This is a genomic window from uncultured Pontibacter sp., assembly GCF_947502515.1.
In the GTDB taxonomy this organism is placed as follows: domain Bacteria; phylum Bacteroidota; class Bacteroidia; order Cytophagales; family Hymenobacteraceae; genus Pontibacter.
Genome location: NZ_CANNAI010000002.1, coordinates 57,672 through 173,014, shown reverse-complemented (window position 1 = coordinate 173,014; position 115,343 = coordinate 57,672). Strand labels below are relative to the sequence as shown.

Genomic DNA, 115,343 nt, shown 5'->3' with positions numbered 1-115,343 from the left:
AAACAAGAAAGCCTCTCTGGATTTGGAGAGGCTTTCTTGTTTTTAACTAATGCTACACCTAATCAAGGGGCCATAGCAAAAAGCTTCTTATTCGGCCTGCTTCCCAGGTAAAACGTAATCTTCCCGCCATTCATAATCTCATCATGCGTCAGGTAAGTGCGCTGAAGCGGCTTCCCGTTCAGCTCCATTTTCTGCACATAGACATTCTTGTCACTCTGGCCTTTCACGTCAACCGTAAAGGTCTTGCCATTCTCCAGATTGATCGTGGCTGATTTCACAGCCGGGCTGGTAATGGCATACTGGTCAGAACCAGGCGCTACCGGGTAAAAGCCCAGGGCGCTGAAAATGTACCAGGCGCTCATCTGCCCAAAGTCATCGTTACCGCCCAAACCATCTACTGTCGGTTTGTACATCGCCTTGAGTACCATGCGGGTGCGCTCCTGTGTTTTCCAGGGCTGGTCGGTCCAGTTGTAAAGGAAAGGCACATGGTGAGAAGGCTCATTGCCGTGCACGTAGTTCCCGATGATGCCCTCCCGGGAAATGTCTTCGGTGTTCTCAAAGTACTTGTCCGGCAGCTCCATGGTGAAGAGCGAGTCCAGGTGCTGGGCGAAGCGGGTCTTCCCTCCCATCATCGCGATCATTTGCGCCGGATCGTGGGGAACATAAAGGCTGTAATTCCAGGAGTTGCCTTCGATGAAGCCTTGTCCGTGCGTGTCCAGCGGGTCAAACTCTTTCTTCCAGGTGCCGTCGCTCAGTTTGGGGCGCATAAAGCCAGACTTGGCATCGAACACGTTCTTATAATTCTGGGCTCGCTTGCTGAACTCCTCGTAGATGTCCTGCCGGTTCAGTTTTTTTGCCATCTGCACGATGCACCAATCGTCGTAGGCGTACTCCAGCGTTTTCGATACAGACGAACCGTTCTTATCCTCCGGCACATAGCCCATGTCCATATAGTATTCCAGCCCATCGTAGTAACGGGTGCGGGCGGTCTGCACACAGGCATCCAGGGCGCGGTTAGCATCGAAATTACCGTTGCCTTTCAGCACCGCATCCGCGATCACGGGCACAGAATGATAGCCAATCATGCACCAGTTTTCGTTCGCATAGTGCGACCACACGGGCAGCATCTTGTGCACGCTCTGGTCGTAGTGCGCCAGCATGGATTTGATCATGTCGTTGTTGCGGGCAGGTTGCAGGATGTTAAACAGCGGGTGCAGCGCCCGGTAGGTATCCCAGAGCGAAAAGCTGGTGTAGTTTGTAAAACCATCGGCCTGATGCACGTTCATGTCCAGCCCTCTATACCTGCCGTCCACATCCATGTAAGTGGTCGGTCCAAGGAAGGAATGGTACATGGCGGTGTAGAAATTCACGAGATCGTCTTTGCCAGCGTCGACTACCACTTTGTTCAGTTCTTTGTTCCAGGCGGCTTGTCCTTCGCGCTTTACCTGCTCAAAGTCCCAGTGCGGAATTTCGGCCTTCATGTTAGCCAAGGCGCCCTCGGTACTCACTGGCGACAAGGCAAATTTGATCTTGATCTTCTCTCCTTCTTCTGTTTTGAAATCGAAGTAAGCACGGATCTTTTTACCGGCAAACTCCGGGAAGTTTTTGGTCTGGTCGAACTTGCGCCAGAAGCCTTTGTATGCCTGAGCCTCCGAGTAATCCTGGTTGCCATACTGGTGGAAAGGCTTGCTGAAGGACATGGCAAAGTAGACTGTGCGGGTGCGGGCCCAGCCGTTGGTCTGGCGGTAACCAGTGATCAACGTGTCGTTCTCGACGCGTACAAAAGTCCAGGTAGTTTTGCCGTCGTAGTTGTAGATGCCTGACATCAGATCCAGGATGATATGCGCCTCGTCTGACTTGGGGAAGGTATACTGGTGCATGCCCACGCGGTTGCTGGCCGTGAGTTCCGCCATGATGTTGTGGTCATCGAGCTTTACCTTGTAATAAGCGGGCTCTGCCACTTCGTTTTGATGTGAAAAAGCAGAGCGGTAACCACTTTCGGGTTTGTCAGCTGTGCCCGGATTCAGCTGTAGTTTGCCGGTGGTCGGCGCAATCAGGAAGTCGCCCAGGTCGGAGTGGCCGGTGCCACTGAAGTGGGTATGGCTGAAGCCGACAATCGTTTTATCGTCGTACTGGTAGCCAGCGCAGTACTTGTACACGTCCTTGTTGTACTTGTCATTCACTTCGTAAGGGATGGTATCGGTATCGGGACTCAGCTGCACCATACCAAATGGCACGGTGGCACCCGGGTAGGTATGGCCCATTTTGGCAGTGCCGATCATCGGGTTGACGTACTTAACCAGGTCAGGTGCTGCCTTCTTTTGAGCAAAGGTCAGGCAAGGTATAAGCAATAAAACTGATAGGGCGATACTTCTCATAAGGCAATCTGTTTGTGGAGAATCGGATTTTAAGGATAGCTTAAAGTTAAAGCTTATTTTTAAAAACAAAGCTCTCAATCAGCTACCTGGTGCAGGTAATGAAATTCACCTTCTTAGATTTAAAAATGCTGCTTTCAAACTGTCAGCAGAAGCAGTCAGAAGTTTTCGCGGCAAATTGACTAAATTGCACCTTAATTGATCTGTGTTCCCTGCATATAAACACCCCATCTTATGAATTTTATTGCCCTTGATTTCGAAACGGCCACGCCACAGCGTGACAGCCCTTGTGAGATAGGTATAACCGTGGTGCGGGAAAGGGAAATCGTTGAAACACGGTCCTGGCTGATCAAGCCTTTGTATTACCCCCATTTCAACTCTTTTAATATAGCCGTGCATGGCATCCGGCCGGCTGACGTGAAAGATCAGCCTGATTTTGCTGAGTTGTGGCCGGAATTAAAGCCTTACCTGGAAGGGCAGCTGCTGATCGCCCACAATGCCAGTTTTGATATGAGTGTGCTCCGCAAAACGCTGGCAACTTATAATATCCCGCTTCCGGAGGCACGCTATACCTGCAGCCTCAAATTCTCGAAGAATATCTGGAAGGGCATGCACAAATACGACCTCAAAACGCTCTGCAACATGCACCGCATTGATTTTCTGCACCACCGGGCTGCCTCCGATGCCGATGCCTGTGCCAGGTTATCGCTGAAAGCGCTTGCTCTGACAGGCACAAGCTCCGAAGAGGAGTTTGATGCACGGATGGGTTGCAAGATCGCCCGGGTTTAAGTCGTAATAAGAGCTACAGTTCTTCAACAAGTTCCTGTCTAAGCGACCCACCTTCTGGCTGCATCTTTTTCGTCAAATGAAAAAGACCGCTGCTCAATAGAAGGCACCATTGTAAACACGCCGGACATCAGGTGTTGTAGCCAGTCTTTATCTGTGACAAGTGCAATCTTTTTTACCTTCTCCAGAACGTCTCCAAAGTTAGATAAGATAAAGCTTACCCGCTCCTGTACAGCGGCAGGCTCCACTCCTTCCGTAGCGGCCATCTCCAGGTATAAATTAAATGGTGCCGCAGACTCCAGTTCCGGTTTGATGACTTTTTGCGAGGCTTTCATGTCCCGCACATCCAGTTCACCCTCTACCCGGAAGGCCAGTACCTGGTCGTGGCCAATGTCTATTTTCTTTATCATCTTGCCTTGTGTTATAGGTTAAATAAATCGATCACCATGCCCGGGCGGCAAACAACACGGCTGCCAGTAGCAGCACAAGTCCTACCAGTTCGCCCAGTCGGCTGATGATCTTGTAAAGTAGTTTTTTGTATTTGTCTTGCATCGGCTTTCAGCTTGATTACACGATTTCGAAGCGCTCCGAATAGATGCGCCGCCAGTCTACGCCCAGGTTATGCAGCCCGATCTCAACCACATCCATCAAGGGACCCGGACCGCAGATGAAGTACATGAAAGTTTCCGGCTTGTCGGGCAGGTATTTAGCCAGCATCTCCTCATCGATCCGACCACCTTCCCCGTCAATGTCCTCGGGCAGATCCTCTTCTTCCGGCACATCTTCTATCACATGAATGATGCGCAGGTCTATCTCTTTGCTGATCTCAGTGAGCTCCTCCCGAAAGGTCACGTCTTTCCATTTCTTGCTGGCATAAAGCAGGATGGCTTTGCGGGGGTCCTTGTCGTCGCGCATGGTACGCAGCATGCTCATGCCGGGGGTGATGCCGATGCCGCCCATCACCAAAAACAAATGACTGTCCGGCTCCGGTGTAAACGAACCGAATGGCCCTTCCAGGTATACCTGTGCGCCCTTGGGTATGTCTTTGAAAGTGGAAGTGAAATCGCCTGACTCCTTGGCTGTGAAGCTGATCGTGCTGTCGCGGGCGCTGGAGGCAAAGGAGAAGGGATGCTGCTGCAAGGTGAAGGGGCTATCGTTTACGGTGATCCAGGCAAACTGCCCGGGTCTGAACAGCATCTTTTTTCCAGACTCAGGTTGGAGAGTGAGCGTCCAGCATTCGTCTCGTTCGTCTTTTACCTCTGTCACCCGGTAAGGCTTTTTGCGGTTGAGCCAGGGCCTGACAATGCGGGTGTGCAGCACCAGGTACATGCAGGCGCCCAGCAGCAGCGCGAGTGTGATCTTTTTCCAGAGCGGGTCCAGGTAATGCGACACCTGTATGGAGTGCACCACGCCAACAAACACGATCGAGAGTGCCAGAAAACCGTGGAGCAGACGCCACTTCTCGTAGCTCAGTTTGAAAGCCAGCCGCCAGACGCTCGTAATGGTAATGGCAATCAGCGCCACCGACACATAGGATAGCGCAATGGCCCGCAGCAGGTTGACGCCCGGGTCGAAGTAAGAAAGAAATTCTGTGTTGTTCAGGATCAGGATGACGGGATGCGCCAGGATGAAGAAGAATGCGACCAAGCCCATCTTGCGGTGAAAGTGCACGATGTTGTCCATGCCGAAGGTAGGCGCGACCCAACGAAAGCGACCGGAGAACAGGAACTGCAATCCGAAAATGGCGAGTGCTATAAAACCTAGGGCTACGCCCAGTTCTGTCCAGAAATCGCGGACGGCAGGTATGGGCCCTACCAGGGCGAGGCCCAGCGGCACCAGGGCAAGTATGGTGAATAGTAATAACCAGGAAAAACCTCTCCGGTAAGAATATCTCATCTCTCGTCAATTATCCTGCCCGGCTATACCTATCAAGCCTTGTTCACATTGTCAGGGCTTAGGAACCGGACGGTTCATCATTTAAAGCCTAATGTACAGTATACTGATTTTCAGGTATATTGGTCGATAGAAAAACAGAATCCGGAGGAGTAGCCTGCTCTATGCTATTGTTTTGCTCCAGGTAGGGCGCCAGGATTGGGGCCATTCCCCGGAGCACCTGCACAGGCAGCGAAGAGGTGAAATGAAAACCTGCCGCCTCACGACCAGGCACAAAAGCGGTCAGTGTACCAAAATGGTTATCGCCGATGAAAAACACGAAAGTAGCCGTGCGGTTGACGCTGCGGGAAGACAGCCGCTGCCCTCTTTTGTTCATGGTCACCACCCGGTTGTCGCCTGTGCCAGTTTTGCCACCGAGCCGGAGGCTGTTACCGTCCGTACCCGGTATACCGCCCTGCAAACGGCGGGCAGTACCGGTATCCACCACGTCCAGCAAAGTTTCCCGCACGAGCGCAGCTACTTCCGGTGCCAGCACCTGCTCCCCTTCTCCCTCCTGCCATTTCAGGCCGGTTTCGTAAGGTGTCTGTCGGGCAAAGTGCAGTTCCTCAATGCGGCGGGTGCGGTGGCGTACGCCATCGTTCAGAATGATGCCCATTAGCTCCGCCAGCGCTTCGGGGCGGTCACCGGAAGAGCCGAGGGCCGTCGCCAGGGAAGGCACGAGATGCTGAAACGGATAGCCCAGTTTCTGCCAGCGCTGCTGTAGGTCGGCGAAAGCATCGAGCTCGAGCATGGTGCGGATGCGGGAGTCGCGGGCGCTCTTGTGGCGCGAGCGGAATAGCCACTTGTATACCTCTAGCCGGGTGTCCATACTCGCCTCCGCCACTTCCGGCCAAGTAGCTTCGGGGTACTGCTGCAGGTATTGCAGGAGCCACAGTTCCAGCGGATGCACCCGCGAAATGTAGCCCTGGTCGTTCAGATCGAAAGCCTCCGGTCCGAACTGGTGGTAGAGCTCCATGATGCGCTTGTTTTTAAGCTTCTTTTCCCATGGCAGCCGCTCCCGCATCATACGGGTGAAGCTGATGGAGTCTGTATCCGGGTAAAAGAAGCGGTGCACAGTCGCCAGTCGGACGGAGTTTTGGCGCATACCTTTGAGCAGTGTTTCAAAACGCTCTTCCTCCGTTTTGCCCTTGTACTTGTGCCAGTAGCGAAGCAGGTAGGTCTCCCCTTCCCGGTTGGCAAAGCGGGTGAGATATTCCTTGCGACGCGGATCTGCATCGTTGCCGAGCAGACTGCCACTGCCTCCTGTCTGCTGCTGTATGCTGTGCCGCACCACGTCCCGCGTCAGCCTGACAAAAGGCAGGTTAATGGATTTGAGGAAGGCTTCCCGCACGGTCGGGTTTCGGCCATTGTCGGTATTGCTGAAGTTGTGGAAGGTATGCATGCCACCACCGGTGAAGAAGCGCTCATGCGGACTCGCCGAATAGCGGCGCTCCATGGCGGCATCGAGGGTGGCAGCCAGGCTTTTGTCTTTGGCCTGCAGCAGGTAGCGCAGCACCCAACGACTCAGGTTGTCCTGCGAAGCTGCCAGCGCCCGGCGCAATTCCCCTGCCGGCTCCCCGGCATAGCGGGTATGGAGCGCTTCGATCATATCGAGGTATGTGACGAGCATGCGAAGCTTAGCCGTGGAGCCCAGTTCTAATTTGCTGCCTTCGTTCAGGTCCAGCGGCTGGTCGGTGTTATCGGTTTGCACACGCACCAGGTTGCCCTGAGGACTGCGTTCATACAGCGTAAAGCTATACCTGATTTCAGCTGCCTGTTTTGGACTGAGCAGTCGCTCTCCATACAGGCCCACGCTCCGGGCTCCATACAGGCCCACGCTCCGGGCAAAAGCAGGATCGCTCAGGCGCTGCAGGTAGGTGCTCACCTCGCCCTGCAAGGCGTGCTCCAGTGTGGTGGTGGCACCTACATCCATGCGGTCGAGGTCGTAGAGGGTTTTGCCCAGCATACCTGCCAGGTGGGTACGCACCATCAGCGACCCTTTGTTTGTTTCGGCTGGCACCGTTATCGGCTCTGCGCTGAAATCCCGGAAGGCGACATCCTGCGACAGGCCTGCATCCCGCAGCTCAGTGCTGATGTGCCCGTTATCAGCGAGCAGCCGAAGGTAACTGCTGGTGAGCTCGTTCAGCGCCTGGCGTCCGCCTTCGTTCAGGTAGTAGGCAGGGCGGCGCTGGGCAATGAACAGCGACAGTACCTGCCGCAGTGCCTGTCCCTGTGCCTGCAGACTATCCCCCGCTGCTGCCGGCAAACTCAGCAGGCGGTTCACTTTTTCCGGATCACTTCCAAACCAGACCCACAAGCCATCGCCCAGACCGTGCACTTCTCCATAGCCCGGTGCTCCGTAAAGCGGCAGGTTGTTCAGGTACGACAGCACCAGGGCCTGACGGGCCGGCATGGTTTCGGGGCCTGCCTGGTAAGCGCGTACGCTGGCCGAAACCATCTGCTGCAGCTTGGCACGCGGACTCACCGTGATGCCCGCCGGGGAGTGTCGGAATTTTTCGAGCTGGGTGGCAAGGGTACTGGCTCCCATGGTCTGGTACTCCAGGCCCACGCGGCTGGCCGCCAGGTGCAGACCAGCTTTTGTGAAGCGCAGCCAGTCCACAGCCGGGTTCATGTAAGGCTTCTCGGGGTTCAACAGCTCCCGGTTCTCGATAAATAAAAGCGATGAGGTGATCAGCGAAGGGATGGCCTCGTAACTGGCGTACAGGCGGCGCGGGTATTTGAAATCATACACCGGTCTGCCCTGGAAATCGACGATGCGCAGGCCGGCCTGTGTTTTTTCGGGATAAGGCGCAAAGTAGCCCCGGGAGGTATACTGCATCAAAGCATCTGAAAAACGGGCCTGCTGCACTACTTCCATCCCCCGTTCTTCTACCCGGTCGAGCAGCTGGGGCAAATGGGCGTAGCCGAGGCGTCTGTCAAATGGACCGGGCTTAGGGTATACAATTGCATCGCTCCGGCCAGGCTCCACCTGATAGGTCAATGTGGCGGCATAACGCGCTAATTCGCGCGACTGCAAACGGGATGTACGGGTTTCATAAAGCACGGCCGCGACGACAACTCCAATTATGATGAGTGTGGTGCCAAAGAGCATCCATTTGAGGATGGTCCCACGCTTTTTATTCTCTCTACTGGCCGTGTGGGTGGGACGGTAATTGCTGACTACCATCACCTAAGTGTTTTTGTTCGAAAAAAATCTGGTAGTCTTTGTACGTTTATTTTGTGTTAAAAGTGACTTTAAATTTAGGCGGAGTTCCGCTCGGCATTAATGATACCGAATGAGCATCGCACCACCAGCTTCTCGTATACCTGTTTTGCCTGCTGCTGCGGGTCCTGCTCTTCCAGGGTGCGGATGCGGGCCAGGGCGTACTGCTGTATCGTGATCAGGGGCAGCTCGATGCGCTGCCGCAGCTGAATCGAGAGTTCGTCCATCGGTTTGTCGGCCATCAGCGTGTCGGCTCCCGCCAGCATGAGCACATACTTTTTGGTTCGCTCAAACTCTTCATATATCTGCTTCCATAGTTCTCCATAGGTGGGATGTTCCGCCAGGTAGGCTGTGACCGGGAAAAAGCATTTTTTCATGGCCATCTCGCAGTTGTCGAGTAGGGTCTTGAAGAAGAGTGAGTGCTTGTAAAGCTGCTGCAGCTTCGGCCAGTCACCTTTGGCATGCAACGCCTCCAGAGCCTTGCCCACGCCATAGTAGCCCGGCAGGTTCTGCTTCAGCTGACTCCAGGCACCCACATAAGGCACGGCCCGCAGGTCATCCAAGTTCAGCTTGCCGGCTTTGCGCTTCGAAGGGCGGCTGCCTATGTTTGCCTCCCCGTAGTAGCGCAACGGACTCACGTACGTCAGGTACTCCAGGAAAACCGGGTTGTTCTTCAATTCGGCATAGGCTGCAAAGCTTACCTCTGCCAACTCCTGCAGCAGCTGGTCATCTTCCTGGCTCAGGGTGGACTTTTTGCGGTCGAAGAGACTGTTGCTGATTCCGGCATGCAGCAATTGCTCCAGGTTGAAGCGGGCCGCATCTACTGAGCCAAAGTTGGAGCTTACCGTCTGCCCCTGAATGGTCAGCTGGATCTCTTTGTTGGCGATGTTGTTGCCCATGGAGGCGTAGAATTGCTGCGTCTTGCCACCACCACGTGCCGGCGGACCTCCCCGCCCGTCGAAGAAAATCACTTCTATGCCATATTCCCGGCTCACCTGCGTCAGCGTTTCCTTGGCTTTGTAAATACTCCAGTTGGCCATCAGGTAGCCGCCGTCTTTGGTGCCGTCCGAAAAGCCGAGCATAATGGTCTGGGTGTTGCTTCGCCACTGCAGGTGCTCCCGGTATACCGGATGCTCGTAGAGCTGCCGCATCACAGCAGCCGCTTGCCGCAGGTCCGTGATCGTTTCGAAAAGCGGTACAATGTCCACGGTTAGTGCTTCGGGCTGCCAGCCATTCAGGCGGAATAAGGTATAGACCTCCAGCACATTGAGGGCGCTGGTGCAGTGGCTGATGATGTAGCGGTGGCATCCCTCCTCCCCGTTACGCTCCTGTATGGTCCGGATCGCGGCTACCGTCTGCAGGGTGTCCTGCAGCAGTTCATCGTCCGCAAACAGATCGGTGTCTTTCAAGCTGCCTGCTATACCTGTCAGGGCATCTATTTTCTTCTCCTCCGGAAGCTGCGCATAGTCTTTTGGCAGCAGGTCGGTTTTTTGAGCCAGTTCTTCATAAAGGTGCGTGTGCACCGAGGAATCCTGCCGGATGTCGAGCGTGGCGAAGAAAAGTCCGAAAAGCTCCACTTTGGTGATCAGCGCTTCCACCTGTTTTAAAAACAAACTGTTGTGCTCCTGCAGCAACAGCCTGCCAATCTCCCGCAGCGATTCCAGTATCATTTCCTGCTTCAGGTCCAGGGTATAGCCGGGCACAAACAGGTGATTGTAAAGTTTGGCTTCCAGTTCCTTGAGCAGGTCTTCCACGCCCCTGAAAGTCAGGCGGCGCCTGAGTCGGCGCACGTCGGCGTAGTAGGCTCGGATGGCGGCTACCCGCAGTGCATCGGCCACTTGCAGGGTGGTGTCTGCTTTTACAAACGGATTGCCGTCGCGGTCACCTCCCGGCCAGAAACCCATCCGGATCAGTTTAAAACCCGGCCGGATCACGCCCGGAAACTGCGCGTCCAGGTACGAGATGATGTCACCGGCAGCGCGGTAAAACACATTCTCCAGAAACCAGATCAGGCTGATGGCCTCTTCGTAGGGGGTAGGTTTTTCTTTCTTGAAAAAAGGCGTCTTGCCCAGCTGCCGCAGGTATGAGTGCGCCTGCGACGTGTTGTCGGTTGCCAGGGCCTGCGACAGGTCATTAATAATGCCCAGCACATTGCTCGGATAGAACTGCGTGGGGTGCGCCGTGAGGACCATGCGCACCGCAAAGTCATGCAGCTTGCGGGCCAGCTGCTCCTGCGCCTGCTCGTGCAGCACCGCAATGCTGAGCTGGTTCAGGGTGCCGGCCCCGTGCATGTCGTGGGTGTCGCGGAAAGCGGCCTCCTCCAGGGCATCGAACAGCACCACCTGCCGCTCGGCATATTGCACAAAACGAAACAGCAGATCGTGCTGCTCCTGCTCGGTGCGGTAGTGGGTATACTGCGCAAAAAAGCTCTGGATGATCTCCTCAGGACTCTGCTGACGCTGATAACCGTCCTCACAGTGCAGCACGAGCAGTGAGAGCAGCACGCCCGTTTTTTCTACCCGATGGAATGGCAGCGAAGAGAACAGGCTGTTATACATTTCATAGCGCGTACCCACCAGGGTGGAGAAGGCTTCCAGGTTGGTATCAGCTCGCAGGGTGTTATGCGTGGTCATAGGCTCTGAAATTTTTTAGCTCTGCTGAAGATAGCGTATTTTTAAGTAATCAGACCTGATCAGTCCCCATTTACTCTTTCACCTGATCGTACGGTATGTAGTTTTCCCACTCCCAGGGGGTATAGGTATCGCCAATCGTGATCTCGAGCAATTCCTTGAAAATACTCTCGGCATTGTCGCTGTTGCTGAGGATAAGAATACCGGTGCCCTGCTCCGGGAAAATGATCGAATAGTGCTGAAATCCGTCGCCATGCCCCTCCTTGAAGACACCCCGGCCATAAGGCGAAGTCAGCAGCCCCCAACCCAGCCCGTAGCTCAGTTCAATGTCATCGTTGGCGGTTGTCTCACGCTGGCTTTGCGGACCAAACTGCGCTGCGGATCGGATACGAATCTGGGGACTGAACATTTCTCGGGTAGTAGCGGGCTGCAGCAACTTGTTTTGTAGCACCGCTTGCAGAAACAAGGTATAGTCGTCGAGGGTGGTTTCGAGTGTGCTGGCCGATCGGGCTTCGTTGTTCTTATCTTTCTCGTAGAGGTTGCCGTCTGATTTGTGGCCCAGCACATAATCCTGCTCAAAAGCCGGTTGCCAGGTATAGGAAGAGTTTTTCATACCTAAAGGCCGAAAGACCTTTTCATGCATCATCGTTTCAAGGGATTTGCCGGTCATCTTTTCGAGCACCACCTGCAGGTATACCAGCCCTTCGCCGGAGTAGCTGTACCTGGTGCCGGGCTCAAACTTTACCCGCAGCTTTTTATCTTCTTCAAACCAGCGCCAGTTCGGGAACCCGGACGTATGTGCCAGGCACATGCGAGCCGTTATGCGCTGGTAGAGCGTATCCTCTTTCAGGTCGCTGAAGTTGTCGTGCCACTTGGTCTGTGGGGTATAGGTATAGATGGGCTTCGGCAGATACTCCTGCAGCGGTTTGTCCAGATCGAGTGTTCCCTCCTCTACCAGCTTCATCACCAGAACTGCAAACACCGCTTTACTTAGGGAAGCCCCATAAAAGTTGGTGCTGGCACGGATGGGCGCTTTGGTGTCAAGCCGTTTGTAGCCAAAGGTCTTTTGATAAACAGGCTGCTGCTTGTTAAAGATCGTCACCGCCAACCCATGCACGTCGGCTGCCTGCATCAACTGCTGTATCTGTTGGTCCAGAGCTTTTGCGGAGGTCTTGCTGCCGTCGAGCCGGGTGATGGTCTGGGCCGAAAAGGTGAATATGGCCATGCAGATAATAATGGAGTAGACTTTTATCATAGTAGGTATAGCGTAGATGCAGGATACTTAAGTTACGTCAAAAAGCTTTGAATAACAACAGTTTAGCTTTGGCTTTATAAACAAAGAATGTTGGTATGCATTATCTAAAAACCGCCCCACGACAAGTTCTAGGCTCATTCTTTTGTCGCAAATCACCCTCCTTTTGACCTATTTACACCCCTATTGACCTATGGGCGCAAGTTTCGACTCACGTCTCACTTGTCCTCAAGGGGATCTTAAGGGCCCTACCATCACGATCGGTGCCAGCATAGCGGCAAGTTCAAAAAGCCGCTCTTTCTTTTCAGGAAGGCGGCTCTTTTGATTTTGAGATTGAAGCTATTGTTAGTAGGTATACTCCTCTACGGCTGGAGGCAACTTCGGATAATCCTGTATCTGGGTGGAGCGTTTTACTGGCATACCTGAGGCATGATAGGTATAGGTATACAGTGTCTTATTAATGCCTGGGTCTCTGAAACCCGGGTTGTTTCTGTGCAGTTTTACGTCTGGCAAGTAAAAGAACATGTTCGCATAAGGCTCAGGATTAATCTTATTGTCATAGTTGCCAAACTTCACAACTCTCGGACCACGCATATCATCCGGGCTGTTACTCGGCGACCAGGTGATCACGATATCCGTTAGATTGCTGTTCGCATCATAAACATAGTCTTTTATGCTCAGGTGTTCTTTATCATTTGACAGATAAGTCAGGGTCGTTTCTTTTACAAGCTTGTCGCCGCTGTACTCAAACAGGAAGCGAAAAAGAACCTTGTTGTCCGGGGTGTACTGCACTGCCTCCACTACCTTTTCACCTGCATAGGTATACAACAGATGATTACCATTCCTGTAGTTCAGTCTAACGGGTTTATCATCCTCATAAGCTACGGTATAGCCTATGTCCCCTTGGTTTGTAAAACTTAACTCGATCATCCTGTTTTGTGTATCATACTTGTATCGCTGCGTCTCAAACTGCTGCAGCAGGCTATTCGCTGTGACAGGTGGTGTAGTCGTAGGCGGCGTGGTGGTTGGGGTACCTTTCGAAGATTTGGTTGGTGCGGCAGGCAGGACTTCCTCTTTATCGCAGGAAGAGAGCGTTAGCAGGGAAATTCCAAATCCGGCCAACAGCAAGAGTAATCGGGGTTTTAAGCTAGAACTTTTCATAGTTTTATTTGTGGTATATTTTAAATACCGATAACAAGCCATATGCCAAAAATTAGCAAAGGCTAATATTTCGGGCTAAAGGCAGCAAAGTGCAGGTAAAAGATGGGGTTAACGTATGGGAATAGCAGTTATATGTTCGTTAACGGACAGGAGCTGTCCATTTATAATCAGAGCTAACACCTGAACTTACAGATCCACGAAAATTGAAACGATCCGCTCCACCCAGCCGACCATCAGGCTGGTAGTAACACCATCGAGCAGGGACTGGCCCATGTGATGGGTAACTGCCCGCTGCATATCGCGTTCTTCTTCCACTTCCCCTTTTCTGAATTTGCCCAGCGTGGAAGGGTTATTGGACTTCACGATCAGCGTATTGATGAGCCGGTTGCCGACCCGTAGCAGCAGGCCGGGATTCTCCGGATCGTCTTTGTTCAGGAGCTGTATCTTCAGGTTTTTGTACGGAAAATGGACTTGCCCCGTGGAAGCGGTTGCCGTCGACTCGATTGAAAAAGTGGCCTTGCCGATCTGTCCGCTGCTGATCCGGAGAAACATCATGTTCTCAAACAAAGGATTGAGCGCCGTAAAATCCATCGGGTCCAGGGTGCCCTCGTAGGTATAGCGGTCTTCCGGATGATTCATCTCAAATTTATAGCGCCCCTGAAGGGTGCTTGCCCCCATCAACTGGGCCGACACGTCTGCTGTAATGATGTTGTTCTGGCGAATGAATGTTGAGTCGTTCGTGATGTTGAACAGCTCTAAATGGACATCTTCCAATCGGAACACGCCCGGTTTGTCTGCATTGATGGCGATCACCGGATGTACGAGGTCCTTCTTGTCGACGATGACCGTGTCGAGCCGGATGTAGAGCTCCGCATCGCGCAGCATCTGTTGCAGGGTCGGTGGCTTTTGGTCCGGATCGAGGCCGATGCTGTTGTCGCGGAAGAGCTCCACAGTTGGGTTGCGGACAAGCATTTTGTGTGCGATCAGATTCTGGCTGTTGAACAGGGCCCGTAAACTGACGTTCACCAACTCAATTTCGGGTACGGCCAGGTCCACGCGGTCGCGGGCATATTCAAACAGGTCGGCATATTCTTCTTTGCTGAAAAGAGGCCGCACCCGGAGGCTGTCAACCAGCAGGGAATGATGCTGCATTGAAGCCGTGATCTCATTTATCTCCAGCGCATATAGACTGTCGGGCATGTAGTAGGAATAGCCTTTTATGAACACCTCGATATCGTCGACATCAAAGATATCCAGTGGGTCGTTTTCCTCCAGCGATACAAGCCGAAGCTGATCGATGCCCAGCACCACATGGGCCATAGTATGGCTGCTTCGGATGGTATCGTCCCGCAGTATCTCAAAGTCAAATGAGCCGTCAGTCACATCAATCCGCCCGATCCGTAAAGTTGAGACCAGTTCTTCTACCTGCTCGGCAGCGCCGTTGCTGGAAGCTGTATCCTGCTCGGCAAGGGCAAAGCTTCCTCCGGTGGGCACATCCTGGTCCTGCAGAATGTTCACCTCAGGGCCGGCAAGCAGCAGTCTGTCCATGTGGTACTGCCCCGTGGCATAGGCATGAATCAGGTTAAAGCCCGAAATGCGCGATCTTCGGGCGGAAATGTTGATCAGGTTGTGACTGGCCAGATCCGGCTCGGATACTTTAAGGCGTTCGTTCACCTCCCTGTCGGCCTTCACCTGCAGGGTACGGGCGACCAGCTCCTGCTGCCTGCTGGAGTAGTGCAGACTGTCCAGGTAGAAGGTATACAGGCTGTCGGTGGAGCGGTAGGTATAGTCTTTTGCCAGCAGGGTCAGCTCCTCCATCGGGAGCGTGTCGTTCAGGTTGGCAAAACTTTCCGGGGTGAGCTGAAAACCGGATATGGTGGTAGTGGCGTGCTCCAGCTGATGGGTGCGCATTACCCGCCGGAGCTTTTCGCTGAAGGTAAAGGAGCCGTCCTCCAGCCGGATGGTATTAACCGAAATCAGATCGAGCCTTTCAAAAAGGGCCTTTCCCGCATCCTGCTGTCCTGAGCCGGAAAACTCCGCCACCTGGCGGTCGAGCAGCATGGCCACTTCCGGCTGCCGGAGCACGAGTTGGTCTGCTTCCAGCCGCCTGGTGTTCACCGCCCTGATCAGGTCCAGCCCGGTGATCTGCAAGGCATGTGCCGACAGGTCCATCAGCTTACGGCTGGCATTGTTGTATCGCTTCTGCCGGTCGTTGGCTTGCAGGTTCGAGTTTACGTCAATGGACCGGGCCGTGAACTCCTGCTGCCGGGTAGAATAGCGAAGCCCGCCCAGGGTAAAGGTATAGGTATTGTCTGGCATCCGGTAGCGGTAGTTCCGTGCCGTTACCACCAGGTCCTGCAGGGGGATGGTAGGATCAGAGCTGAAGACAAAGGCAGAATCGAGTTCCAGGCCAGTGGCCAAAAGCGAGGCATGCTCCAGGTGCTGCAGGCGCTGTATGTTTCTATTCTTGCTGTGCTGTGTCAGAGCGGCATCGCGTATGCGGATCTCCCCTACCTGCAGGCTGCTCACCAGATCCGACACCTGCCCGTACAGCTCCTGCAGATCAGGCCCTTCGTCTGACTTCGGCACACGCTGGTCAGTGCGCACATCGATCAGTGGCTGTTCAACCCTTATACTGCCGATCGTTAAGCGGGACGTTTGGATCGCCTCCAGCAAGTCCATTTCCTCAAAACGCAGCTGCGGCAACCGGACGTCGTATAGCGTGTGCTTTGCCAGGTCCTGACTTTTCAACCTGTCGTTTTTGTTCCAGTCGCCGGCCAGGTGCAGGGCCTTTGCCTCGAGCAGCTTGTCGCGGGTGGACAGCTGCATGCCGCCTGCCTGCAAGGTATAGGGACTCTGCACAGGGTTGTAGGTATAGCGGCCCGTCGTGATACTGACTGCATCTGCAAAGGCTTTTTCTTTGGGAGCAAAAAGCGAAACCGAGTCGAGCTGCAGGTCCTCCAGGTGCAGGTTAGCCTTGGCCAGGCGGTGAATAGCCTGCGCCGTATCTGCTCCCAGGTGATAAGAAAAACTGCCATCTCTCAGGCGCAGCTCCTTTATACCCAGCGCCCGCAGGTAAGGCGACAACTGCGCATACTGCTCTTCCAGACTGGGGCTTTTCGCGGGTTCGGGTACGTTAGGGATTTCATGTATTCGCAGGCTCCCGCTCTCTAAAAGCAGCTGGTCGAGCTGTAGGTCCTTTGTTTCCCAGGCTGCCGCCACATCCAGACCGCTTATTTCGAGCAGTGGCGAACTGAACTGGTACAGGCTGCGATTGGCCTGCTTTTGGGGTAGCGCTGCATTAGCCTGCAGGTCTGGCTGCACGTCAATGTGTTGCGCTTTCAGTTTCTGCTGCCTCGATGCGTAGGTAAACTGCCCAACACGGATGGTATACACGCTGTCGGGTGCCTGGTAGGTATAGCGCCGGATTTCGAGGTCAAGGGCGTCTGCCTGCACCATCCGGCTGATATCGCCTTGCGCCTGCAGATCCAGTTGCAGTTCCTGCACTTGCAGCGACAGTTCCGGGATGTCATGCAGCGGCCTCCCCTTCTCCTCCAGCAGCTGATAGCGGTAACTGCCCTCTTGCAGGTCGATTTCCCGGATGCGCAGCTCCTCCAGACCGCCTTTTCCTTTGGAGTCCTGCCGACTTTCCTTCGTGACAGACGCATCGTGCAGGTGCGTGATCTTGGGTCGTTCTGCCATGACCTTGCCCAGCATCAGACGGCCGTTGAAGATGAGTGCGCGGAGGTTGATGCCCGTGATTTCCAGCTTCGGGCTTTGCACCTTGAACAGGCTGGGACTGGCCTGCCCCTGCTCCTTTTGCTGCCGGTGCACGGCGGTATCAAGGTTCAGTTGCAGCCCACGCACGGTAAGGCCCCAGTTGCGCAGACTCAAATCCAGTTCGTCTAGCTCGAGTTGGTAAAGCCCCTGTGTTTGCTCGGCTACCTGCTTTTTGAGAAAACGCTCCACCAGAGGCTCTGCAAAAAGGAAGATTGCAAAGAGTGCCAGCAGCAGCAAACCCGCGAAACTCACAAGCACGATGGCTGTAATTCTCAAGGCTTTCCGGCCCTTGCCGGGCGTAGCTGGTTCTGACATAAATCGTTTCTGTTCGGGGAAAAGGTGAAAGGCATAACCTGATGCCAGTGCCTTGTTTTACGGGAGGAAGGGCTTTGGGATGTTGTTGAAGAAGGAACCGTAATAATTAGAGAATAGCTCTGTCATTTATTGAGCTTGCTTCAAAAATGGGTTACCGCTATACCTGCGCTAAACACAGATCCATTACTCGTTACCATTACAAATCAGACAGGGACTTCTCACCCTGTATAAAACTTAGGACATTAACGAAAAGCTAATTCATTAGTATTCTCAGAATAATACAGCAACAGAGAGCCCCGTATATATAGCAAAAAGAGCCGCTCCTTCCACTTGGAAAGACGGCTCTTCTACTTTCATAGCTTGACGGTATGTTACTCGTATTGATAGCTTTCGCTGGTAGCTGGCACATGCGGGTAGGCTTTCAGTTTGGAGAAGCGCTGCTTTGGCATACCGGACTCGTGGTAGCTGTAGGCATAGAGCTCTTCATCCCGGAAGCCCGGGTTGTTTTGAAACAATTTCACGCCAGGCAAAAAATGGTGCTCTGAATATAAGGCAGCGGGTTTGGCTTGTCGTCGAAAGCTCCCCAGGCGATCACAAATGGTCTGCCCAGGTTTTCAGCTTTGCTGTCCGTCGACCAGGCCTGTACCAGCTCGGTCAGGTTGCCATTCCCATCATACTTATAGTCGATCACATGAAGTCTGCCTTCCGGTAAAGTCGCATAGCTGATGTTGACCTCCTTTACCAGCCTGTCGCCCTCGTAGGCATAGGTATAGTGGTAGATCGGCTGCTGTATTTGGTTATTGATGTATGAGGGTCAAAACGAAATAGTTTGAATTAACGATGCTTCAAATGCAAGTTTTAGAATTGTCTGATTACTATAAGTAGGCGAAAATTGACAACCTAAAGAATTCAGTTAGATAAGGAAATTACTATATTGTCGGTATGAAAAAGAGAAGTTCTGCCAGTATACCTTCTGCCCTTCCCTCATACCTGAAGAGATTTATAAAATTACGTCAGGGCGTAACCAAGTATGGCAAAGCACCACATAAGCCAGTTTTACTACTCACGCTCATCGAACTATTTGAAAAAGCTGAACTGACTGCTAACAAGGTCTATATATCACCTGAACTGGTAGCGCAGTTTAAAGAGGCCTTTGCCCTGCTTGTGAGAACGGCTCATACTTCTGACTTTTCATTACCTTTTTACCATTTAGCTGCAGAAGGTTTCTGGCATGTAAAAACAAAGCTAGGTCCTCCTCTACAAGTTCATATTAGAAGCATTCATACGTTGAGTGAAGTGGTTGACTTCGGTTATTTTTCTGACGAGCTCTATCAACTTCTACTAGACTCAGAGTCCCGTAGTATTTTAAAAACCGCACTGCTCGACCATTATTTCCCTGATACAAAGGCTGAATACGTTAAAACTAAACAAGGAGGCTACATCCAGAACCTGCAGAGCTACCTACTCAACGAAAGTCCGGCAAGCTATACCTTGGCTTTGAACGAAACAGACGAGGAAGAGCAATTTATCCGGGGTGGGATGTTCAAAAAACTTGTGCCACAGGTATACAACCACACCTGTTGCATTTCTGGTATGCGGCTTGTGTCAAACCACGGATTTTCGATGATCGATGCTTGCCATATCGTGCCATTCAGTTTAAGTAAGGATGACAAAATCAACAATGGATTGGCTCTCTGTCCCAACCTTCACCGGGATTTTGATCGTGGTCTGATCTCCGTAGATGAAAAGCTCAAAGTGCTAGTATCAGACGCAATAGCAGAAGACCTGACAAATGCCTATGCGCTTCTACACCTCAAAGGTAAGCCGCTATCTCTGCCTTTTGGAGCAAAGCATTATCCGAACACATCTAATCTAGCCTGGCATCGGGAACATGTTTTTAAAGGCTAAACGAGTTAAAAAATTCTTCTTAATTTAGTCAGTCATATTACTACTCCATGCTCAAAGAAGGAATTTACGAACAGTTAATCACAGCATCGCTGAAAGACAAGATCAATAGTATTCCTTCTGACAAGTTCTTCATAGCGCAAGCCCAGATTGATAAAGAGGAAGCTGCCAGTATTCTTTCTGACTATCTGATAAATCTGCTTCAATTAGCTTTAAGAGAGTTGAAGAAAGAGAACATTCAACAACAGGTTAAATTCTGTAATGAGATCATTCAGTTTGTAGATGAAAGGTTAAACCTTGAGGCGAGCGATAGTCTGATTTACCATGAAGGCCAAATTCTGACAGCTGTTTTGTCTAAGATTGGTAAAACAGACAAACAAGTACAGGACGATCTGAACCGGAAAATTCCTCAAACTGGCTTATCCGTTAGCAGTCTATTTACAGGAAGTAACTCGGATATCTCAATCGATACGGAGATCGAACGCGACATAGTATCGGCGGACAAAATCTATTGGATCATCTCCTTTATCAGATGGTCTGGCCTGCGAATTTTTGAACGTGCCCTGAGAGAATTTACAGCCCGTGAAGGTGCCGAGCTTCGGATTATCACAACTTCCTATATGGGTGCCACAGAGGCAAGAGCGCTGGACTTTTTATCAAAGCTTCCCAATACGCACATTAAGATCTCATACCAGACCAAAATCGAGCGACTGCACGCCAAGGCTTACATCTTTGAAAGAAATACCAATTTCAATACTGCGTTTATTGGCTCATCCAACTTATCTAAATCGGCTTTAACAAAAGGTCTGGAGTGGAATTTGCGCGTAACCAGTCAGGAGAATCCTCACATCATAGAAAAGGCGAAAGCCACTTTCGATCATTACTGGAACAGCATCGATTTTGAGGATCTAACTATCGGTGGTATAGCTAAATTTAAAGAAGCCATACAGCAAGAGAAACAACGTGAAAATGTAGTTTCACTAACGGACTATTTTAAAATTAACCCCTTCCCATTTCAGAAGGAAGTGCTGGAAAAACTACAAGTAGAACGGGAGCTGTACAACAACTACCGAAATCTTTTGGTAGCAGCCACGGGCACGGGTAAAACCATTATTTCAGCCTTCGATTACCAACGGTTTTTCCTGGCGCAGAAAGGCAAAGCCAACCTGCTTTTTATAGCGCACCGAAAGGAGATTTTGGAGCAGGCCATTGCCTCTTTCAGAGCAGTGCTCGGATCCGGGTTCAATGATTTTGGACAGCTCTGGGTAGGAAACTATACCCCTCAGGATGGGGATTTAAAGCACCTCTTTGTTTCCATTCAAACTTTTAATTCACAGAAAGAGCTCTTTCAGGAAAGGTTCTCGAAAGATTATTATGATTATATAGTCATAGACGAAGCACACCACAGCCAAGCCGATACATACCGTAGCATCTTTGCGCTGTTCGAGCCAAAAATTCTGCTCGGACTTACTGCCACGCCGGAGCGTATGGACGGCAAGAGTCTGCTGCCAGATTTCAATAATAAAATAGCGGCTGAGATAAGATTAGCAGATGCGCTTACCTTAAAACTGCTCAGCCCATTTCAGTACTTCTGTATCTCTGATGAAAAAAGTGTTAACCTGAAGAACGTCAAGTGGGAAGCCGGAAGGTATAATACTACTGATCTGACAGCGGTACTCTCTACCAGGCAAAGAGCGGCCTTGATTATAGAGTCAGTAGAGCACTACTTGACAGATCCTTTCGAATCGAAAACGCTGGGGTTCTGCAGCTCAAAGGCGCATGCCCAGTTCATGAGCGATGCCTTTAATGCGGCTGGCTACAAAGCTGTTTCTTTAGTTAGCGGCAATGGCAATGACACCGAACGAACGACCATCAGGCAGCGGCTGATAAAAGGCGAAGTCAACTTTGTTTTCGTGGTCGACATATTCAACGAAGGAGTAGACATACCTGAGATTGATACCGTCCTGTTCCTGCGCCCTACCGAGAGTTTAACAATATTTCTGCAGCAACTTGGCCGCGGACTTAGAATTTCGGAAGGCAAGGAATGCCTAACCGTACTCGATTTTGTAAGCCAGGCACATGTTAACTATAACTTCTCAGATAAGTTTAGAGCACTCGCTGGCAAGTCCAGATTTAGTATTCAGAAAGAAATTGAAAACAACTTTCCCCATCTCCCCGCTGGTTGTAACATCCGCATGGAGAAACAAGCCAAAGAGTATATACTCGAAAATATCAAGAATGCCGTTTTCAACCTCCGTAGACTCCGAAGTGAGGTAACAAATTTTCAACATATTGCTCATCAGCAACTGACGCTTACAAACTTCCTGCAGTTTCATCAATTAGATATCCGCACCATATACACTACCAGTACCTGGTCTGAACTAAAGCAGGATGCAGGGCTTATAAAATATGAAGCTAAAGGCTTACATACCCAGATAGCAAAGGGCCTGAAGCGAATAGTTCAAATTGACTCTCCCTCTTATCTTGCCTTCATAGCAAAACTTATAGCGCATGATTTTAATTATACCTGCACGAATGCAATAGATGAACAGTTTGCGCTGATGTTCTATTATGACATCTGGCAAAAAGGCATAAGAGAATATGGCTTTACAAGTATACAGCAGGGACTGAAGGAACTAACAAAGTATCCGGTGCTCAAGGAAGAACTGCACGAGATCATCTCACATTTGCAAAGCCGACTTGAGCATACTACGAAGGCGGTTGATTTAGAATTCCCCTTGGCGCTGGAAGTTCATGCGCGCTATTCGAGAGATGAAATTTTGTGTGCCTTTGGTAAAACAACTCCCGAAAGACCATTTCCTTCCCAAGAAGGAGTTATCAATATTCCCATACTAAATACAGAGTTACTACTCGTTACCTTAAACAAATCAGACAAAGACTTCTCTCCTAGCACACAGTATGAAGATTATGCAATTAGCGAAAAGATATTCCACTGGCAGTCTCAAAACAAGACAGCCCCTGAAAGCCCTATAGGTATATCCTACATCAAACACAGAGAAATCAATAAAAACCTTCTGCTTTTTGTGCGTGAAGAGAAAAAAGATAATCATGGATTCACAAGTCCATATTACTTCTTAGGACCTGTAGATTATATCTCTCATAAAGGCTCAAAACCTATGAGTATAAATTGGGAGTTACAAGAACCAATGCCTGCTTTCTTGTGGAAGGGCGTTGCTAAGATGGCTGTGGGATAATTTTTCTAAACTAAACTTAAAAAATATCTCAGTCTTGAAGCTAATCGACAAACTAGCCTGGATCGAAATCCAGGACGGTAAAATACTGAGCACCCGCAGCAAGGGCAGAACCAAATACTATTTTCCCGGCGGAAAGCGGGAACTGGGCGAAAGCGACTTTGAAGCTTTGTCGAGGGAAATAAACGAAGAACTCAGCATTTCCCTGATCGAGGACAGTACCCAATTCCTGGGTGTATTTCAGGCGCAGGCCGACAGTCATCCGGATGGCGTGCAGGTGCAAATGACCTGTTATACCGGCTCCTTCACCGGCACTATCACCGCGGCCAGTGAAATAGAAGAAGTGGTGTGGCTGACCTATCAGGACAGAGAGGCCGTGTCACCTGTAGACCAAATCATCTTCGACTGGCTGAAAGAACGGAAGCTTATTCAGTAAGCTATACCTGTTTTTAAAACTTCCCTCCACACACAGCTTCCCTCCCACACTTCCCGTACATTTGCGGTATGCTGCAGGAGCTGAGACAATTTTTCAGGAGTACCGACTTTGTAAAGGCGCTGGTGATTACCTTTGGTGCCGCCGTGCCTGTTTCGCTGGGGCTATGGCTCGGGCAGGGGCCTTATTTTCTGAGCGTTGCCATGGGAGTTGTGCTGGCCTCGGGGAGTGATGTGCCGGGTAGCAGACAGCATAAAACCATCGGCATCCTCGTTTCGGCTGCCATCGCCATGCTGGCCAGTATTGTCATTGGTCTGGCGTCAGTTAGTCTATACCTGTTGCTGCCGGTACTGGCTGTGCTGGTGTTCGGCATCTCCTTTATTTCTGTGTATGGCTTCCGGGCTTCACTGGTGTCTTTTGCCGGACTGATGGCCATTGTGCTGAGCTTTGTACACGCGCACACAGGCGCCGATATTCTTATACACGGTCTGCTGTTGGGGGCTGGGGGCTTGTGGGCGCTCCTGCTTTCGCTTGTTTTCCATTCGCTGCTGCAGAGGCGACAGGCTGAGACGCTCCTGATCAACTGTTTGCGCCAGACGGCCCGCTACATCCATTTGCGCGGGAAACTCACAACGGAAAGCCCGGAACAGGAGGCGCTTCAGAAAGAACTCTACAACCTGCAGGTGAAACTGAACGAGACGCACGAGGCCTTGCGCGAAGTGCTCCTGCATGAAAGGCAAAGCTCCGGCACCTCCAACTACAGCCGCAAGCAGCTTCTGATCTTTATCGAGCTGATCGACATCCTGGAATTATCGCTTGCCAACCCGGCTAATTACGAACGTGCCCGGGCGCTGTTCGGGCAGTCCGGCAGGGTGCTGCTGCCGTTCATTAAGCTGGTCTTTGAGCTGTCGGCCAAGCTGGACGATCTGGCTGACAGCATGGAGCAGGGGCATGCCCTGTCAGCGGAAAAAGACCTGGAGCCCCTGCTGCAGAAGTGCAATGACAGCATCCGGCAGTACGTGGAAGAGCTGAAACTGCCCCAGGCCCGGGAAGGTGCGCTTTTGCTCCACAATTTGCTGGACTACGAAGAAAAGCTGCTGCAGAAAATCACCTCCATCGAGCGGGTATACCTGAACCTGGAAGAGCAGCAGAGCATCGGGTTGCAAAGCAGGGAGAGCCGGCAGTTTATCACCCAGCAGGATTACGATGTACGGATCCTGCGGGACAGCTTCTCATCGGAGTCGCCCATCTTTAAACATGCCGGTAGGTTGACTTTCGCCATGCTATTGGGCTACGTGCTGGGCATCGTTTTCCCGATACAGAACGCTTACTGGATCCTGCTCACGATTGTGGTGATCATGCGGCCTGGCTATACCCTGACCAAGGAACGGTCGAAGCATAGGCTCTTCGGTACCTTGCTGGGTGCCGTGATAGCGGGCACGGTAGTGCTCCTGGTGCACAACGTATACCTGTACGGTGCGCTGGCCCTGGTTTCGCTGGTGCTTTCCTTCGCTTTTGTCCAGCGCAACTACCGCACCTCCTCTATTTTCGTGACCACTGGCGTCATCTTTATCTATGCCCTTATTACCCCGAATGCCTTCGAGGCGATCCAGTTCCGGGTGATCGATACCCTGACCGGAGCAGCCATTGCCCTGGGGGCTATTTCTTTTCTGTGGCCTTCGTGGGAGTCGCTGAGCATCAAAGGCAACATTGTGAAGGCCCTGCACGCCAACCGCAGCTACCTGGCCGAGATAGACAGGTATAGCCAGCACACATCGCAGAATACTACGGACTACAAACTCGCCCGAAAAGAAGCCTTTCTGCAGATGGGCAACCTGAATGCGGCGTTCCAGCGGATGAGCCAGGAGCCGAAGTCTGCGCAGCAGCAACTGATGGAAATCTACGAGATCGTCGGCCTGAACCATACCTTTCTGGCGGCTGCAGCTGCGCTGGGCACCTTTATCCGGGACAATAAGACGGAGGCTGCCTCGGAAGACCTGCACCTGATCATCAAATCGATAGACGCCAACCTGGCGCAGGCCCTGCAAACCCTGCAGGAGGAGACACCACAGGCCGAATCAGTGGCCCGGGAAGAGTTGGTGGAGGCCTACGACCACCTGGAGGGCAGGTATAACGAGTTAGTAGCCATCCGCACCCGCGAACTGGCCGGTGCCACGTACAAGCCCATTGCCCCTGGTTTTCTGAAGAATCTGAAGGAGGCCCGCCTGATCTCGGATCAGCTGAAATGGCTGCACACCATCTCCGGGAATCTGAAGAAAGCAGTATCGGAACTGGCCTGATCAGCATGGCCTAGCTGCTGCACCGCTGCAGATAGCAGCGGCATTTCATATACATTTCCCTTATCTTGCGTTTAATTACGCTTAGCACAACATACTCATATGTCCCACCAACCCCACTACTCTCCTATGGCCCGGCAGTTGTTCGGCCAGTTCCTGGATCAGGAAATAGACCGCGACACCCTGATCGGGCGTTTGCAGGAAATGGAACTGCAGCTGCAGGCGGATGCCGGGGATGAAAGCGAAGAAGACGATTTTGTAGTCCAGACGCTGCGTATCCGCATTTTTGGAGGTGACACAGCGGGCGTCAGCATCCGGGAGATAGAGCAGGACCTGCAGGACCTCTCCCACCCCAACGCCCAGATCCTGATGCGGGGCATTGCCTTTGGTCTGGCAGAAGATGAGCTGGAGGTACACTTTGAATAGGAAAATAACGTACCTTTAGCTATACCTTAACCTTATACCTATGGCAAAGTCACAAGACGCAAAAAAGGACGTAAAGAAAAAGCCAGCCAAAACTCCAAAGGAAAAGCAGGCGGCTAAACTCGAAAAGAAAAAGAAAAGCTACGATTAGCGTAAATGCCCTGCCCCAGCCGGCAGTTATAGCATACGATTTTTGGAAAAGCAGCAGCCCCAGAGGTTGCTGCTTTTTTTATTTTGTTCCGGGTACGGGAGTCATTCTATGCACTTCATCAACCTTAACATCAGGTATATTATTATGTGATTTTATACCTGTAAATGTCAGACAACCTGTATATTTGCGACTTTCTGATAACAGCCCATTTTTAGTACTTACCAGCCTATGAAGCAAATTTTACGCCTGCTGCTCGGGATCATCCCGTGCCTTTTTCTTGCCTGCGACTACAGCCCCTCGGGCAGTCATTTTGAAGAGGTAAGTCCACACGTCGATGTGGTGGGTGATATCCAGTTAGACAACTTTCCGGAGCAGGATACCCTGATGCTGCGGGGTTTGGTCAACCTGCAATTCAACGTTTCGCTTCCGGGGCGCACCATTTACTCTGTAGAGCTTTTGCTGGATAAAAAATCGCTGGGCACGGCTACGTCAGCCACCGGACAGCGCCAGTTGCAGACAACCGATTTTGCCGACGGCTATTATAGGCTTCAGCTGAATGTGGTAGGCAACTCAGGCACTGGTAGTCTGGCAGACAAAGCAGGAGCCGAGGGCGTACAGGTATACAGAACATGGGTGGTGTACATCGATAACACAATCCCAAAACCAGTTACGCTCACGAGCGTGAAAGCCGAAGAGGGCAGCCTGAAGCTGGAATGGAAAAAGTACCGGGGAACCGGCTTCCAGAAGTATGAGATCATGCGGCAGTATCCGGGCCACCAGTTCACCAGTGTGGTCGTTGCCACGATTACCGATCCGAACCAGACCACCTGGTTCGACACCGACTACCTGGGAGAGCGGGTTTCCTATAGCGTGGTGACGCGCGTAAACGGGTACTATTATAACCTGTACAGTAATTCAATCCCTTACTTTTACCCGAAACCGCAGGTGCTGAGTAGCACAATCAGCCCAGCCAAAGAGCTTATCATTACATTCAGCTCCACTCCTTTCTACAGGAATCTAGGCAGCTACGAACTTACCCTGAATTCCAACAGGGTTTTTACCATAACCAATCCGAAGGATACGGTGATTACCACGCCTGCCAACATATTTGGTGAAGAACTGCACGCCACCCTGGTGACCTACCCAAAGTCATTTCCGGGAGCAAGCTCAAGGTACGAGGTGGACTATGCCATCTTATCAGGTATGGGCGCTCCCTGGGGACCGCTGAGAGTCGAAGGTCTGTTTGGGCAGCCCTCTTCCGGAAAGCTTTATTTTACTGACATGGGCTATCTCAAGGTGGTGGATGCCGCCACCCGGCATGTCGAGCAGCAGCGGAACATTATGTACCTGCAGGCCGACAGCGAGAAACAGGACGTGATCTCCCAGGATGGCAAGATCCTGTATAGCATCATCGGCAATGCTGTTCACAGGCTGCACCCGCTCACACTTCAGACGCTGGCGTCCTACGAACTGAACGATTTACTGCCAGAGGAACTCTATCATTTCAGTATGCTGGACGGCGTGAGCAATACCAACCGACTGATTCTGCGGGCCCGCAACACAGCGTATTACGAAGACACAAAGGATCATGCCTATGTGATCGATATGGAGCAGCAAAAGGTAGTTACGGCCATTGAGACTGACCTCTCGTATGGCTACTCCATGATCAGTCCGGATGGAAAAATCATTAGTGCTGCGGATCAGGTATATGTGGAGCAAAGTAATGGCAGCTGGAAAAAACTGGCGCTGACAAAGCAGGAGGCGAATACCCTCACCTTTCACAGGGCCAGTCCGCTGTTCTTTACCACAAAAGGGACAACCATCTCCTTTTACTCCACGGTGGATGGCACGCTCCAGTCAACCCTTGAAACAGAAAGAGAATTGTACATGCCCGACACGGATCCTTTTACAGGCCACCTCTATGGCAGCCATTATAACCAGGTTTATATTTACAACAGCAGCACGGGCCAGTTAGTCAACAAGCTCGAAGTAGTATATGGGACCCCGGTTTTCCTTTACAACAACACGCTTTATTCCGGCAACCGCTATCTGAAATTGTAAGGCTATGTCACACTTAAAAACTATTCTGCTGGCAGTATGTCTGCTGCTAACTGCCAGTGCAGCCGTAGCCCAGTCCAGGGTATACCTAGAGCCGCGGTTGGGCTTTGGCACTTTCCGGATGCAGTCTATGAAGGAACTGCAACGTGTGATGATCGCCAACACCGACCTTAACGCAAAGGCAACTGACACCTTTGGCTCCTATGTTCAGTTCGGCCTCAATGTAGTGTCAGACTTGGGAGAGAATACACGGATTGGGGGTTTCGTAGAGCACGGCTCTACCGGTGGCCGGGTGGCCTACTCGGACTATTCCGGTGAATTTTTACTCGACACGCCGCTTAATTACAATGCCTTTGGCGGCTTGTTTTATCACCACCAGGCTATCAAAGAAAGTAAGTTGCGCTATGTGGCGGGAGCAGAACTGCATATGCTGATAACGAACATGAAGCTGCAAAGCTACACGAAGATAAATAATAAGACTGAGAGCAGTGAAGATAAGTTTAACTCCTTTGGTCTGGGGCTAAAGCCCTTTGTGGGACTGCAGTATCCGTTCCTGGATTTCCAGACTACCCTTTCACTGGGCTATTTGCTGGATACGAACTATCCATTCCATGTGCCGGGGGAGCCCAAGCAGCAACTTAGAATCAACAGCAATAACAAAACGTTGCAGCCAGGCTGGGATGGCCTGCGCATCAACCTGGCAGTTTCGATTCCGATCGTCCGGTAGAAGCGCTCAACGGTGCTGCTCATACCTATTCGCCTGCAGGGTTTGCTGCAGCGCTTTGATCTCTGCAGTCGTTAAGGATGCACCCTTCCCGGTCTGCAGTGCCTCGTCGAGCTGCTCGTCTGTACGGATTCCCAGCACCGCCGCACTGACAGACGGGTGGTGCAAGGTATAGCGAACCGCCACTTCAGCTGCCTGACGTCCTGAGCCAGCCACGGATTGTATTGCTTCAGCTGCCTGCTGCACCTCCTCCAGTGTATAGCCGAGGTAAGGCTTGGCAGGTTTTCCGGCCAGCAGCCCCTGCGCCAGACTACCACGGGCCAGCACGCCTATACCTTGCGACTGCAGTAGGTCCAGTACTTCTTCCTCGGGTCTGCGGTCGAGCAAACTGTACTGCAGCATCACGCTGGCGATGTTGGAGCGCTTCACATACTCCCGTATCACATTGGGCCGGATAGAGGAAATGCCATAGTGCCGGATCTTGCCCTGTTGCTTGAGCAGTTCAAAGGCCTCGATGGTCTCGTCGATCGGATCGTCGATGGTGCCGCCGTGCAACTGGTACAGATCAACGTAGTCAGTTTGCAGTCGTCGGAGGCTTTCTTCCACCGCCTGCAGGATGTAGCTTTTTGATGGATTCCAGTCCCACCCGCTCCCATCCGGTCGCCACTGGTTACCGACTTTGCTCGCGATGATCACTTTGTCGCGCATACCTGCAAAAGCCTTCCCCACTGTTTCCTCATTTCCCCCTTTGTCATAGAGATCAGCTGTGTCGAAGAAGTTTATCCCTTGCTCCAATGCCCGATGCAGAAGTTTGGCATTCACCCTATGGTCTGTACCCAGCGACATACACCCGAAGGCGATCTCACTGATGCGCAGGTCAGATTTTCCGAGTTGTTTGTAGTTCATGGTAGTCGGGTTATGCATGGTGTATCTGCTATAGCGTGCTTTGGGGGAGAAGGTTGAGCTCTGGTTAAATAGTAACGTTGTGCATGATTCGGACAGGGCGCGACAAGAGAGAACTACACCTCCCCCAACCCCTCTTGAGAGTAGGCTCGTTTTATTCCACAAAAACTTGTTCCAAAATCACTGTCATTCTGTTAAGAAACTTGGTCGTATGGGTGATAAGCCGCTGCTACTGGCGGGTGTAGGGGCCCTCTCCACCAAGATCCCTACGGGATGACAAAAAAGCAGAATGAAAAGCACTACACCAAAAAGGGAATTGGGAATGATTGACATCCCCCTGCCCCCTTCGAAGGGGGACTTGAGTAACTGCCAGTTCGAAGGTATAAGTATCGTACATAAAGTGGTTCTATTGCTATACCGGGTCCAACCACCCCTGCCCCTCCTTATCCTTTAAGAGGGTCCCTACCCCCAGGCGGGGAGCTTCTGCTACTGCAAACTCACAGGTATAAGCCTTGTAGCATCTGTCTCGTAACACTGGCAGGTATAGCAAGACTAACTCGCACGCTGGCAATGAAACAGACCACAGTGCCAGGTGCGCCCAAATGACTACCCACTGTTCGAGCGTTCAGCGAGTTTGGGGAGTCTTGATTTTTTTGCTTACTTTTTTCATCAAGGAAAAAAGTAAGGCCCGCCCGGCCAGGGCAAAGAGTGCCCGCCGCACAGGCGAAGCTATGAAACAAGCCACGTTGCTATACCCAAAAACCGATTATACCTTACACTAGGCCGAAGCAGTCACAACGGACAACACGCATTCACTATAAAAACCCATTACTTGCGCTAAACACTATGAGCAACTCATTCTTAAACATAGGAAACAACTAATTTTCCAGAATAAAACGTAAGTTTATACCTCCAACACAAACACGAAACCTAACATGAGCCAAATCACGATCAACAGCCTCGAAGAACTGGAATCATACCAGGGCAAGGAACTGGGCGTATCCGATTACCACACCATCACGCAGGAACAGATCAAAAACTTTGCTGACGCGACCCTCGATCACCAGTGGATCCACCTCGACGAGAACCGCGCGACCATCGAAACGCCGTTCAGATCAACCATCGCGCACGGTTACCTCACGGTGTCGCTGCTGCCATACCTGTGGGGACAGATCGTAAAAATCGGGAATGTAAAGATGCAGGTAAACTACGAGATCGAAAGTCTGCGCTTTAACCAGGCAGTAGCCGTAAACAGCCGGGTACGCCTGCGCGCCAAAATGCTTTCAGTTAAAAACCTACGTGGCATCGCCAAAACACAGATCGAAGTTACCCTCGAAATCGAGAACAGCCGTAAACCGGCTTATAACGGGATCGTGACGTTCCTCTATCACTTTAACGACTAACCAGCCTTTTAGCAGGCCATCCAGATAAACAGCTTATGAGTCAGTTCGCAGTAGAAAAGCTCCGCGCAGCCTTCCCAGCCTTACAGGAAACAGGTGGTAAAAAACCGTTCGTCTATTTCGACGGCCCTGGCGGCACCCAGATGGCGCAGCAGTCCATCGATGGCATGATGGCCTATATCACGGGAGGTATGGCCAACCTGCACGGTGCCTTCCCGACCAGTGTAAGCACCGACAACCTGCTGCTGGAAGGTCGTAAAGCGGTAGCTGATTTGCTGCACTGCGCTCCCGAGGAAGTGGCTTTCGGGCAGAACATGACGACCCTGGCTTTCAGCGTCGCCCGTAGCCTGGGCAGTTTTATCTCTTCCGATGACGAAGTGGTCGTGACTGAAATGGATCACCGCGCTAACGTAGATCCCTGGGTAACACTGGCTAAGGACAAAAGTGCTACGGTTCGGTTTATAGAACTGAATCAGGATACCTATACCCTGAACCTGGATAAGCTGGAAGAGCTGATCACCGAGAAGACAAAACTGGTGGCAGTGGGCATGTCGTCGAACGTGACGGGTACTGTGACGAATGTAAGGCGGGTGATTGCGCGTGCCAAAGAAGTAAATGCGATCGTGGTGGTTGACGCCGTACATGCTGTGCCGCACCTGCCCATCGACTTTCAGGAATTGGGCTGCGACATCCTGTTTTGTTCCGCCTACAAGTTTTTCGGTCCGCACATCGGCATTGCTGTGATTGCTGCTTCGCTGTTTGAGAAACTGCAGGTATACAAGCTGGCCCCTGCCCCACAGCAGATACCGGACAAGCTTGAGACGGGCACGCAAAACCACGAAGCGATAGCCGGTCTGATCGGTGCCATTACTTTTATAGAGCAATTGGGCGAAGGAGACAGCCGACGAGCGCGAATTGCATCAGGTATGCAGCGCATTGAGGGGCACGAGCAGGAACTGACCGCTCGCCTTGACGGTTTTCTTCGCCAGATACCGGAGCTGAAGTTGTACCGTGCAGCAGCAGATATATACAAAACACCCACCTTTGCTTTCACGATCCCCGGTATAAAAGCCCGAGAAGTAACCAGCTGGTTTGCCGAGCATTACAACATGTGTATCGCCGATGGCCATTTTTATGCCTCTACTATGGCCGAAAAACTCGGTGTAAACCCCATGGGCGGTTGGGTGCGCATCGGGCTGGCACCTTATAATACCATGGAGGAAATGGCGCTATTTGAGCAAGGCTTGCAGAAGTTTATTCAAACGAAAGTGAGGAGATAACCTTACCTTTATTTCACTTCGAAAGAACTCTCATTAATCCCCAGCTTATTCTTGGAATGCAGCTCCACCGGAAAGCCCCACAGGTATCGCAAATGCGCCATTGTCTGACGGGCGCTCTTGGTCTCGAGCTTGCGATCCTTCTGCATGTAGTGCGTCAGGTATAGCTTGCTGGTCTGGTGGCGGTCTACGCGGGTAACCTGGATGTTGGGAATATAGCTGGAGCGGTCGTACTGTGACGCCAGCTGCTCCCGCACCCGACGGTAGCCGCGTTCGTTGTGGATGGCGCCTATCTGGAACTCCGACTCTCCTTCGTTGTCAATGATCGTAAAGAGCTTCATGTCGCGGATTACCTTCGGGGAGAGGTACTGCAGAATAAAGCTATCATCCCGGAAGTTCTCCATCACATACAGCACCTGCTCCAGCCAGTCCTTGCCGATCAGATCGGGGAACCAGGCCTTGTCCTCTTCGGTCGGCTCCTGACAGATGCGCTTGATGTCCATGAAAATGTTGAAGCCCAAGGTATAGGGATTGAGCCCGGAATAAAACTTGCTGTTGTACTCCGGCTGAAAGAGCACGCTACTGTGGCTCTTGATGAACTCCAGCATGAAACCGTCGTTGAGGTAGCCTTCTTCGAACATCTTGTTGATGATATGGTAGTGCACAAAGGTGGCAAAGCCCTCATTCATGACCTTGGTAGCTCCCTGCGGGTAGAAGTACTGCGACACTTTGCGGACAATGCGCACGATCTCACGCTTCCATTGTGGCATGGCGGGGGCATACTTCTCTATAAAGTACAGGATATTTTCTTCGGGTTCTTTCGGAAAGCGGCCTTCGTCTGAAGTGAGTAAATCAGGTTCATCAGTTCCCTGGGGCAAGGTGCGCCAGAGCTCGTTGTAGTTTTCGTGCCGGATCGCGGTGAGCTTTTTCAGGCGCTCGTTCTCTTCCAGCGCCGATAGTTTAGTAGGCTTCTTGTACTTGTCTACGCCATAGTTCATCAGTGCATGCGCTGCATCGAGTACCCGCTCCACTTCTTCCTCTCCATACTCTTCCTCACACTTCAGGATATACTCCCGCGCAAAGGCCATGTAGTCTACGATAGAGTCAGCTGATGTCCAATCGAGGAACATGTAGTTGTTCGCGAAAAACGCATTGTGGCCCTGGCAGGCATGGGCAATCACGAGCAGCATCATACAGGTGGAGTTGTTCTCCATGTTGTAGCTGATGCAGGGGTTGGAGTTAATCACCAGCTCGTACGAAAGCCCCATTCGGCCCTTAGTGTAATTGTTCTGGTTGAGCACGAAGTCCTTGCCGAACTTCCAGTGCGGGTAAGAGGTAGGCAGTCCCGTGAGCGCATAAGCATCGAGCATCTGCTCTGAGGTCACCACCTCAATCTGATTCGGGTAAGTCTTTAGCTTCAGGTACTCCTGCCCTATCCGGCTGATCACCTCATCGGCCGCCTGCAGCGTTTCATAATCCCAGTTCGGATCACAAAACATCGCCCGGTATTTCTCTTTTTCTGTCATGGATCAGGATTTTGGGATTTTCAGGATTGTAGATATTACCTCATTTTTGCTTAGTTTCTGTTTCTCAACCAGGGATAGTTAGCTATTACTCTTTCGTGACAGTGACTTTAAAATGTCATCTCGAATGCAATGAGAGATCTGAATTAATTTAGAGCATTGGCAGCATCCCAGATATCTCCTAAGGTCGAAATGACAAAATACGTCCGATTAAGGGTTTAGAATATTTAACCCTGTCAACCCGCAAATCCTATAAATCCTTAGGCAAGGGACCCTAAATAAAAATTCAGACAGCACTCCGCTTTCGGAACAGCCCCTGAAAAACAGGCCAGATCTCGAAGGGTTCGTATACCTGCCGGATCGAGAAAGAGTCATCATCGCTAATACGGCTGTAGGCTTGCCACAGGTCGCTCTCGCGCGGATTGTTGCTGATCTCGATGTAGGCCATGTATTGAATGGAAGGCAGAATATCCTCGAGCAAAAGTCGCTTACACTCGGTAGCATCCTGCTTCGACCACACATCCCCGTCCGAGGCCTGGCAGCAGTACACATTCCAACTGTCGTCGTAGCGCGTGCGCATGATCTGCTCCATCAGTTTAAGCGATGGAGCCACCACCGTTCCCCCACTCTCCCGCGAGTTGAAAAACTCGTCTTCGTTCACCTCCTTAGCCTCGGTATGGTGTCGGATAAAGACCAGCTCTACATTCTTGTACTGTCGTGTCAGGAAGATATAGAGCAAGGTGAAAAAACGCTTGGCAATGTCCTTTTCATGCTGCCCCATGGACGCTGACACGTCCATGATGCAGAACATCACAGCCGAAGTAATAGGTATAGGCACCCGCTCAAAATTGTTGTAGCGCAGGTCGATGTCCTCGAAAAAGGGTAAGGTATTGGCCTGTCGCCTTACCTTGTCGACCTCTTCGGCAAGGGCTGCCTTCTCTGCAGGGTCGGTCGCCAGCGACAGCTGCTCCTCCAGCAGCGCCAACTTCTTGTCCAGTACGCCCTTCAGGGCCAGTCGACGCCCAAGCGACTGTTGGTAGCTGGACTTGATGTTGAGGCGCGAAGGAACGCTGTCGCGGGTATAACCGGCTCGTCGCATCTCAAAATTCTCGGTGCTGTCCATCAGTTTCTTCACCATGTTGGGCAGCGCTAGGTCATCAAAAAAGTACTTCAGAAACTCCTCCCGCGATAGCACCACGGTAAACTCATCCTCGGTCACCTCCGGGCTGTTGGAGCCCTTGCCCCGTCCACTGCCCGAGCCTGCTCCTCCCCCCTTGGGTTTGGGCACACGGTCGCCTTCACTGTACTTGTCGTTGCCGGGCCGCACGGTCTGCTTTTTACCGGTTTTGGGATCATGGTGGAAGGTCGGCTCCTCGAGTCCGCGCACAGGCACCTTCACACTACCGCCGGTACTGCTGTCCTTGATGCTCTCCTGCGAGATGATGTCAGGTATAGCCTTCTTGATCTGGTTCTCCACCCGCTTCAGAAACTTCTGCCGGTTGCCAGTAGACTTCCCCTTGTCATTCTTCCGTCTGTCGATGATGTGGCTCATGCTTCCCTCCTATGCCATTGTCTTGCGCACGCGCATGAACCAGTCTACCAGGATGCGGATCTGCTTGTCGGTGTAACCGCGGTCGCGCATGCGGCGGGTGAAGTCACGGTGCTTCTTCTCGTCTTCCTCGTTCGTTTTCACATTGAAGGAAACCACTGGCAGCAGGTCTTCGGTGTTGGTGAAGATCTTCTTCTCGATCACGTTCTTGATCTTCTCATAAGAGTCCCAGCGTGGGCTCTTACCGCCGTGGTTTGCCTTGTGTCGCAAAAAGAAGTTCGTCACTTCAGAACGGAAGTCTTTCGGGTTGGCTATACCTGCCGGCTTTTCGATTTTCTCCAGTTCATCGTTCAGAATGCTGCGATCAAATATCTCGCCGGAGTCCGGATCGCGGTAGTCGTTATTCTGCATCCAGTGGTCAGCATACACCACATACTTCTCGAAAATATTCTGCCCATAAGAGCTATAAGATTCGATGTAAGCTTTCTGGATCTCATCAGATATAAACTCAGCATACTTGCTGGCCAGCACCGATTTGATCAGGTGTAAGTATTTGCTCTCTGTTTCGGGCGGCAGCATCATTTTGATCACCTCCTGTTCGAGCACATAAAGTAAGTGCACCGGGTTGGCAGCAATCTCTTCGCTGTCGAAGTTGAACACCTTGGACAGGATCTTAAACGCAAATCGGGTCGATATACCCTGCATACCTTCGTTGATACCAGCATCGTCGCGGTACTCCTGTATGGACTTGGCATTCGGGTCAGTTTCGCGCAGGGTCTCGCCGTTGTAAACCCGCATCTTGGAGTAGATGCTGGAGTTCTCCGGCTCCTTTAGGCGCGACATCACAGAAAACTCGGCCAATAGCTCGATCGTCTTCGGTGCGCAGGGCGCTTCCTTCAGAGAACTTTCACGGATCAGCTTTTCGTAGATCTTGATCTCTTCGCTCACGCGCAGGCAGTAAGGAACCTGCACTTTGTAAATACGGTCGAGAAAGGCTTCGTTCTTTTTGTCGTTGAGGAATTTGGCCCACTCTGACTCGTTGGAGTGCGCCAGAATGATGCCGTCGAAAGGTATAGCGCCAATCGGTTCGGTGCCTTTGTAGTTCTTTTCCTGGGTAGCCGTGAGCAGCGGGTTCAGCACCTTGATCGGCGCTTTGAACATCTCCACAAATTCCAGCAAACCTTGATTGGCCAGGCACAGGCCACCGGTATAGGAATAAGCATCCGGGTCGCTCTGCTGGTACTCAGCCAGTTTGCGGATGTCCACTTTACCTACCAGTGTTGAAATATCCTGGTTGTTTTCGTCGCCAGGCTCGGTTTTGGAGATAGCGATCTGCTCTTGGATAGACGGGAAAAGCCGCACGACTTTAAAGCGATTGATGTCACCGTCGAACTCACGCAGTCGCTTGGAAGCCCAGGGACTCATGCAGCCTGGAATGTAGCGGGCAGGTATACCGTACTCTTCTTCCAACTCATCAGCATAATCGGCAAACAGTCCCAGCGGACTCTCAAATACCGGGCTGATCTGCTCACCGGCTTTGAGCACATAGATGGGATGCTGTTGCATCAGGTGCTTCAGTTTTTCAGCCAGGGAGCTTTTACCGCCTCCAACCGGGCCCATCAGGTATAGGATCTGCTTCTTTTCCTCCAAGCCCTGCGCTGAGTGGCGGAAGTACGACACGATCTGCTCGATGGTGCTTTCCATCCCGTAGAAATCGCGGAAGGCGGGGTAGATCTTGATTTTTTTGTTGGAGAAGATGCGGCTCAGTTTAGGGTCCTGACGCGTGTCGAGCATCTCGGGCTCCCCGATGGCATCGAGAATACGCTCAGCGGGCTTGGCGTACATTTTGGGGTCTTTCCGGCACTCCTCAAGATAGGCAGCTACTGTCATCTCGTTCATGGAGGCACTGTAATTGGTCTTGATCTTTTCTAAAATATTCATAGGGCGTATTTTTAGAGAATCATTTATACCTGAGAGCAATAAGCAGTGGCACCGAAAAGAAGAGCCCGTTTACTGCCTGTCAGCTGAATGTGTCATCATTTGAGTATGTTATGGTCTGCATCCCTTAAAAGAATGCCACTTTGCTTGTTTGTATATCCGGTACCCGCGCATCGGCCAGGCCTTTGATATTATGAGGCTATGTGCTTATGCACAGGTATGCGGGCAGGAAATGCGTACACGTACGCATGAAGCAGGGCGCTGCTTTCCGTTGCCCGGAACAGGGGAAGAGTGGCTTGGCGACAAAATGGGCTGTCCCCTGTGCCCTATGTTATGTTATACGAAGAATTTTACCTCCTTGCGGTTAGGTGCGGCCCCTCTTTATTTGCAGAACAGCACACTTTCATTTTAAATTCAAAATCGGTAATATTTTATAACTTCACATCTATACGTATTTTGTACAAATTTGGCTATCCCTATACCTGTTGTTGCAGGTCGGGCATGGCAGAACAATACGACACCTATGCACGAAGAACACCTGAACCCACGCCAGATGCCGCTTTTCCAGAAGGGACGCGAGATCTATGACCTGACACAAAAAATCAGTGACCTTATACCTGAAGATGACCGCCGCCTGGCCAGCAGCAAGGCTTTTATGCTGGAGGATGCCGCTATGCTGAGCGTAAAAGTGGCAGGCGCTGAGGGTGGTGACCTGTATGATATCCGGATGGAATGCGCTACCCTGATCCGTAAAGCGGCCCGCGACCTGCAGAACCACTGCAACACGTTGACCATGTTTGGCTTTGAGCACATTCACTACCTGCATCTGATCAAAGAAGCGTTGGAGGAGTACCGCCTGCTGTTTATAGAATGGGTCAAAACCTTTGACGCCTGGAACTATGCCGTGGACCGTTGGGGCCTGTTCAACCCGCCCGGCGTACAGCCTGATGACCCGGATCCGGATAGGGGACTAGACAGCTTTTAGGAAGTGCATGCAGCCATATGGTACAGGAATGAGTATAAACCAAAAAAGAGGGCGATCATGAAGCAGGAAATGGAAAGCTGGGATGAAGCGAGGTATATAGAGCTGAACACCTATTTCAGAATTAAAATACAGGGTATGGTTGACTCTGACCCTTACATCCGGGAACTTCAGAAAGCGGAGGGTGGCCTGCAGCTGGCAGACCTGATCGACCGGATGTCAGAAAATGATCAGGAACTGTGGGCAGAGTTTATAAGACTGGACCGCATCAAGCTGCACCTCGATATGCAAAACCACCTGGAAGGCCGGGGCACTCCCTATACACCGCGCTACGGTTTTGGCGGATCATCTGAGGAGGAAGACAATTCCAGTCCCTGGTAATGAAAATGGCGGAAGATATGTAAGATAACGTACAAATGAGCCAAACTTTTTACCGGATTGTCGTTTATACAATGGTTAGTATGGTCTGCGGGTTAAAACATTGTTAATTTACCATATATCCCGTTATTCCATTTCATTTTAATTACATTTTTACATAATTTCGCTTCGATAAGAGACTATTCACGGACACATAAAAAATACAGGCATGTCAGAACACGCTGAAATAATTTTAGAGGGGAAGTCCTACAAGTTCCCGGTTGTAACTGGTACTGAGAATGAGAAAGCAATTGATATAGCTGCTTTGCGCTCGGAGTCAGGCTACATCACCCTGGACTCAGGTTATAAAAATACAGGTGCTACCAAGAGTGCGATCACTTTCCTGGACGGAGAGCAGGGCATTCTGCACTACAGAGGTTATCCGATTGAGCAACTGGCTGAGAAGTCAAACTTCATTGAAGTGGCTTACCTGCTGATCTACGGTGCCCTGCCAACAAAGCAGGAACTCGATGATTTCAGCGGCAAGATCAAGATGCACACCCTCGTAAACGAGGACATGCGCAAAATACTGGACGGCTTCCCGTCTGCAGCGCACCCAATGGGCATCCTGTCTGCTATGATCAGCTCCCTGACAGCTTTTTATCCGGAGTCACTTAACCCGAACCAGACAAAAGAGGAGATGGATCTTTCTATCATCCGTTTGATGGCTAAGATCTCTACAATAGCTGCCTGGTCTTATAAAAACTCTGTAGGTCATCCGGTGAACTACCCTAAGAACAAGCTGGACTACTGCTCTAACTTCCTGCACATGATGTTCGCCTTCCCTACGGAAGATTACGAAATCAACCCTGTGGTAGTGGATGCGATCAACAAACTGCTTATCCTGCACGCTGACCACGAGCAGAACTGCTCTACGTCTACTGTGCGTCTGGTAGGTTCAGCTAATGCCAGCCTGTACTCTTCTGTATCTGCCGGTATCAGCGCCCTGTGGGGTCCGCTGCATGGTGGTGCCAACCAGGCTGTAATCGAGATGCTCGAAGCTATTAAGGCTGACGGAGGCGACTCGAAGAAATACATCGCGAAAGCTAAAGACAAAGACGATCCTTTCCGTCTGATGGGCTTCGGTCACCGTGTGTACAAAAACTTCGACCCACGTGCCCGTATCATCAAGAAAGCGGCTGACGAAGTATTGACTGCCCTTGGCATCAACGACCCAATCCTGACCATTGCGATGGAACTGGAAGAAGCTGCCCTGAACGATCCGTATTTCGTAGAGCGTAAGCTGTACCCTAACGTAGACTTCTACTCAGGCATTATCTACCGTGCATTAGGTATCCCAACCGATATGTTTACCGTGATGTTCGCCTTGGGCCGTCTGCCAGGCTGGATCGCACAGTGGAAAGAGATGCGCGAGCAGAAAGAGCCGATCGGCCGTCCGCGTCAGATCTACACTGGTGAAACAGAGCGTAACTATGTAGATATTGAGAATAGATAATTTCTTAGTGATACAATAAGGGAACGGCCCGTTACTTTGATGTAACGGGCCGTTTTGTTTTATGGCTTATGGCTTGTGCTATTATAGTGGTTATGGCGCGAGCGTCCTCGCTCGTGTCTACTATGGTGGGGCCTCTGGCCCAGGTGTAGGTATAGCTGCTGCTGGTGCGGGTATAGCAACGTGATTTGTTTCATAGCTTCGCCTGTGCGGCGGGCTCTGTTTGCCCTGGCCGGGCGGGCCTTACTTTTTTCCTTGATGAAAAAAGTAAGCAAAAAAATCAAGACTCCCCAAACTCGCTGAACGCTCGAACAGTGGGTAGTCGTTTTGGCGCACATGGCAAAGATACTTGCTGTGTAGGTTCCGTGCGAGTTAGTCTTGCTATACCTGCCAATGGTTTGCTGTAGTTACTACAAAGCTTATACTTGCCAAATGTTAAAGGCCGTAATTCCCCACTTGAGAGCAAGGCCGTTTCACTCTTCTTTTTTGTCATCCCGTAGGGGTCTTGGTGAAGAGGGCCCTTACCCCCGGCAGTAGCAGCAGCTTATCACCCATACGACCAAGTTTCTTAACAGAATGACAGTGATCTTGGAGCAAGTTTTTGTAGATTAAAACGACTCTACTTCTAAGGGGCAGGGAGATGACAATCGTTACTTATTATGCTCAGGAGTCGGTGGCTCTCTTTACAGAGAGTCGCAGGGGTGATTGGATCCGATAACTGTAGCAGAAACTACATTTCTTATACCTGTGAAAAGGTAGTAGCAGAGATTCCCCTCGGAGGCAAGGGCTTTCTATAGAAAGAAACAAGAGTCTGATTAATTTAGTGCCCCCGAAAGTTAGGTCCTATGATGCTATACCTGAAAAGTGGATTAAACGGTTACTAGCACCAGCTCCTCTCCTACAACACCCGCATCTCAATGCGGCGGTTTTGGCTGCGGTTTTCGTCTGATGTGTTGGGCTTGACCGGGCGACTCTCGCCGTGACCGACGGAGGTGATGCGGTCTTTCGGTACTTTGTTGCTTCGCAGGTAATCGGCCACCGAACGGGCACGACGCTCAGACAGGACTTTGTTGTCGGCATCTGAGCCAATGTCGTCGGTATGGCCCGAGATCTCAATTTTAACGGAAGGGTTTTGCTGCATGAAGGTGATCAGCTTATCCAGCTCGGTCTTCGATTTGCGCTCCAACTTGTATTGCCCCGTATCGAAGAACAGGTTATTGAGCACAATCGCTGCTCCGGACTTGATCGGCTTCAGGTATACGTCAAGCGCCACCGGGCTCAGTGCTTTTTCAGAGGTATAGTCAAAACTCAGGCTGTTCATCAGGAAGCCGGGAGCTGAAACGTAAAGGCCATACTGCCCTCCTTCCGAAAGCACGATCGTATAATCACCCGACACCTTGTCGGAGTTAACCTGTTGTACCAGCGAGTCAGCACTCACATCATAAAGCTGTACCACGGCAGCAATCGGTTTTTTGGTATCGGCATGAAATACGCGACCTTGCGCATAGGTGCTATTCACCTTGCTGCGCCAGTTCTCCGGCACATCCAGCTCGTAAAGTTGTATAGTAGAAGCACCGGCCTCTGTCATCTCCTGGCGGGAGTAATAGCCTTTTTTATTGTCGGCGGTGATGAAGAGCGAGCCTTCGTCAGCGTGCGTGTTCAGTGGGTACCCCATATTTTCGGGTTCACTCCACTTGCTCCTGTTGTCCTGCGTCGTCATAAACACGTCGAGGCCGCCCATGCCCAGGTGTCCGTCGCTCACAAAGTATAGTGTGCTCCCACTCACGTGTATGAACGGTGCCATGTCACGACCCCTGGAATTCACAGGCTCTCCCATGTTTTCAGGTTTCTGCCACGAACCATCCTCGTTCAGGCGTGTTACCCAAATGTCTTCTTTGCCAATGCCACCTGGACGTGTAGAGGTAAAGTATAGGGTACGTCCGTCGGCTGACAGGCTAGGTTGGGAATCCCATGCTTTGGAATTCACCACCGACCCCATGTTTTTAGGCTTGCTCCACTCATCCCCGCTTCTGAAAGAGATGTAAAGATCACAATCGCCCTGGCTGTCGGAGCGGTTGCAGGAGGTGAACACAAGCGTTTTTCCGTCACCGGAAATAGTGGCGGCACCTTCGTTTGCAGTGGTATTGATGGCAGGAGAGATAGAGCTCGGCGGACTCCACTTGTTGTCGCGGTACTGGCTCACAAATATGTTTTCGTCCTGGTCAGGGCGATGGCCTAGTCTTGCTGTAAAAATCAGGTGACGCTGGTCAGCGGTGGTGGAGGGAAAATACTGCAGCTCGAAGCGATTGACATCTTCAGGCAGCCTGACCGGGTTAAAGCTTACTGGCTTCTTCATGGCCTCCGCAGCAAAGTCAGCGGACTGAATCTGCTGCCGGGCAAAGTCTGCCATACGCCCATTTCGCGGCTTACCACGCAGGAAAAGCTCGAAATATTTGCGGGCGTTTTCGTAGTCACCCCTTTCGAAATAGAGGTCAGCCAGGTCAAAGTAGCTGTTCATCAACCCGGCGTTAAATGGCTTGAGCGCCAGGCCCTTCTGCAGGTTTTCGAACACCTCCGGCTTATTGCCCATGGCCCGGTGTAGATGCGCAATTTTCAGGTAAGCATCTGCGTATTTTGGGTCACGCTCAATGGCCTCGTCGAGGTAGGAAAGCGCCTTGTTAAAATCACGCGCCTGTGCGGCTTCTTCTGCTTTGTAGTAAAGTGTTACTGCTTTCCTGGAATTGGAGGCCGGTCTGCCCTGTGCCAGACAGGAGGTCGCTATACTAAATGTAATCAGAGTCAGAAGAAGCAGCGGCTTAAGCATAGCTTTTTACGGAATATCCATGTACTTGTGCGTCTGCAAAGACACACGCCATTGGGGGTTGTTTTTAACGTATTCGACAATAAGTGGCATCAATTGCCCGGCTTTGCTCCACTCCGGTTGCAGGTATAGCTTACAGTCAGCTCCTACCCTTGCCGCGTGCTCTTCGGCCCATGCAAAATCCGATTTGTTAAATATAATGACTTTTAGCTCATCTGCAAAAGGATATACAGAAGCATCGGGCGCCTTGAACTTCTTAGGAGACAAACACACCCAGTCCCAGTAACCGCTCAAAGGATAAGCCCCGGAGGTTTCGATCATGGTGCGTATCCCTGCTTCCTGCAATCCGGCTGTTAGCGGGTTGAGGTTATAAAGCAGCGGTTCGCCGCCTGTTACTACGACGGTTTTACCCGGAAAGGTTTTAGCGGTCGTCACAATTTCCCCTACAGGAGTGAGTGGATGCTGTTCGGCGTCCCAGCTCTCTTTTACATCACACCAGTGACAGCCCACATCACAGCCACCTAGTCTGATAAAGTAAGCTGCCGTGCCGGTGTTGCCACCTTCGCCCTGTATCGTATAAAATGCCTCCATCAGCGGAAGTTCACTGCCGTCTTTGGGCACTGAATGAATGGAGGCTGTTTTGTATGCTTTTGTCGTTTCCAAATCTGTATTCCAATGGCCATACCTAAAATATCAGGTACAAGCCTTCATTAAATAATGGTGCGGCTTTACCTGTTATAATTATAAGCCCGCACCGAACTTGCAAAGTTAGTCAAAAAAGCAACAAGGTAGAGCGCAACTTATGTTCCGTTATACCTGAGCGGATTATAAGTTCGGGTAATCAAATGATTTCAGGTATGCGTGCTGGCCCACGGCAGTACGAATCTTACACAGCGGTAATCCTGTCTGGATCTTTATATAGAGCCCCTTCCCCAGGGATTTTTAGGATTGGTAATGTTGGACGAAAGCGTGCAGACCTCACAGTGTCTCTCAGACCTGTGAGTGTCTCGTGAACTACGAAGCATCATAAATTACCATTGCTGTTAGGTGTTATCCAGCACAGAAATTAGCTCTAGTACGATCAATTTAAAATTCGCAGGTATAGGTATAGCAAGGCAGCTGGCACAGACACTCACAGGTCTGAAAGATACTGTGAGGTCTTCAAAGGTGCTCGTTTAAAAAATAAAAAAGCCCCCTCCTGTATTCAGGAAGGGGCTTTATAAAATTCAGGGAGTGCAATTAGACTTAGGCGTATACCTCTTTCCTTGCAGCTCTCAAAGTATTTTTCAGCAACATGGCGATGGTCAGCGGCCCTACACCACCTGGCACGGGTGTGATATAGCTACACTTAGGAGCCACATTATCGAAATCAACATCTCCACGCAGCCTGTAGCCTGATTTACGGGAAGTGTCGGGTACGCGGGTAGTGCCCACGTCGATCACCACAGCACCTTCTTTCACCATGTCGGCGGTTACCAGACCTGGCAGCCCCACAGCCGCGATGATGATATCCGCCTGGCGGGTATAGTAAGGCAGGTCAACTGTGTTGCGGTGGCAAAGTGTTACGGTAGCGTTGCCCGGGTAAGCGGCTTTGGCCATCAGGATGCTCATAGGCGAACCTACAATGTTGCTGCGGCCGATCACAACACAATGCTTGCCGTTCGTTTCGATGCCGTAGCGTTCGATAAGTTGCAGGATGCCGTAAGGAGTGGCTGGCAGGAAAGACGTCAGGCCAGCAACCATACGGCCTACGTTAGCCGGGTGGAAACCATCCACATCTTTCTTAGGATCAACCGCCTCCAGCACTTTCTGCGTGTTAATATGCTTGGGTAGTGGCAGCTGTACAATAAAACCGTCCACTTCCTCGCTCTCATTCAGCTCATGTATCTTGTTGAGCAATTCTTCTTCGGTCACATCATCTTCGTAACGCACCAGCGTAGAACCAAAACCTACTTTTTCGCAGGCCAGCACTTTGTTGTTCACATACGTGACAGAGCCGCCGTCATTGCCTACCAGTATCGCCGCCAGATGCGGCACCTTGCCTCCATTGGCTTTAATTTCGGCAACTTCAGCTGCAATCTCTTGCTGAATGGCTTCGGATGTTTTTTTACCGTCGAGCAGAATCATGTTTTTAAATAAAAGTTATGAGTTAAGAGTTCTGAGTTCTGTGTTGATGTATAGGGCCAGGGGCTTTGACACGATGTCCTCGCCAGGCAACTATAAGCGACAAGCCCCGACGCGCAGGGGCACGTCGGGGCTCGGTATTGTTAGTCAAGTTTAAGCACGGCTAAGAAGGCTTCTTGCGGGATTTCCACGTTACCTACCTGGCGCATGCGTTTCTTACCTTTCTTCTGTTTCTCGAGGAGCTTGCGCTTACGCGAAATGTCACCGCCGTAGCACTTGGCCAATACGTTCTTGCGCAGGGCCTTCACGGTTTCACGGGCGATGATTTTCTGCCCGATAGCTGCCTGAATCGCAATCTCGAACATCTGACGCGGCAACAGCTCGCGGAGCTTTTCGCAGAGGCGCTTGCCCCAGTCGTAGGCTTTCTCGCGGTGAACGATGGCTGACAAGGCATCCACAGGCTCTCCGTTCAGCATTACGTCCAGCTTCACCATGTTCGACTGACGGAAACCAATCAGTTCGTAGTCCAGCGAGGCGTAACCACGGGAAATAGTCTTAAGCTTATCAAAAAAGTCGAATACAATCTCTGCCAGCGGCATTTCAAAGGAAAGCTCCACACGGTCGCTGGTGAGGTAAGTCTGGTTCTTCAGGATACCACGCTTCTCCATACACAGCGTGATGATGGGCCCCACGTATTCTGCCTTAGAGATAATCTGCGCCTTGATAAAAGGCTCCTCAATGTGGTCGATGTAGTTCGGTTCTGGCATCTCAGAAGGTGCACTTACTTTAAGCAGATCACCTTTGGTAGTATGCACATGAAACTGCACCGACGGCACCGTGGTAATCACGGTCATGTCGAACTCACGCTCCAGACGCTCCTGCACGATCTCCATGTGCAGCATACCGAGGAAGCCGCAACGGAAACCGAATCCAAGAGCTGCTGAAGTCTCCGGCTCCCATACCAGCGAAGCATCATTCAACTGCAGCTTCTCCATGGAGGCACGAAGCTCTTCGTATTCGCTAGTTTCTACCGGGTAGATACCGGCAAATACCATGGGTTTCACATCCTCAAAACCCTGTATACCTACAGCAGGACGATCCACGTGAGTGATCGTATCACCTACTTTTACTTCTTTTGCGTTCTTTATACCTGATATCAGGTAGCCCACGTTACCGGCAGCCATTTCCTTGCGGGGCTCCTGGTTGAGCTTCAGTACCCCAATCTCGTCGGCCTCGTAAGTCTTGCCGGTGTTAATGAACTTAACCTTCTCCCCTTTTTTCAGGGTACCGTTGTAGATACGGAAGTAAACCTCGATTCCTCTATAGGAGTTGAATACGGAGTCAAAGATCAAGGCTTGAAGTGGCGCAGCAGGGTCGCCCTTTGGTGCAGGAACCCGGTCACAGATAGCGTTCAGTATTTCTTCTATACCTATACCTGCTTTACCGGAGGCATGGATGATGTCTTCTCTGTCGCAACCGATCAGATCGATGATCTGGTCACTTACCTCTTCTGGCATGGCGTGCGGCAGGTCAATCTTGTTCAGTACCGGAATGATTTCCAGGTCAGAACCGATGGCTAAGTAGAGGTTCGAAATAGTCTGGGCCTCTATACCTTGCGAAGAATCCACGATCAGCAGCGCACCCTCACAGGCAGCAATAGAACGGGACACTTCATAAGAGAAGTCGACGTGGCCTGGCGTATCGATCAGGTTCAACACGTAGTCCTCTCCCTTATAATGGTAATTCATCTGGATGGCGTGACTCTTAATGGTAATGCCGCGCTCACGCTCCAGATCCATGTTATCGAGCAGCTGGTTTTGCATTTCACGCTCTGCAACCGTAGAAGTAAACTCCAGCAGGCGGTCAGCCAGTGTGCTTTTACCATGGTCGATGTGGGCGATGATGCAGAAATTGCGAATGTTCTTCATAAATAGTTCTTACGAAAAACAAAGTTAAGAAGAATGTAGGTTTGTTGCTGTATTCCGGCCTAAATCATTTTATGATTGGCCTCTTTGCCGGCCCCTCCCTATTATTCTGCCATCACACATGGAATTTAGCATATAAGTTTTATAACTTTAGAATCTTTTTGCAAACCGAAATCAGATACTGTATGCCAGAACAGACTTCCAGCGCCGATAAGATTGCTGCTATGGAGCGTGAGATTCAACTTCTGAAGGAGAAATGTGAGTTCCTGGAGAAGGTCATCCACGAAGTGCCTGCCAATATCTACATCTCCAACCTGGACCTGGGGGTAGTCTGGTGCAATCGGGCCAATGAGGAAAGCCTTGGCTATACCTTGGCTGAGATACTGGAAATGGGTGGCATGAAGTACATAGAGACCATTGTGCACCCTGATGACCAGCAAATCCCTGAAGACAGCATCACCCATTACCAGCAGTTCAACGGGGCTGAATTCGGAGGCTTGTTCCGGGCAAAACACAAAGAGGAAGATCAGTACAAATGGTTTGTAGGCTGGGCCAAGGCTTTCAGCAAAAACCAGCAGGGAGAAGTTAAGGAGGTGGTCTGTGTGGATGTAGACCTGAGCCCTGCCATGAATACGGAAGCTCAGTTGGTACAGGCCCTCAAGGAGAAGCTGAAGCAAAAAAGAAGCCGGGTAGTGAGAAGTTTGAGAAAGCGCGAAATCGAGATTCTCGAACTGATCTGCAAAGGGTGCAGCACCAAGGAGATCGCCGAGCAGCTATTTATCAGCCCGAACACCGTGAGTACCCACCGCAAGAGCATCCAAAAGAAACTCGGCACTACCAATGTGGCTGACCTGGTGTCACTTGGAAAAGAGGCGGGACTAGGCTAAACTACAGTGTTTCCCCATACTTTCACGAGTCCTTTGCCTGCAAAACCCTTTTGCTAGAGGCACGCATAACATGCCGCTTTTGCCTTCGTATACCTGCTCCTTAGTCCTTTCTTACTTTTAAGGCTGTCCATACCGTATACCACAGTACGGCTTTGGCGATGGCTGTGCTGTTTCCTGGCTTTTCTGAATCAGGCCCTGCCTGTCAATCCTGCGTAAAAATGACTATATTCGCATCAAATTTGAAAAAAATCCTTGTTAGTAAATTATGCAACTTACTAAAGTAGAACCATATAAGCCGGTGAACCACATCCGGATCGTGACGGCTGCCTCCTTGTTTGACGGGCACGACGCTTCGATCAACATCATGCGCCGCATCATCCAGGCTTCTGGCGCCGAGGTGATCCACCTGGGCCACAACCGCTCTGTACAAGAGATTGTGGACTGTGCTGTACAGGAAGACGCACAAGCCATCGCCATTACCTCCTACCAGGGCGGTCACCTGGAGTATTTCAAATACATGTACGACCTGCTCAACGAGCGTGGCTGCGGCCATATCCGCATCTTCGGCGGTGGTGGCGGTGTAATCCTCCCAACTGAAATTGAAGAGCTGCACGAGTACGGCGTTGCTCGCATCTACTCTCCTGACGACGGACGCGCCATGGGTCTGCAGGGCATGATCAATGACATGCTGGAGAAATGCGACTTCCCGACTGGCAAAGACCTGAACGGCGAAGCCAAGCACCTGCGTGACAAAGACCCGAAAGCCATTGCCCGCCTGATCTCGGCGGCTGAGAACTACCCGGAAGAGGCCCGCAGCATTCTAAATGAAGTAAGAGAGCAAGCCAAAGAAGTAAAAACACCGGTACTGGGTATAACCGGTACGGGTGGTGCCGGTAAATCATCGTTGGTAGACGAACTTGTGCGCCGCTTCCTGCTCGACTTCCCTGAGAAGAAGATCGCTATCATTTCGGTAGACCCATCGAAGCGCAAAACGGGTGGGGCCCTGCTCGGTGACCGTATCCGTATGAACTCGATCTCGAACGAGCGGGTATACATGCGCTCCCTGGCAACCCGCCAGAGCAACCTTGCCCTGAGCAAGTATGTGCAGGACGCGGTGGATATCGTGAAGGCGGCCGATTTCGATATGATCATCCTGGAGACCTCCGGTATAGGCCAATCCGATACTGAGATCATCGAGCATTCTGATATGAGTTTGTATGTGATGACGCCTGAGTACGGTGCCGCCACGCAGCTCGAGAAGATCGACATGCTCGATTTTGCTGATGTGATTGCCCTGAACAAATTTGACAAGCGCGGTGCCCTCGACGCCCTGCGTGATGTAAAAAAACAATACAAGCGCAACCACCAGCTGTGGGACGTGAACGACGACGAGATTCCGGTGTTCGGCACTATCGCTTCGCAGTTCAATGACCCGGGCATGAACCAGTTGTACCGTGCCGTAATGGCCAAGCTGTCGGAGAAAACTGGTGTGGAATTCGACTCCGACCTGCAGACTTCGAAGGAAATGTCGGAGAAGGTGTTCATCATCCCTCCTGCCCGTACCCGCTACCTTTCCGAGATCTCCGAAACCATCCGCAACTACGACAAGTGGACCAAGGACCAGGCGGAGGTTGCCCAGAAACTCTATGGCATCAAGAAGTCGATTGAGGCGGTGCAAGGGATTGAGGTGGAAGACAAAGACCGTCTGATCAAGCAACTTGAGCAGGCTTATGCCGAGGTGGAATTGAGTCTGGACGGACAGAACAAGAAGATACTCGAGAACTGGAAAGAGAAAGTACAGGCCTACAAGAACGAGTTCTATGTGTTCAAGGTGCGCGATAAAGAACTGAAAATCAAGACGCATACTGAGTCGCTTTCTCACTTGCAGATTCCAAAGGTGTCTACACCGCGCTACGAGGCCTGGGGTGATTTGCTGAAGTGGAACCTGCAGGAGAACGTGCCAGGTGAATTCCCATACACCGCGGGTGTGTTCCCGTTCAAGCGCGAAGGCGAAGACCCAACCCGTATGTTTGCCGGCGAAGGCGGACCAGAACGTACGAATCGTCGCTTCCATTACGTGAGCTTAGGTATGCCAGCCAAGCGCCTTTCAACGGCCTTCGACTCGGTAACCCTTTACGGAGAAGACCCGGATTTCCGTCCGGACATCTATGGTAAGATCGGTAACTCCGGTGTGAGCATTTGCTGCCTGGATGATGCCAAAAAGCTGTACTCCGGCTTTAACCTGGCCGATCCAATGACATCGGTTTCCATGACCATAAATGGTCCTGCTGCCATTCTTACCGGCTTCTTTATGAATGCCGCTATTGATCAGCAATGCGAACTATACATCAAAGAGAACGGGCTGGAAGAAGAAATCAACCAGAAGATTGACGCCATTTACAAAGACAAAGGCGTAGAGCGTCCGCGCTACCAGGGCGAACTGCCAAAAGGCAACGATGGTCTGGGCTTAATGCTACTTGGAGTAACAGGCGACCAGGTGCTGCCAGCAGAAGTATACGAGCCGATCAAAACCCGTACGCTTGCAGCAGTTCGCGGTACGGTACAAGCCGATATCCTGAAAGAAGACCAGGCGCAAAACACCTGCATCTTCTCCACAGAATTCTCGCTGCGTTTGATGGGTGACGTGCAGGCCTACTTCATCGACAAGAACGTACGCAACTTCTACTCGGTGTCTATCTCCGGCTACCACATTGCCGAAGCGGGCGCCAACCCGATCTCGCAGTTGGCCTTTACGCTGGCCAACGGCTTTACTTTTGTGGAGTACTATGTGAGCCGCGGCATGGACATTAATAAGTTTGCGCCAAACCTAAGCTTCTTCTTCTCCAATGGCATCGATCCGGAGTACGCTGTGATTGGCCGCGTAGCAAGAAGAATCTGGGCTAAGGCGATGAAGCACAAGTATGGCGCTGATGCTCGCTCGCAGATGCTGAAGTACCACATCCAAACGTCCGGCCGTTCGCTGCACGCGCAGGAGATCGACTTCAACGACATCCGTACGACGCTTCAGGCGCTGTACGCGATCTACGACAACTGCAACTCACTGCACACGAACGCTTACGACGAGGCGATCACGACACCAACGGAAGCATCTGTGCGTCGTGCCATGGCGATCCAGTTGATCATCAACCGTGAACTGGGGCTTGCCAAAAACGAGAACCCGCTACAGGGCTCCTTCATCATCGAAGAATTAACCGATCTGGTGGAAGAGGCTGTACTGACGGAGTTCGACCGCATCACAGAACGTGGCGGTGTGCTGGGTGCCATGGAAACCATGTACCAACGCGGCAAGATACAGGAAGAAAGTCTGTACTACGAAACGCTGAAGCATACAGGAGAGTACCCAATCATCGGGGTGAACACTTTCCTGTCATCTACAGGCTCTCCTACGGTGCTTCCTACTGAAGTAATTCGTGCGACGGAAGACGAAAAGCAGTACCAGATCTCCATGCTGCAGGGGCTGCACCAACGTAATGCTGATAAGTCAGAAGAGATGCTGAAACGCATCCAGCAGGTGGCGATCAACAACGGTAACATCTTCGAAGAGATGATGGAAACCGTGAAATACTGCTCACTGGGTCAGATCACCAATGCCCTGTTTGAGGTAGGCGGACAGTACCGCAGAAATATGTAAGTTTTCGTAAAATATGCCGGAAGCAACCGGCGTTATTAAAAGCAAAGGCCGGGCAAATGTCCGGCCTTCTTTTTTGTATCTGCTAGCACTCAGCGCCTTGACAACATATTGCAGCTTTGAGAGGTATAAAGCAACATAAATAAATCGCACCATGAAAACCAAAAATAAAGACACTGAGGATTTCCCGTTCGTGCTGGTTGGCTCGGCACTTTTGTTCCTGGGCCTGGCAGCTTACGTATACCTGAGCACCAGAATCGAGGAAGAAGATATAGACTTTGACCTTTGGGAAGAAAACATCAGCGACTATGCCTGATCGAGTACAGGTATAGGCACCTATTTTAAAGAAAGCAAAAAGCCAGTTCGCTATACCTTAGCAGGTTGCGAACTGGCTTTTTTAACTTAATCTTATATTAAAGCGAGAAGTTACCGGAAGCTTCCGGTTGAAAGGTCACCTTTTCAATTTTATAATTGATTGTGCCTGATGGCACAGGCCACTCTATCTCGTCCCCTTCTTTGCAGCCAATAATGGCTGTACCCACCGGAGCGAGAATGGAAATTTTACGGGTGTTCACATCGGCATCCTTCGGGTACACCAGCGTGATCTCCATTTCTTTGCCGCTCTTCAAGTCCCTTAATAAAACACTTGAATTCATCGTCACGACTTCTGCTGGAATCTCCTCCGAAGCAACCCGCTTGGCCCGCTTCAGTTCTTCACCGAGTTTAGCAATGTTTGGCTGCATGCCTGCACCCTGTCTTTGCTGCTGCACCAGATCAACTAGGCGCTTGTAGTCCTGCTCGGTCAGATAGATTAAGTTTTCCATATCAATTAAGCACGTAATTTTTGCTGATAGAACTGGGGGAAGGCTTTTTCGGAAAATAAATGTCCTTGAAACTCTTCGTCTGCCCCTGTTCCACACGCCTGAATATTTTATCCGGCGTGATATCCTGCAGGGATGCAAAGCCGCAGGCCTCCATCACTTCGATGGTTGACTTGATGGTATTGCCATGGAAGTTGGCCACACGCACCCGCTTATCTGCTACGTCCAGTCCCTTATACAGGTTCTTATCCTGTGTGGCTATACCTACTGGGCAGCGACCGGAGTCACACTGCAGAGCCTGTATACAGCCCAGCGCGAACATCATACCCCTTGCACTGTAGCATATGTCAGCACCCAGTGAAATGGCCTTGATGATGTCTACCCCGGTGATGATCTTACCCGCCGCTATCAGCTTGATCTCGTCACGCAGCCCGTAGAGTTCCAGCATGTGCTGCACGTAAGCCAAGGCGTCATAAAGCGGCATACCCAGGCTATCGGTAAACTCAAGTGGTGCGGCACCTGTACCACCCTCAGCCCCGTCTATCGTAATGAAGTCCGGGTAGATGCGGTTGTGCTTCATTTCCTGGCAGAGGCGCTCAAACTCCTGCTTGTTACCAATGCACAACTTGATACCGATCGGCTTGCCGTCTGAAAGCACGCGCAATTTGTCTATGTACAGCAGCATGGTAAACTGGTCACTGAATGCAGAGTGTGCCGGTGGTGAAGCTACTGTGGTATAGGGCTCCACCTTGCGTATAGCCGCGATCTCCGGCGTATTCTTGGCAGCTGGCAGTATACCACCGTGCCCTGGCTTGGCTCCCTGCGACAGCTTGATCTCCACCATCTTGATGTGCGGATGCGCTACCTGCTCTTTGAATAGCTTTTCAGAGAAGTTACCGTCTTTGTCGCGGCAGCCAAAGTAGCCCGTACCGATCTGCCAGATCAGGTCGCCGCCACCTTCTATGTGGAAGGGACTCACACCACCCTCACCGGTATTGTGCGCAAAGCCGCCCAGTTTGGCACCCGCACTCAGAGCAGTCACAGCTGTTTTACTCAGAGAGCCATAGCTCATGGCTGAGATATTGTAAATGCTGGCGCTATAGGGCTGTTTACAGCGGCTGCCTCCTACTGTCACGCGCAGGTCCTTGGCCTGTACGTGCACCGGGAACATGGTATGGGCAATCCACTCGAAGCCCGGCTCCTGGCTGTTGGCCTGCATACCGAACGGCACCGTCTCGCGCACGTTCTTCGCGCGCTGGTACACGATGGAGCGCTGGCGTCGGCTGAATGGCTTGCCGTCCAGGTCGGACTCAAAGAAATACTGCCGGAGTTCCGGTCGGATGCTCTCGAAGAAATAGCGCAGATAGCCTACCAGCGGGTAGTTGCGCAGAATGGAGTGCCTGCCCTGCCGAACGTTGCGCAGGTATAGCAGGTGCAAAGGCACAATGACTAAGAGAAGCCACAGGTATGGCCGCTCAAAAATCGATAAAAACAGGGTAAACAGATAAGCTGCTATAAAGGCGTATCCCAGGGATTGCCTCACACTGACCTTACTTGCCATGTCGTAAAATCTTAGAAAATGAATAAGTGAAAGAAAATTGCTTAACCAGAAATCTGTAATTGCCAGTTATGTTGCGGGGCGCCAGAGCGTAAGCTCCGGCTTACTTGTTAAAGGCCTTGGGAGAGGAAAAAAAGTTAAGGCAATAGCCATTCAGTTCATCACACATTACCACATGATGAGAAGCTGCTACCAGACCTGAACCAGGTATGGTGAGCCAGAAAGAAGGATATTTGCCGGTTGGCCTCATGTCTTTTCGGTTGACAGTGCAAAGTTAATTGAAAGAAAAGAAGAAAACCTAAAAATCATACGCTAATAAGTGGCAGGCTGTTTTTTTTAAGCGCCATTAAGAAGGGGTATATGCTTACTTCATGCTTTTGTACTAAAATACAGTGAATGAGGGTGAAAGATGCACAACCTAAATCACTATATAGCGTTAAAAAATTCAAGTTTAACTCTTCAGGCTATATATCATGATGCGCTTTACGACAATCTCCTCTCTCCTGCTCATCGGCACCACATTTGGCTACCTTATGAAAGGCTGGATGTCACCCGGGCAACTCCAAATGGACCTTCACGAAGAAGACATTCACTTATATCTCTAAGCTTTCGACTGTTGTTTAGGTAACGAGAAAGCAGGCCTGACGCCTGCTTTCTCTCCTGAATGCATTCCTTTTAGGTTAATCCCCCCTTTAGCCGTACCTTTATCACCGAAAATCAATCCTATCATCTATACCTTTATACATGACACAAAAGGAAAAAATAAGCTACATCATCGGCCGCGACATGGCAGCCAACCTCAAAAAGCAGGGTATCGAAATTGAAGCGGATGCTTTTGTAAAAGGCCTGAAAGAGGTGATCGCCGGTGAGCCTTCCTCTCTTTCCCAGCAGGATATCCAGATGGCCATGATGGCGCTACAGCAGGAGATGCAAGAAAAGCAAGGCGCCCAAGGCGGTGAAAACCAGAAAGCTGGTGAAGCTTTTTTAGCGGAAAATAAATACAAGGAGGGTGTAAAAACACTGCCGAGCGGTCTGCAGTACCAGGTGCTTCAGGAAGGCACAGGCAAGTCGCCGGCAGCCTCTGACAAAGTAACGACTCACTACCACGGCACTCTGATCGACGGTACAGTGTTCGACTCAAGCTACGAGCGCGGTCAGCCAGCCACGTTCCCTGTTAACGGTGTAATTGCCGGCTGGACAGAAGCCCTTCAGTTGATGAAGGAAGGTGCTAAATGGAGACTGTTCATTCCATCTAACCTGGCTTATGGCTCACAGGGCGCCGGCGACGTGATCGGACCAAACACTACACTGATTTTTGATGTGGAGCTGATCTCAGTTCACTAATTTATACCAGCATAATAAATAAAGAGGTCCGGCCAGGTGATAATCACACCAGCCGGACCTCTTTTTATTCGGAGGACGCTATACCTAGGCCATCTTCAGGTCAGTTTCGGCCATCTCATGCAGCCAGCGGCGACTTTCTTCCTGGTACAGGAAATGGTGGATGATCATGAAGTTATCTCCATGCATTAGTTCATCCCCGTCTATTTCATTTACCAAACTATTGTAAGCGAATACAGGCATAACAACCGCCACAAACACATTCTTGTTTACAGCACGCAGCACTTCCGGGAAAACATACTTGAACACCCACTGCTGGTCTTCTTTTTCAATGGCAAGTCTACTCTGCAGGTTCAGTATCCATTTCTGCGGCTTATACATAAACACCATGTCCATGATGTGCGCATAACCCTGTCGCAGTTCGTTGGAGCTAACCTCCCCGTCCCACTTAATATAAAGCGTTTCCTCCTCATGCACGTACTTCAGCCTCAACTGCTCCTGCAGCACACTGCGATGCTGATCCCTTACCGAAAAATGTCTGCCAAAAGCATGGGCACCCATCAAATTGTCTGTGTACATGGTACGTATCAGTTTATGCGGCTTATGGCCATCAGGTAGAAGATATTTAAACTAAACATAGTCAGCTAAAGAAGAGCGACTTGGATTCTGCATAAACAAAGATGTAATATTTATATATTAATAACAAGAAATAATTAAATATTTTATTGGTTTCATATAGTTAACAAACTTAACTGGCTTACTGACAAGTTTCTAAGCTGCTAAATATTTTTTCTTTAACTTATGTCAGTTTCCGAAACAAAAGCCCTTAAGCAAACAATTTACCCCGGCAGACGTTCTAAACTCATTTAATGCATTCACCAAAAAAGATATACTCCTATGGCAAACACCCAAAATGAAGGCAAAAAATTTCTGGAAAGCGTGCACCAGTTTTTCGATCACGCTGCCAGTTATTCAAAGCTTGACCCTGGTATTCTGGCACAGATCAAGACCTGCAACAGTGTATATAAAGTGTCTTTTCCGGTTGAGATCGATGGCCGTGTAGAAGTGATCGAAGGCATCAGAGTGCAGCATAGCCACCACAAACTTCCGTCCAAAGGGGGTATCCGATTTAGCATGCAGGTAGACGAGGATGAGGTGAAGGCACTTGCAACGCTGATGACGTTTAAATGCGCGGTGGTGGATGTGCCTTTTGGGGGTGCCAAGGGTGGCGTAAAGATCAACCCACGCACCAGTTCTGTCAAAACACTCGAAAAAGTAACGCGCCGTTACGCAGCTGAACTTATCAAGAAAAACCTGATTGGGCCAGGTATGGACGTACCGGCTCCAGACTACGGCACAGGCAGCCGCGAAATGGCCTGGATTGCAGACACGTATCAGGCACTCAAGTATGGCGAAACCAATGCGCTGGGTTGTGTAACTGGTAAGCCTGTAGGCCAGGGCGGTATCCGTGGCCGTGCAGAAGCTACCGGTCTGGGGGTATTCTATGGCATACGCGAAGCTCTGAGTGACACAGAGTACATGAAAAAGGCAGGTATAGAAGGCAATACCATGGAGGGCAAGCGTGTTATTGTGCAGGGTCTGGGCAATGTAGGCTATAACGCCGCTCACTTCTGTCAGCAGGACGGCGCCATCATCATAGGTATAGCGGAGCGCGAAGGCGGTATTTACAACTCCAATGGTATAGATGTGGCAGAGGCTTTCAAGCATCGCAGTGAAACAGGTTCTATCCTGGATTTCGGGCAGTGCAAGAACTTTGAGAACTCAGTGGAACTGCTGGAAGAAGAGTGCGACATTCTGATCCCGGCCGCTCTGGAAAACCAGATACATGCCGGCAACGCAGCCCGCATTAAAGCGAAAATAGTTGCGGAAGGTGCCAATGGCCCTGTCACCCGTGATGCTGAAAAGATTTTGCTCGAGAAAGGGATCATCATTATACCTGACCTCTACATAAACGCAGGCGGTGTGACCGTATCCTACTTTGAGTGGCTCAAAAACCTGTCAAATGTACGTTTCGGACGTATGGGCAAGCGTGCCGAGGAAGCCAGCCATAGACGCCTCGTCAATGCGATTGAGAGCGCTTCCGGTAAAAGCCTGACCACCCATGAGCGTACTATGCTTATACAGGGCTCTGACGAGATCAGCCTGGTGCGCTCCGGTCTGGAGGACACCATGATCAACGCTTATCACGAGATCAGGGGCGTCATGAACAAAAAGGACATACATGATATGCGCGCAGCTGCTTTCCTGACTGCCATCGAAAAGATCGGGGTAAGTTATGAAGCGCTTGGCATTTTCCCTTGATGGCTAAGTAAACCAGCAGGAAGGGTCAGGATTTTGCTACCATGGCAAGGTCCTGACCTTTTTGCATGTACAGCAGCCAGTCCATTGCCTCAGCCTTGTCAGTGAAATAATTGAAGTGAATAAAGTCATGCACCGGTAACAACTGGGAGGCAATGTAGTTGTTAACAAGTGCCTTAAAGTGGCCTTCTGAAAAGATAACTGCCGCGTAGATGTCCTCCCTGATAATATCCGATACCTGTGGGTAATACTCACGGCTTAGCCAGACCTCCTGCTCGGCATCAAAAGGCCCAATGCGTGATATGTCAGTACTGTAATAGCAGATCTTAGGGCTGGTTTTCACAAACTGCAGCACCTGCCAGTATAAGTTTCTGAACTGATCTGTATCTGGCTTCAATTTCCAGCTAATGGATAGCACACCTGCTTCCTTCAGATAGGTAACAAGAGCATAGGACGAATCACTGATGACCATATGGCAAACCGCTTGGTTTCTGGTGTTTATATTCGAAATATAGTATAAATTTTATTTTTGCGCAAACACTGGCTGGCAAAAGTTAAAAAACCAATCCAATTGAATACCAGACTTCTGAACAGAAAACAGTCCAATACTAGGAGCCTATTACTTAAGATCAAATTATTGTAAATTTATCACAATTTTAGTATGCAGGCGATTAGATTAACTATACAAGCTGCCCCGTAAGCAAAGTAAAAGGCCGGCTCTTGATGAAAGAGCCGGCCTTTTACTTTATTTAAACGGTCGCTATTGCAGCTTCAGCCATTTCGTATAGATCTTCTGTTGCACTGTGGTTGGTTTTTCTACCCTTTCAAAGCGGTAGCGTACGCTCTTATCTGCCACAATCGGAATCAGCAACTCCAGCAGCTTACCGTCGCGCACAACGGTTACCGATACTTTGTCACCGATCGTGCGCCCGCTGATCAGGGGAGAAATGTCGCTTTCGACTCTGTAGCCGTCAATGGCAATGAGCTCGTCATTCACGTTCAGGCCTCCCTCCCAGGTGCTGCTGCCACGGGCTACTGTTTTTACGATGGTGCGGCCATTCTCCACTGCCGTGCCGGCTCCCCAGTTCAGGTTTAGCACGCCCTCGTTCTGGTTAACGAGCCTTAGCCCGGCGGCTTCGAAATAGCGGTTGTAGTCCGGCGTCTCTGTACCGTGCACATAGCTCCGGAAGAAATCGTCCAGCTTGCGACCGGCGAAACGCTCCAGCGCCTCCTTGAACTCCTGCTCCGTAAAGCCACGGTTCAGCTTCTTGTAGTAGCGGTCATACATGTAGCGCATCACATCATCCAGGCTTTTGTCGCCTTTGGTGTTTTTCATGATCTCCATGTTCAGCAGGTGCCCGAGTACGCCGCCTTTGGTATAATAGGACACTTCGGCATTGTTTGTGTTCTCGTTGCGACGATAGTACTTGATCCAGGCATCGAAGCTGGACTCAGCTACCGTCTGTACCTGGTTGCCTGGCGTATTCTCCACTGAGTTGATGCTGCCTGCCACTACATCCAAGTAGCGCTCTGTGCGCATCAGACCGGCTCGCTGGGTGATCAGGTCATCGTAATAGCTCGTGATGCCCTCCGATACCCACAGCAGGCGGGTATAGTTTTCCTTGTCATAATCAAAGGGACCAAGTGGGGCCGGACGCAGGCGCTTCACGTTCCAAAGGTGGAAGTACTCATGCGCTACCAGCGCCATAAAACCGGTATAGCCCTGCTCGGTGCCATAATTCCAGCGGCTTGTCTGCAAGGTAGTCGAGTTCAGGTGCTCCAGTCCGCCGCCACCGCGGTTCAGGTTGTGCACAATGAACACATAGCGGTCAACAGGCAGCTCGCCCATCAGACTGATGCATTCTCCCACTACCTTTTTCATGTCAGCCAACAGGCGCTCTGGCTGGTAGTTGCCCTCTCCGTACATGGCTACTTCGTGCGGTACGCCACCTGCTTCGAATCGGAGCACTTCGTGGTTGCCAATTTCCAGCGGAGAGTCGGCCAGGATGTCGTAGTCAAGGAAGGTATAAGTAAAGTTGCCTGTACTTTTTAGTCCGGTAGACACCGTCTTCCAGTCCTTGAAAGGCTGTACCACCAATGTGCCCTGCTGCTTTTGATAGCCCTCCGGATACATAAATATACTTGTACCGTTCACATAGCCATGCGAAGCGTCCAGGAAGCTGGTGCGCACGCTCATCTCGTAGGCGTATACCTTGTAGCGCACTCGCACGGCCTCAGCCTTGTTGCTGTATACACGCCAGGTGTTCTTGTCCACCTTCTCGTGGCGCAGCGCTTTGCCTGATTTGTCAGTGGCATGAAAGCCTTCCACATTTTTGGCGAACTCGCGCACCAGGTATGAGCCGGGAGCCCATACGGGCATTTTATAGTCAATGTAATTTTGCCGGGCACCGCTCAGTTCCACCTCTACCTCAAAATAGTGGGTATGCGGCTCAGACATCGACAAGGTATAGCGCAGGTCAGCAGCTAATGTCGACAGGGTGGTCAGGAAAAAGAAACAGAAGGATAAGAAAAGGTAAAGAATAGGTTGTTTAGGATGAAACATGCGGAATAGATGGGTTGATGATTTAAAAGCTTTCCGGCATTTTACGATAAAAAGCCTGCTTTTCAAAATCCGCAAGGTTCAGGTACAGCGTAATCCTGGTGCTCATGCGCACTCTGACTGGCGGTGATCCAGCCAGTTGATCGCATCCTGCATGTCACAAAAGGTGTTTATGATGATAAAGGAATTATAGCTTTTCAGCCCCAGCAGGCCAGATTCTTTGATCATGTCATGGTAGCAATTTTCGTCCACTACCAGCGCTACATGATTCCCCGTACCCAGGTGCATCATGATCTGGGGAAAGAGCTGCACCTGTAGCCAGGTTTCCTCCTCCTCACTGAGCTTACCGATATTGCGCAGATCGAACAGCCACTGCTTCACATGATGCTTCATGGCAAATCGAAAGGCCTCCAGCAACCCTTCTCTGAACTCATCTGCCTGCATTGTCCGGTTGTACTGTACCATCAACCGATCTGCCACATAGTCTACTGCACAGGTGTCCGACTTAAACAATTCCATCCTATCAAGTTTTAAATCATTTGCAAAATTATAAATTTTATACTAAAATATAACACTATTATACCATATTAATTTCATTGTGCTGATAATTTATATGAACAGACATAATACTCTGACGAATGGCCCTGAAAAGCCTGTTAAAAATGTCAAGGTTAAGTTTTCTGGGTATAGCAAATCAGGGGTTTTCTGAATTCACTGACTGATAGCAGACAGACTGGCACGATATTTCCATAGTTATTGTTACTAAACCTAAACCCTATCGCTATGAAAAAGATGATTGCCTTAATGCTTGCCCCTGTCGTACTGCTGATGATATTGTTATCAGCGGGTACCGATCAGGCGGCTTCTCCTGCACAGGAAACGACTTTAGTGCGCTTTGCCAGCCTGAAAACAGATAAAACAGAACCTGCAGCTCAGCGAGCTAACTCAGAAAATCGGGATGCAATGGCTGAGTCCGATACGGATGACGCTGGACTGAACTGGGTAGATGCCAGTGGCACAATTGTCACGGACTCCCTGATTGCTTATGCTCTGACTTTGATGGGAACGCCTTATGTGTACGGCGGTACAAGCAACAATGGCTTTGACTGCTCTGGTTTTACTTCGCATGTATACCAGGAATTCGGAGTGCCGGTGACACGCTCTTCTACTACACAGTCAGAGGATGGTATACCTGTAACGCGTGACGAGGCCCGCCCGGGTGATTTGGTAGTATTTACGGGTACAAACCCGCAGGTACGCGAACCTGGTCACGTTGGCATAGTAATTTCTGAGCCCGGCGATACAATCAGTTTTGTGCACTCTTCCTCTAATGGCGGCGTAAAGATCAGCCAGGTAGAAGGTACTGGTTATGACAGACGCTTTTTGGGTATCAGGCGTGTGCTATAAGGTATAGGTCAAACATAAATTACCTGTAATTACGTAAGATACACTATATAGCCCGACTGGCATTAGCTGGCCGGGCAAATTTCATCTAAAAGAAATGAATATGGTGCATCCCTACATAGCCAACTCCATCAACGCTACCGTACTAATCCTGGCCGGACTAGCCGTTTATTTTCTATCTGCTTCACGGCCGATAGTGGCTCTCGCAGCTCCGATGTTTGGCATCCTGCTGCTGGCTACCACCTACCACCTGAAGCGCCACAACCGCTTTGTATTTCACACCGTTTCTGCCCTTACCTTGCTGGCAGGCTTTCTGCTCATTCTCCGCATCGACCCAGACAACTTCGTGTGGGACAGCAAGCACGTGCTGATCCTGCTAATGGGCATCAGCTGTTTTTTAGCGGTACTGTCTTATGTAGCTTCATTTTTAAGGGAACGTCGGCTGCGCGACAACACGATTTACAAGGACGATCTGTAGGGGAAGATAAGCTATAGGTTTTGGTTTCCTACTCACAGGCATACCTAGGTATAGAAAAAGAAAAAGCGCCTGATGTAGCCCGTCAAGTTACACCAAGCGCTTTAAGAATCCTTCAAATCTTAACAAGCGGCGCCCTGTTTTGCAGCAGCACCATCACTCAAGACCAAAGGTAATATTTACTGCGCAAGCAGTAGATACTCACTGCTTACTAAGCCAGCTCACCGTTAAGGTGAACACTATTACCAAGGCTTACTAAGACGACTGATGGATTAGACATAGCACCTCCTTTCTCTTTAGTCCGACATAAACCATGCGCCGCTGCTCGTGGCAGTCATACGCAGGGCCGCAGCACTCGCCGCTTAACTGATAGTATAAAGTTAAAATAACGCTGATAAGTTCACAAGGTTCAGCACTTATTTTATAACATTTTCTTTCCGGCGCATGCACACTGGCCTGTTAGTTGCATACTATATTTTTAAGTAGCTCAGAATGAACTCGGTGCAAAAAAAGAACAGGCCGCGACCAAGTATAGGAATATTTAACACTTGCTATCACTTTACCTTCACATAAACGAAAGCTACGCTGCCTTAGGTAAAAAAATCGACCGGTATCGCCTTTTAGTTGAAAAATGAATTATTTTGTCTATATTTCGTTACTAATCTTATCAAACAAAACCCAAATCATGAAAAAACACCTGCTAACCCTTGTAGCCCTTATGCTCTTTTCCACTGTAGCGTGGGCACAGAAACTTTCTCCTGTTGGCATCTGGACCAATGAAGAAGGCAAAGCTCGCTTTGAGATTTACCAGTCAGGCGATAAACTGTATGGTAAGATCGTGCAACTGAAAGAGCCACTTAGAAATGGCAAGCCGAAACTGGATGATAACAATCCGGACAAAAAAATGCGCAACCGCCCACTGCAAGGCATGGTGTTCATGAAAGACTTCAAGTATGATGGCGATAACAAATGGGATGACGGCACAATCTATGACCCGGAGAGCGGTAAAACGTACTCTTGCTACATGAAGATGAAGGGCAAAGACAAAATGGAAGTGAAAGGCTATATCGGTATTTCACTCATTGGCAGGACACAAAACTGGACCCGTGTAGAGTAATCGTTTAGTCAGATCATATAATGCAAAAAAGGTTGGCCCTAAAGCCAACCTTTTCTGTTTTCAACCCTTTACTGCTATATTAAACTATTTTTAGCGCAAAAGGTTTGCTATTATACCTAACAGGCTTAAAATACCTGCAGTACTTTGTAGGTCTTGTCACGGAAAACAAACGTTTCACCGCTGGTTTTACCAGCCATCGCCTTATAAAGTGGTGACATACCCGAAATGGCGTAAAACGACTCTCCGTCTATTTTCATCTCTCCCAGGCTTACGCCTATAAAGTAGTTCTGCAGTTCCGTCATCACTACCGCTCCAAATGATACTTCCTTGTTCTCTTTCGTTGAATTCACCCGTTTAAGAACTCCCATGGTCGTAATCAGTTCGTCAAGTTGACGGGCATACATATCCCGCTGTATCTGACAGGCCTCCCTGAATGATTCAAATTTGTCCTCAATAGCGCCATGGTGCTCGTTAGCACTTTCCTGTGCCTCGTCCATAGCCTCTTTCGCTGCCTGTATTTGCATGTTTAACAACCTGGTGGATTCCTGCAGCAGTTTTTTCTTCAGTTCAAGTTCTTGTGTTAGCGTCATCATGATATATACATTATCCGGTAAACGATCAGTTTTGGAGGGTGTCAAAATATCTATGTCTGCATATAACTCCGATTGACATGGATTGTTTTGAATACGTATAAACAGTAATATTCTGACTCGTAATTGCAATATTAAGCCGATTCCCAGAAGACCTATAACGCAAAAAGCATGTGAATGTTGGGTGCAGTTACTATAAAAATCTCAGCCCAGATAGGGAAGTTTCAGGATTTCATGTAACTTATACCGCACTACTGGTTCTGTGTTGCCGGAATTTACCAGGAATCCCAAAACGCCTCTATTCATGAAACACGCTTTACTTCTTTTGCTGTGCCTCTTGATGGTAAGTCTACAGGCCGTTGCCACGCACATAGTAGGCGGCGAACTGGAAATAGAGCATCGCTCAGGCTATACCTACCGCATCACCATGAACCTCTACTTTGACGATGTGAACGGTACACAGGGCGCACGGGACGCATCAGCCAATATCCGGATTTTTGACAAGCTGAACAACCGCTTTATGATGGATGTGCAGCTGCCCCTGCGCAGCGACACCTATGTGAACTATACCGATATAGCCTGCACGATCGGAGAGCTGCGTACACGGCGCATTGTGTATTCCCAGGATGTGGTCTTATCTCCTAATATGTTTAACAGCCCGCAGGGCTACTATATGGCCTGGGAGCGTTGCTGCCGTAACCGCACGATCAATAACATTGTGATGCCGGATGCAGCCGGACAGGTGTTCTACATGGAGTTTCCGCCTGTTACGAGAAATGGCTCTCAGTTCGTTAATTCTTCTCCCCGCCTGTTTCCGCCGCTTAGCGACTATGCCTGCGCAAACGAGCTGTTCTACTACGACTTCAGCGGCACAGATGCTGACGGCGACTCGCTGGTGTATGACATGGTTACCCCACTTAATGGTTTCGCCACTGCAGACCCTACCAATGCAGCTCCCATCGCCAGGCCTGCTCCCTATCCGGAGGTCAAATGGCTGCCCGGTTATAACCGCGAAAACCAGATACAAGGCACCCCTCCTATTATCATTGAAAAGCAAACGGGTAGATTGACAGTACGCCCGGACCGTATTGGCCTCTTTGTATTCGCGGTGCGTGTGCAGGAGTATCGCAATGGCGTGAAGATAGGTGAAGTGCGACGCGACTTCCAGCTCCTCGTGAAAGATTGTCCCCGCAACGAGAGTCCTGCCGTGCAGGCCAGGGTAAACGGCCAAACCACCAATTATAAGCGAGGAGATGTGATCAGGATCAGCCCGGAAGATTCCCGCTGCCTTAACGTGGAATTTACCGATCCGGATCCTAATTCCAGAATTACACTATACGCGCGTCCTGTGAATTTCAGCAGCGACCTGTATACCTTCTCAGGTACTACTAGTGGTGTTGTGAACGGTCCGGGCGGTCAGGAGTCGCTCAATGCGACTGTTTGCTTTGATGAATGCTTTGACACGGAGGGACAGGTCTTTAAGCTCAACCTGATTGTGAAAGACAATGGCTGCAGCCTGCCAAGGCAGGATACATTGCAAGTGAGCTTTGTCATTGATCCTATACCGAACGAACCGCCCTCTATTCAGTTATCAAAACCTGATCGCTTATTCACTGTGGTGGAAGGCGATGTGATTGATTTCAATGTGCTCGGATTCGATGCCGACAACGACGAAGTCACTATCTCAGCCAGGGGGCTGAACTTTGATATGAACTCACTGCCAATCAATTTCCAGGGTGGCAGTGGCATTGGGCAGGTGCAGTCGCCCTTCAGTTGGCAAATAGACTGCGAAACGCTCAGGCAGGACACTTATCAGATCGAATTTACGGCGACCTCCATGGTGTGCGGCGAAGAACTGACAAGAACTGAAATCATTGAAGTGCGAACAGACTACCCGAACCAGCCACCGGTACTGACGACTGATAAACAGGTATTGGTGTTTGAGGTAGACCTGAATGAACCCTTCGAGGCTAATTTTGACGGTACTGACCTGGATGGGCATCTGCTTAGTATGCTGGCACGTGGGGAGAATTTTGACCTGGACAAGATGGGGATGACCTTTACGTCGACAGGCGGACTAGGCGCAGCTACGGGCAAGTTTAACTGGGTAGCGAATTGCGACGCTTTCCAGCAGGGCGTTCTGCGGGTTGATTTTATTCTGCAGGAAGATGCCTGCGCACCGTCCCCGCTGCAGCTGATTACGATGGAGTTTAAGGTGAAAGTGCCCGATTACAGGGATTTCACACCGCCCAACATCTTCACGCCAAACGATGATGGCCTGAACGACTTCTTTGAGATACCCGGTATGCCAGCTGACGCCTGCACGAGCGCATTTCAGCACATACGCATTTACAACCGCTGGGGCAAGGAAGTTTTCGCCAGCACGGCGCACAACTTCAAATGGGACGGTAAGGACGTAAACGACGGGGTATATTACTATGTGATCGACTATGGTGCCGATAAATTCAGAGGCTCAGTGACACTCGTGCGCTAGCCCAGCATGATAGGACAGGTATAGCTTTGCCTGCCGCATTCATTCACCATTTCTTAATTGTGAAACAATGAAGCGATGTTTTCTACTCGCAAGCTGTTTGCTGCTGTTGAACGTTCGGGCAATGGCTTCACACATTGTTGGAGGTGAGTTAGAAATGCAACACCTGGAAGGCTATACCTACCGTATTTCTCTGATTCTGTATTTTGATGCCGTAAACGGGAATCCAGAGGCTCTGGACGCAAGTGTATCCGTTCGCATATTTGACAAGCGTCTCAATACTCCCATAAGTGACGTGATTTTGCCTTTGCGCGGTGGAACACCCGTCAACTACACGGATGTTTCCTGTACCATTGGCGAGCTCCGAACCAGACGCCTGGTTTATTACCAGGACTTGGTATTTTCTCCCAGCACTTTCAATAGTCCGGATGGCTATTACATGACCTGGGAGCGCTGCTGCCGCAACAACATCATCACAAATATTATTAACCCCGAAGGATCGGGTCAAGCATTTTACTTAGAATTCCCGGCTGTTTCTCTCAATAACACAGCGTTTGTAAACTCGTCGCCCCGGCTATTTCCTCCATTAAGCGACTATGCCTGCGCAAACGAATTATTCTACTATGATTTTGGGGGCATTGATGATGACGGTGATTCACTGGTCTATGAATTGGTAACACCCTTGAATGGTTTCACCGGTGGGGGAAGTATCTCCAAGCCCATTCCGAGTCCTGCGCCATACCCGGAAGTAATGTGGCGACCCGGATATGACAGCGCCAACCAGATCCTTGGTTCACCCCCTTTAAGAATTGATGCACAGACCGGCCGCCTCACCGTTCGTCCGCGTAACGTCGGTTTGTTCGTCTTTAGTGTTCGCATACAGGAGTACCGCAACGGCGTGAAGATAGGAGAAGTGCGACGTGACTTTCAACTGCTCGTGAAGGACTGCCCCCGCAATGAATCACCTGTCGTGCTAGCCAAAGCGAAAGCGCAAAAAAGCTATTACAGGCAGGGCGAGATTTTGCGCATCAGGCCCGGCGAGGCCCGCTGTCTCGATGTGGTCTTTACCGATCCTGACCCTAATTCTACACTCACCCTCTTTGCCCAGGCTGTCAATTTCAGTAATAGCATTTATTCATTTTCCGGCCCCACTTCTGGCGTTGTAAATAGCACCGTTACTTCCGATTCGCTGCGGGCAACCCTCTGCTTTACCGAGTGTTTTGATACCGCCGGAGAAATATATAAGCTCAACCTGATTGTAAAAGACAATGCCTGCAGTCTGCCACGACTGGACACCCTTGAGGTCAGTTTCATCATTGATCTTATACCCAACGAGCCTCCCAGCATCAGTCTTTCCAGGCCAGACAGGGTTATTGAGGTAATGGAGGGTGATCTGATCGATTTTAATGTGCTGGGTTTTGACCCTGACAACGACGAGGTCAGCATCGCAGCGACAGGCAAGAACTTTGATTTGCGGTCTGTGCCCATTGCTTTTGAAAATCGCTCCGGTACAGGGCAGGTATCATCGCCATTCTCCTGGCAAATAGACTGTGCTGCACTCGCTATACCTTCTTACCTGGTAGAGTTCACGGCTACCTCCCTGATCTGTGGTGAGCCTGTGTCCCGTACCGAATTGGTTGAAATCCGAACCGTATACCCTAACCAGGCACCAGTATTCACAACAAATAAAGAGGTGTTGGTATTCGAAGTCGATCTGAACGAGCAATTCGAGGCCTCCTTCCAGGGGATAGACCTGGACCTGCACCAACTGAGCATGACAGCCTCAGTGGAGGGCTTTCGACTGGAAGACATGGGCATGACTTTTACCTCGACAAGCGGGGCTGGAACGTCAGAAGGTCTCTTTACCTGGCAGGCAAACTGTAGCGTATTTGAGCAGGGCGTTGTGCGCGTTAATTTCCAACTCAAAGAAGATGCCTGTGCACCTTCCCCTGATCAGACCATCACAATGGAATTTAGAGTGCGTGCCTCGGATTATAAGAACTTTTCACCGCCCAATATTTTCACACCCAATGGCGATGGTCTGAACGACTTTTTTGAAATACCCGGTATGCCGGCAGACGTGTGCACCAGCACATTTCAGCACATCCGCATCTACAACCGCTGGGGTAAGGAGGTTTTCGCCAGCACGGCGCATAACTTTAAATGGGACGGTAAGAACGTAAACGACGGGGTATATTACTATGTGATCGACTATGGGGTGGATAAATTCAGAGGCTCGGTGACGCTGGTGCGCTAGTGCAATCAGGTCATAAAGAGAATAACAAGGTATAGCGTGAGCCAGAGCGCGCCCAGGAAGTGCCAGTAGGTGTTGAGCATCGAGAGCTGTAGTCGGCGGTACGGGTCGCGGATGAAGATCAGGCTGCGTACGCCATCGCTCGCCATATGGGCAGTCTTGATGAGCAGAAATGCCAGGAAGATCATACCGCCCAGCAGGTGCAGCAGGTGCAGTGCCGTGATCAGGTATAAGTAACTGCCCGAAGCTTTGCCGGTAAAGTAGGCCCCGGAGACAGTCAGCTCCCGCCAGCCCAGTATCTGGGCTCCGATAAAGGCTACTCCGAGCAAAAAGGTAATGGCCAGGTAACGCGTCATTTTCCGGAGTTTGTCCTTCTTATAAATGCGGGGAACTTTGCTGATGGTATAACTGCTGAAAAGCAAAAGCAGCGTGCTGACACTGAAAAACTTAGGAAGAGAGAATTGTTCACTGCCGAAACCACCCGTCCGGACGAAGGCAACAACCAGTACAAAGAACAGCACGCCAATACCAACCATACTCAGGTATAGCAACATCCGTATCGGGTGCAGATGCTCTATTTTGCCAAATGCTGAGCCCTGGCGTGCGTCTACCTTATTCTTTCTATCCTGGTTCATGTCGAGTCATATCCCCCGAGCATTCCCGTCTTATGGCTGCGGGCCTCCTCTTTTCAATTTGGATGAAGGGTAATTTGTCTATTTCTATATACCATCTAGAGGAGTTTATAGTTTTGAAAATGCTTCACAAAAAATAAGATTTCACGGTGTTATTCACGATCTAAAGTAAGTTTGACCAGTGCAAGAAAATATTTAGCCTGTTTTCTTGAAAAAATACCTACACTAAACCTTAACTAGCGCTTTACCTTTCTCGGCTGTTTTGCGTTAGCAGGAGTACATGCTATATCAAGCTCCTTTATGACCAAATTTTTACTGACTGTACTTTGCATTTTATCTATTACCGCATCAGCGTGGGCGCAGCAGCACCGTATACCTTATACGGCCAATAACAGCATGCAAGTGAGTCTGGAAGGAGAGCAGAATACCTACGATTATCAGTCCAATAAAATGCTGGTGCGCTACGATCAGAATACCCGTAAACTCGAGTGCCTCTTACCTATCGAGAACCTGCTTCCGGCCAATGATTCCAGCCCGGTAGCCATGGTACAGGACATCTTTTTTGCATCCCGCTATCCGGATCTGTACATCGAAATAGAAGCACCTATCGAGCAGATCAATGCCGGCAACCGTAACCGACAGACACTGAACAGTAGAGTATTTATCAATATACAAGGTATCATCAAAGAAATAGTCGTACCGGTCACCTTTACACCCGATCGTAACATGATCACCTTCAGTACCAGCTTTGAGCTGATGCTGCAGGACCTGCGCCTGCGGGTGCCTGCACGCTATACCTCCAGGCTGACGGGCCGCATGTTGTTCACGATACACAGTGCACGCTGGGCCGACATCAGGAACCGCTAAAAACACATTGCTATGCGCCTATTGCAGGCTGCCCGCCAATTTACGCTGTTGCAGGTACTCCGAAACACCCTCCCCTACCTGCTGCTTTTGGCCCTGCTGACTAGCAGGCCCACAACTGGCTATGCCCAGAAAGTAGCGCTTGTGCTGAGCGGTGGGGGTGCCAAAGGTATAGCTCATGTGGGAGTACTGAAAGCGCTGGAGGAGAACAACATCCCGATCGACTACATCGTGGGCACTTCCATGGGCGGTATTGTGGGTGCCCTTTATGCAGCAGGCTACTCCCCCGCTGAGATCGAATACCTGATCCACACTGAGGCTTTTCAAGCCTGGGCTACCGGCAAGCCGGAGCAGAACTATACCTACAACTTTGCCTCCCCGGACCCAAACCCCTCCCTGCTCAAACTGCACGTAGCACTCGACTCTGCTTTCCAGGCCAAGCTCACTTCCAATCTGGTAAATGATGCTTCGCTTAATTTCGCCCTGGCCCAGCTTCTCTCACAGCCTGCTGCCCGTGCCGGCTACGATTTCGACAAACTCATGGTGCCCTACCGCTGCGTAGCCGCAGATATCTTCACCCAGCAACAGGTGATCCTGCGCAAGGGTCAGCTCGCCGATGCGGTGCGGGCCACGCTTACGGTGCCCTTGTTCTACAAGCCCATCCGGATAGAGAAGCGCCTGCTCTTTGACGGCGGATTGTACAACAACTTTCCCGTGGACGTAGCCCGAAATGACTTCAATCCGGATATCATCATTGGGGTGAATGTATCGTCCAAAACCTACAGCGAGTACCCCTACGATAAAGACGACTTTGACCTGGCCTATACCTTGCTCTACGCTATGATGTCGAACTCCGACTCTACGGCCCTGCATGAAAAGGACATCTACCTGCAGCCTGAGCTGGGCAACCTGACTTCACTTGATTTTAAAAATGTAGAGGACTTTTTCGCAGCGGGTTACAAGGAGGCGAACACGAACATGGAGCAGATCCTGCAGAAAATAAAACGCAGGGTAGGTCCTGAGGAGCTCAGTGCAAAGCGGGAAAAATTCAGAAGCGGGTTTCAGCCACACGCCTTCCGCAACGTCGAGATACAGGGTCTGAAAAGAAACCAGCAGGGTTTCGTGGAGCGCTTTTTCAGAAGCTCCCAGGGGGACGGCTATACCATGCAGGAAGTGAAAACGGGCTATTTCCGTTTGGCTGCCATTGATAACTTTCGCAACCTCCACCCGACCATGCGCTATGACAACAAGGCCAAGACCTATGACCTGCTCCTCAATGTGAAGAAGGAGGACGGTTTGAAGATCGCCTTGGGAGGCGTGCTGGCTTCCCGCCCGATCGACAATATATATGCCGGTCTGGAGTACAGTGTGCTAGGTCGGCAGCTCTATACCTTTGCCGGAAGTTTTCAGACTGGCAGATTCTACCAGGGAGCCCAATTGCGGACACGCATTGACGTGCCTGCCAGCTTGCCTTATTATGTGGAGCCCGCCTTTACTTACAACCACTGGAATTTTCTGTCAACCACGGGTCTGCTGCTGGAGCGTAACAACCTGCCCCTGCTGGAGCAAACCGATCGCAACTTTGCCGTTAATCTGGGTTTTACCAATACTTATAAAGGCAAGCTGGTGCTGAGTGCAGCCTATGCGCAGCATATAGACAGGTATAGCAACCGCCTTGAGATTCAGCGATCCGACACCCTCGATCGCACGGCTACCAGCGGCATGACAGCAAGCGCCACTTTCAGGCGTGGCGGGCTCAACCGCAAGCAGTACCCCTCGGGCGGGCGCATGTTCACGGCCACGGGCCGACTGGTCAGCGCTACCGAAAAGTATAGCCCCGGCTCTACTGCCAATGCCTCACAGGAGCTTTCAGCAGATCATAGCTGGTTCTATGGACGTTTGCTTTTTGAGGACTTTGCAGGTAATGGCAGTCATCGTATCGGATACAGACTGGAGGGCGTGATCTCGACCCAGCCTTTCTTTAGCAACTACCGCTCTACCCTGACCATAGCACCGGCCTTCCATCCTTTGGCTGACAGCCGCACGCTGTTTCTGGATCGGTTCAGGGCACATGAATTTGTGGCGGGTGGTCTGCAGTATGTATACCTGATCACACCAAGGCTGGAGGCCCGCACCGAGGGTTATGTGTTTCAGCCCTACCGGCCTATACTTCAGGACAGTGACCAACAAGCATACTATGGAAAGAAACTCACAGGTACGGGTGTGGCTGCCACGGCAGCTGTCGTTTACCATGGCATACTGGGTCCTGCTGCGCTGAGTCTGAATTACTACAACGACCAGACCAAAGAATGGGGCGTGCTGTTTCACCTTGGCTTTCTGCTGTTTCAAAACAAAGCATTAGAGTAAACTGGGTGGTGAGCCTGACCGTTCGGGCAGGTGAATCTGCTTTTTGGGAGGAATGGTCTCCAACTATTTCCCACTTTCTCAATAATCTCTATATTTGGCAATTACAACCAACCCATACCTGTATGAAAAAACTATTTGCTCTTCTACTGGCAGCTGCCGCACTGCAGTCCTGCTCACAGACCAACACGACCAACGAAGGTCAGGAAATCACCACAGCTGCTACCGAAACGGAGGCAAACACATACGGCGCATCCTTTACGGAAGACAATGTACTTTCTGCGGGTCAACTGCAACAGGCTGTCGGCGGGAACGACTCCATACAGGCTACCGTTGCCGCTGAGATTGTGCAGAGCTGCCAGTCAAAAGGATGCTGGATGGATGTGAAGCTGGAGGATGGCAGCACGATGAAAGTAACTTTCCGCGACTACGGTTTTTTCCTGCCGGTGGAGGACCTCTCAGGCAAAACGGCTGTATTTACAGGTATGGCCAAGCATGAAGTGATTTCCGTGGAGGACCAGCGCCACTTTGCTGAGGACGCCGGTAAGTCATCCGAGGAGATTGCCGCTATCACCAAACCAAGAGAAGAGCTGCGCTTTGTAGCCGACGGCGTGAAACTTAAATAAGCGATTACACTATACCTATACCTGAGCGGCTGTTCTTCCAGAGCAGCCGTTTTTTTATACCTGTGCTGTATACCTTATTCCAAGGTTTGGCAGTACCGTTAAGTGTTTGCTTAGGCCCTCCGCGTCTGTGAGGTATGCAGCGGCATCCCGCCAATATGCCGTGAGGCACAGATAGAAGTGGCCAGAGTCCGCCTGATAGCTCACACTCGCGGGACGCGAGCAAGGAAGTTATCAGGTAACTCAACACCTCCAATACCTGGGATAGGCACATTTTCGGGTGAGCGATATTAAAGCCGGTGGCACTTGGCAGCCTGCGTCCGGTTCTCTATTTTTACAGACCAAACAGAAATACCCTATGGCTTTAGCAAACGATCCGGCTTCTGAGATTCAGGAGCTCACCCAACGCATAAACTACCTTAATTACCAATACTACCAGAACAGTATTTCGGAAGTCTCCGACTACGAATTTGACATGCTGCTCGAGCGGCTGCAGCAACTGGAGCAGCAGCACCCGGAACTACGCCAGCCTAACTCCCCTACCCAGCGGGTGGGCGGCACGATTACCAAGAGCTTCAAAACAGTGCACCACAAGTACCCGATGCTCTCACTAAGTAACACTTACTCCGAGGAAGACCTGCGGGAGTTCGACAAGCGGGTGCGGAAGATCGTAGGCGACGAGGTGGAATATGTGTGTGAGCAGAAGTTCGATGGCGTCGCTATCAGCCTCACCTACGAGAACGGCGAGTTTGTGCAGGGCGCCACCCGCGGCGACGGCACAAGGGGTGATGACATCACGGCCAATGTGCGCACGATACGTGACATTCCGCTGCAGGTACACGGCAAGGATTACCCGGATAGCTTTGAAGTACGTGGCGAGGTTTTTCTGCCGCTGCAGGTGTTTGAGCAGCTGAATGCCGAACGCGAAGAAGCCGGCGAGCAGCTTTTGGCTAACCCACGCAACGCCGCCTCCGGTACGCTCAAGCAGCAGGACTCAGCGATCGTGGCCAGCCGTAAACTGGGATGTTTTTCTTATGGCTTCATGAGTTCGCCCAGTCCGTTTGACACGCACTCGGAGAGTCTGCAGGCCATCCAGAAATGGGGTTTCAAAGTATCCGATACATGGCGCAAGTGCAGCTCCATCGATACCGTGCTGGACTACATCAACGAGTGGGAGCAGAAACGCCATGAACTGCCGATTGCTACAGATGGCGTAGTGGTGAAAGTGAACAGCTATGCTCTGCAGGAAGAACTGGGCTATACTGCCAAAAGTCCGCGCTGGGCGATCGCCTACAAGTACCCGGCCATGAGTGCTGTCAGCCGCCTGCTTGACATACAATACCAGATCGGGCGTACCGGCGCCGTGACCCCTGTAGCCATCATGGAGCCCGTGCTATTGGCCGGAACTGTTGTAAAAAGAGCCTCTGTGCACAATGCTAACGAGATACAGCGTCTTGACTTGCGTCTGGGTGACATTGTGCACGTAGAAAAAGGCGGGGAAATTATACCCAAAATCACCGGTGTGGACTTCAGTAAGCGTCCTGCCGACTCACAGCCGATCATCTACCCGACCCACTGCCCGGCCTGCGATACCGAACTGGTGCGCGCCGAAGGCGAAGCGAACTTCTACTGCCCGAACGAGGAAGGTTGCGCACCGCAGATCATGTCCAAGCTGGAGCATTTTATCTCCCGCAAAGCCATGAACATCGACGAGCTCGGCCCCAAAACCATCGAGCAGCTTTATAATGCCGGCTTTGTGCACAATGTAGCTGACCTGTATGACATTACCTTTGAGCAGCTGGTAAACCTGGAGCGCATGGGTGAGAAATCAGCCAACAACATCCTCAACAGTCTGGAAAAGTCGAAGCAGACGCCTTACGACCGTGTGTTGTTTGCCTTGGGTATACGCTACGTGGGCAGCACCGTAGCCAAGAAACTGGCTGAGCAGTTCCCGGACATTGAAGCGCTGCGGGGTGCGATGTACGAAGAGCTGATCGCTGTGAACGAGATCGGTGATCGCATTGCGCAATCGCTGCTGCAGTACTTTGGCAGACAGGAGCACCAGGAGTTGATCGAGCGTCTGAAGGCAGCTGGTCTGCAGTTCAAGTCCGAGAACACAGCGCCTGAGATGGAAAGTGATAAGCTGGAGGGCAAGACCTTTGTCATATCGGGTGTGTTCGAGAGCGTGAGTCGGGACGAGTTGCAGCGCATCATTGTCAGCCATGGCGGCAAGGTGGTCAGCTCCATCTCAGCGAAACTCTCCTACCTCGTGGCCGGCGACAAAATGGGCCCTTCCAAACTCGAGAAAGCGAACAAGCTCGGTATTACCATCCTCTCTGAAGATGAGTTTTTAGGCATGGTCAGCCACTAACCTGATAAACTTTACAAAAAATAAGCGCCGGTCTGAAAAAGACCGGCGCTTATTAATTACAAACAAACAATAAAAACAATTAAACTTTAGTACAGGTCGCTAAGCCTGTCTCCCCAGCACAGCATGTCAGCCGGGGTTATGCTACAAATGGAGGCATTTAATCGGACAAATAAAAATGAAATAGACGAACAGCTGAAAAGGATATACAAACAACCATTTCTCGCCTTTTCTGATTTGATCTTTTAAATTGAAGCTTTGATAGGGCTCCATTGCCCTTCTGTATAGTATAGGCTCGTGGTTATATGGAAGCAGCGTAATATTGCTTAACTTCAGCATCAGACTTATGTTTAGACTCGCTTTCATCACCCATTAGCATTACAGCCTTGAACTTGATAGCCCTACCACCATTTACCATGAAAAAGCGGTACAAATTAGCCATACATGTGGCAGCCTGGGCGTTTTTTGGAGCTTGGATCTTCTATATTCAGTTTCAGCGCGGCCTTACTTTCAACAAGGCCGTTGACTCACTGGTAGGCTTAAGCTTTGCCATGATGATCTTCTACCTCAACTGGTATGTGCTGATCCCCCGCTTTCTGGCGCGAAACCAGATCTTCGGATACCTGGGAGTTGTCCTACTTACGCTGACTGCCGTCGCGCTGGTACGCTCGCCACTCGACTTCTACGTGTTCCGGGAGTTTAATCCGGGTATGACAATGCTCTACTCCTCTGATCGCATTCTCAATTATGTGCTGGCAGGCCTGATTGTGGTGTTCATCAGTTCGGCCCTGAAGGTAACCGGCAACTATATTCGCAATGAACGACGCAACAAAGAGCTTGAAAACCAGAAACTGGCCGCCGAGCTGAACTTCCTGAAGTCGCAGGTGAACCCGCACTTTCTTTTTAATACGCTCAACAACATTTACTCGCTGGCTTACAAGCAGTCACCCGAGACGCCGGATGCCATCATGAAGCTCTCGCTCCTGATGCGCTACATGCTTTATGAAAGCAACGACACGCTGGTGAGTCTGGAGAAGGAAGTAGAACACATTCAGAATTTTATAGACCTGCAGAAGCTGCGCCTGCGCGAACAGACCAGCATCCGCCTGAACGTGGAAGGTGACACATCCGGCAAACAGATTGCGCCCATGCTGCTGATGACACTAGTGGAGAATGCTTTCAAGCACGGACTCGTGAGCCGCAACGAGGTGGGTATTACGCTCAACCTGGTTGTAACGGATGACTGGCTCCAGTTCTCTACCGTGAACAATAGCAGTACGCACAAAAAGAAGGACTTTGGCGGCATTGGTTTGCAAAATCTAAAGCAACGCCTTAACTTGCTCTACCCTCATCGACACGAATTGTATTTAGAAGAAAAAGACGATACATTTTTTGCTTCGCTGAAACTGTACTTCCAACCAAAAAAATAAACCTATGACCATCCGCTGCCTTGCCGTTGACGACGAGCCGCTTGCCCTCGATATCATTGAGAGCTATGTGAGTAAACTGCCTTTCCTCAAACTCGTGAAAACGTGCTCCAGCGCTACGGAGGCCATGCAGGTACTGCAGGAAGAGCAGATCGACCTCATGTTTTTGGACATCGAGATGCCCGAACTCACAGGTATACAGTTTCTGAACATTCTCAAGAACCAGCCGCTGATCATTTTCACAACGGCTTATCCTAACTATGCGCTTGAGGGCTTCAACCACGATGCTGTGGACTACCTCCTCAAGCCGATTCCCTACGACCGCTTTCTGAAGGCCGTGACCAAAGCACAGGAACGCCTGCAGCGCAGCCATAAGTCACCAGAGGCCCCGGCAGCCGCCCCTGCCCCACATGCACCCGAGCAGGATTTCATGTTCGTGAAAGCCGACTACAAAACCGTGCGTGTGGACTTTGCCGACATCCTCTGGATCGAGGGCCTGAAGGACTACATCATCATCCAAACCAAAGACCAGAAGATTATCACACTGCTGAGCATGAACAAGGCTATGGAAAAGCTGCCTGAGTCAAAGTTCATGCGCGTGCACCGCTCCTTTATCGTGGCCCTTCATAAGATCGACAGCATTGAGAAAAGCCGCATCCGCATCGGGAATAAGGAAATCCCGATTGGAGAGGTATACAAAGACCATTTTCTGCATTGGGTGGAGGAGAATAATATACAGTAGGGAGCCCTTGATCAGTTAAATGTAGCTGGTATCATCATACGCAAAGGCAAGCACTTGCAGAATCCGCTGGATAGTTCGAACTTCGTGCTTTAGAAAAACAGCGCATGATACAAGATAAATTAAAAGGAACGGGTGTTGCTCTTGTAACCCCTTTTGCCAGCAACATGGCCGTAGACTTCGACGGCCTACGCCAGTTGATTGATTTTACCATTGACGGTGGAGTGGAGTACCTCGTAGTAAACGGAACTACAGGTGAATCGGTAACCACCACAACTGAGGAGAAAGCTGAGATTCTGGCTTTCGTGAAGAAGCATGTGAACGGTCGTGTACCGCTGGTATACGGTCTGGGCGGCAACAACACACAGCACGTACTCGACACAATCCAAAAAACAGATCTGGAAGGTATAGCCGCTGTGCTTTCGGTGAGTCCTTACTACAACAAGCCTTCGCAGCAAGGCATCATCCAGCACTATACACAGATTGCCGATGCCTGCCCGGTGCCGGTTATCCTGTACAACGTACCGGGTCGCACGGGCAGCAACATTGCCCCTGACACGACCGTGCGTCTGGCAGCTCACCAAAACATCATCGGCATCAAAGAAGCATCCGGCAACCTGGAACAGTGCATGCACATTGCCAAGCACAAGCCGGAAGATTTCCTGTTGATCAGCGGCGATGACATGCTGACCCTACCGATGATCGCCTTCGGTGCCGTGGGTGTAATCTCCGTGCTGGCCAATGCCTTCCCTGAGAAGTTCAGCAACATGATCCGCCTGGGCTTGTCAAATAAATTCAAAGAGGCGTCTGACCTGCTATTCGACTTCGTGGACATCAATCCGATGATGTATGAAGAAGGTAACCCGGTGGGCGTGAAAGCCCTACTGGAGCGCTTTGGCGTATGCGGCGGTGCCGTGCGTCTTCCTTTGGTGGAGGCTTCTGCCGGTCTGAAAGACAGACTCTACAAGAACCTTTAGGAGCAGGATTAAGGTATAGCATACAGAACGGGAAGGTTGGCAGCAGTCAGCCTTCCTGTTTTTTGTTTGCCCGAAAGATATTTTCGCTATATTCGTTTTCTTCCATTCTAATTCCTTACCACAATGCGTATACCTGCGATCCTGTTTTTAGCACTGAGCATGGTGGCCTGCAACAATTCCCCGGACCAGTCGCAGGCCAACCGTACGGATCATACGCACCTCCTCGAAACGGATACCAGTCTAGTACAGGCACCTGACTCAGCCAAACTGCCCGCCGATGACGAACTGCAGCACTATACCCCTGACACAACCGATCTGAGTCCCGAGCCCAAAACCGCTGCTAAGATCATGATCGAAGGGCGCTTCCATAAGCACGAGGTATGGCAGGGCGCGGAGCAGAAGCCCTGGATGGCCTTGGTGCAGGATGACAGCGTTTTCAGGCTGCAGCCCAGCGGTATGCAGGTCACCACTTTTTTTGATCCGGTCTACGACAAGGGCCGGCAGGTACGCTCAGGGCGTGAAGTGCGGGGCGAGCACCCGAATACACTCCTTTTCGTGACAGGTATAGCCAAACTACAGGCCAGTGAAGTGGACACAGTAGGCTACCCGGATCAAGTGATTCTGCCGAATACTGCCATTGACCTCAGGTATAAAGGCAGGACCTATACCCTGGCAGCCAGCGGTGACAGCATCCAGCACGAAGGCTCAGAGTCTTACTCGGTCCAGAACTACAAATGGACAGTGACGGGTACTAAAAGCGGACGTAAGATCACGCAGGAGTTGGCCGCTGACGAGAATTTCGAGAGTGCCATTTACGTCCTCCTCTGGGTAGGCGACTTAGACCGCGATGGCATACCGGATTTACTGGCCGATCTATCCAACCATTTCAACACCTCCAAGGTCACCCTCTTCCTGTCTTCGCTCGCCGAAAAAGGGAAACTTTATAAGAAAGTGGCTGACTTCAAAACAGAAGCTTACCCCGAGATTGCACCTCCTGACAGTGTAGCAAAACCATAAATCTGCCTTAGCGTTATATACCTGCGAAAGCAAACGCAAGGTATAGCCGTGAGAAAACATAGAGGCGAACTCGACATTGACGAGGATATTCAACTGGAAAGCACCAACTGGAAAGTTCAGCGGGTAGCATGGGTTGTGATGGCCATTTTTGTACTGGCTGCCTTGCTCGGCTTTACCGGTGATGGTGGCATTGGCAATCTACAAAGCTTAAAGGCTGGCGACAGTGCTGAAGGGCTCGAAGTAGAATATGAACGCTTTATCAGACGCAGTGCCCCCGCCGAAATCAAAGTGAAGCTGCATGCTTCTACCAGTGACTCTCTCACAGACTTACACCTCAGCAAAGACTTTTACGAGCACCTCAAAATAGACAAGGTGGTGCCTGAACCCGCCGAAGTCTATACCACTGAGCAAGGCATTACCTACCGCTTTGCTACGGCCAGGCAACCATTTTCTGTTACCTTCTACCTGACACCCAAAGGGATGGGCTCGCTGCCTCTGCACTTCTCCACAGCCGAAAAACAGGTAGCTATCACACAGTTCATTCACCCCTAATCCGACCCTATGGAAACCGTTATCAGAGGATTGATCCTGTATGTTTTCCTGATGCTCATTTTCAGGATAAGCGGTAAAAGAACCTTGTACGAAGCCACTGTCTTTGATTTTGTGCTCCTCCTGATTATAGCCGAAACTGCAGAGCAGGCGCTCGTTGGCGAAGACCACTCCTTGATGAACAGCTTTGTGTTGATTATCACGCTTCTGCTCACCGACATCAGCCTTTCGCTTCTGAAACAGAAATATAAGGGGTTCGGAAATGTACTGGATGGGGTGCCGGTGATCCTCCTCGATGACGGCAAACTGCTGCACGAACGGCTGAAAAAAGTACGGGTGGACGAGGCTGATATCATGGAGTCGGCACGGGCGCTGCGGGGGCTGGAGCGGCTCGACCAGATCAAGTACGCCATTCTGGAAAAGGACGGTAAGATCACCATCATTCCGAAAGAACACGAACAGAAGGAAATAGAAAAGGTATAGCATTTTCAGGCTATACCTTGGGCTTTTGGTCTAACAGCAAAGCCTGCGTTATTTATCGCTCAGCACATACCTAGCTTCCACTTCTTTCTTGATGTTTTCGAGTCCGTCCTCAAATTCCTCTCCCACTGTGCTGTCGATCAGAAGACCTGAGAACTTACGAACCGGGTTGTCACCCATGTATTTATCAAAGTGCCAGGTGAGTTTTGTGCCTTCCTCTGTCTCTTCTAATACAAAAGTGCTGTGCGCTTTATCATCTTCTTCAAATTCGAGGTTGGTAACCAGTCGGCTGGGCGGTTCCGCCGCTACGATTGTCACAATACCCTGCCCAATACCCCGTCGCTGGCTGGTCCAGTTGTAGCGTGCCCCGATCGGTGGTCCGGCGTAGCTAAGCGACTTACCGGTGTCAATATGATGCCCAGGAAGCCAGTTAGGCCAATTCCGTAAGTCACTGAGCTGCTCATAAGCCACATCGGCTGGCGCATTGATGATGATGTCACGCTGCAAATGGATCTGGCGAGGCAGACTGATGGAGATCACGCCTAGTATGGCGATTAAAGTAACGGCTCCTAGTAGGAAAGACTTTAACACATGCATATAAATGAGTGGTAAACGTAAAATTTTATCAATCCAAAGAAATTAAATACAATTTCAAAAATATCATAGAAAATGAAAAAAACCACAGCTGTTACGCTGTGGCCTTTCTCAGATGGAAATTCAATACTAATGTATAGTCACTTATACGCAATGGTGAAAAAAAGTATACAATATAGTATGGGCATTTTTAAAACCTCTGTACGCTAGTATCTTCCACTCCTGTCAGGGGAGCCATAGTGGTCATCACCAAAGTCCCTGAACTCGTCTGCGTTTCCATACGAGGCATCGTGGCGGAAGCCATGGTTGCCGCGGCTGTCGAAGTCACGGTACAGGTCGCCTTCCTCTGGATTGTCGTAGTTCGGGTTGTAGCCTGAGTTGTAACGGTAGCGGGTCCGCTCAAAGCGATCCGGGTCAGCAAACCTCGGGTTGCCCCTGCTGATGCGGTCCAGGTCGTTCTCTGAACCATACGGAAGTCCATACTCATCATGCCGTGGCACACCGGTATAGTTGCTGGTATCATACATGGTGTTGTAGTAGTCCGCCATGTTGCCACGGTAGTTGCCTTCAAACCTGTCTCGCTCTTCGTGCCGTGCACGATACTGACGACCAGCTCCTTCGTCTTCCGGTCTTCGGTTCCAGTCGCGTTGCTCTCTGCGGTACTGCTGTTGGCGCGGATGTTCTTCTTGGTATTGGCGGCTGAAGTCGCCATAATTCTGATCTCTATAGTCTCTCATGTTTTTACTTTTTTTAAAATGACAGCCGCAGGGGATGCTCTCCCCTGCGGCTGTTTGATTTTACATATTAATGACGATTGTGCCGGTCTTCGGAGCGGCGCTGGCGGTCATTCTGTCCCCAGCGGTCCATGTTGCTGTAATAGCTATCTTCGCCAAAGTGATCGCGGCCCTCCGTATGGTTGCGGCCTGCAAAGCCTCCGCTATAGTCGTTGTCGTAGGCCGGGTTGTTCATCTCATAACGGCGGTATGACTCGTAGTCACCCATAGAGGAGTGTCCTTGGAAGCCCTGATCGCCGCGTCTTCTCTGACGGCTTATATCATGCCCGAAGGACTCATCATACCGGCCGGAACGTGTCCAGCTGTTTCCCTGCCGGCGCATGTCATCATAGTCGCGGTCGCTGTAGTCGGCCTGCGGGTCATAGTGTCTGCCTGAGTTATAGTCGTCGTTGGGTACATAGCTCATGCCATAGGGGTTATCCTGCCCTCTGCGGTTGCGTGAGGTAAAATCCTCTCCGCTGTACTGCGCACCACCCGGCTGAAATCGACCCTGACGCGAACCGTACTCATGATCTATGTTGGTGTTGAAAGTTCTTGTATCATAGTAATCGTCTTCCTGCTCACCATACCCGCTGTTAAAGTGCGAGTCCACGGTGTAATTGCCGCGGTCTGAGTTCTCGCCGTGGTGATGGCCGTGCGCCCAGCGTGGCTCCATGTTACGATTGTCGCGGTTTTCTTCTCTGTTGTTTCTCATAGCATTGTGGTTTTAATACATACATTATTGCTACTGTTTACGGGCACGCCCCTGCTTTGGGTTAAGGACGCTGCGTAAACTCCCAACCCAAATGTGCGTTTATAGAGGGTGTACCAATCAAGATAAAAAATGGACAGATATAATAACTGGCAGGACCGCCGGGATGAAAACAGACGCGACAATAACCGAAACGACGAATCGCAGTACAGAGGCGCTTACCGCCTGGATGAAGACAGTCACTACAGCACCTACAACCGCTCTGGTCAGGGCGGCAGAGACCGCGATCGTTACAGCGAAGACCAGGGGGGCGACTACATATACCGTCGCAGCCGCAACCTGCAGGACAACGACGACTATACCCAGCGTCAGTACCAGCAGAGCTACCGCGGCGGCTCCCGCCAGGGAGAGTACAGCGACTTTGGTGGCCGCTATGGAGGCAGCGCAGGCATGCGCGACAACCGCTCAGGTTACAATGATCCCAGGAGCAGTGAGCGCAGCGGCAGACAGCAATACGGGGACCATTACGTCAACCGTACATCCGGCAATTTCGACGGCGATTACCGTCCTGACAATTACCCACATCGCCGCGACGAGAACTACGGAAACATGGCCGGCTCGCTGAGCTTTGGCTATGATGGCGACCGCAACTCCGACCCGGACTACAACCGCCGCTACAATCCCATGACCGGCGAAATGCGCGAACGTCAGCGTGACTACGAACAACGACAGCCACGCCGCTATGGCCCGCCTGATCGCACCGGCTCCAACCCCGATTATGACCGCTACTAAGGTATAGGTATAACCTTGGGACCAATTCAGAGTAAAACTTAATACAACTAAAACAGATTGAAGATGAACGCAGATAAGAATAAAGACCAGAACAGAGACCAAAATAAAAGCAAAATAAATGAGGGCAACAAAGTGCCTAATATCCACCCAACAGCCAAGAAGGATCCATCAGAACAGATTCCACGCTCAGAGGAGAGCGATCAGGCAGGTCGCGCCATGGGCAACGAGCCACGCAGCGGCGGCCGTCAGGGTGGCAAAAGCGTAGAAGACGGCGGTCAGGATGTCGGCAGTAGCGCCGGAAGCCGCTAATTCGAGATAATTTCATAGAAGGAAGGCCGGGAATGTCCCGGCCTTCCTTTTTTTATGCCTGTCCTAATTTCGTATCTTTGGCTATACCTGCCCTGTCGCAGCAGTGTATCACAGGTATAGCTAGTCATTTCAGGTATACTAGGTATAGCCGCCAGAGAGGTCCAGAATTTTTACATGAACCAGATCAAAGCACAGGAACACTTAGTTATCATCGGTAACGGCATTGCAGGCGTCACCCTGGCGCAGCGTGTGCGGCAGCGGAGCGACTGCCGCATTACCATTGTGTCGGCGGAGTCGCAGCTGCACTTTTCGCGCACTGCGCTGATGTACGTGTACATGGGCCACATGCGCTTCCAGGATATTGTGCCTTACGCCGACTGGTACTGGCAGGAGCAGAAAATAGAGCTGGTGCACGACTACGTCGAGCGAGTAGAAACAAGCAACAAAAAGCTCGTGCTACGTGAAGGCCCTCCTATGCACTACGACAAACTGGTGCTGGCCACGGGCTCCAGCGCAGCTTATTACGATTGGCCCGGCCAAACCCTGAAAGGCGTACAAGGCCTCGTGTCGCTGCAGGACCTGGAACTGATGGAAGCCAACACGGCAGGTATACAGCAGGCTGTGATCATAGGCGGAGGATTGATTGGGGTGGAGATGGCTGAGATGCTTCGTAGCCGGGGTATAGCCGTCACCATGCTAATACGGGATAAACTGTACTGGCACAATGTGCTGCCCGAAGAAGAGGCCCAGCTTGTGACCGACCACATTCGGCAGCACGGCATTGAGCTGTTGCTGCAGGAAGAACTGCAGGAAATCTTGGCTGATGATGCTGGCCGGGTACGTGCTATACACACGCGTAGCGGCAAAGAGCTGCCCTGTCAGTTTGTAGGCATCACCACAGGAGTGAAACCGAATGTTGATTTCCTTAAGGGCGCAGGTATAGAGATAGAAAAGGGTATACTGGTGAACGAGTTTTTTGAGACGAGCCAACCCGATGTATACGCTCTCAGCGACTGCGCCCAGTTCCGTAATCCCGCTCCGGGCCAGCCGATGATGGAGCAGCTCTGGTACACGGCCCGTCTGCATGCCGAGGCGCTGGCCTCCACCCTGCTCGGTGACCGAAAGCCTTACCAGCGCGGACCGTGGTTTAACTCCGCCAAGTTTTTTGATATTGAATACCAGACCTACGGCTTTGTGCCTGCACGTTTTACAGAGCAGCAGGAGTCGCTGTACTGGCAGAACGAGGAGGCAACCAAGGCCATCCGACTACTCTACGACAAGAAGACTGCCAAGCTCCTTGGTATAAATCTGCTTGGCGTCCGCTATCGCCATGACCTCTGCCACCACTGGCTGCAGCAGGGCTATACCTTGCATGATGTGGTGCAGGAACTGCCTGCAGTGAACTTCGATCCTGAGTTTTTCCAACGTTACGAAGAGGAGCTCTTACGCCAGTACTATACCCGTTTCCCAGACCGTCAGCCACCGGTCAAACACAGCAACTGGTGGGAACTGCGAAAGCGCTTCGGGCTGTTTTCTGACTCTACTTCCTGTTAATTACTGATACTACAGATGCCTACTGCCGTCATTTCCCCTACTGCTACTACTCCTTCTACCACCTCACGGAATGTGGTGAAAATGGTGGGGCTCGTACTCATCAGCATCGGTCTGCTGGGTATACTGGTAGCTGCCGTGGGTGCTGATTACCTCTCTCCTGTTTTTACCGGATTGGGAGGCACAGCAGTCTTCACTGTGGGCGCTCTGCTTTACATCTGGCAAAGCCGACGACGCAAGTCACCTGCCGAGCAAAACCACGGACTCTGGCAACAGGAGGCAACATCACGTGGGGCTTCGGCCTGGGTCATCGGCTTTGTGCTTACTGGTTTTTATGTGCTGCTTTACTGGTTCCCGGACACCCTGCAAGGCCTTATTCAAGCCATGGAGCCCCTGAGCCAGTGGCTGCGCAACCGCCCCAGCGACCAGTGGTTTCTTTACGGCACTTTTTATACCCTGGCCGTGCTGATCATGGGGGTATACGCCCTGCTCAAGTACCGCAACAGCCGCTACCACATCATCCGGACTATTTCGGTGATGTTCTTTCAGCTGGGTTTTGCCTTTCTGCTGCCGGGCCTGCTCCTGATGCTCAACCAGCCGGAGTACTACTTCAGCTATTTCTGGCCGCTCAAGTATGACTACCTCTTCCCGAGCACCATGGAATACCTGGTGCGGGACGGTGCCGCTTTGGGAGTGTTTATGATTTTCTGGGGAGCGGTGTTTTCCTTTCTGGCCACGCCCGTGCTCACCTACTTCTATGGCAAGCGCTGGTACTGCTCTTGGGTGTGCGGCTGCGGCGGACTGGCCGAAACCGCCGGCGACCCTTACCGACATCTCTCCGACAAAAGCCGCAAGGCCTGGCGCTGGGAAGTGGCCATCATCTACCCGATTCTGGGTTTTGTCATTCTCACCACGCTTTTCCTTTGGATCAACTCCTGGAGCGAGGGTCGCTTGCTCGGTGACCTTTCCGGCGGCTTTGCCCAGACATACGGGTTCTTTATCGGGGCCATGTTTTCGGGCGTGATCGGTGTGGGCTTTTATCCACTGATGGGCAACCGGGTGTGGTGCCGCTTCGGATGCCCGATGGCCGCTTACCTGGGGCTGCTACAAAAGTACTTCTCCCGCTTCCGCATCACCACCAATGGCGGACAGTGCATCTCTTGCGGCAACTGCTCCACTTACTGCGAAATGGGCATTGATGTGCGCTGGTATGCGCAGCAGGGCGAGCCGATCATCCGGGCGGCTTGTGTAGGCTGTGGCATTTGCGCGCATGTTTGTCCGCGGGGTGTGCTAAAACTTGAGAATGGCCCACGGGAAGGACGCTATGCCGGTACTCCACTGATCAGCCGCGACGAGCTGCGGATTCTGGATTAGAGCTGTGCGGCAAATACGGTATCTTATTCTGATGAAGGTTATGCTAAAAAAATCCTGAACCTCTGCCTACTTCAACTGGCAGTAAGTCGCGCAGCAACCTCAATATTTATCAGAATGAAACGACATTTCCCTTCATGGGAAAATGCCTGTACAGCCAGGGACAAAGCATTAGCTATACTCACCATTAGCCATAAACGCATCGCGGGCACCTGCTTTTGACAAGTGCCCGCGATGCGTTTAAGAAAACAGGTTAGCCGAGGCTATACCTGTGGATACTACTGCAATTCTTCCTGCTCCATATACTCCCACATGGCATCTTCACTGGCGCCGATCTTAGCAGCGTAAAGCAGCATTGTGGTATACACGGCGATCAACAGAAAACTGAGGGGAATGGAAAATACAAAGGATACAACAAGCGTCTTCACCGGATCAGGCTTTGTTTTCATTTTGGTAGATGCATACCAAAAAAAACAGATGTTGAAGATGCCGGCGAGCGCAATAAAATTGATGATATCTAACATTGGCTAAAAGTTAAACGTTTTTGCTGATTCTTCCCAAGAAGCATGCCATTCGGATTATAAATCTCAAAAGCATACACTTTAGTTCAAATCAATGCTTGTGTATTTTGTATAGTTAAGAATTACGTATGCGTTTTCTACTTAAACTGCATAGTGCAATTTATGCGACATTATTATAAATCACAATATAACATTACAAAAATTTTAACAATAATTTAACAATGTCCAAAAACAGGCCTCCTGAGGCCTAAACGCACCCCTATGCAAGTCTAAACACCTAACAGACAGGTTTATAAATTTATACCTACTTAATATCCCTGTGGGTGCATCCTAGAAAAAATCAACGGCATGCAGCGTATCTGTCTGGGGCTACTTAATGATGACACCTTTCATCCCCGTGCGGCCATAAAACACAGGAAAGTACATCAACTCTGCCTTTGCCGGATTGACGCTGTAGGTGCCGTTGTAGCGCGGCAGTAGTTGGATGGTATAGGTATGCTTTCCTTTGGGCAAACGGTCAGCAAAGATGGCGACTTTGTTCCGGAAGTATTCGCGGTGCACTTCGTAGGGACCTCTGCCTTTTTTCTCGTCGTAAGAGCAGCCAGCAGGAATAGGCACTTCGATCAGCACGTAGTCGGCATCGGCTTTGGCCTCCACCTCCACCTCCAGCTCGACAGGTTTACCCGCCTTAAGGGTGGCCTGGCTAGCTATACCTTTAAAAGAAGTGGACACCACAAAGTCTTTCTGCACTGGCTCAGGGCTGGCGTTCCAGTGCGTCTGGTAAGCGGTCAGGTAGAGCGGCAGCTTGCCTTGCTTGCTGATGATCAACGGCTGCCCCGGCAGGAAGGTCGTGTCCAACGGAACTTTGTCGGCCTCTAGGTGCATTGCCCCGCTCAATTGAAGCGTGTTCTTTAGCTGTGGCTGATTTCCTTCTTCCTTACTCAGCAGGTCAGGCAGCAGTGTCTCCAGGATGCGGGCCGACTCGTAGGTATTGCGCCAGCGGCCGTTGCGGCGTTCGCTCAGCAGGAAGGCGCGTATGTTGGCCAGGTCCTGCTCGTACCCACCGGCCGCTTTCAGGATGTCGTAGGCCAGCAGGGTGTTGGAAATATGGTTATTGAAGAGGCTATACCTGTTCTCACCCCAGTGCAGACCGCCGAGCGTGGTCACTTGCTTATACTTCTGAAGCGTGTCAAGCGGGGCTTCCAGCTTGATCAACTGGCGCATGCGGGTAAGGCGCAGCTGTTCTTCCAGCGATAGTCTGTCACGGTTAGAAAGCTCCTCCACGTAACGGTTATGGTCGACTTTGGCCTGCAGCTTGTGCAGCGTTTCGAGCATCATCAGTTTGTCAATGAAGCGGGCCTGCTCCAGCCGATAGACCATAAAGTCCAGCAGCTTCTGCTCGTCATACTTCGGAGCGTAGCCTTCCGCTTTGGCCAGCGACAGGGCCTCTACCACATGGCTCGTAATCCAGGTATAGGCCGGACCGGACTGCCACCAGGTCCAGGCACCTTCCGGCAGCTGTGTCTTTTCGAGGTGGCGCACCAGGCGGCGGACCATGCGCTCGTGCGTGAACTTCTCCCCCAGCTGTTCCCGAATGCGCTTTTCCAGCAGTAGTCCTTTTAATTTGGAGGCTGCCTGCTCGCTGCACCAGTATTCATATTTGTGCAGGTAGTCGATCTCTTCCAGCATCACCTCCAGCAGATTGCCCTTCGCATGCAGTTTCACGGGACCTTTAACCGGATCGAAATTTAGGGTTACCGTCGTGTCAGCGTGCAAAGCCAGGAAGTGTCCAATAGTTTCTTCGGTGCCTTTGGGGTATACCCGGATGTGGCGTCGCTCGCCATCAGCCATTCCTTCAACTGACCGCAGGGCAAAGAGCACCTCCACGGAGTCAGGTGCGACAGACGGGGCAGTGAGGGTGAGCGTGTCGGTGTGGGCACGCTTGAGCAGAATCTGGCTTTCGCGTACCTGCTTCCCTGCCACCTCAAAGCGGGTACTAATACTGGACGAGTCCGGCAGGTAGTTGAGCGCCTTGCCGATGACCTGCGTTTTGTCGCCCTCCACCAGAAAGCGCGGCATTGCCAGCGTGGCCATCATCGCCTTAAAGGACTTGATGCTGGTGCTGTAGATGCCTGTGCGCTTCTTGCCATCCATACCCAGCACGTAGGTGTTCCAACTGGTAATGTCGCCCGGGAAGGTAACCGGGAAACTCACCTGCCCCTTGCGGTCGGTTAGCAGGCGCGGCTGCCAGAAGGCAAAGTCGGAGAAGTTTTCGCGTATAGCACCGGCCTCATCCACCGGCAACTCTGCGGTCAGGTTGGCAGGACCGCCTTTGCCGCCGATGATGATCACGCCGCCAGCCGCTGCGGAACCATAGAGTGCCATGCCAGCCTCAGCGCTCAACTTGGTCATGGAAGCGATCAAAGCCGGATCCAAGTCAGATAGTTCGCCGCTGTAGGGTACTCCGTTCACTATAATAAGTGGCGAACTGGCGCTTTGGATAGTGGCGTTGCCTCGGATGCGTATACCCTGTGCACGCCCTTCTACTACTGTTGCAGTAGCAGCTGTGTATGTCATTTCACGCTTCTGTTGTACGCCATAACCAACAACGACTACTTCCGAAAGCTGCCGCATATCAGCGCTAAGAGAAGCGTCTACAATCCTTCTGCCTTCGGTGGCTACTTCTGATGTTGTGTACCCGATAAAGCGAAACACCAACACAGCGTTGGAAGGCACACCAAGTTGGTAATACCCGTTTGCATCGGTAGCCGTACCGATGCGCGTGCCCTTCACCAGCACAGCCACACCCGGCAGCGGCGTGCCTGATCCCACATCGACAACTACACCTGAAACGGTGGTGCTGTACTCGTTCAGACCGGAGGTGTAACTGTCGTTGCGCATCTGCCGGATCACTTGCTGCTGCACCTCTATACTCACTCCTCGCTGGGCTTCTCGGATTCTTCTTTTGATCAACTGCTGCAGCACTTGGCTATACCTGTCTGCCTGCTGTTGCGAATTGGGTTTCAAGTATAGCTGCACCTGTCCGTTTGCCTGCACCTGCAGGTCAGTAGCCACATAGCTACTATCCGGAAACAACAGTGCCAGCCGGTACTTGCCGATCGGTATACCTGTCATCAGGATATTATTGCCGCTATAGAGTCGGGCAGAATCTGGCTGGCCGGCCTTGTGCAGGACGGCTACGGCAGGCATTAGCGTGAAGGCGCTGTCGAGTCGCCAACCTACACGACCTTTGGGCAGGTAGTCATCGTAAAGCGGATTGTTGCCGAAGGCTTTCTGCAGCCAGAACTGATGCTGTAGTTCCTCCCACTCCTGTTGCAGTTGCTGCTCAGTTGAGGCTTTGTCGTATAACGGCACCGGATTTCGCTCCTTCTTGTTCCAGTTGCCAAGGTGAACATGATCCGGCAGGAGCTTGCGCTCGCGCATTTTGAGCAGCTCCCGCTCAAAGGTATAGGTATAGCCGGCCTCCAGTTCAAATGAGGTGTTGAAACGGTTATACCTGGTGAACTGCAGATAGCCCGGCGAGAAAGGCCCCGCCAGCACGGACTTTGTTGCCGAGTAATAATGGTTGTTCCGGGTAGGGTTATCCTCAATGCGCAGCACCCGGCGGCCTTGCTTCAGATAAGACAGATCGCTACCGAAATTATGTTCCACCTGCAGCAGGTAGCCGTGCAGATTGTTGCGCTCCCGGGTCGAGAGGTAGTCTTTCCTTTCAGCTTCTTTCGCATAGGGCACAGTACCTGACGTGAGGTCAGCACTCAGTACCAGTTTGTGGTAAGGCCGCAGGTATACGCTGTCGAGTGTAACCAGCTTGTCGGCCGTTCGCATCACAATGGTGTGGTAGCCACTGTCGGCCACAAAGGAGTAGGCTGGCACTACATCCGTTCCCGAAAAATAAACCGGCACCCGGTCAAGGTATACCACATGCACGGGCACCACCCTGCCGGAGTCTACCACAAAGGGCGAGAACTGCGTCAGACTGTCGCGGGAAAGGCTGTACTCGGTGAAAATGCCCTGCTTCGGGTAGAGGAAATTGTAATAGGCGATGCTGTCGAGTCCCATCCGGCGACTCCATTCAGTCCAGTCCATGAGCTGCGTGGCGGCTTTGGCCTCGTTGTTCAGCCGCAGCTTCTGGTAGGATTTGCGGCCTTTATACCTGTCCCAGGAAGGCAGGCTGGGCACACCCTGTGCCGTGAACTTTGATGTGATGGCATAGGCGGTAAGATCGGTATTGGGCACTGGTTTTCCTTTGGCATCACGCACGGTCACAGTTAGGTCGCTCTGCTGGCCCGGGTATACTACCTGAGGCGCTTCCACCTCCAGGTTCAGGGTATACCTGCGGTGCGGGGCCACTTTTTCATCTGACCGGATCTCGCCGCCCCACATGTAGCGCAGTGTCACAAAATAAGGATCGTCGCCACGCAGGGCACGGGTATAGCGCAGCTCCCGCTCCCGCCCTTTGCCCTGCTCCACCAGTTTATCGCCTCGGTACACGAAGTACCAGTAAGGCAGCTTCCGCGGATTGTCCAGCACGAAATAGAGCGAATCGTTACTACGATCGGTATAGGCCTGCACTAGTGCATTCTCCGGATTCAGGGCAAGCGTTTCCTCCTGTTCCGGAGTCTGCAGTATGTAGCGCCGCACATAGGGGTTCACTGGCAAACGGTAAGGCAACTGCACCTGCTGCTCCAGTACTTTGTTGCCTTTCGCGTCAACGGCAATCAGCTTTGCCTGGTGCGGCATGGGCTTGCCGCCTTCCAGGTATTGGGCCAACAGACTGTCCTGCGAGAGCGAAAGTTTCAGCTGTCCCGGCAAGTAGGTATAGCTAGCTTCGGCCGACTGAAAGGTGCGCTCATTGCTGCTGTTCAGAAAGTCAGCCCTGACCTGGAAGCGCAGGGAAGCTTTCGGGAAAGCCGTGGCAGGTAGGTAGATGCTAGTTTCGCCGGCAGCCTCCAGCGGCTGGCTGTGCTTCCAGAGCGTGTCCGGTACAAACACCTGCTGCTCCCGCGACCCGAAAACCTGCCGGGTAAGCACCACCACCTCTACCCGGGCGTCGAGCAGGTTGAGACCGTTGGCATCCGTGCCGCGCACATGCAGCTGGTTCTCCACACCCGCCTGGTGCTCTTCATGCGCCAGGCGCAGGGTATACTTGTTTTCCTTCAGTTCATAGTCTTCATAAGTGAAAGAGTGCCGCACCAATTCATCCCCCCGCTTATTGGTCCGTTCCAGCGACAAGGTATAGCTGGCATCCAGGCGGAGGTTCAGGCTGTCGTGCAGCACAAACCAACCTTCGTATGCTCCCTTGCTGTAAGGTGCGAGCTCCCCCATCTTCTTGCGCCTGATATTATAGCCATTTAGCATCAGCTGCGCCTTGTACTGCACTGGTCTGCCGTTTTGGTTCACCACATAGGCTTTATACCTTACCGTGTCGCCAGGCTGGTATAGCGGTTTGTTCGTAACGAGGTAGCCTTTATACTTTTCAGGTTTGTCAAGACGGTACTCTTCGTCAAAAATGGAAGCTATACTGCGGATCCATCCTTGTGGCTCCCCCCACCTAATGGTTCTGTACACATCCCAAAACGGGCGCCACGTGTAATAAATGGGCCACGTGTTGATCAGCCGCTGCCACCACTTTGGCTTGTAGTGATACTGATGCTGCGGTGTGAGTTCCTCATAAAAGGTTAGGCCCGAGTGGCTCACGCTGAGGATTCCCTTTTTATGCCCCTTCTTTAGGCGGTAGGTATTGGTTTTGCTGTCGAATGGCACACGCTGCTTGCCAGCCATCACCTCTGCATCGGTCACCAGTTGTCCCATACTGTCATGCACCAGCAGAGCGAGCTCCGGCTGCAGGTGCAGCAGCTTCGCCTGCAGCTTGCTCTTCGTCTCCAGCCAGTATACCAGGTCAGGGCCTTGGGCATGCATGTACAGGTAGTGGCCTTGCGGCAGCGGCTTCGTGTAAGTCTTGTTGATGGCAAAGGAATCGACTACCGTGTGAAAAAAACTACTTTTTACCACATCCGGCCCCTTCTCATAGATCTTCAGGGCTTGCTCGTCGGTGATGCGGTAGATGTAGGTATAGGGGCTGCGGAGTTGGGACTTAGCCAAGCGCCCTTGCGCGAAGGCCTGTATCGAGAGCAGGGAAAAAAGCAGTAGCAGCGGTAGTTGTCTTAGCATAGCGGCGGCATCAATTCCTTATCAATATACTAAAAATAATATATTGAAACCCCTGCTTGTCAGACCCGGCCTTAGAGGTGGTACAAGCGGGCTACCTGACATTTCATAACCTCCCTAAACAATCCACTTGAGCCCATATTACATTTTAACAACAATGACTTATTTAAACAGCATATTGATTTTATACAATAAATAAACAATCAACTTATCAGTAGTTATTGAGGTTTTCAGTAATAAAAATCACCATTATAAATCATTGACTAAATTTATTGCAAAGTAAATAACTATATACTAATTACCCCGTACTTTAAAAATACAATACTCACCCAATAATATGTTTTTAATTTTATAGTATTAAATAAAGGACTCCCGCTGCTAAAGCACCTCCTTTGTATGTTAAATTTTTTTCAGGAACGTCGACATGGAAATAACCAACCACACCTCGCACCAGAATCGCCATATCTCTTTTGTAAAAGGCCTTGTGAAAGAACAAGCGCTTGATAAAGTTCACCAGGCAATCGCTAAAGCACCGACGGACAGCACAAAAGAACTTTGGATCGACTGTTCGCACGTTGACCGCCTGCACCTGACCAACAGCAGCATCTGCTCTTTTGTGAGCGAACTACTCAAAATCCGGAAACAGAACGTTAAAGTCGTGCTCTATGACATGAATGCCACCACTGAGCGCCTGTTCCGATTGCTCCGCCTCGACTCACTGTTTGACAAGGCCAGTTCAGAAGACAGGGCAGCGCTACAAGGCAACTCACAGTCAATCGCCGCCTAAAACATTACTTACAGCAACAGAAAAGCCCCGGAGAAGTCCGGGGCTTTTCTGTTGATACTAGTATCCCGCCAATTGCTTTGAACATGTGTTGCTCAATGGGCGTTAAAATCAGCCACTTTCACAAGTAGCTTGCCTGTATTCTCCCCCCTGAACAAGCCGAAGAAGGCCTGTGGCAATTGATCAAACCCTTCTACAATATGCTCTTCGTACTCTAACTTACCGGCTTTAAGCCAACCCACCATTTCTGTGGCCGCTTCCGGAAAGCGTGCGGCGTAGTCACCCACAATAAAGCCTTTCATGAGAGCGCTCTTCTTCAGCAGGATTGGCTCCACCCGCGGACCTGTCGGAACTGAGGTGGCATTGTACAGCGCGATCTGTCCGCAAACTGCAATGCGTGCAAATTTATTTAGCAGACCATACACGGCATCCGATATCTCTCCTCCCACATTGTCGAAGTAAATATCCACGCCATCGGGGCAGGCGGCTGCCAAAGCTTGCTGCATATTGTCTGTGGTTTTGTAATTGATGGCCTCGTCAAAGCCAAGGTCATTTTTGAGGTATGCTGTTTTGTCATCGGAGCCGGCTATACCGACCACGCGGCAACCTTTGAGCCTGGCAATCTGCCCGACCACAGTGCCAACAGCTCCCGCCGCACCCGACACGACCACCGTCTCTCCCTCTTTCGGTTCTCCGATGTAGAGCAAACCGCAATAGGCTGTCAGTCCGGGCATACCCAGTACACCTAAGTGATAACTCAGCGGCGCCAGATCCGGGTCCAGTTGGTTGAGGCCTTTGCCGTTGGAGATGCTATAGGTTTGCCAGGGCAGGTTACCCAACACTATTGCCCCTGCTTTATACCTGTCGTTCCGGCTTTCAACGACTTCTGCCACCACACCTCCGGTAATGGGCTCGTTCAGGTTATAGGGAGCCACATAGGATTTGGCGTCGCTCATGCGACCGCGCATGTAGGGGTCCACCGATGCGTACAGCGTCTTGAGCAAGAGCTGCCCTTCCTGCAGTTCTGGTAGCTTTTCCTCTTTGAACTCAAAGTTTTCCTTCGTCGGCATACCCTTCGGACGACTTTTCAATAGAATGCTCTTTGTTTTCATACCTTACAGTTTGTTATACCTGTGTTGTAAGTAAAACACATGGAAGAGGTTATGTTTAGCTGTAAACTACCACCTATAAAACAAAAAGGATGACACCGGCACCAGGGCCAGTGTCATCCTTTTCAAGGATCGTAAATAGTTCGTTATCGCTCGAGGGTTTTGAACACCATGTGCGTCAGAAAATCCTCTAGCTCAGTGCCACCGTCTTCTTGTATGTTTGTGAGCGAAGGGAGGTGCAGCGCAAAGAACTTCTGGTAATGCGCACTCTCCGCTATCGTAGAGACCAAAGAGGCCGGATGCTTGTACTCCGGGTTGATCTCGCGCACGATATCGGCTATACGCTTACACAGGCGCTTATAGCTCAAAAAGAAGCCTTCCTTATTGTTGGCATCCACCTCCTTGGTGAGGTAGGCTTTGGCTGACTCGGCTACCACTATGCGCTGCAGGGTTACTTCGTCGATGTGCTCAAATTCCATGTCGTTTTCGATGCGTCCCGACAAAATGCTGATCGCAATGCGCAGGCGGTCTTCAGGTGAATTGATGTTGTTAATAGCAAACACTAACCTGTATTCCAGCCAGTTCCAGTACCACGAGATCAGGTATGAGAGCAGCATATGCTTGCTCTCAAAGTACCTGTAGATCGTCGCCTCTGTGCTGCCGATGCGCTCAGCCAACTTCTTAAAGGTGAAGGCCTCCAAGCCCAGCTCATCGATCAGAAAGATACCGTGTTTGATAATATCACGACCTTTCTCTGATGCTTCGGGGTCTTTGAGATATACCTTCTCCTCTACTTTGATCTTAATATTTGCCAGCAAGTTCCTCATGCAGGGTTTCAGTCATATTTTCTACATCGTCATAGAAGGTCACTACGCCGGTTTCTACGTCGTACATGCCACCTACGATGCCAATCTCGCCTTTTTCTATCATTTCACGAAGGATTGGGCTGTTTTTCTTGATCTCGCCTACCGTCCACACAACGTTGGTTTCAGCTACTTTCTCTACAAAATCCGAATTTTTGGAGTTTCTTTCGCCATCATACTCCACTGCATTCACAGCAGGCTCTATCTTGTGCAGCAGCGTGCTCAGGTTGCCCATCTCTACGTGGTCGCAAGCACCCTTGATAGCGCCGCACTTGCTGTGACCCAGCACCACTACCAACTTAGAGCCAGCCACTTTGCAGGCAAACTCCATACTACCCAGAATGTCCTCGTTCACGATGTTACCGGCGATGCGGGCACTGAATATGTCGCCAAGGCCCTGGTCAAAAATCAACTCAGCTGAAGTGCGGGAGTCGATGCAGCTCAGGATAATAGCAAATGGATACTGCCCCTCTGACGTTTCGTTCACCTGCTGCAGCAGGTTGCGGTTCGCTTTCAGGTTGTTTACAAAGCGCTTGTTGCCTTCAACCAATATCTCTTTTGCGTGCTGTGGTGTCAGTTCTGCCTGTGTCTCTCTGTTTTGGGTTCTCATTGGTGTAGTCTTTTATAGTAGTTTAGTAAAATGATGACTTGTTAAAACTTCATGCCCTCGTACTCCAGCTTTTCATCTTCAGCCGTCTGTTTTATGGTAAGTTTAATATTATTGCTACGGGCGGTCTCTTTGTAGTTCTCGATCAGTTCGATCACGTCGGGGTCTACCACGGCCGAGCGGGACATGTCTATTTCCAGTTCAGCGCCTTCCGGCACTCTGCGAAGTTCCTCCAAGATATTGCCCTTGTTCAGGAAAGTCACTTCCTCTGCCAGCACAATGCGGTACTTCTCTCTGCCTGCCTGTGATTTCTCCTTCACTACGGTGTGTGACACGTGGTAGCTGTTTTTGAGGATAAAGAAGATACCCACTACCATACCAATGCCTATACCTGTGAGCAGGTCAGTGAACACGATGGCCAGCACGGTTACTACAAATGGCAGAAACTGGCTCAGGCCACCACGGTACATGGCTTTGAACAGGGCCGGCTTGGCCAGCTTATACCCTACCACGAACAGAATAGCGGCTAGTGAGGCAAGCGGTATCAGGTTGAGCAGACCAGGTATAGCAATTACGCTGGCCAGGATCAGCACACCGTGGATAAGGGCCGAAAGCTTGGTACGGCCACCGGACTGAATGTTGGCCGAGCTGCGCACGATCACCTGCGTAACAGGCAGACCACCGATCAGGCCCGATACGATGTTACCGACGCCCTGCGCCTTCAACTCGCGGTTAGCCGGGCTGATACGCTTCTGTGGGTCCAGTTTATCGGTCGCCTCCAGGCAAAGCAGGGTTTCAAGGCTGGCTACGACTGCAAGCGTGCCTGCCAACATTAACACCTCGTAAGTGAGGATACGGCTGAAGTCAGGCGCGGTAAACTGCTGAAAGAAGCCTCCCACACTCGTTGCCACCGGCAGTTCCACCAAGTGGTTAGCGCGCAAGGCCATCTCCGGGAAGGCATTCAGGAACACTAGGTTCAGGACAATACCCAACACCACCACCACGAGCGGACCCTGTATGATCTGGAAAATTTTGCCTTTCTTAGACAATACCATATCCCAGAAAATCAGGATAGCCAGGGAAAGCGCACTGATGATAACCGCTGCAGGTGATATGTAACGTAAAGAGTTAAAGATTAATGAAAAAGTGGTTTCGCCAGATGGCTCCAGGAAGTGTAGACTACCCTCGTAGCTTTCATCATACCCAAAGGCATGCGGAATCTGCTTGAGGATAATGATCACACCGATACCCGAAAGCATCCCCTTAATAACCGAGGAAGGGAAATAATACCCGATGCTCCCCGCTTTCAGAAATCCGAGTACCAGCTGCATGACACCAGCCAGCACTACAGCAGACAGAAACACCTCAAAACTGCCCAGGCCCTCAATGGCATGCAATACAATCACGGCTAGGCCTGCCGCCGGACCACTTACCCCCAGCTGCGAACCGCTGATAAGTGTTACGACTATACCTCCTACAAAGCCGGCAATGATACCGGAAAACAGTGGAGCGCCGGACGCCATGGCAATTCCAAGGCAAAGCGGTACTGCGACCAAAAAGACCACAATACCTGCCGGCAGATCATTCTTTAACTCTTTAAAGGTAACCATAGCGCTTCTTCTTCAATGGATAGGTTTAAAACTTGTTACAATAGTATTACTTTAACGCCACAAAGTAAAGCACTGTTTAGTTCAGTTCCCAACTTTTTTTGAGTGACTTTTATCAGATTGGCAGTGATCTTCATCATTTTTTTTGATGCAGGACGGGTGTAACTCGCAGCTTGAACAGCCAGGGTAGACAGATGTTCGCTTAGGGCGTGTCTTTTTAATGTCGTAAATTTGCCTTTGAAAAGTATCAGGAAGGCTCTATGGGTTTTACCTTCGTTTTAAAATCAACTTCGCTTACAAGTATGCAACAGTGGACTAAACTGAATAAAGAGACAATCCGGACCATCGTATTCAACGCCTTAGAAGAGAACGTAAATTTTTATGACGAGAACATATTGGGTATACCGGGTTCCCACCTCGATAATAAGGTGTTTTACCAGGATGCGCCTTTTTTGAAAGATGCCCCCTTCCTGACAGCCCTTATTCATAACCCAAACCACATCGGCTGTCATACCCTGGGAGCTTCCGAGTCTTTTTTCAGAGGTACGCACCAGATCGAGCGTGAGTTGATTGGTCTCTGCGCCGAGCAAATCCTGAAAGCCGAGCCGGGCAGCTGCGACGGCTATGTGGCAGCCGGCGGCACCGAGGCCAACCTGCAGGCCATCTGGATCTACCGCAACTACTTCCGCAACATAGACGGTGTGCGCAACGACAGCATCTGCATCCTCTGCTCCCGCGACAGCCACTACTCCATGAGTAAGGCCGCCAATGTGTTTGACCTCGATATCGCCACAGTACAGGTCGATGACAACACCCGCGCCATTGATGAGAAGCACCTGCAGGAGGTGATCACCACTCAGAAAGCAAAGGGAAAAAGCCACTTCATTGTGGTGGCCAACATGATGACAACTATGTTTGGATCAGTGGATAACGCCGATATATATGCAGCTGCACTTGAAGCCAATAACTGCCAGTTTATGATTCATGTGGATGCGGCTTTTGGTGGCTTCATCTACCCTTTCACTAACCCAAACAATACGCTAAACTTCCAGAATAAATACATCACCTCCGTGACCCTGGATGCCCACAAGATGGTGCAGGCACCTTACGGTACGGGTATCTTCCTGATCCGGAAAGGCTTGATGCAGCACGCCAACACCAAGGAGGCGAGCTATGTGGAGGGCGAGGACTTTACGCTGATCGGCAGTCGCTCCGGCGCCAACGCCATCGCTGTCTGGATGATCCTGATGACCTACGGGCGCTACGGCTGGGAGGAGAAAACCACTACCCTGCTCAACCGCGCCGTCTGGCTGGCTGCTGAGCTCGACAAGGCAGGTATAGCCTACTACCGCAACCCCTACTCCAACATCATCACGATCCGTAGTGAGCACCTCAACAAGGGCATTGCCGGCAAGTATGGCCTCGTCCCGGACAACCACCAGGATGCCAACTGGTATAAAGTAGTGGCGATGGACCACGTGACCATCGACCGCCTGATCCCGCTGCTGGAAGACCTGAAGGCTTATCAGCATGAAGCTTGCCTGGCGGAGTAGCTCTATACCTGATGATTATCTTATAAAGCAACAAAGGCTCCTTTAACGGGAGCCTTTGTTGCTTTATAACGCTTTGCTATACCTACAGCGCCTCCATAAGCTGCCTCCGGGTAGCTGCGCCTGTGCCTTTATAGTTTTGCAGGAACAAGGCCAGCTTGTCCATGGTCTGGCTCAGTTCCTGCAGCTCCGGCAGGTATACGATGCGGAAATGGTCTGGCTGCTGCCAGTTAAAGCCAGTTCCCTGCACCAGCAGAACATGCTGCTCCTGCAGAAAGTCCAGCACAAAAGCCTGGTCATCGGCAATGGCGTACTTCTTCACATCGATTTTCGGAAACAGGTAAAAGGCGCCTTTCGGCTTTACGCAGGTGATGCCAGGTATAGCGGTCAGTTTTTCGTAACAGATGTCCCGCTGCTGGCGCAGCCTGCCAGTTGGCAATACCAGGTCCTGCATGTGCTGATAACCTTCCAGAGCCGCCTGTATAGCAAACTGCGCCGGCACATTGCTGCATACCCGCAGACTGGCCATGGTGTTCAGCCCGTCGATGTAGCTTTTGGCCTTGGCCTTGTTGCCGCTCACCAGCATCCAACCAGCCCTAAAACCAGCTGCCAGGTAGTTTTTGGAAAGTCCGCTGAAAGTCACTGTCAGCACCTCGTCCGAAAAAGTGGCCGTGGAACGGTACTCCACCTCATCGTACAGGATCTTATCATAGATCTCGTCTGAGAACAGCACCAGGTTGTGCGCTGCAGCCAGCTCGACCAGCTCCTGCAGCAGTTCCGGGGCGTATACCGCGCCGGTCGGGTTGTTGGGATTAATGATCACAATGCCTTTGGTGCGGCTGTTGATCTTACTCCTGATATCGTTCAGATCAGGGTTCCAGTCCGAGGCTTCATCGCAGAGGTAGTGCACCGCCTTGCCGCCCGAGAAGCGCACCGCCGCCGTCCAGAGCGGGTAATCCGGTGAAGGCACCAGCACTTCGTCTCCCTCATTAAGCAAACCCTGCACCGCATGCAGGATCAGTTCGCTCACCCCATTGCCAATGGAAATATCGTCGGTGTGAATGCCGGTTATACCTTTGGCTACATAGTAGTTCCTGATCGCTTCGCGGGCCTGCAGAATGCCCTTATGGTCGGAGTAGCCCTGCGCATGGCGCAGATTGTCCAGGATGTTTCGGATTACCTCCTCGGGTGCGTCAAAGCCGAAGGGAGCCGGATTACCGATGTTCAGCTTCGTGATACGATGCCCCTCCAACTCCAGTTCCTTCGCCTTCTCATAAATGGGCCCGCACAGTTCATAGTGAACCGCATCGAGCCGCGTGCTGCGTTGTATCATGTAGGTATAAGTTTCCTCAAAAATAGGAGTTTGCCTTACATCATGTGCTAGTACAGGTATAAAATGTTTCGCCCTGTTCTATTAAGCATATCTGCACCCGGCACTGCCATTGCACACCAACTAACGCTCAGAAAAACCTGTTGAAAACAGGCACACCTGAATTAAACTTATTATTAATGCACCGACTTACTATAACCTGAAAAACAAATCATTAAAAAACCTCCTGCAGATTAGGCAGGAGGTTTTACAAATTAACATTAGCAGGCGCTACAGTGCATCTGTCATATCATCCAGTTCACGTGCATGTTCTAGATGCATACGCAGCGTAGGCAGTATCTTCTGAGCGAAGGCCCGCAATTCGGCATCCTCCAGATCCTCGACAGCCTGCTCGAAGAGTTCTACCGCGTCTTCATGCGCCTCCTCCTGCACATCCGCAAAGTCTTTGTCGAAGTCTACTCCTGTCTTACCGTTAAGCCGGATTATAATAGCCTGCTTGTCCTGCGGCAGCGCGGTGGGCACCTGCAGGTTTTTCTGCTGCGCCAGCGCCATTAGCTCCTGGCTGGAAGCAGTATGGTCAGCCACTATTTCTGTGGCAAAGTCCCGCACCTCCTGCATAGTTGACTTCTGAAGCGCCATATTGCCGGTTTCTATTTCAAACATATCGCTGACGGCAGCACGTTGCACAAACTCCTGTGCTGTCAGACGGCCCAGGTTCGGATCACTATTATCATCGTCATCATCACAGCTCACTAAAAACGCAAGTGGAACAAATAGCAGCAACAACCTCCATCTCAGATCTTTCATTTGTTTCATAGTTAAATACTTAAGTTTACGGATTTATAAACACGCTGGAAAAGTATAATTCATTCCCACATATTTTTAACGCAGCTATTGCTTCTCCAGCTATTGAATTTGTACTGAATTGAATCCGTATAAATACATAATACACACATTGCCATACTTTTGTATTCCAATTATAACATTGAACCACTGCAATATAAATCTGCACGATAGGTATAACTAAGCTGGTTTCTCAGTTTTCAAGCCCCTCAGCATTTTAAATTTCTTAGCTAGCCATAACACCAGGTATAGCCTGCCAGCGCCTTTGTTAAATACAAGCTTAGCCAGACTCCCAGGCGTATATAGCTTGGCATTCATTCCATTGCCTTCTTTCTGCTTTTGCTTTCAGACAATTTGCAAGGTTCTTCTTAAAGCAGAACCAAAAACTAATTTTTTTAGTATATATTGCCAAATATATTAGCAAAGTCTATATTTGAGGCATGTGTCGCGAAAGAGACCAAAAGAGAAAGTACTATGGAAAAAACACATACTCTGAATACCCTGCCGGAGAGTCTCGAGTTGCTCCCGCTCCGGGCCACAGAACTACTTGAGTTACCTATCAGCCAGAGCTATGTAGCCGCAGGCTTCCCCTCCCCGGCCGAAGATTACCTGGAAGACAAGATCAACCTGCAGCAGGTGCTCATCCGCAACCCCACCGCCACCTACTTGGTGCGGGTGCGGGGCGAGTCCATGCGTGATGCCCGCCTGCACGACGGCGACATACTGGTAGTAGACCGCTCCCTGAAGCCCAGTCACGGGCACATCATCATCGGCGTAGTGGACGGCGAGTTTACGGTAAAGCGCCTGCTCCAGAAAGGGCTTCGGCTATACCTGCAACCGGCCAACGAACTGTACCCGCCCGTGGAGATCACCGAAGAAATGGATTTTAAACCCTGGGGCGTTGTGGTGTGGTCGCTTCACAAGGTAAACGGCGGCCATGACTAGTCTTTTTGCCCTCGTGGACTGCAACAATTTCTACGCCTCCTGCGAGCGGGTATTCGATCCGAAACTGGAGGGCAAGCCCATTGTGGTGCTCTCCAACAACGATGGTTGTATCATCGCACGGTCCAACGAAGCCAAGGCACTGGGTATACAGATGGGAGAACCAGCATTTAAAGCAAAGGATACGATAGAACAGCATAATGTGCACGTTTTCAGCAGCAACTACACCCTGTATGGTGACATGTCAGCACGGGTGATGCAGACGCTCGGGCAGTTCACTCCCAACCTGGAGGTATACTCTATCGACGAAGCTTTCCTGGACCTGGGCAACTTCTATGGCCGCGACCTGAACCAGTATGCCGGAGAAATGCGCCATACCGTAAAGACATGGACAGGTATACCAGTGTCGGTGGGTGTAGCCCCGACCAAGACACTGGCCAAGCTGGCCAACCGGCTTTCCAAAAAGTCGAAGAAGGCGGATGGCGTGCTGGTGCTGACCGATGAACGGCATATACAGGAAGCTTTGCGACGCACTGAGGTGGGCGATGTATGGGGTGTGGGCAGACGCTACGCCCGCAAGCTGGCAGCTTTTGGCATCCATACGGCCCTGGACCTACGCAACATCTCCGATGCCTTTGCGAAGAAACACCTGACCGTGGTAGGCCTGCGCACCGTGCGGGAGCTACGCGGCGAGCCCTGTCAGGATCTGGAGATGGTAGCGCCCAACAAGCAGCACATTTGCACCTCCCGCTCCTTTGGTGGTCCTGTGACCGAGCTTTCGCAACTGAAAGAAGCCACCGCTAACTATGCTTCGCGCTGTGCTGCCAAGCTGCGCCGCCAGCAGAGTTGTGCAGGCGCTATTACAGTATTCCTGGAGACAAACCGCTTCCGGGAGGGTGACGCCCAGTACTTTAACAGCAAGACCATTGCGCTGCCTACGGCCACCAACAGCACCCTGGAACTGCTACACTACGCCAATATGGCTCTGCAGGCGCTCTATCGAGCAGGCTACCGCTACAAGAAGAGCGGCGTGATCGTATCGGAGCTGCGGCCCCAGAACCATGTGCAGACTTCCCTGCTCGACACTGTGGACCGCGACAAGCACCAGCGCCTGATGCAGACCCTCGACAAACTGAACGGCGCCTTAGGCCGTGACACGGTCACCTGCGCAGCGCAGGGCACCACCCGACCCTGGCAGCTCAAATGCGAGAAGAAATCGCCGTGTTATACCACCCAGCTGAAAGGCCTGCTGTGTGTCGGGACAAGCTAAGGTTTAGGTAAAGAGGCTTACAAGTTCAAACACCCTGCTTCTCCTCAAAAAAAGGTTGGCTTACTCAGAGGAAGAATTCGAATTCCCTGTCACCTTGTAAAGAAACTTGCTTGAAAGGAGGACTGCTTCATCTGTCACCAGGATCCTAGCAGGATGACAAAATTGAAATCATAGAATCATTAACAAGAGAATCACCGCTACTATGAAAGCAGAAGAATTTTTGAAAGGGCGCGGCGCACAGTACAATCCCGCTAACCCCTACCTGAAGCAGGAATACGTAGCCGAGCACATCGAGGGACTGGACGAGGCGATGCTTTCTAACTCTAAAACGGAGTTCTTTGCGGAGCACCCCAAAAAGATCGTGAATAAGGTGGAAAGCCCGGATCTAGGGCTCTCCTATTCCATGAACCCCTATCAAGGCTGTGAGCATGGCTGTGTGTACTGCTATGCCCGCAACTCACACCAGTACTGGGGCTACGGCGCCGGCCTAGATTTCGAGCGAAAGATTATCGTGAAAGAGAATGCCCCGGAAGTGCTGGCCCGTCAGCTGGAAAACCAGAAATGGCAGGTAATGCCCATTATGTTGGCTGGCAACACCGACTGTTACCAGCCCATCGAGGCGAAGAAGCAGTTAACCCGCCGTATGCTGGAGGTATTGCTGCAGTACCGTCACCCGGTCAGCATCATTACCAAAAACGCCCTCATCCTGCGCGACCTCGACTTACTGCAGGAACTCAATAAGCTGGACTTGGTGCATGTGAACATCAGCATTACGACTCTCGACGAGAAGCTGCGCCAGAAACTGGAGCCCCGCACTGCCACCGGGGCTAGACGTCTACAGGTGGTGAAGCAGCTAGCAGACGCCGGTATACCTGTTAATGTAATGGTAGCGCCCATTATACCTGGGCTCAATGACTCCGAGATTCCGGCTATCATTAAAAGTGCAGCCGAGGCGGGTGCCAGCAGTGCGGCCTATACCATTGTGCGGCTCAATGGCAGCATCGGCCCCATCTTCGAAGATTGGATCCGGGAGGCCTTCCCCGACCGCGCCGATAAGGTGCTAAACCAGATAGCCGACTGCCACGGTGGTCAGCTAAACGACAGTCGCTTTGGTACACGCATGCGGGGTGAAGGCAAATTCGCCGAAGCTATTAACAAGCTTTTTCATATGAGTCGCAACCGCTACATGGCTGGCCGAAGCATGAAAACTTACAACTATAAGCACTTCTGTACCAGAGCAGGTATACAGATGGACCTCTTTTAAAAGTTGAAGCGGGTACAGGTATAAAACCTGTACCCGCTCCTTCTTCTATGGGGACCTTGATGGCTTAAAGTGCACCTTTTATCTTATTGATGATTCCTCCTTTCCCGTCCATCTGCTCTACCTGAGCATGACCTCTTGGATCTGGTGGCCCGAGCTGGGGTTCACCACCCTGGGGCTCTGCCGGTGTCATCTTAAACTCACCTTTCCCATCCATGGAAGTACCCTGCGACCAACGGCCTTCTGCTCGTGGCGCCCCGTTAATGGCCGTGCTCACAAAAGCGTAGTTGAACTGCTGATTCTCCTCAGCCTGCGGGAAACTGTTCGGGATTGGGTGAACACCTTCTAAGCCGCCAAGCTCTTCTAACACGGCCAGCCACTGGTTCTGGTGCATGGTATCGCGGGCGATCAGGAAGGCAAGCATGTCCTTCATACCAGGGTCGTCGGTTGCTTCCCATAGGCGAGTAGCCAGCACGCGGCCCGTGGACTCGGCCATTACATTGGCATACATATCAGCGGCCAGGTTACCGCTCCCCACTACCCAGGAACCGTTAAAGGGAACCCCGTTACTGTCGACTGCCATTGCAGCGAGACCTGAGGAAAGCACGTGTCGCGGATTCATCCCGCCCATCACAGCGCCAATTACCTTATCTTTAGCCATATCCTCTTTCAAAGAGAGCGGAGCCCCCTCCAAGTTCAGCGCTACGGCCGTAGCCAGCATTTCGATATGGGCCATTTCCTCTGTTCCCGTTTCCAGTAGCATGTCGCGGTACTTGGCAGGCCCCCTCGCACCCCAGGCCTGGAACAGGTACTGCAGACAAACCCTGATCTCCCCCTCAATGCCACCAATGGCCTGCTGTAGCATATTGGCAAAGGCCGGGTTTGGCTTTTCTACTCTTACTTTGTACTGTAGTTTGTTATCATGATAAAACATAGATGTATAGGACTTATGAGTAAAACATTTCAGAACTTACGGCATGCAGTATCAGATGTTATTAATCAAGTATAAATACGTATCCATAAAATACAAATACATAGTTAAATGAAAGTATAGATATAGAAGCATGCCGTTGAAAATTTATCAGCGTTGCTACCTCCATACTACAACATTTTTCAGCTAACAAGGTATAGGAAGCAACCCCGCCGCCTGCTATTATAAGACAGCAAAACGATTACATGGAACCCGGAAAAGACATCATTGTAAACAGTTGGGCAGAGGTACAATCGGCCTTGTTCGACCACAGTTGGAACGAGAACATCAAGCGATTCCGCTCCTCCCATGTATACCGTGGCAGTTGGAGCAAAGAGTACGACCTGAGCACTAGTTTGACCCGCCTCGGCAGCCGCTACTACGAACTGGAGCCACACATTCTGCGAAACTTCCGAAAGTACGCCCACAGCAATTCTGCTCCCGGCGATTCCGTTTGGAACTGGCTGGCGGTGGCACAGCACCACGGTCTCCCTACCCGCCTGCTCGACTGGACCTACTCGCCTTATGTGGCCCTGCATTTTGCCACCCAGAACCTCTCCAGCTATCATGAAGACGGCGCCATCTGGTGCGTGGACTATGTGAAAGCTAACGACTTTTTGCCGCTCAAACTGCAAACGGCTATCAAAGAAGAAGGCTCCAACGTGTTTACGCCCGAAATACTGCAACCCGTTTGCTCCTCCCTCAAGGAACTGGCTTTGCTACAGAATAAAGAATATGTGGTGTTCCTGGAGCCGCCTTCACTAGACGCCCGCATCGTGCACCAGTACGCTTTGTTCTCCCTTATGTCAACGGCGCAGGCCAATATGAGCCAATGGCTGGAGCAGCATCCGGAACTGTACTTTAGAGTGATCATTCCAGCCGGACTGAAGTGGGAAATACGCGACAAACTGGATCAGGCCAATATCACCGAGCGGGTGCTCTTTCCAGGTTTGCAGGGGCTGAGCCAATGGTTGAAGCGCCACTATACGCACGAGTAAGTTTTTTACTAAAAAAGGGAGTCTAGTCGCTGTTTCCTCACAAAATATCTATACTTTAATAGACTATTTACATCGGATACCCATACCCAGCCATGAATTCCTTTTTACTCACTACCCGTGAAGCGATCAAAAGCTTTGTGCTGAACAACTTACCACCCTATCACATTAAAAAACACCTAAAACCTGCTGCTGCAGTATTGGCAGCTACACTCCTGCTAGGCTCCGCCTCCTGTACCCAGGACAAAGAAGTTCATTCGGCTACGTTGCCGGCTTCAACTGAAAAGTACGAACTGCCGGCTCAACCAGCTGACAGCACTGCCACCGCTTCTAGCGACACTGTAGCGGCACAGACACCAACTGTTGCACCTGCGCCAGCATCTGCTCCTGAAGCACCTACCGTATACCCAGGACCTGAGCCTCTGCCAGGTGCTATCCTGCCGCACAAGCGCATTCTGGCCTACTATGGCAACCCATTGTCAAAGCGCATGGGCATACTGGGTGAGTATCCGGTGGATGAAATGCTCCGCCGCCTGGACGAGGAAGTCGCCAATTGGACGAAGGCGGATTCCCTGACACCGGTGCAACCTGCCCTGCATGCCATCGTGGTAACAGCACAGGGGCACCCCGGTCGTGGCGACAAGTACCGCCTGCGCATGACCGATAAGATGATCGAGGATGTGCTGGAGATGGCCAGACAGCGTGACGCTATTGTGTTTCTGGACGTACAGGTGGGCCGCAGCACCCTGCCCGAAGAACTCCCCCGCCTGACCCAGTTCCTGAAGTTGCCGAACGTGCACTTAGGTATAGACGCTGAGTTTGCGATGAAGGACGGCGAAGTACCGGGTAAGAAAATCGGAAGTTTTGACGCCGAGGATATCAACTACGCCACCGGAATGCTTGCTGACATCACAAAAGAACACAACCTGCCGCCTAAGTTGCTCATCGTGCACCGATTCACGCAGCGCATGATTCAGAATTCGCAGGATATCAAACTAAGACCAGAGGTACAAGTGGTCATGCACATGGACGGCTGGGGACCACCGGCGCTGAAAAGAGACACGTACCGCCGTTTTATCGCCAAAGAGCCGGTACAGTTTACAGGCTTCAAGGTGTTCTACAAGAACGACACCCGCAACAACTCCCGCCTGATGACGCCTGAAGAGATTCTGAAGCTTAATCCAAAGCCATTGTATATTCAGTACCAATAGAAATAAAAAGAGCGTAGCCGACGGCTACGCTCTTTTTATTTTGTCTTTCATCCAGGTGTCCACTAACTCCACTAACTTCTGGTTGAACCTGGGCCGGAAAGCATCTTCTTCTGCACTTCCTCGCCTCTTTACGTGCTCCTGCATGGTCCCTACTTCCATAAAACCATGGTCGGTGCGGGGCAGCAATTCAAAAGTAGCTTTGCCAGGATAGTAGCTGTTGACCAGGCTCACCACTAACTGAGCACCTGATGGGTCCAGAGCGGCCACATCGGCCTCTCCATAGATTGCCAGGGTATAGGCATTGGCATCGCGCCATGCCTGGCTCATGGGGAGGTCCTGCAGATCCTGCAGGAAGGTATAGTGCCGGCCATACAGGTGCCCTTGCCCATCATAGTCCATGATGTTTTCCAACGCAGAGCGGTAAGCAGGATTCTTTGCCAGTTCCTCCGGGTTTTTTTTCAGGATCATAAACTCATAGAGCAACGGTACTACGGTTCGCATGTCTTGGTCTACCTGCACGTAATCAGCCCCCAGGAGGGTGCGTTGGTCGCGGTATACCTCCAGCAGGTATTCAAACCAGGGCTTTCCGGTGATGCCATACACCATCAGGCCTTTGACTTTCTCCTTGGCGGCCATCAGCGGCGCCGTGTTGCCGCCAAGGGAATGACCGAACAGGAACACATTCTCCGGATCAACGGCAGGGTCCTGCTTCAGCAGCTTCAGACCGGCAGTGAAAGCCTCCAGCTCTTCCTGATAACCGATCTCGGTACAGGGCTTGCTTCCCTGGCTGTCACCGGAACCGGGCTTGTCCATCCTGAAAACGGCATAGCCCCGGGCTACCAGGCCATCGATCAGCTGTCGCTGCGGGTCTTCGGCCGGCAGGTTATCCAGGCTGCTGCAGCCATAGCCCTGCACAAAAAATACGGTCGGGAAGCGGCCTTTACCTTTTGGTTTTTTCAGGATGGAACGGGCATAGCGATTGTCAGGAAGGGGTACCTCGCCATACCTTACCTCCGCATTGGGGTCGGTTTCGAAAGGCATAGGTTGTACTTTTCCTTTTACAGTGGTCTGCTTACCCTTAAGATTGAGATCGAGTGTCACAGACTCTCCTGTGCGAAATTGGCGGGCCATCGCGGGCACATCCATGTAGTTGTTGACAGGTGTACCGTTGACACGCACAATCACGTCGCCGACCTGTAGCTTGAGGGCAGCGGCTGTACTGTTGGGGATCACACGCCTCACAAAGGCTCCTTGGGTGCTGGACAGGCGATTAGCAGTAGCCAGCGAGTCGGTGACCGGCGATACCTGTACTCCCAGGAAAGGACGGCGTTGCAGCTGCTGTCCCCATGCCGCAGTACAGGCAAAGAGGCAGAAGGCAAAGAGTAAGTAAATTGTTTTTTTCATAGTGCTGAATAACATGCTGATGCGTTGATGTACTCAATTTACGCGGTAAAATGAAGCTTTGCGAGAGGGGGCCTCTTAAAACAGGCACTTTTAACTAAATTTTAACCTTTTTGCCTGAAAAGGCTTTCTGATTATGGAAAATATTGCCGAAATTATCAGCATACCGCCACGCAGGTAAATAATTTAAAATTTTCAGGAATAGAAGTGAGTAAAAAGGCCCGGATTTTGCGTTACAGGTATAAGATAATTCAAGCCAATGCACTTATAAAGCCAGAAGGGCTATAGGCGCCAGAAACCACAAAAGCAGGGAATCATGACGCAATTGTTCAAGCTCTCCAATCTGACTACGTTTTTAGTTCGGTTCATTCAGATCATCATCGTATTCCCGATGGCGGTTCTGATCAGCTTTTACTTACCCCCTATCAGCTTCATCGACTATGAGCTGAATTTCCTGCTGTGCGTTATCCTGGCGGCCATCGTTTCTGTGATTGTGACCACCATCAGCAAAAAGCTGATCCTCCTCCTCTTTGTGGGAATCATGGGAGCTATGTTCTTTAACAGCACCTTCGACGATTATACAGTAGAGAACCTCTACGCCGATTACAATGCCATGCTGGTGAACATGACTAGCAACTCCAGCAAAGTATCTTATTTTAAACCGGTACGAGGTACTTACTTTCAGGAGCGCCGTGTGAAAAGTGCCATGCAGCCGACTCACCCTGTGGTGCGCTCCTTTGCTGTTGAGAACTCCACCCGCTTTTTTCATGACGAATACTACCGCAAGTATGGCAAGATGGTGCGCTACTTCTCGCTCTTTAAGCATGTACGCAACAGCTGGCGCTACGTAAACGACCCACTCGGCCTCGACTACTACTCTCCTCCTACTGAGAGCATCAAGCTACTGGCCGGCGACTGTGACGACTATGCCATCCTGATGGCTTCCTCTATTATGGCCATTGGCGGTGAGGCCCGCATCGTGATCTCACCAAACCACATGTACACCGAGGTGAAGATGGGAACCGTGGAAGACCTGGACAAGGTTAGCTATGCCGTGCGCTCCCTCTTCCCAGACGAAGTAACCGGCGGTAAAATTCACTTTCACGAAACAAACGGAGAGCTTTGGATTAACTTCGACTACACAGCGGGTTATCCGGGAGGTCCTTTCCTGGAGCCGGAACTGTATAGCGTGATCAACTTCACGAATTCTTAATACCGGTTTATACCTGACGGATAGCTAAATTTTGGGATTTATCGTACAAATGCTGCAGCCGCTTGATTAGCGGCTGTTTATTTTCTATACTTACCGTTTACAGCATAAAACGAACGAAAAAAATATGCCCAAAATCCTGATTATAGATGACGAACGGGCCATTCGCAGCACCCTGAAAGAGATCCTGGAGTTTGAGAACTATACCGTAGACGAAGCCGAGGACGGCCAGAAAGGCCTGCACCAGATTGGCAAGTCGAAGTATGATGTCGTGCTTTGCGACATCAAAATGCCAGGTATGGATGGTATAGAAGTGCTGGAAAAAGCCATGGAAATGGCTCCGGACACTCCTTTTATCATGATATCAGCGCATGGCACAATCGACACGGCCGTGGAGGCTACCAAAAAAGGTGCCTATGACTTCCTGCAGAAACCACCGGATCTAAACCGACTGCTGGTGTCCGTGCGCAATGCGCTAGACAAGTCGAACCTGGTGACCGAAACCAAGATTCTCAAGAAGAAAATATCGAAGACCTACGAAATGGTGGGTACTTCAGAAGCGCTGGGCCGCGTGAAGCAAGCGATTGAAAAAGTTGCTCCTACCGATGCCCGTGTGCTGATCACAGGTCCGAACGGATCAGGCAAGGAGTTGGTGGCACGTGCCATACATGAGCATAGCAACCGCGCCAATGGTCCGCTGATCGAAGTAAACTGTGCCGCTATACCAAGTGAACTGATCGAAAGTGAGCTGTTCGGCCACGAAAAAGGCTCTTTCACCTCCGCCGTAAAGCAGCGCATTGGTAAGTTTGAGCAGGCCAATGGCGGTACGCTCTTCCTGGACGAGGTGGGCGATATGAGTCTGTCAGCACAGGCCAAGGTGCTACGAGCTCTCCAGGAGCATAAGATTACTCGTGTGGGTGGTGACAAAGACATCCAGGTGGATGTGCGTGTGCTGGCTGCTACAAACAAGAACCTTCTGGAAGAGATTGAAGCCAAGACCTTCCGCGAAGACTTGTACCACCGTTTAGGCGTGATCCTGATCCATGTGCCGCCGCTGAACGAGCGCCGCGAGGATATACCTGATCTGGTGCAGAAGTTTCTGCAGGACATCGCCAACGACTACGGCAACAAGCCAAAGGCCATCACAAACGATGCGCTGGAATACTTAAAGACGCTGGACTGGCGCGGCAACGTGCGTGAACTACGCAACGTGGTAGAACGCTTGGTGATCATGAGCGGTCAGGAAGTGACGCTGGAAGACGCCAAGGCTTATGCCCGTCCTGCGGGCTCTTAACCATACCTTATACTCACCTATGCAAAGCGCCCCGACCAATTGGCCGGGGCGCTTTTATTTTATACCTGTCGTACTGTTTGAGGTTAGCTATTGCCGCAGTGTATGAGCTACCAGAAACCAGTATTTACACTTTTAAGCAATCCAATTACGCTGCCGCTTTGCCCTTCTTCAGCATACAGCATTGCTTGTATTTCTTCCCGCTGCCGCATGGGCAAGGCTCGTTTCGGCCCAAGCGTTTGCCATAGGGGTTAAGCAATTCCCGGAAGTTGATACGAAACCGCCTCTTAGGATTCTGCTGAAAGACTTTGGTCAGCATTTCGTACAGGCGCGGGTGCTTTTCAGCCAACTGGTCGGGTTTCTCGAAAAAATACTCCGTAACCACCGCAAAGAATTCTGCTTCGCTGGTCGCCCCATAATTGTTAATGTCCGACTTTCCTTTTTCGATCTGGCTAATCTTGCGGTACATCAGCTCTTCCCAGGGCTGCAGCAACTCGTCCGGTAGGTATGCTTTAGGCACACCGTCTATCTCGCCGTCGGCCTGATCGAGCATGTGCGCGAACTCGTGTATACCTACATTCTTACGGTCGGCCATGTCATTGAAGCCCTGTTCCAGCGCCGGTTTGGACAATGTAACGTAATGATCGTTTTGAAACGGGTTCACGCGCCCCAGTACCTCTGAAACAGCTTCATTCTCCTGATTCTTATATCGGTGGATACTACCGGGAAAAACCAGCACCTCTCCCAGGTTGTGATACTCCCAGTCCTTGAACCCGAAAATCGGAATGATGGCGCTGGAGCCGACCAAGACTTTAGTCGTGTCGTCTACCTCTGTGTCTATACCTGTGATGCGCTTTTCGGACACAAACAGGAGAAGTTTTCGTTCAAAGCGCTGTTTCTCTTCTTCGGTTTTTAAAGTATGGTAAAAGCCTACGCGATCCTGCAGAATCTTGCGCCACTCCACCGGAAAGCCTTTTTTCAGAATCTGCTTGCGGTGACGCTCCTTGCGGGTGGCCCACCTGTAAAACAGCAGCAGCATACCTGCTACCAGTGCAATAAAAAATACATAACCCATGGGCAGCTTAAACGGAAGATGGATGTTTTGGATGTTAGGCAATAAGATGTTAGGCGATCAATAGATTACAGCCCCGGATGTCAGAGTTATCAAATCGGCCCAGTACTTCAAAGGTTCCGTCAGGCTTCAGGCGCCCGATATCCTTCGTCTCAATAAAAGCACAGGAGTCTATATTGGCCAGATCGATGACATTGATGCCGCCTGAGCGCATATCCGGACGAATGTCAAAGGGATCATTGAGATCGCGTAGGAGTACCCGCAAGGTATAGCCCGGATGGAAATGGCCATCACCAAGCGAGTAAGCCTGTGAAAGCAGCTCCGTCATACCATACTCTGAGTGAATGGCTTGCACGCCAAAGCCCTGTTTCAGGTAAGCATGCAGTTCTTCCCGGATCATTTCCCGACGGCGTCCTTTCATACCACCGGTTTCCATGATGGTCACATGGCTGAAATCCTCCTGCCCTTTCAGTTCATCCGCCCAGTCTAGTAAGGCGTAGGATACACCAATCAGCAGTACTTTTTTTCTTTTCTGCTGTGCCCTTTTTACAGTTTGCAATAGCTCGTCATGGTTACGCAGGTAGAAGCCTTCCTCCTCCTGCCCCGATTGCTTCACGAAATAATCGACCATGGCTACGAGTGATGAACCACCCTGCTCCAGGTATGAAGGCAGCAGCGCCAGGACTACATAGTCAGTCAAAGGACCGTAGAATGACTCGAAAATTCGTTTTGTGGTGCGCAGGTACCATTCCAGGCTTGCGACCTGATGCTGACTGCGCGTCATCTGGGTGGTGCCGCTGCTATAGAAGGTCACCTCAGGTTCGAAAGTACCGGTTTTAACTTCGTGCGTCTTGAAAAACTCAATCGGCAGAAAAGGAATATCCTCGAGCTGAGTGACCTGCTTCGGATCGCGGCCTAAATGCTGCAAATAGTCATGGTATACCTGATTATGCTCAGCCTGGTACCTGAAAAGGGCCAGGGCAGTTTCTGTAAAATCGAAAGGCTGCTCTGCTAGTAATAACTGTAAATGTTGGGCTTTGAAGTCCATCCAAATTATTTATAACAATTCCTGTATCTGTTCGTTTGATTTAGTAAATTTAGCTTCATTTTCTGAGATCCCACATGAGATACTTGCTAAAGTATGGTGCGCCTAGCCTGCTATTGCTGCTGGCCCTTAGCTCCTGCCGTAAAGAGCCTGTCTATGACGTAGTACCCGAAATTGAATTCAGGCGTGTGGAGCAGTACCATTTTGTGGATACGCCATTCCCTCAAAGGCCGGATATCACCTCTTTACGAGATTCACTTGTGCTGGTGGTCGGCTTTAAAGACGGAGACGGCAACCTGGGCCTTTCCAGTAACCGGGATTCCGAAGACTTTCAGCCTCCTTTTAATGAAGGCTCCCAGTACGAGCAGAATTTTCATACCGTGATGTACATCAAAGTACAGGATCCGAACAACCCAGGTAATTCCCGCTTTGAGCCCTACCCTTTCCCAGTGCCAGGCTTTCAGTTCTCGGGTCGCTTCCAGCGTCTGTCAGCTGATGATCGCCCGGAACCGCTGGAAGGCGAGATCAAATACAGCATCAACGAAATCAATGCATCCGAATTCCCCTTGCTGCGCCCCGGTGCTGTCATTAAATTTGACATCTACATCTACGACCGCACGACTCCTGTACCAAATCGCAGCAATGTCGTGACAACAGACGAAATAACCTTATTTCAGCCAGCAGTAGGTGGTTGA

General features: G+C 51.0%; 89 protein-coding genes. 48 read left to right on the top strand and 41 right to left on the bottom strand.

Going from position 1 to position 115,343, the window contains the following annotated elements; genetic code table 11:
* Positions 1-62 precede the first annotated feature (62 nt).
* Entirely contained in the window at positions 63-2,435 is a 2,373-nt protein-coding gene (locus Q1A54_RS05470; RefSeq protein ID WP_299986905.1) for a GH92 family glycosyl hydrolase, read from the bottom strand.
* A gap of 174 nt (positions 2,436-2,609) precedes the next feature.
* Here Q1A54_RS05470 and Q1A54_RS05465 point away from each other — a divergent pair, with 174 nt between their 5' ends.
* On the top strand, positions 2,610-3,164 hold the full coding sequence (locus tag Q1A54_RS05465; RefSeq protein WP_299985698.1) for a 3'-5' exonuclease: 555 nt from the start codon (positions 2,610-2,612) through the stop codon (positions 3,162-3,164).
* Positions 3,165-3,202: 38 nt separating this feature from the next.
* Here the strand turns inward: Q1A54_RS05465 and Q1A54_RS05460 are convergent, their stop codons facing one another.
* The 9 genes from Q1A54_RS05460 to Q1A54_RS05420 all read right to left on the bottom strand — a co-directional run bounded on the left by Q1A54_RS05460 (position 3,203) and on the right by Q1A54_RS05420 (position 18,145).
* Positions 3,203-3,571 carry an STAS/SEC14 domain-containing protein gene (locus tag Q1A54_RS05460; protein ID WP_299985696.1) on the bottom strand — a complete coding sequence of 123 codons (369 nt, stop codon included), beginning with the start codon at positions 3,569-3,571 and terminating at the stop codon, positions 3,203-3,205.
* Positions 3,572-3,728: 157 nt separating this feature from the next.
* Positions 3,729-5,057, bottom strand: a complete 1,329-nt coding sequence (locus tag Q1A54_RS05455; RefSeq protein ID WP_299985693.1) for a ferric reductase-like transmembrane domain-containing protein — start codon at positions 5,055-5,057, stop codon at positions 3,729-3,731.
* Positions 5,058-5,145: 88 nt separating this feature from the next.
* Positions 5,146-8,280, bottom strand: a complete 3,135-nt coding sequence (locus Q1A54_RS05450; protein ID WP_299985691.1) for a transglycosylase domain-containing protein — start codon at positions 8,278-8,280, stop codon at positions 5,146-5,148.
* A 74-nt stretch (positions 8,281-8,354) separates the two neighbouring features.
* Positions 8,355-10,949 carry a phosphoenolpyruvate carboxylase gene (locus Q1A54_RS05445; protein WP_299985689.1) on the bottom strand — a complete coding sequence of 865 codons (2,595 nt, stop codon included), beginning with the start codon at positions 10,947-10,949 and terminating at the stop codon, positions 8,355-8,357.
* A 70-nt stretch (positions 10,950-11,019) separates the two neighbouring features.
* A complete protein-coding gene (locus Q1A54_RS05440) occupies positions 11,020-12,201 on the bottom strand; it encodes a serine hydrolase domain-containing protein (protein ID WP_299985687.1) in 1,182 nt (393 codons plus the stop codon).
* Positions 12,202-12,543: 342 nt separating this feature from the next.
* Positions 12,544-13,359 (bottom strand): hypothetical protein, encoded by an 816-nt coding sequence (locus tag Q1A54_RS05435; protein ID WP_299985686.1) that lies wholly within the window; start codon positions 13,357-13,359, stop codon positions 12,544-12,546.
* A gap of 186 nt (positions 13,360-13,545) precedes the next feature.
* Positions 13,546-17,454, bottom strand: coding sequence for a hypothetical protein (locus Q1A54_RS05430; RefSeq protein ID WP_299985684.1), 3,909 nt, complete (start codon positions 17,452-17,454; stop codon positions 13,546-13,548).
* 371 nt (positions 17,455-17,825) lie between these two features.
* On the bottom strand, positions 17,826-17,975 hold the full coding sequence (locus Q1A54_RS05425) for a hypothetical protein (RefSeq protein ID WP_299985681.1): 150 nt from the start codon (positions 17,973-17,975) through the stop codon (positions 17,826-17,828).
* Positions 17,972-18,145, bottom strand: a complete 174-nt coding sequence (locus Q1A54_RS05420) for a hypothetical protein (protein WP_299985680.1) — start codon at positions 18,143-18,145, stop codon at positions 17,972-17,974. The genes Q1A54_RS05425 and Q1A54_RS05420 overlap by 4 nt, the downstream gene beginning before the upstream one ends.
* A gap of 251 nt (positions 18,146-18,396) precedes the next feature.
* Between Q1A54_RS05420 and Q1A54_RS05415 the strand changes: the two genes are divergently transcribed.
* From Q1A54_RS05415 to Q1A54_RS05385, 7 genes are all read left to right on the top strand, one after another.
* Positions 18,397-19,362: an HNH endonuclease gene (locus tag Q1A54_RS05415; protein ID WP_299985678.1), complete on the top strand. Its 966-nt coding sequence runs from the start codon at positions 18,397-18,399 to the stop codon at positions 19,360-19,362.
* Between the two features lie 47 nt (positions 19,363-19,409).
* Entirely contained in the window at positions 19,410-22,574 is a 3,165-nt protein-coding gene (locus Q1A54_RS05410; RefSeq protein ID WP_299985676.1) for a DEAD/DEAH box helicase, read from the top strand.
* Positions 22,575-22,608: 34 nt separating this feature from the next.
* On the top strand, positions 22,609-23,007 hold the full coding sequence (locus Q1A54_RS05405; RefSeq protein ID WP_299985674.1) for an NUDIX domain-containing protein: 399 nt from the start codon (positions 22,609-22,611) through the stop codon (positions 23,005-23,007).
* A 68-nt stretch (positions 23,008-23,075) separates the two neighbouring features.
* Positions 23,076-25,304 carry an FUSC family membrane protein gene (locus tag Q1A54_RS05400; RefSeq protein WP_299985673.1) on the top strand — a complete coding sequence of 743 codons (2,229 nt, stop codon included), beginning with the start codon at positions 23,076-23,078 and terminating at the stop codon, positions 25,302-25,304.
* A gap of 99 nt (positions 25,305-25,403) precedes the next feature.
* Entirely contained in the window at positions 25,404-25,727 is a 324-nt protein-coding gene (locus Q1A54_RS05395) for a hypothetical protein (RefSeq protein ID WP_230391952.1), read from the top strand.
* Between the two features lie 376 nt (positions 25,728-26,103).
* Positions 26,104-27,936 (top strand): hypothetical protein, encoded by a 1,833-nt coding sequence (locus Q1A54_RS05390; protein WP_299985672.1) that lies wholly within the window; start codon positions 26,104-26,106, stop codon positions 27,934-27,936.
* A 4-nt stretch (positions 27,937-27,940) separates the two neighbouring features.
* The gene (locus Q1A54_RS05385) at positions 27,941-28,660 is read left to right on the top strand and encodes a hypothetical protein (protein WP_299985670.1); all 720 of its coding nucleotides are present in this window, start codon (positions 27,941-27,943) and stop codon (positions 28,658-28,660) included.
* A gap of 6 nt (positions 28,661-28,666) precedes the next feature.
* Here Q1A54_RS05385 and Q1A54_RS05380 read toward each other — a convergent pair whose 3' ends face one another.
* On the bottom strand, positions 28,667-29,563 hold the full coding sequence (locus Q1A54_RS05380) for an aldo/keto reductase (RefSeq protein WP_299985668.1): 897 nt from the start codon (positions 29,561-29,563) through the stop codon (positions 28,667-28,669).
* A 932-nt stretch (positions 29,564-30,495) separates the two neighbouring features.
* Here Q1A54_RS05380 and Q1A54_RS05375 point away from each other — a divergent pair.
* Both Q1A54_RS05375 and Q1A54_RS05370 read left to right on the top strand, forming a co-directional pair.
* On the top strand, positions 30,496-30,963 hold the full coding sequence (locus Q1A54_RS05375; protein ID WP_196114631.1) for a MaoC family dehydratase: 468 nt from the start codon (positions 30,496-30,498) through the stop codon (positions 30,961-30,963).
* A gap of 35 nt (positions 30,964-30,998) precedes the next feature.
* Positions 30,999-32,240, top strand: a complete 1,242-nt coding sequence (locus Q1A54_RS05370) for a cysteine desulfurase-like protein (RefSeq protein ID WP_299985665.1) — start codon at positions 30,999-31,001, stop codon at positions 32,238-32,240.
* A gap of 8 nt (positions 32,241-32,248) precedes the next feature.
* On the opposite strand, the gene Q1A54_RS05365 is transcribed toward Q1A54_RS05370, so the two are convergent.
* The 3 genes from Q1A54_RS05365 to Q1A54_RS05355 form a co-directional block, all read right to left on the bottom strand.
* Positions 32,249-33,763 carry a SpoVR family protein gene (locus tag Q1A54_RS05365; RefSeq protein ID WP_299985663.1) on the bottom strand — a complete coding sequence of 505 codons (1,515 nt, stop codon included), beginning with the start codon at positions 33,761-33,763 and terminating at the stop codon, positions 32,249-32,251.
* A 283-nt stretch (positions 33,764-34,046) separates the two neighbouring features.
* On the bottom strand, positions 34,047-35,312 hold the full coding sequence (locus tag Q1A54_RS05360; protein WP_299985661.1) for a YeaH/YhbH family protein: 1,266 nt from the start codon (positions 35,310-35,312) through the stop codon (positions 34,047-34,049).
* A gap of 9 nt (positions 35,313-35,321) precedes the next feature.
* Entirely contained in the window at positions 35,322-37,250 is a 1,929-nt protein-coding gene (locus Q1A54_RS05355; RefSeq protein WP_299985659.1) for a PrkA family serine protein kinase, read from the bottom strand.
* Positions 37,251-37,770: 520 nt separating this feature from the next.
* Here Q1A54_RS05355 and Q1A54_RS05350 point away from each other — a divergent pair.
* The 3 genes from Q1A54_RS05350 (at position 37,771) to Q1A54_RS05340 (ending at position 40,102) form a co-directional block, all read left to right on the top strand.
* The gene (locus tag Q1A54_RS05350) at positions 37,771-38,232 is read left to right on the top strand and encodes a hypothetical protein (protein ID WP_299985657.1); all 462 of its coding nucleotides are present in this window, start codon (positions 37,771-37,773) and stop codon (positions 38,230-38,232) included.
* A gap of 57 nt (positions 38,233-38,289) precedes the next feature.
* Entirely contained in the window at positions 38,290-38,610 is a 321-nt protein-coding gene (locus tag Q1A54_RS05345; RefSeq protein ID WP_299985655.1) for a hypothetical protein, read from the top strand.
* Positions 38,611-38,815: 205 nt separating this feature from the next.
* A complete protein-coding gene (locus tag Q1A54_RS05340) occupies positions 38,816-40,102 on the top strand; it encodes a citrate synthase (protein ID WP_007658151.1) in 1,287 nt (428 codons plus the stop codon).
* Positions 40,103-40,997: 895 nt separating this feature from the next.
* On the opposite strand, the gene Q1A54_RS05335 is transcribed toward Q1A54_RS05340, so the two are convergent.
* The 4 genes from Q1A54_RS05335 to lepA form a co-directional block, all read right to left on the bottom strand.
* The gene (locus Q1A54_RS05335) at positions 40,998-42,923 is read right to left on the bottom strand and encodes an OmpA family protein (RefSeq protein ID WP_299985652.1); all 1,926 of its coding nucleotides are present in this window, start codon (positions 42,921-42,923) and stop codon (positions 40,998-41,000) included.
* A 6-nt stretch (positions 42,924-42,929) separates the two neighbouring features.
* A complete protein-coding gene (locus Q1A54_RS05330; protein WP_196120510.1) occupies positions 42,930-43,583 on the bottom strand; it encodes a 7-carboxy-7-deazaguanine synthase QueE in 654 nt (217 codons plus the stop codon).
* 582 nt (positions 43,584-44,165) lie between these two features.
* On the bottom strand, positions 44,166-45,047 hold the full coding sequence (locus Q1A54_RS05325; protein ID WP_299985649.1) for a tetrahydrofolate dehydrogenase/cyclohydrolase catalytic domain-containing protein: 882 nt from the start codon (positions 45,045-45,047) through the stop codon (positions 44,166-44,168).
* 140 nt (positions 45,048-45,187) lie between these two features.
* Positions 45,188-46,972, bottom strand: coding sequence for a translation elongation factor 4 (gene lepA / locus Q1A54_RS05320; RefSeq protein ID WP_299985647.1), 1,785 nt, complete (start codon positions 46,970-46,972; stop codon positions 45,188-45,190).
* Positions 46,973-47,154: 182 nt separating this feature from the next.
* On the opposite strand from lepA, the gene Q1A54_RS05315 reads away from it, so the two are divergent.
* The 3 genes from Q1A54_RS05315 to Q1A54_RS05305 all read left to right on the top strand — a co-directional run bounded on the left by Q1A54_RS05315 (position 47,155) and on the right by Q1A54_RS05305 (position 51,821).
* Entirely contained in the window at positions 47,155-47,856 is a 702-nt protein-coding gene (locus Q1A54_RS05315) for a LuxR C-terminal-related transcriptional regulator (protein WP_299985646.1), read from the top strand.
* Between the two features lie 265 nt (positions 47,857-48,121).
* Positions 48,122-51,508, top strand: a complete 3,387-nt coding sequence (locus Q1A54_RS05310; protein WP_299985645.1) for a methylmalonyl-CoA mutase family protein — start codon at positions 48,122-48,124, stop codon at positions 51,506-51,508.
* A 151-nt stretch (positions 51,509-51,659) separates the two neighbouring features.
* Positions 51,660-51,821, top strand: a complete 162-nt coding sequence (locus Q1A54_RS05305) for a hypothetical protein (protein ID WP_299985643.1) — start codon at positions 51,660-51,662, stop codon at positions 51,819-51,821.
* A 97-nt stretch (positions 51,822-51,918) separates the two neighbouring features.
* Here Q1A54_RS05305 and rnk read toward each other — a convergent pair whose 3' ends face one another.
* Together rnk and Q1A54_RS05295 are read right to left on the bottom strand one after the other, a co-directional pair.
* Positions 51,919-52,329: a nucleoside diphosphate kinase regulator gene (gene rnk / locus Q1A54_RS05300; RefSeq protein ID WP_299985641.1), complete on the bottom strand. Its 411-nt coding sequence runs from the start codon at positions 52,327-52,329 to the stop codon at positions 51,919-51,921.
* 1 nt (position 52,330) lies between these two features.
* Complete coding sequence (locus Q1A54_RS05295) at positions 52,331-53,887, bottom strand: FMN-binding glutamate synthase family protein (RefSeq protein ID WP_299985639.1); 1,557 nt, start codon at positions 53,885-53,887, stop codon at positions 52,331-52,333.
* Positions 53,888-54,357: 470 nt separating this feature from the next.
* Between Q1A54_RS05295 and Q1A54_RS05290 the strand changes: the two genes are divergently transcribed.
* Both Q1A54_RS05290 and Q1A54_RS05285 read left to right on the top strand, forming a co-directional pair.
* Positions 54,358-54,489: a hypothetical protein gene (locus Q1A54_RS05290; protein WP_299985637.1), complete on the top strand. Its 132-nt coding sequence runs from the start codon at positions 54,358-54,360 to the stop codon at positions 54,487-54,489.
* A 139-nt stretch (positions 54,490-54,628) separates the two neighbouring features.
* Positions 54,629-55,228 (top strand): FKBP-type peptidyl-prolyl cis-trans isomerase, encoded by a 600-nt coding sequence (locus Q1A54_RS05285; RefSeq protein WP_299985635.1) that lies wholly within the window; start codon positions 54,629-54,631, stop codon positions 55,226-55,228.
* 84 nt (positions 55,229-55,312) lie between these two features.
* On the opposite strand, the gene Q1A54_RS05280 is transcribed toward Q1A54_RS05285, so the two are convergent.
* Positions 55,313-55,804, bottom strand: coding sequence for a hypothetical protein (locus Q1A54_RS05280; protein ID WP_299985633.1), 492 nt, complete (start codon positions 55,802-55,804; stop codon positions 55,313-55,315).
* Positions 55,805-56,122: 318 nt separating this feature from the next.
* Between Q1A54_RS05280 and Q1A54_RS05275 the strand changes: the two genes are divergently transcribed.
* Entirely contained in the window at positions 56,123-57,547 is a 1,425-nt protein-coding gene (locus Q1A54_RS05275; RefSeq protein ID WP_299985632.1) for a Glu/Leu/Phe/Val dehydrogenase, read from the top strand.
* Positions 57,548-57,572: 25 nt separating this feature from the next.
* Here the strand turns inward: Q1A54_RS05275 and Q1A54_RS05270 are convergent, their stop codons facing one another.
* From Q1A54_RS05270 to Q1A54_RS05260, 3 genes are all read right to left on the bottom strand, one after another.
* Positions 57,573-58,016: a hypothetical protein gene (locus Q1A54_RS05270; protein WP_299985630.1), complete on the bottom strand. Its 444-nt coding sequence runs from the start codon at positions 58,014-58,016 to the stop codon at positions 57,573-57,575.
* Between the two features lie 288 nt (positions 58,017-58,304).
* Entirely contained in the window at positions 58,305-60,107 is a 1,803-nt protein-coding gene (locus tag Q1A54_RS05265) for a PDZ domain-containing protein (protein ID WP_299985628.1), read from the bottom strand.
* 102 nt (positions 60,108-60,209) lie between these two features.
* Positions 60,210-60,623 (bottom strand): hypothetical protein, encoded by a 414-nt coding sequence (locus Q1A54_RS05260; protein ID WP_196120522.1) that lies wholly within the window; start codon positions 60,621-60,623, stop codon positions 60,210-60,212.
* 264 nt (positions 60,624-60,887) lie between these two features.
* On the opposite strand from Q1A54_RS05260, the gene Q1A54_RS05255 reads away from it, so the two are divergent.
* The 3 genes from Q1A54_RS05255 to Q1A54_RS05245 all read left to right on the top strand — a co-directional run bounded on the left by Q1A54_RS05255 (position 60,888) and on the right by Q1A54_RS05245 (position 63,100).
* Entirely contained in the window at positions 60,888-61,511 is a 624-nt protein-coding gene (locus Q1A54_RS05255) for a C40 family peptidase (RefSeq protein WP_299985626.1), read from the top strand.
* Between the two features lie 100 nt (positions 61,512-61,611).
* Positions 61,612-61,986, top strand: a complete 375-nt coding sequence (locus tag Q1A54_RS05250; RefSeq protein WP_299985624.1) for a hypothetical protein — start codon at positions 61,612-61,614, stop codon at positions 61,984-61,986.
* A gap of 682 nt (positions 61,987-62,668) precedes the next feature.
* Positions 62,669-63,100: a DUF2147 domain-containing protein gene (locus Q1A54_RS05245; protein WP_076421667.1), complete on the top strand. Its 432-nt coding sequence runs from the start codon at positions 62,669-62,671 to the stop codon at positions 63,098-63,100.
* 125 nt (positions 63,101-63,225) lie between these two features.
* Here Q1A54_RS05245 and Q1A54_RS05240 read toward each other — a convergent pair whose 3' ends face one another.
* Positions 63,226-63,693, bottom strand: a complete 468-nt coding sequence (locus Q1A54_RS05240) for a hypothetical protein (RefSeq protein ID WP_007652687.1) — start codon at positions 63,691-63,693, stop codon at positions 63,226-63,228.
* 301 nt (positions 63,694-63,994) lie between these two features.
* On the opposite strand from Q1A54_RS05240, the gene Q1A54_RS05235 reads away from it, so the two are divergent.
* Complete coding sequence (locus Q1A54_RS05235) at positions 63,995-66,184, top strand: gliding motility-associated C-terminal domain-containing protein (RefSeq protein ID WP_299985620.1); 2,190 nt, start codon at positions 63,995-63,997, stop codon at positions 66,182-66,184.
* Between the two features lie 121 nt (positions 66,185-66,305).
* Positions 66,306-68,438 carry a gliding motility-associated C-terminal domain-containing protein gene (locus tag Q1A54_RS05230; protein WP_299985618.1) on the top strand — a complete coding sequence of 711 codons (2,133 nt, stop codon included), beginning with the start codon at positions 66,306-66,308 and terminating at the stop codon, positions 68,436-68,438.
* A gap of 5 nt (positions 68,439-68,443) precedes the next feature.
* Here Q1A54_RS05230 and Q1A54_RS05225 read toward each other — a convergent pair whose 3' ends face one another.
* A complete protein-coding gene (locus tag Q1A54_RS05225) occupies positions 68,444-69,070 on the bottom strand; it encodes a cytochrome c oxidase subunit 3 (protein ID WP_196120527.1) in 627 nt (208 codons plus the stop codon).
* Between the two features lie 297 nt (positions 69,071-69,367).
* Between Q1A54_RS05225 and Q1A54_RS05220 the strand changes: the two genes are divergently transcribed.
* The 10 genes from Q1A54_RS05220 to Q1A54_RS05175 all read left to right on the top strand — a co-directional run bounded on the left by Q1A54_RS05220 (position 69,368) and on the right by Q1A54_RS05175 (position 80,478).
* Positions 69,368-69,934, top strand: a complete 567-nt coding sequence (locus Q1A54_RS05220) for a hypothetical protein (protein WP_299985615.1) — start codon at positions 69,368-69,370, stop codon at positions 69,932-69,934.
* A gap of 12 nt (positions 69,935-69,946) precedes the next feature.
* Positions 69,947-72,298, top strand: coding sequence for a patatin-like phospholipase family protein (locus tag Q1A54_RS05215; protein WP_299985614.1), 2,352 nt, complete (start codon positions 69,947-69,949; stop codon positions 72,296-72,298).
* 122 nt (positions 72,299-72,420) lie between these two features.
* The gene (locus tag Q1A54_RS05210; protein WP_299985612.1) at positions 72,421-72,921 is read left to right on the top strand and encodes a DUF4920 domain-containing protein; all 501 of its coding nucleotides are present in this window, start codon (positions 72,421-72,423) and stop codon (positions 72,919-72,921) included.
* 355 nt (positions 72,922-73,276) lie between these two features.
* Positions 73,277-75,289 (top strand): NAD-dependent DNA ligase LigA, encoded by a 2,013-nt coding sequence (gene ligA / locus Q1A54_RS05205; RefSeq protein ID WP_299985610.1) that lies wholly within the window; start codon positions 73,277-73,279, stop codon positions 75,287-75,289.
* Positions 75,290-75,702: 413 nt separating this feature from the next.
* Positions 75,703-76,716 (top strand): sensor histidine kinase, encoded by a 1,014-nt coding sequence (locus tag Q1A54_RS05200; RefSeq protein WP_299985608.1) that lies wholly within the window; start codon positions 75,703-75,705, stop codon positions 76,714-76,716.
* 4 nt (positions 76,717-76,720) lie between these two features.
* On the top strand, positions 76,721-77,455 hold the full coding sequence (locus Q1A54_RS05195; RefSeq protein WP_196120532.1) for a LytTR family DNA-binding domain-containing protein: 735 nt from the start codon (positions 76,721-76,723) through the stop codon (positions 77,453-77,455).
* A gap of 104 nt (positions 77,456-77,559) precedes the next feature.
* Positions 77,560-78,429, top strand: a complete 870-nt coding sequence (gene dapA, locus Q1A54_RS05190; RefSeq protein ID WP_299985606.1) for a 4-hydroxy-tetrahydrodipicolinate synthase — start codon at positions 77,560-77,562, stop codon at positions 78,427-78,429.
* A gap of 123 nt (positions 78,430-78,552) precedes the next feature.
* On the top strand, positions 78,553-79,446 hold the full coding sequence (locus Q1A54_RS05185) for a hypothetical protein (protein ID WP_299985604.1): 894 nt from the start codon (positions 78,553-78,555) through the stop codon (positions 79,444-79,446).
* A 48-nt stretch (positions 79,447-79,494) separates the two neighbouring features.
* Complete coding sequence (locus Q1A54_RS05180) at positions 79,495-79,998, top strand: hypothetical protein (RefSeq protein WP_196120535.1); 504 nt, start codon at positions 79,495-79,497, stop codon at positions 79,996-79,998.
* Between the two features lie 9 nt (positions 79,999-80,007).
* A complete protein-coding gene (locus Q1A54_RS05175; RefSeq protein WP_299985602.1) occupies positions 80,008-80,478 on the top strand; it encodes a YetF domain-containing protein in 471 nt (156 codons plus the stop codon).
* Between the two features lie 48 nt (positions 80,479-80,526).
* Here the strand turns inward: Q1A54_RS05175 and Q1A54_RS05170 are convergent, their stop codons facing one another.
* The 3 genes from Q1A54_RS05170 to Q1A54_RS05160 all read right to left on the bottom strand — a co-directional run bounded on the left by Q1A54_RS05170 (position 80,527) and on the right by Q1A54_RS05160 (position 82,557).
* Entirely contained in the window at positions 80,527-81,066 is a 540-nt protein-coding gene (locus Q1A54_RS05170) for an SRPBCC family protein (protein WP_299985600.1), read from the bottom strand.
* A gap of 209 nt (positions 81,067-81,275) precedes the next feature.
* Positions 81,276-81,806 (bottom strand): hypothetical protein, encoded by a 531-nt coding sequence (locus Q1A54_RS05165; RefSeq protein ID WP_299985598.1) that lies wholly within the window; start codon positions 81,804-81,806, stop codon positions 81,276-81,278.
* A gap of 67 nt (positions 81,807-81,873) precedes the next feature.
* Entirely contained in the window at positions 81,874-82,557 is a 684-nt protein-coding gene (locus Q1A54_RS05160; protein WP_196120539.1) for a hypothetical protein, read from the bottom strand.
* A 129-nt stretch (positions 82,558-82,686) separates the two neighbouring features.
* Between Q1A54_RS05160 and Q1A54_RS05155 the strand changes: the two genes are divergently transcribed.
* The 4 genes from Q1A54_RS05155 to Q1A54_RS05140 all read left to right on the top strand — a co-directional run bounded on the left by Q1A54_RS05155 (position 82,687) and on the right by Q1A54_RS05140 (position 86,580).
* Positions 82,687-83,346 (top strand): hypothetical protein, encoded by a 660-nt coding sequence (locus tag Q1A54_RS05155; protein WP_299985595.1) that lies wholly within the window; start codon positions 82,687-82,689, stop codon positions 83,344-83,346.
* A 63-nt stretch (positions 83,347-83,409) separates the two neighbouring features.
* Complete coding sequence (locus Q1A54_RS05150) at positions 83,410-83,655, top strand: hypothetical protein (protein ID WP_299985593.1); 246 nt, start codon at positions 83,410-83,412, stop codon at positions 83,653-83,655.
* 174 nt (positions 83,656-83,829) lie between these two features.
* Positions 83,830-85,209 carry an FAD-dependent oxidoreductase gene (locus tag Q1A54_RS05145; protein WP_299985591.1) on the top strand — a complete coding sequence of 460 codons (1,380 nt, stop codon included), beginning with the start codon at positions 83,830-83,832 and terminating at the stop codon, positions 85,207-85,209.
* Positions 85,210-85,224: 15 nt separating this feature from the next.
* Positions 85,225-86,580, top strand: coding sequence for a 4Fe-4S dicluster domain-containing protein (locus Q1A54_RS05140; RefSeq protein ID WP_299985589.1), 1,356 nt, complete (start codon positions 85,225-85,227; stop codon positions 86,578-86,580).
* 275 nt (positions 86,581-86,855) lie between these two features.
* On the opposite strand, the gene Q1A54_RS05135 is transcribed toward Q1A54_RS05140, so the two are convergent.
* Both Q1A54_RS05135 and Q1A54_RS05130 read right to left on the bottom strand, forming a co-directional pair.
* Positions 86,856-87,026, bottom strand: coding sequence for a hypothetical protein (locus Q1A54_RS05135; RefSeq protein ID WP_230392283.1), 171 nt, complete (start codon positions 87,024-87,026; stop codon positions 86,856-86,858).
* A 441-nt stretch (positions 87,027-87,467) separates the two neighbouring features.
* The gene (locus Q1A54_RS05130; protein WP_299985587.1) at positions 87,468-93,290 is read right to left on the bottom strand and encodes a carboxypeptidase-like regulatory domain-containing protein; all 5,823 of its coding nucleotides are present in this window, start codon (positions 93,288-93,290) and stop codon (positions 87,468-87,470) included.
* 421 nt (positions 93,291-93,711) lie between these two features.
* On the opposite strand from Q1A54_RS05130, the gene Q1A54_RS05125 reads away from it, so the two are divergent.
* Positions 93,712-94,074 carry an anti-sigma factor antagonist gene (locus Q1A54_RS05125; protein ID WP_299985585.1) on the top strand — a complete coding sequence of 121 codons (363 nt, stop codon included), beginning with the start codon at positions 93,712-93,714 and terminating at the stop codon, positions 94,072-94,074.
* 92 nt (positions 94,075-94,166) lie between these two features.
* Here Q1A54_RS05125 and Q1A54_RS05120 read toward each other — a convergent pair whose 3' ends face one another.
* From Q1A54_RS05120 to Q1A54_RS05105, 4 genes are all read right to left on the bottom strand, one after another.
* Positions 94,167-95,183, bottom strand: coding sequence for an NADP-dependent oxidoreductase (locus Q1A54_RS05120; RefSeq protein ID WP_299985583.1), 1,017 nt, complete (start codon positions 95,181-95,183; stop codon positions 94,167-94,169).
* 143 nt (positions 95,184-95,326) lie between these two features.
* On the bottom strand, positions 95,327-96,007 hold the full coding sequence (locus Q1A54_RS05115; RefSeq protein WP_196120546.1) for a TetR/AcrR family transcriptional regulator: 681 nt from the start codon (positions 96,005-96,007) through the stop codon (positions 95,327-95,329).
* Positions 95,982-96,653: a carbonic anhydrase family protein gene (locus Q1A54_RS05110; RefSeq protein WP_196120547.1), complete on the bottom strand. Its 672-nt coding sequence runs from the start codon at positions 96,651-96,653 to the stop codon at positions 95,982-95,984. The genes Q1A54_RS05115 and Q1A54_RS05110 overlap by 26 nt, the downstream gene beginning before the upstream one ends.
* Before the next feature lie 41 nt (positions 96,654-96,694).
* The gene (locus Q1A54_RS05105) at positions 96,695-98,260 is read right to left on the bottom strand and encodes a SulP family inorganic anion transporter (RefSeq protein ID WP_299985581.1); all 1,566 of its coding nucleotides are present in this window, start codon (positions 98,258-98,260) and stop codon (positions 96,695-96,697) included.
* Between the two features lie 299 nt (positions 98,261-98,559).
* On the opposite strand from Q1A54_RS05105, the gene Q1A54_RS05100 reads away from it, so the two are divergent.
* Complete coding sequence (locus Q1A54_RS05100) at positions 98,560-99,810, top strand: pyridoxal-dependent decarboxylase (RefSeq protein WP_299985579.1); 1,251 nt, start codon at positions 98,560-98,562, stop codon at positions 99,808-99,810.
* A gap of 82 nt (positions 99,811-99,892) precedes the next feature.
* Here Q1A54_RS05100 and Q1A54_RS05095 read toward each other — a convergent pair whose 3' ends face one another.
* Together Q1A54_RS05095 and Q1A54_RS05090 are read right to left on the bottom strand one after the other, a co-directional pair.
* Positions 99,893-101,140, bottom strand: coding sequence for a pyridoxal phosphate-dependent aminotransferase (locus Q1A54_RS05095; RefSeq protein WP_299985577.1), 1,248 nt, complete (start codon positions 101,138-101,140; stop codon positions 99,893-99,895).
* A gap of 267 nt (positions 101,141-101,407) precedes the next feature.
* A complete protein-coding gene (locus Q1A54_RS05090; RefSeq protein ID WP_299985575.1) occupies positions 101,408-101,953 on the bottom strand; it encodes a DUF4142 domain-containing protein in 546 nt (181 codons plus the stop codon).
* A 501-nt stretch (positions 101,954-102,454) separates the two neighbouring features.
* Here Q1A54_RS05090 and umuD point away from each other — a divergent pair.
* The 3 genes from umuD to Q1A54_RS05075 all read left to right on the top strand — a co-directional run bounded on the left by umuD (position 102,455) and on the right by Q1A54_RS05075 (position 105,456).
* A complete protein-coding gene (gene umuD, locus Q1A54_RS05085; RefSeq protein WP_007661021.1) occupies positions 102,455-102,925 on the top strand; it encodes a translesion error-prone DNA polymerase V autoproteolytic subunit in 471 nt (156 codons plus the stop codon).
* The gene (locus tag Q1A54_RS05080; RefSeq protein ID WP_299985572.1) at positions 102,918-104,192 is read left to right on the top strand and encodes a Y-family DNA polymerase; all 1,275 of its coding nucleotides are present in this window, start codon (positions 102,918-102,920) and stop codon (positions 104,190-104,192) included. The genes umuD and Q1A54_RS05080 overlap by 8 nt, the downstream gene beginning before the upstream one ends.
* A 202-nt stretch (positions 104,193-104,394) precedes the next feature.
* Positions 104,395-105,456: a PA0069 family radical SAM protein gene (locus Q1A54_RS05075; RefSeq protein WP_299985570.1), complete on the top strand. Its 1,062-nt coding sequence runs from the start codon at positions 104,395-104,397 to the stop codon at positions 105,454-105,456.
* Positions 105,457-105,520: 64 nt separating this feature from the next.
* On the opposite strand, the gene Q1A54_RS05070 is transcribed toward Q1A54_RS05075, so the two are convergent.
* Positions 105,521-106,387: a manganese catalase family protein gene (locus tag Q1A54_RS05070; protein WP_299985568.1), complete on the bottom strand. Its 867-nt coding sequence runs from the start codon at positions 106,385-106,387 to the stop codon at positions 105,521-105,523.
* Positions 106,388-106,629: 242 nt separating this feature from the next.
* On the opposite strand from Q1A54_RS05070, the gene Q1A54_RS05065 reads away from it, so the two are divergent.
* Positions 106,630-107,421: an FRG domain-containing protein gene (locus tag Q1A54_RS05065; RefSeq protein WP_196120555.1), complete on the top strand. Its 792-nt coding sequence runs from the start codon at positions 106,630-106,632 to the stop codon at positions 107,419-107,421.
* 92 nt (positions 107,422-107,513) lie between these two features.
* Positions 107,514-108,629 (top strand): hypothetical protein, encoded by a 1,116-nt coding sequence (locus Q1A54_RS05060; protein ID WP_299985566.1) that lies wholly within the window; start codon positions 107,514-107,516, stop codon positions 108,627-108,629.
* A 24-nt stretch (positions 108,630-108,653) separates the two neighbouring features.
* Here the strand turns inward: Q1A54_RS05060 and Q1A54_RS05055 are convergent, their stop codons facing one another.
* On the bottom strand, positions 108,654-110,033 hold the full coding sequence (locus Q1A54_RS05055) for an alpha/beta fold hydrolase (RefSeq protein ID WP_299985564.1): 1,380 nt from the start codon (positions 110,031-110,033) through the stop codon (positions 108,654-108,656).
* A 313-nt stretch (positions 110,034-110,346) separates the two neighbouring features.
* On the opposite strand from Q1A54_RS05055, the gene Q1A54_RS05050 reads away from it, so the two are divergent.
* The gene (locus Q1A54_RS05050; protein ID WP_196120558.1) at positions 110,347-111,243 is read left to right on the top strand and encodes a transglutaminase; all 897 of its coding nucleotides are present in this window, start codon (positions 110,347-110,349) and stop codon (positions 111,241-111,243) included.
* A gap of 124 nt (positions 111,244-111,367) precedes the next feature.
* Positions 111,368-112,534 (top strand): sigma-54 dependent transcriptional regulator, encoded by a 1,167-nt coding sequence (locus tag Q1A54_RS05045; protein WP_076421651.1) that lies wholly within the window; start codon positions 111,368-111,370, stop codon positions 112,532-112,534.
* A gap of 145 nt (positions 112,535-112,679) precedes the next feature.
* On the opposite strand, the gene Q1A54_RS05040 is transcribed toward Q1A54_RS05045, so the two are convergent.
* Positions 112,680-113,648: a zinc-dependent peptidase gene (locus Q1A54_RS05040; protein ID WP_299985560.1), complete on the bottom strand. Its 969-nt coding sequence runs from the start codon at positions 113,646-113,648 to the stop codon at positions 112,680-112,682.
* Between the two features lie 7 nt (positions 113,649-113,655).
* The gene (locus Q1A54_RS05035) at positions 113,656-114,651 is read right to left on the bottom strand and encodes an acyl transferase (protein WP_299985558.1); all 996 of its coding nucleotides are present in this window, start codon (positions 114,649-114,651) and stop codon (positions 113,656-113,658) included.
* A 74-nt stretch (positions 114,652-114,725) separates the two neighbouring features.
* Between Q1A54_RS05035 and Q1A54_RS05030 the strand changes: the two genes are divergently transcribed.
* Positions 114,726-115,343, top strand: coding sequence for a hypothetical protein (locus Q1A54_RS05030; protein WP_299985556.1), 618 nt, complete (start codon positions 114,726-114,728; stop codon positions 115,341-115,343).

What these genes read in the sequence shown, in the direction of transcription:
- Q1A54_RS05455 (WP_299985693.1), bottom strand. Translation starts at nt 5,057, where the DNA reads ATGAGATATTCTTACCGGAGAGGTTTTTCCTGGTTATTACTATTCACC.
- Q1A54_RS05355 (WP_299985659.1), bottom strand. Translation starts at nt 37,250, where the DNA reads ATGAATATTTTAGAAAAGATCAAGACCAATTACAGTGCCTCCATGAAC.
- Q1A54_RS05310 (WP_299985645.1), top strand. Translation starts at nt 48,122, where the DNA reads ATGCAACTTACTAAAGTAGAACCATATAAGCCGGTGAACCACATCCGG.
- Q1A54_RS05290 (WP_299985637.1), top strand. Translation starts at nt 54,358, where the DNA reads ATGATGCGCTTTACGACAATCTCCTCTCTCCTGCTCATCGGCACCACA.
- Q1A54_RS05030 (WP_299985556.1), top strand. Translation starts at nt 114,726, where the DNA reads ATGAGATACTTGCTAAAGTATGGTGCGCCTAGCCTGCTATTGCTGCTG.
- Q1A54_RS05465 (WP_299985698.1), top strand. Translation starts at nt 2,610, where the DNA reads ATGAATTTTATTGCCCTTGATTTCGAAACGGCCACGCCACAGCGTGAC.
- Q1A54_RS05305 (WP_299985643.1), top strand. Translation starts at nt 51,660, where the DNA reads ATGAAAACCAAAAATAAAGACACTGAGGATTTCCCGTTCGTGCTGGTT.
- Q1A54_RS05105 (WP_299985581.1), bottom strand. Translation starts at nt 98,260, where the DNA reads ATGGTTACCTTTAAAGAGTTAAAGAATGATCTGCCGGCAGGTATTGTG.
- Q1A54_RS05285 (WP_299985635.1), top strand. Translation starts at nt 54,629, where the DNA reads ATGACACAAAAGGAAAAAATAAGCTACATCATCGGCCGCGACATGGCA.
- Q1A54_RS05095 (WP_299985577.1), bottom strand. Translation starts at nt 101,140, where the DNA reads ATGATACAACGCAGCACGCGGCTCGATGCGGTTCACTATGAACTGTGC.
- Q1A54_RS05075 (WP_299985570.1), top strand. Translation starts at nt 104,395, where the DNA reads ATGAAAGCAGAAGAATTTTTGAAAGGGCGCGGCGCACAGTACAATCCC.
- Q1A54_RS05315 (WP_299985646.1), top strand. Translation starts at nt 47,155, where the DNA reads ATGCCAGAACAGACTTCCAGCGCCGATAAGATTGCTGCTATGGAGCGT.
- Q1A54_RS05325 (WP_299985649.1), bottom strand. Translation starts at nt 45,047, where the DNA reads ATGATTCTGCTCGACGGTAAAAAAACATCCGAAGCCATTCAGCAAGAG.
- Q1A54_RS05395 (WP_230391952.1), top strand. Translation starts at nt 25,404, where the DNA reads ATGTCCCACCAACCCCACTACTCTCCTATGGCCCGGCAGTTGTTCGGC.
- Q1A54_RS05275 (WP_299985632.1), top strand. Translation starts at nt 56,123, where the DNA reads ATGGCAAACACCCAAAATGAAGGCAAAAAATTTCTGGAAAGCGTGCAC.
- Q1A54_RS05090 (WP_299985575.1), bottom strand. Translation starts at nt 101,953, where the DNA reads ATGAAACAAATGAAAGATCTGAGATGGAGGTTGTTGCTGCTATTTGTT.
- Q1A54_RS05450 (WP_299985691.1), bottom strand. Translation starts at nt 8,280, where the DNA reads ATGGTAGTCAGCAATTACCGTCCCACCCACACGGCCAGTAGAGAGAAT.
- Q1A54_RS05385 (WP_299985670.1), top strand. Translation starts at nt 27,941, where the DNA reads ATGTCACACTTAAAAACTATTCTGCTGGCAGTATGTCTGCTGCTAACT.
- Q1A54_RS05185 (WP_299985604.1), top strand. Translation starts at nt 78,553, where the DNA reads ATGCGTATACCTGCGATCCTGTTTTTAGCACTGAGCATGGTGGCCTGC.
- Q1A54_RS05115 (WP_196120546.1), bottom strand. Translation starts at nt 96,007, where the DNA reads ATGAGGAACTTGCTGGCAAATATTAAGATCAAAGTAGAGGAGAAGGTA.
- Q1A54_RS05195 (WP_196120532.1), top strand. Translation starts at nt 76,721, where the DNA reads ATGACCATCCGCTGCCTTGCCGTTGACGACGAGCCGCTTGCCCTCGAT.
- Q1A54_RS05035 (WP_299985558.1), bottom strand. Translation starts at nt 114,651, where the DNA reads ATGGACTTCAAAGCCCAACATTTACAGTTATTACTAGCAGAGCAGCCT.
- Q1A54_RS05295 (WP_299985639.1), bottom strand. Translation starts at nt 53,887, where the DNA reads ATGGCAAGTAAGGTCAGTGTGAGGCAATCCCTGGGATACGCCTTTATA.
- Q1A54_RS05265 (WP_299985628.1), bottom strand. Translation starts at nt 60,107, where the DNA reads ATGTTTCATCCTAAACAACCTATTCTTTACCTTTTCTTATCCTTCTGT.
- Q1A54_RS05165 (WP_299985598.1), bottom strand. Translation starts at nt 81,806, where the DNA reads ATGAGAGACTATAGAGATCAGAATTATGGCGACTTCAGCCGCCAATAC.
- Q1A54_RS05065 (WP_196120555.1), top strand. Translation starts at nt 106,630, where the DNA reads ATGGAACCCGGAAAAGACATCATTGTAAACAGTTGGGCAGAGGTACAA.
- Q1A54_RS05460 (WP_299985696.1), bottom strand. Translation starts at nt 3,571, where the DNA reads ATGATAAAGAAAATAGACATTGGCCACGACCAGGTACTGGCCTTCCGG.
- Q1A54_RS05100 (WP_299985579.1), top strand. Translation starts at nt 98,560, where the DNA reads ATGCAACAGTGGACTAAACTGAATAAAGAGACAATCCGGACCATCGTA.
- Q1A54_RS05050 (WP_196120558.1), top strand. Translation starts at nt 110,347, where the DNA reads ATGACGCAATTGTTCAAGCTCTCCAATCTGACTACGTTTTTAGTTCGG.
- Q1A54_RS05255 (WP_299985626.1), top strand. Translation starts at nt 60,888, where the DNA reads ATGAAAAAGATGATTGCCTTAATGCTTGCCCCTGTCGTACTGCTGATG.
- Q1A54_RS05380 (WP_299985668.1), bottom strand. Translation starts at nt 29,563, where the DNA reads ATGAACTACAAACAACTCGGAAAATCTGACCTGCGCATCAGTGAGATC.
- Q1A54_RS05135 (WP_230392283.1), bottom strand. Translation starts at nt 87,026, where the DNA reads ATGAAAACAAAGCCTGATCCGGTGAAGACGCTTGTTGTATCCTTTGTA.
- Q1A54_RS05120 (WP_299985583.1), bottom strand. Translation starts at nt 95,183, where the DNA reads ATGAAAACAAAGAGCATTCTATTGAAAAGTCGTCCGAAGGGTATGCCG.
- Q1A54_RS05175 (WP_299985602.1), top strand. Translation starts at nt 80,008, where the DNA reads ATGGAAACCGTTATCAGAGGATTGATCCTGTATGTTTTCCTGATGCTC.
- Q1A54_RS05055 (WP_299985564.1), bottom strand. Translation starts at nt 110,033, where the DNA reads ATGAAAAAAACAATTTACTTACTCTTTGCCTTCTGCCTCTTTGCCTGT.
- Q1A54_RS05110 (WP_196120547.1), bottom strand. Translation starts at nt 96,653, where the DNA reads ATGAGAACCCAAAACAGAGAGACACAGGCAGAACTGACACCACAGCAC.
- Q1A54_RS05440 (WP_299985687.1), bottom strand. Translation starts at nt 12,201, where the DNA reads ATGATAAAAGTCTACTCCATTATTATCTGCATGGCCATATTCACCTTT.
- Q1A54_RS05280 (WP_299985633.1), bottom strand. Translation starts at nt 55,804, where the DNA reads ATGTACACAGACAATTTGATGGGTGCCCATGCTTTTGGCAGACATTTT.
- Q1A54_RS05365 (WP_299985663.1), bottom strand. Translation starts at nt 33,763, where the DNA reads ATGACAGAAAAAGAGAAATACCGGGCGATGTTTTGTGATCCGAACTGG.
- Q1A54_RS05215 (WP_299985614.1), top strand. Translation starts at nt 69,947, where the DNA reads ATGCGCCTATTGCAGGCTGCCCGCCAATTTACGCTGTTGCAGGTACTC.
- Q1A54_RS05125 (WP_299985585.1), top strand. Translation starts at nt 93,712, where the DNA reads ATGGAAATAACCAACCACACCTCGCACCAGAATCGCCATATCTCTTTT.
- Q1A54_RS05415 (WP_299985678.1), top strand. Translation starts at nt 18,397, where the DNA reads ATGAAAAAGAGAAGTTCTGCCAGTATACCTTCTGCCCTTCCCTCATAC.
- Q1A54_RS05370 (WP_299985665.1), top strand. Translation starts at nt 30,999, where the DNA reads ATGAGTCAGTTCGCAGTAGAAAAGCTCCGCGCAGCCTTCCCAGCCTTA.
- dapA (WP_299985606.1), top strand. Translation starts at nt 77,560, where the DNA reads ATGATACAAGATAAATTAAAAGGAACGGGTGTTGCTCTTGTAACCCCT.
- Q1A54_RS05350 (WP_299985657.1), top strand. Translation starts at nt 37,771, where the DNA reads ATGCACGAAGAACACCTGAACCCACGCCAGATGCCGCTTTTCCAGAAG.
- Q1A54_RS05340 (WP_007658151.1), top strand. Translation starts at nt 38,816, where the DNA reads ATGTCAGAACACGCTGAAATAATTTTAGAGGGGAAGTCCTACAAGTTC.
- Q1A54_RS05145 (WP_299985591.1), top strand. Translation starts at nt 83,830, where the DNA reads ATGAACCAGATCAAAGCACAGGAACACTTAGTTATCATCGGTAACGGC.
- Q1A54_RS05445 (WP_299985689.1), bottom strand. Translation starts at nt 10,949, where the DNA reads ATGACCACGCATAACACCCTGCGAGCTGATACCAACCTGGAAGCCTTC.
- Q1A54_RS05345 (WP_299985655.1), top strand. Translation starts at nt 38,290, where the DNA reads ATGAAGCAGGAAATGGAAAGCTGGGATGAAGCGAGGTATATAGAGCTG.
- Q1A54_RS05130 (WP_299985587.1), bottom strand. Translation starts at nt 93,290, where the DNA reads ATGCTAAGACAACTACCGCTGCTACTGCTTTTTTCCCTGCTCTCGATA.
- umuD (WP_007661021.1), top strand. Translation starts at nt 102,455, where the DNA reads ATGGAAAAAACACATACTCTGAATACCCTGCCGGAGAGTCTCGAGTTG.
- ligA (WP_299985610.1), top strand. Translation starts at nt 73,277, where the DNA reads ATGGCTTTAGCAAACGATCCGGCTTCTGAGATTCAGGAGCTCACCCAA.
- Q1A54_RS05235 (WP_299985620.1), top strand. Translation starts at nt 63,995, where the DNA reads ATGAAACACGCTTTACTTCTTTTGCTGTGCCTCTTGATGGTAAGTCTA.
- Q1A54_RS05220 (WP_299985615.1), top strand. Translation starts at nt 69,368, where the DNA reads ATGACCAAATTTTTACTGACTGTACTTTGCATTTTATCTATTACCGCA.
- Q1A54_RS05430 (WP_299985684.1), bottom strand. Translation starts at nt 17,454, where the DNA reads ATGTCAGAACCAGCTACGCCCGGCAAGGGCCGGAAAGCCTTGAGAATT.
- rnk (WP_299985641.1), bottom strand. Translation starts at nt 52,329, where the DNA reads ATGGAAAACTTAATCTATCTGACCGAGCAGGACTACAAGCGCCTAGTT.
- Q1A54_RS05260 (WP_196120522.1), bottom strand. Translation starts at nt 60,623, where the DNA reads ATGGAATTGTTTAAGTCGGACACCTGTGCAGTAGACTATGTGGCAGAT.
- Q1A54_RS05435 (WP_299985686.1), bottom strand. Translation starts at nt 13,359, where the DNA reads ATGAAAAGTTCTAGCTTAAAACCCCGATTACTCTTGCTGTTGGCCGGA.
- Q1A54_RS05240 (WP_007652687.1), bottom strand. Translation starts at nt 63,693, where the DNA reads ATGATGACGCTAACACAAGAACTTGAACTGAAGAAAAAACTGCTGCAG.
- Q1A54_RS05155 (WP_299985595.1), top strand. Translation starts at nt 82,687, where the DNA reads ATGGACAGATATAATAACTGGCAGGACCGCCGGGATGAAAACAGACGC.
- Q1A54_RS05160 (WP_196120539.1), bottom strand. Translation starts at nt 82,557, where the DNA reads ATGAGAAACAACAGAGAAGAAAACCGCGACAATCGTAACATGGAGCCA.
- Q1A54_RS05080 (WP_299985572.1), top strand. Translation starts at nt 102,918, where the DNA reads ATGACTAGTCTTTTTGCCCTCGTGGACTGCAACAATTTCTACGCCTCC.
- Q1A54_RS05270 (WP_299985630.1), bottom strand. Translation starts at nt 58,016, where the DNA reads ATGGTCATCAGTGATTCGTCCTATGCTCTTGTTACCTATCTGAAGGAA.
- Q1A54_RS05335 (WP_299985652.1), bottom strand. Translation starts at nt 42,923, where the DNA reads ATGCTTAAGCCGCTGCTTCTTCTGACTCTGATTACATTTAGTATAGCG.
- Q1A54_RS05225 (WP_196120527.1), bottom strand. Translation starts at nt 69,070, where the DNA reads ATGAACCAGGATAGAAAGAATAAGGTAGACGCACGCCAGGGCTCAGCA.
- Q1A54_RS05230 (WP_299985618.1), top strand. Translation starts at nt 66,306, where the DNA reads ATGGCTTCACACATTGTTGGAGGTGAGTTAGAAATGCAACACCTGGAA.
- Q1A54_RS05360 (WP_299985661.1), bottom strand. Translation starts at nt 35,312, where the DNA reads ATGAGCCACATCATCGACAGACGGAAGAATGACAAGGGGAAGTCTACT.
- Q1A54_RS05140 (WP_299985589.1), top strand. Translation starts at nt 85,225, where the DNA reads ATGCCTACTGCCGTCATTTCCCCTACTGCTACTACTCCTTCTACCACC.
- Q1A54_RS05400 (WP_299985673.1), top strand. Translation starts at nt 23,076, where the DNA reads ATGCTGCAGGAGCTGAGACAATTTTTCAGGAGTACCGACTTTGTAAAG.
- Q1A54_RS05375 (WP_196114631.1), top strand. Translation starts at nt 30,496, where the DNA reads ATGAGCCAAATCACGATCAACAGCCTCGAAGAACTGGAATCATACCAG.
- Q1A54_RS05390 (WP_299985672.1), top strand. Translation starts at nt 26,104, where the DNA reads ATGAAGCAAATTTTACGCCTGCTGCTCGGGATCATCCCGTGCCTTTTT.
- Q1A54_RS05245 (WP_076421667.1), top strand. Translation starts at nt 62,669, where the DNA reads ATGAAAAAACACCTGCTAACCCTTGTAGCCCTTATGCTCTTTTCCACT.
- Q1A54_RS05060 (WP_299985566.1), top strand. Translation starts at nt 107,514, where the DNA reads ATGAATTCCTTTTTACTCACTACCCGTGAAGCGATCAAAAGCTTTGTG.
- lepA (WP_299985647.1), bottom strand. Translation starts at nt 46,972, where the DNA reads ATGAAGAACATTCGCAATTTCTGCATCATCGCCCACATCGACCATGGT.
- Q1A54_RS05210 (WP_299985612.1), top strand. Translation starts at nt 72,421, where the DNA reads ATGAAAAAACTATTTGCTCTTCTACTGGCAGCTGCCGCACTGCAGTCC.
- Q1A54_RS05070 (WP_299985568.1), bottom strand. Translation starts at nt 106,387, where the DNA reads ATGTTTTATCATGATAACAAACTACAGTACAAAGTAAGAGTAGAAAAG.
- Q1A54_RS05150 (WP_299985593.1), top strand. Translation starts at nt 83,410, where the DNA reads ATGAACGCAGATAAGAATAAAGACCAGAACAGAGACCAAAATAAAAGC.
- Q1A54_RS05250 (WP_299985624.1), top strand. Translation starts at nt 61,612, where the DNA reads ATGGTGCATCCCTACATAGCCAACTCCATCAACGCTACCGTACTAATC.
- Q1A54_RS05200 (WP_299985608.1), top strand. Translation starts at nt 75,703, where the DNA reads ATGAAAAAGCGGTACAAATTAGCCATACATGTGGCAGCCTGGGCGTTT.
- Q1A54_RS05045 (WP_076421651.1), top strand. Translation starts at nt 111,368, where the DNA reads ATGCCCAAAATCCTGATTATAGATGACGAACGGGCCATTCGCAGCACC.
- Q1A54_RS05410 (WP_299985676.1), top strand. Translation starts at nt 19,410, where the DNA reads ATGCTCAAAGAAGGAATTTACGAACAGTTAATCACAGCATCGCTGAAA.